107 protein-coding genes, 1 tRNA gene and 2 riboswitches (2 of these 110 cut by a window edge) are annotated in these 115343 nt (G+C 62.8%); of the genes, 47 read left to right on the top strand and 61 right to left on the bottom strand.

Translation table 11 applies throughout. The features are described from left to right. The 6 genes from A7A77_RS00830 to A7A77_RS00805 all read right to left on the bottom strand — a co-directional run. Positions 1–1151, bottom strand: partial view of a type I secretion system permease/ATPase gene (locus tag A7A77_RS00830; RefSeq protein WP_082835800.1) — the 5' portion only. Its footprint begins 1021 nt before the window's first position; the window shows 1151 of its 2172 coding nt (coding positions 1–1151); it begins with the start codon at positions 1149–1151; the stop codon falls past the left edge of the window. Between the two features lie 39 nt (positions 1152–1190). Next, positions 1191–2591, bottom strand: a complete 1401-nt coding sequence (locus tag A7A77_RS00825; protein WP_066552232.1) for a TolC family protein — start codon at positions 2589–2591, stop codon at positions 1191–1193. Positions 2592–2603: 12 nt separating this feature from the next. After that, positions 2604–3314 carry an OmpA family protein gene (locus A7A77_RS18525; protein WP_082835799.1) on the bottom strand — a complete coding sequence of 237 codons (711 nt, stop codon included), beginning with the start codon at positions 3312–3314 and terminating at the stop codon, positions 2604–2606. A 34-nt stretch (positions 3315–3348) separates the two neighbouring features. Beyond that, complete coding sequence (locus A7A77_RS00815) at positions 3349–8001, bottom strand: DUF5801 repeats-in-toxin domain-containing protein (protein ID WP_066552230.1); 4653 nt, start codon at positions 7999–8001, stop codon at positions 3349–3351. A 584-nt stretch (positions 8002–8585) separates the two neighbouring features. Next, the gene (locus A7A77_RS00810) at positions 8586–9146 is read right to left on the bottom strand and encodes a type 1 glutamine amidotransferase domain-containing protein (RefSeq protein WP_066552228.1); all 561 of its coding nucleotides are present in this window, start codon (positions 9144–9146) and stop codon (positions 8586–8588) included. Between the two features lie 98 nt (positions 9147–9244). Further along, complete coding sequence (locus tag A7A77_RS00805; RefSeq protein ID WP_066552226.1) at positions 9245–10141, bottom strand: DUF4349 domain-containing protein; 897 nt, start codon at positions 10139–10141, stop codon at positions 9245–9247. Between the two features lie 143 nt (positions 10142–10284). On the opposite strand from A7A77_RS00805, the gene parC reads away from it, so the two are divergent. Both parC and A7A77_RS00795 read left to right on the top strand, forming a co-directional pair. Further along, a complete protein-coding gene (gene parC / locus A7A77_RS00800; RefSeq protein WP_066552225.1) occupies positions 10285–12609 on the top strand; it encodes a DNA topoisomerase IV subunit A in 2325 nt (774 codons plus the stop codon). Further along, a complete protein-coding gene (locus tag A7A77_RS00795; RefSeq protein ID WP_066552224.1) occupies positions 12609–13190 on the top strand; it encodes a DUF924 family protein in 582 nt (193 codons plus the stop codon). Before parC ends, A7A77_RS00795 begins: the two co-directional genes overlap by 1 nt. A gap of 199 nt (positions 13191–13389) precedes the next feature. Here the strand turns inward: A7A77_RS00795 and A7A77_RS00790 are convergent, their stop codons facing one another. Continuing rightward, entirely contained in the window at positions 13390–13611 is a 222-nt protein-coding gene (locus A7A77_RS00790; RefSeq protein ID WP_066552223.1) for a hypothetical protein, read from the bottom strand. 219 nt (positions 13612–13830) lie between these two features. On the opposite strand from A7A77_RS00790, the gene A7A77_RS00785 reads away from it, so the two are divergent. Beyond that, a complete protein-coding gene (locus tag A7A77_RS00785) occupies positions 13831–15453 on the top strand; it encodes a long-chain-fatty-acid--CoA ligase (protein ID WP_066552222.1) in 1623 nt (540 codons plus the stop codon). A gap of 9 nt (positions 15454–15462) precedes the next feature. Here the strand turns inward: A7A77_RS00785 and A7A77_RS00780 are convergent, their stop codons facing one another. The 7 genes from A7A77_RS00780 to A7A77_RS00750 form a co-directional block, all read right to left on the bottom strand. Next, complete coding sequence (locus tag A7A77_RS00780) at positions 15463–16869, bottom strand: DEAD/DEAH box helicase (RefSeq protein ID WP_066552220.1); 1407 nt, start codon at positions 16867–16869, stop codon at positions 15463–15465. A 221-nt stretch (positions 16870–17090) separates the two neighbouring features. Beyond that, entirely contained in the window at positions 17091–17756 is a 666-nt protein-coding gene (locus A7A77_RS00775) for a retropepsin-like aspartic protease family protein (protein ID WP_066552218.1), read from the bottom strand. A gap of 54 nt (positions 17757–17810) precedes the next feature. Further along, positions 17811–18992, bottom strand: coding sequence for a CCA tRNA nucleotidyltransferase (locus A7A77_RS00770; RefSeq protein WP_066552216.1), 1182 nt, complete (start codon positions 18990–18992; stop codon positions 17811–17813). After that, positions 18989–19603, bottom strand: a complete 615-nt coding sequence (locus A7A77_RS00765; protein WP_066552214.1) for a CoA pyrophosphatase — start codon at positions 19601–19603, stop codon at positions 18989–18991. Before A7A77_RS00765 ends, A7A77_RS00770 begins: the two co-directional genes overlap by 4 nt. Beyond that, positions 19600–20166 carry a DUF1285 domain-containing protein gene (locus A7A77_RS00760; RefSeq protein ID WP_066552212.1) on the bottom strand — a complete coding sequence of 189 codons (567 nt, stop codon included), beginning with the start codon at positions 20164–20166 and terminating at the stop codon, positions 19600–19602. Before A7A77_RS00760 ends, A7A77_RS00765 begins: the two co-directional genes overlap by 4 nt. Before the next feature lie 28 nt (positions 20167–20194). After that, positions 20195–20707, bottom strand: a complete 513-nt coding sequence (locus A7A77_RS00755; protein WP_066552210.1) for a GNAT family N-acetyltransferase — start codon at positions 20705–20707, stop codon at positions 20195–20197. Between the two features lie 86 nt (positions 20708–20793). Then, positions 20794–21870, bottom strand: coding sequence for a PQQ-dependent sugar dehydrogenase (locus tag A7A77_RS00750; RefSeq protein WP_245638337.1), 1077 nt, complete (start codon positions 21868–21870; stop codon positions 20794–20796). 174 nt (positions 21871–22044) lie between these two features. Here A7A77_RS00750 and A7A77_RS00745 point away from each other — a divergent pair, with 174 nt between their 5' ends. From A7A77_RS00745 to A7A77_RS00725, 5 genes are all read left to right on the top strand, one after another. Beyond that, positions 22045–22641: a ribonuclease HII gene (locus A7A77_RS00745; protein WP_066552202.1), complete on the top strand. Its 597-nt coding sequence runs from the start codon at positions 22045–22047 to the stop codon at positions 22639–22641. Between the two features lie 21 nt (positions 22642–22662). Beyond that, positions 22663–23577 (top strand): oxidoreductase, encoded by a 915-nt coding sequence (locus A7A77_RS00740; RefSeq protein WP_066552199.1) that lies wholly within the window; start codon positions 22663–22665, stop codon positions 23575–23577. A gap of 211 nt (positions 23578–23788) precedes the next feature. After that, on the top strand, positions 23789–24922 hold the full coding sequence (locus tag A7A77_RS00735; RefSeq protein WP_066552194.1) for a site-specific DNA-methyltransferase: 1134 nt from the start codon (positions 23789–23791) through the stop codon (positions 24920–24922). A gap of 49 nt (positions 24923–24971) precedes the next feature. Next, positions 24972–26114: a dihydropteroate synthase gene (gene folP, locus A7A77_RS00730; protein WP_066552193.1), complete on the top strand. Its 1143-nt coding sequence runs from the start codon at positions 24972–24974 to the stop codon at positions 26112–26114. After that, entirely contained in the window at positions 26111–26659 is a 549-nt protein-coding gene (locus A7A77_RS00725; protein ID WP_082835798.1) for a DUF1643 domain-containing protein, read from the top strand. Before folP ends, A7A77_RS00725 begins: the two co-directional genes overlap by 4 nt. Here the strand turns inward: A7A77_RS00725 and A7A77_RS00720 are convergent. From A7A77_RS00720 to A7A77_RS00710, 3 genes are read right to left on the bottom strand one after another with little or no spacing between them, the layout of a single operon-like run. Further along, entirely contained in the window at positions 26647–27411 is a 765-nt protein-coding gene (locus tag A7A77_RS00720) for an SDR family NAD(P)-dependent oxidoreductase (protein WP_066552192.1), read from the bottom strand. The two genes, A7A77_RS00725 and A7A77_RS00720, sit on opposite strands and share 13 nt — an antisense overlap. A 42-nt stretch (positions 27412–27453) precedes the next feature. Further along, positions 27454–28149 carry a hypothetical protein gene (locus A7A77_RS00715; RefSeq protein ID WP_066552191.1) on the bottom strand — a complete coding sequence of 232 codons (696 nt, stop codon included), beginning with the start codon at positions 28147–28149 and terminating at the stop codon, positions 27454–27456. Positions 28150–28156: 7 nt separating this feature from the next. Beyond that, positions 28157–29575: a sigma-54-dependent transcriptional regulator gene (locus tag A7A77_RS00710; protein ID WP_066552189.1), complete on the bottom strand. Its 1419-nt coding sequence runs from the start codon at positions 29573–29575 to the stop codon at positions 28157–28159. A 338-nt stretch (positions 29576–29913) separates the two neighbouring features. On the opposite strand from A7A77_RS00710, the gene A7A77_RS00705 reads away from it, so the two are divergent. From A7A77_RS00705 to A7A77_RS00630, 16 genes are all read left to right on the top strand, one after another. Next, positions 29914–30036, top strand: a complete 123-nt coding sequence (locus A7A77_RS00705) for an aa3-type cytochrome c oxidase subunit IV (protein ID WP_066552188.1) — start codon at positions 29914–29916, stop codon at positions 30034–30036. 16 nt (positions 30037–30052) lie between these two features. Further along, positions 30053–31192 (top strand): NAD(P) transhydrogenase subunit alpha, encoded by a 1140-nt coding sequence (locus A7A77_RS00700; protein ID WP_245638336.1) that lies wholly within the window; start codon positions 30053–30055, stop codon positions 31190–31192. 12 nt (positions 31193–31204) lie between these two features. Continuing rightward, positions 31205–31510, top strand: a complete 306-nt coding sequence (locus tag A7A77_RS00695) for an NAD(P) transhydrogenase subunit alpha part 2 (RefSeq protein WP_066552187.1) — start codon at positions 31205–31207, stop codon at positions 31508–31510. Continuing rightward, on the top strand, positions 31510–32994 hold the full coding sequence (locus A7A77_RS00690; protein ID WP_066552185.1) for an NAD(P)(+) transhydrogenase (Re/Si-specific) subunit beta: 1485 nt from the start codon (positions 31510–31512) through the stop codon (positions 32992–32994). The genes A7A77_RS00695 and A7A77_RS00690 overlap by 1 nt, the downstream gene beginning before the upstream one ends. A gap of 149 nt (positions 32995–33143) precedes the next feature. Next, a complete protein-coding gene (locus A7A77_RS00685) occupies positions 33144–34307 on the top strand; it encodes a S8 family serine peptidase (protein ID WP_066552182.1) in 1164 nt (387 codons plus the stop codon). A 106-nt stretch (positions 34308–34413) separates the two neighbouring features. Next, positions 34414–35109, top strand: a complete 696-nt coding sequence (locus A7A77_RS00680) for an aspartate/glutamate racemase family protein (protein WP_066552524.1) — start codon at positions 34414–34416, stop codon at positions 35107–35109. Positions 35110–35178: 69 nt separating this feature from the next. Next, the gene (locus A7A77_RS00675) at positions 35179–36393 is read left to right on the top strand and encodes a deoxyguanosinetriphosphate triphosphohydrolase (protein WP_066552180.1); all 1215 of its coding nucleotides are present in this window, start codon (positions 35179–35181) and stop codon (positions 36391–36393) included. Continuing rightward, on the top strand, positions 36386–37114 hold the full coding sequence (locus tag A7A77_RS00670) for an NAD(P)H-binding protein (RefSeq protein WP_066552178.1): 729 nt from the start codon (positions 36386–36388) through the stop codon (positions 37112–37114). Before A7A77_RS00675 ends, A7A77_RS00670 begins: the two co-directional genes overlap by 8 nt. Positions 37115–37150: 36 nt before the next feature. Then, positions 37151–37256, top strand: a riboswitch (glycine riboswitch). After that, a riboswitch (glycine riboswitch) is annotated at positions 37257–37368 on the top strand. Positions 37369–37462: 94 nt separating this feature from the next. Beyond that, entirely contained in the window at positions 37463–38575 is a 1113-nt protein-coding gene (gcvT, locus tag A7A77_RS00665; RefSeq protein ID WP_066552522.1) for a glycine cleavage system aminomethyltransferase GcvT, read from the top strand. A gap of 6 nt (positions 38576–38581) precedes the next feature. After that, positions 38582–38953: a glycine cleavage system protein GcvH gene (gcvH, locus tag A7A77_RS00660; RefSeq protein ID WP_066552176.1), complete on the top strand. Its 372-nt coding sequence runs from the start codon at positions 38582–38584 to the stop codon at positions 38951–38953. After that, positions 38953–39699, top strand: coding sequence for a class I SAM-dependent methyltransferase (locus A7A77_RS00655; protein WP_066552174.1), 747 nt, complete (start codon positions 38953–38955; stop codon positions 39697–39699). The genes gcvH and A7A77_RS00655 overlap by 1 nt, the downstream gene beginning before the upstream one ends. Positions 39700–39709: 10 nt before the next feature. Beyond that, on the top strand, positions 39710–41068 hold the full coding sequence (gcvPA, locus tag A7A77_RS00650) for an aminomethyl-transferring glycine dehydrogenase subunit GcvPA (RefSeq protein ID WP_066552173.1): 1359 nt from the start codon (positions 39710–39712) through the stop codon (positions 41066–41068). Beyond that, a complete protein-coding gene (gcvPB, locus tag A7A77_RS00645) occupies positions 41065–42666 on the top strand; it encodes an aminomethyl-transferring glycine dehydrogenase subunit GcvPB (RefSeq protein WP_066552172.1) in 1602 nt (533 codons plus the stop codon). The genes gcvPA and gcvPB overlap by 4 nt, the downstream gene beginning before the upstream one ends. A gap of 56 nt (positions 42667–42722) precedes the next feature. Beyond that, positions 42723–43721 carry a bile acid:sodium symporter family protein gene (locus A7A77_RS00640; protein ID WP_082835797.1) on the top strand — a complete coding sequence of 333 codons (999 nt, stop codon included), beginning with the start codon at positions 42723–42725 and terminating at the stop codon, positions 43719–43721. Next, positions 43718–44197 carry a methyltransferase family protein gene (locus A7A77_RS00635; RefSeq protein WP_066552169.1) on the top strand — a complete coding sequence of 160 codons (480 nt, stop codon included), beginning with the start codon at positions 43718–43720 and terminating at the stop codon, positions 44195–44197. The genes A7A77_RS00640 and A7A77_RS00635 overlap by 4 nt, the downstream gene beginning before the upstream one ends. Further along, positions 44178–44822, top strand: coding sequence for a DUF938 domain-containing protein (locus tag A7A77_RS00630; RefSeq protein WP_066552166.1), 645 nt, complete (start codon positions 44178–44180; stop codon positions 44820–44822). The genes A7A77_RS00635 and A7A77_RS00630 overlap by 20 nt, the downstream gene beginning before the upstream one ends. 56 nt (positions 44823–44878) lie before the next feature. Here the strand turns inward: A7A77_RS00630 and A7A77_RS00625 are convergent, their stop codons facing one another. Both A7A77_RS00625 and A7A77_RS00620 read right to left on the bottom strand, forming a co-directional pair. Then, a complete protein-coding gene (locus A7A77_RS00625) occupies positions 44879–44995 on the bottom strand; it encodes an entericidin A/B family lipoprotein (RefSeq protein WP_425388532.1) in 117 nt (38 codons plus the stop codon). A gap of 78 nt (positions 44996–45073) precedes the next feature. Beyond that, a complete protein-coding gene (locus A7A77_RS00620; RefSeq protein ID WP_066552158.1) occupies positions 45074–45997 on the bottom strand; it encodes a DMT family transporter in 924 nt (307 codons plus the stop codon). 69 nt (positions 45998–46066) lie between these two features. Between A7A77_RS00620 and A7A77_RS00615 the strand changes: the two genes are divergently transcribed. Continuing rightward, positions 46067–46288, top strand: coding sequence for a hypothetical protein (locus tag A7A77_RS00615; protein WP_066552156.1), 222 nt, complete (start codon positions 46067–46069; stop codon positions 46286–46288). A 16-nt stretch (positions 46289–46304) separates the two neighbouring features. Here A7A77_RS00615 and A7A77_RS00610 read toward each other — a convergent pair whose 3' ends face one another. The 3 genes from A7A77_RS00610 to A7A77_RS00600 form a co-directional block, all read right to left on the bottom strand. Further along, positions 46305–47810, bottom strand: coding sequence for a TadA family conjugal transfer-associated ATPase (locus tag A7A77_RS00610; RefSeq protein ID WP_066552154.1), 1506 nt, complete (start codon positions 47808–47810; stop codon positions 46305–46307). Positions 47811–47936: 126 nt separating this feature from the next. Next, positions 47937–49061, bottom strand: a complete 1125-nt coding sequence (locus tag A7A77_RS00605; RefSeq protein ID WP_156500284.1) for a glycosyltransferase family 4 protein — start codon at positions 49059–49061, stop codon at positions 47937–47939. Positions 49062–49077: 16 nt separating this feature from the next. Beyond that, entirely contained in the window at positions 49078–50328 is a 1251-nt protein-coding gene (locus tag A7A77_RS00600) for an oligosaccharide flippase family protein (RefSeq protein WP_066552150.1), read from the bottom strand. Between the two features lie 567 nt (positions 50329–50895). On the opposite strand from A7A77_RS00600, the gene A7A77_RS00595 reads away from it, so the two are divergent. Then, on the top strand, positions 50896–51867 hold the full coding sequence (locus A7A77_RS00595) for a glycosyltransferase (protein ID WP_172799806.1): 972 nt from the start codon (positions 50896–50898) through the stop codon (positions 51865–51867). Beyond that, a complete protein-coding gene (locus tag A7A77_RS00590; protein ID WP_216635525.1) occupies positions 51810–52820 on the top strand; it encodes a glycosyltransferase family 2 protein in 1011 nt (336 codons plus the stop codon). The genes A7A77_RS00595 and A7A77_RS00590 overlap by 58 nt, the downstream gene beginning before the upstream one ends. A 7-nt stretch (positions 52821–52827) precedes the next feature. On the opposite strand, the gene A7A77_RS00585 is transcribed toward A7A77_RS00590, so the two are convergent. Further along, complete coding sequence (locus tag A7A77_RS00585) at positions 52828–54486, bottom strand: ArnT family glycosyltransferase (RefSeq protein WP_156500282.1); 1659 nt, start codon at positions 54484–54486, stop codon at positions 52828–52830. 324 nt (positions 54487–54810) lie between these two features. On the opposite strand from A7A77_RS00585, the gene rfbA reads away from it, so the two are divergent. From rfbA to rfbB, 4 genes are read left to right on the top strand one after another with little or no spacing between them, the layout of a single operon-like run. Then, the gene (gene rfbA, locus A7A77_RS00580) at positions 54811–55695 is read left to right on the top strand and encodes a glucose-1-phosphate thymidylyltransferase RfbA (RefSeq protein ID WP_066552144.1); all 885 of its coding nucleotides are present in this window, start codon (positions 54811–54813) and stop codon (positions 55693–55695) included. Beyond that, complete coding sequence (gene rfbC, locus A7A77_RS00575; protein WP_066552142.1) at positions 55692–56237, top strand: dTDP-4-dehydrorhamnose 3,5-epimerase; 546 nt, start codon at positions 55692–55694, stop codon at positions 56235–56237. Before rfbA ends, rfbC begins: the two co-directional genes overlap by 4 nt. Before the next feature lie 5 nt (positions 56238–56242). Beyond that, positions 56243–57103 carry a dTDP-4-dehydrorhamnose reductase gene (gene rfbD / locus A7A77_RS00570; RefSeq protein WP_342668606.1) on the top strand — a complete coding sequence of 287 codons (861 nt, stop codon included), beginning with the start codon at positions 56243–56245 and terminating at the stop codon, positions 57101–57103. Then, the gene (rfbB, locus tag A7A77_RS00565; RefSeq protein WP_066552137.1) at positions 57096–58190 is read left to right on the top strand and encodes a dTDP-glucose 4,6-dehydratase; all 1095 of its coding nucleotides are present in this window, start codon (positions 57096–57098) and stop codon (positions 58188–58190) included. The genes rfbD and rfbB overlap by 8 nt, the downstream gene beginning before the upstream one ends. 13 nt (positions 58191–58203) lie before the next feature. On the opposite strand, the gene A7A77_RS00560 is transcribed toward rfbB, so the two are convergent. Continuing rightward, the gene (locus A7A77_RS00560; protein WP_066552135.1) at positions 58204–59268 is read right to left on the bottom strand and encodes a glycosyltransferase family 2 protein; all 1065 of its coding nucleotides are present in this window, start codon (positions 59266–59268) and stop codon (positions 58204–58206) included. Positions 59269–59451: 183 nt separating this feature from the next. Here A7A77_RS00560 and A7A77_RS00555 point away from each other — a divergent pair, with 183 nt between their 5' ends. After that, positions 59452–60645 carry an acetyl-CoA C-acyltransferase gene (locus A7A77_RS00555; protein ID WP_066552133.1) on the top strand — a complete coding sequence of 398 codons (1194 nt, stop codon included), beginning with the start codon at positions 59452–59454 and terminating at the stop codon, positions 60643–60645. A gap of 24 nt (positions 60646–60669) precedes the next feature. On the opposite strand, the gene copD is transcribed toward A7A77_RS00555, so the two are convergent. Together copD and copC are read right to left on the bottom strand one after the other, a co-directional pair. Continuing rightward, on the bottom strand, positions 60670–61524 hold the full coding sequence (gene copD, locus A7A77_RS00550; RefSeq protein ID WP_066552130.1) for a copper homeostasis membrane protein CopD: 855 nt from the start codon (positions 61522–61524) through the stop codon (positions 60670–60672). 24 nt (positions 61525–61548) lie between these two features. Next, positions 61549–61923 carry a copper homeostasis periplasmic binding protein CopC gene (gene copC / locus A7A77_RS00545; RefSeq protein WP_066552127.1) on the bottom strand — a complete coding sequence of 125 codons (375 nt, stop codon included), beginning with the start codon at positions 61921–61923 and terminating at the stop codon, positions 61549–61551. A gap of 219 nt (positions 61924–62142) precedes the next feature. On the opposite strand from copC, the gene A7A77_RS00540 reads away from it, so the two are divergent. The 6 genes from A7A77_RS00540 to A7A77_RS00515 all read left to right on the top strand — a co-directional run bounded on the left by A7A77_RS00540 (position 62143) and on the right by A7A77_RS00515 (position 67099). Next, the gene (locus A7A77_RS00540) at positions 62143–62400 is read left to right on the top strand and encodes a hypothetical protein (protein WP_066552125.1); all 258 of its coding nucleotides are present in this window, start codon (positions 62143–62145) and stop codon (positions 62398–62400) included. Continuing rightward, entirely contained in the window at positions 62400–62843 is a 444-nt protein-coding gene (locus A7A77_RS00535) for a periplasmic heavy metal sensor (RefSeq protein WP_066552120.1), read from the top strand. Before A7A77_RS00540 ends, A7A77_RS00535 begins: the two co-directional genes overlap by 1 nt. Before the next feature lie 7 nt (positions 62844–62850). Continuing rightward, positions 62851–63426: an RNA polymerase sigma factor gene (locus A7A77_RS00530; protein WP_066552118.1), complete on the top strand. Its 576-nt coding sequence runs from the start codon at positions 62851–62853 to the stop codon at positions 63424–63426. 44 nt (positions 63427–63470) lie between these two features. Continuing rightward, positions 63471–65222: a copper resistance system multicopper oxidase gene (locus A7A77_RS00525; RefSeq protein WP_066552116.1), complete on the top strand. Its 1752-nt coding sequence runs from the start codon at positions 63471–63473 to the stop codon at positions 65220–65222. After that, positions 65222–66298, top strand: coding sequence for a copper resistance protein B (locus A7A77_RS00520; protein WP_245638335.1), 1077 nt, complete (start codon positions 65222–65224; stop codon positions 66296–66298). Before A7A77_RS00525 ends, A7A77_RS00520 begins: the two co-directional genes overlap by 1 nt. Positions 66299–66397: 99 nt before the next feature. Next, on the top strand, positions 66398–67099 hold the full coding sequence (locus A7A77_RS00515; protein WP_066552111.1) for a copper resistance protein B: 702 nt from the start codon (positions 66398–66400) through the stop codon (positions 67097–67099). Between the two features lie 20 nt (positions 67100–67119). Here the strand turns inward: A7A77_RS00515 and A7A77_RS00510 are convergent, their stop codons facing one another. The 6 genes from A7A77_RS00510 to A7A77_RS00485 form a co-directional block, all read right to left on the bottom strand. Continuing rightward, complete coding sequence (locus A7A77_RS00510) at positions 67120–68274, bottom strand: M20 aminoacylase family protein (protein ID WP_066552109.1); 1155 nt, start codon at positions 68272–68274, stop codon at positions 67120–67122. A 13-nt stretch (positions 68275–68287) separates the two neighbouring features. Next, positions 68288–68776 (bottom strand): Lrp/AsnC family transcriptional regulator, encoded by a 489-nt coding sequence (locus tag A7A77_RS00505; RefSeq protein ID WP_066552107.1) that lies wholly within the window; start codon positions 68774–68776, stop codon positions 68288–68290. A gap of 10 nt (positions 68777–68786) precedes the next feature. Beyond that, positions 68787–70196, bottom strand: a complete 1410-nt coding sequence (locus A7A77_RS00500; RefSeq protein ID WP_066552105.1) for an aspartate aminotransferase family protein — start codon at positions 70194–70196, stop codon at positions 68787–68789. Between the two features lie 118 nt (positions 70197–70314). After that, positions 70315–71388, bottom strand: coding sequence for a tartrate dehydrogenase (locus A7A77_RS00495; protein WP_066552103.1), 1074 nt, complete (start codon positions 71386–71388; stop codon positions 70315–70317). Positions 71389–71426: 38 nt separating this feature from the next. Next, a complete protein-coding gene (locus tag A7A77_RS00490; RefSeq protein WP_082835824.1) occupies positions 71427–72884 on the bottom strand; it encodes an NAD-dependent succinate-semialdehyde dehydrogenase in 1458 nt (485 codons plus the stop codon). A gap of 17 nt (positions 72885–72901) precedes the next feature. Continuing rightward, positions 72902–73747, bottom strand: a complete 846-nt coding sequence (locus A7A77_RS00485) for a GNAT family N-acetyltransferase (protein WP_245638354.1) — start codon at positions 73745–73747, stop codon at positions 72902–72904. Positions 73748–73960: 213 nt separating this feature from the next. On the opposite strand from A7A77_RS00485, the gene A7A77_RS00480 reads away from it, so the two are divergent. Beyond that, the gene (locus A7A77_RS00480) at positions 73961–75436 is read left to right on the top strand and encodes an aldehyde dehydrogenase family protein (protein ID WP_066552099.1); all 1476 of its coding nucleotides are present in this window, start codon (positions 73961–73963) and stop codon (positions 75434–75436) included. A 16-nt stretch (positions 75437–75452) separates the two neighbouring features. Here A7A77_RS00480 and A7A77_RS00475 read toward each other — a convergent pair whose 3' ends face one another. From A7A77_RS00475 to infA, 22 genes are all read right to left on the bottom strand, one after another. Next, positions 75453–76589 (bottom strand): NAD(P)/FAD-dependent oxidoreductase, encoded by a 1137-nt coding sequence (locus tag A7A77_RS00475; protein ID WP_066552096.1) that lies wholly within the window; start codon positions 76587–76589, stop codon positions 75453–75455. Further along, positions 76586–77962 (bottom strand): FAD/NAD(P)-dependent oxidoreductase, encoded by a 1377-nt coding sequence (locus tag A7A77_RS00470; RefSeq protein WP_066552095.1) that lies wholly within the window; start codon positions 77960–77962, stop codon positions 76586–76588. Before A7A77_RS00470 ends, A7A77_RS00475 begins: the two co-directional genes overlap by 4 nt. Next, the gene (locus A7A77_RS00465) at positions 77944–78252 is read right to left on the bottom strand and encodes a (2Fe-2S)-binding protein (protein WP_066552094.1); all 309 of its coding nucleotides are present in this window, start codon (positions 78250–78252) and stop codon (positions 77944–77946) included. The genes A7A77_RS00470 and A7A77_RS00465 overlap by 19 nt, the downstream gene beginning before the upstream one ends. After that, the gene (locus A7A77_RS00460; RefSeq protein WP_066552092.1) at positions 78249–80048 is read right to left on the bottom strand and encodes an ABC transporter ATP-binding protein; all 1800 of its coding nucleotides are present in this window, start codon (positions 80046–80048) and stop codon (positions 78249–78251) included. Before A7A77_RS00460 ends, A7A77_RS00465 begins: the two co-directional genes overlap by 4 nt. After that, positions 80045–80869 (bottom strand): ABC transporter permease, encoded by an 825-nt coding sequence (locus A7A77_RS00455; protein ID WP_066552091.1) that lies wholly within the window; start codon positions 80867–80869, stop codon positions 80045–80047. The genes A7A77_RS00460 and A7A77_RS00455 overlap by 4 nt, the downstream gene beginning before the upstream one ends. Next, complete coding sequence (locus A7A77_RS00450; RefSeq protein ID WP_066552088.1) at positions 80866–81840, bottom strand: ABC transporter permease; 975 nt, start codon at positions 81838–81840, stop codon at positions 80866–80868. The genes A7A77_RS00455 and A7A77_RS00450 overlap by 4 nt, the downstream gene beginning before the upstream one ends. Then, positions 81840–83393 carry an ABC transporter substrate-binding protein gene (locus tag A7A77_RS00445; protein WP_066552086.1) on the bottom strand — a complete coding sequence of 518 codons (1554 nt, stop codon included), beginning with the start codon at positions 83391–83393 and terminating at the stop codon, positions 81840–81842. The genes A7A77_RS00450 and A7A77_RS00445 overlap by 1 nt, the downstream gene beginning before the upstream one ends. Then, positions 83390–84691, bottom strand: coding sequence for an NAD(P)/FAD-dependent oxidoreductase (locus A7A77_RS00440; RefSeq protein WP_066552084.1), 1302 nt, complete (start codon positions 84689–84691; stop codon positions 83390–83392). The genes A7A77_RS00445 and A7A77_RS00440 overlap by 4 nt, the downstream gene beginning before the upstream one ends. 5 nt (positions 84692–84696) lie before the next feature. Continuing rightward, complete coding sequence (locus A7A77_RS00435) at positions 84697–85380, bottom strand: haloacid dehalogenase type II (RefSeq protein ID WP_066552083.1); 684 nt, start codon at positions 85378–85380, stop codon at positions 84697–84699. Positions 85381–85537: 157 nt separating this feature from the next. Continuing rightward, complete coding sequence (locus A7A77_RS00430; protein ID WP_066552082.1) at positions 85538–86467, bottom strand: 2-hydroxyacid dehydrogenase; 930 nt, start codon at positions 86465–86467, stop codon at positions 85538–85540. Continuing rightward, positions 86464–87492, bottom strand: a complete 1029-nt coding sequence (locus tag A7A77_RS00425; RefSeq protein ID WP_066552080.1) for a PepSY-associated TM helix domain-containing protein — start codon at positions 87490–87492, stop codon at positions 86464–86466. Before A7A77_RS00425 ends, A7A77_RS00430 begins: the two co-directional genes overlap by 4 nt. A gap of 78 nt (positions 87493–87570) precedes the next feature. Then, positions 87571–89763: a TonB-dependent siderophore receptor gene (locus A7A77_RS00420; RefSeq protein WP_066552075.1), complete on the bottom strand. Its 2193-nt coding sequence runs from the start codon at positions 89761–89763 to the stop codon at positions 87571–87573. 321 nt (positions 89764–90084) lie between these two features. Beyond that, a complete protein-coding gene (locus A7A77_RS00415; protein WP_066552073.1) occupies positions 90085–91299 on the bottom strand; it encodes an acetyltransferase domain-containing protein in 1215 nt (404 codons plus the stop codon). A 24-nt stretch (positions 91300–91323) separates the two neighbouring features. Next, positions 91324–91914 (bottom strand): hypothetical protein, encoded by a 591-nt coding sequence (locus A7A77_RS00410; protein WP_066552070.1) that lies wholly within the window; start codon positions 91912–91914, stop codon positions 91324–91326. Between the two features lies 1 nt (position 91915). Next, positions 91916–92608: a HupE/UreJ family protein gene (locus A7A77_RS00405; protein ID WP_066552067.1), complete on the bottom strand. Its 693-nt coding sequence runs from the start codon at positions 92606–92608 to the stop codon at positions 91916–91918. Positions 92609–92663: 55 nt separating this feature from the next. Continuing rightward, positions 92664–93050 (bottom strand): hypothetical protein, encoded by a 387-nt coding sequence (locus A7A77_RS00400; RefSeq protein ID WP_066552064.1) that lies wholly within the window; start codon positions 93048–93050, stop codon positions 92664–92666. 40 nt (positions 93051–93090) lie between these two features. Next, complete coding sequence (locus A7A77_RS00395; RefSeq protein WP_172799805.1) at positions 93091–93843, bottom strand: DUF4198 domain-containing protein; 753 nt, start codon at positions 93841–93843, stop codon at positions 93091–93093. A 273-nt stretch (positions 93844–94116) separates the two neighbouring features. Then, a tRNA-Phe gene (locus tag A7A77_RS00390) sits at positions 94117–94192 on the bottom strand. A 103-nt stretch (positions 94193–94295) separates the two neighbouring features. Next, the gene (gene yacG, locus A7A77_RS17370; protein ID WP_082835792.1) at positions 94296–94469 is read right to left on the bottom strand and encodes a DNA gyrase inhibitor YacG; all 174 of its coding nucleotides are present in this window, start codon (positions 94467–94469) and stop codon (positions 94296–94298) included. Continuing rightward, positions 94466–95440: an Rne/Rng family ribonuclease gene (locus tag A7A77_RS00385; protein ID WP_066552062.1), complete on the bottom strand. Its 975-nt coding sequence runs from the start codon at positions 95438–95440 to the stop codon at positions 94466–94468. The genes yacG and A7A77_RS00385 overlap by 4 nt, the downstream gene beginning before the upstream one ends. Continuing rightward, a complete protein-coding gene (locus A7A77_RS00380) occupies positions 95433–96008 on the bottom strand; it encodes a Maf family protein (RefSeq protein ID WP_066552514.1) in 576 nt (191 codons plus the stop codon). The genes A7A77_RS00385 and A7A77_RS00380 overlap by 8 nt, the downstream gene beginning before the upstream one ends. A gap of 9 nt (positions 96009–96017) precedes the next feature. Then, complete coding sequence (gene infA, locus A7A77_RS00375; protein ID WP_047819892.1) at positions 96018–96263, bottom strand: translation initiation factor IF-1; 246 nt, start codon at positions 96261–96263, stop codon at positions 96018–96020. A gap of 203 nt (positions 96264–96466) precedes the next feature. Here infA and A7A77_RS00370 point away from each other — a divergent pair, with 203 nt between their 5' ends. Beyond that, positions 96467–98896 (top strand): TonB-dependent receptor plug domain-containing protein, encoded by a 2430-nt coding sequence (locus tag A7A77_RS00370; RefSeq protein ID WP_066552060.1) that lies wholly within the window; start codon positions 96467–96469, stop codon positions 98894–98896. A gap of 8 nt (positions 98897–98904) precedes the next feature. Here A7A77_RS00370 and A7A77_RS00365 read toward each other — a convergent pair whose 3' ends face one another. After that, positions 98905–99627, bottom strand: a complete 723-nt coding sequence (locus A7A77_RS00365; protein WP_066552058.1) for a hypothetical protein — start codon at positions 99625–99627, stop codon at positions 98905–98907. Between the two features lie 126 nt (positions 99628–99753). On the opposite strand from A7A77_RS00365, the gene uvrC reads away from it, so the two are divergent. Then, positions 99754–101694, top strand: a complete 1941-nt coding sequence (gene uvrC / locus A7A77_RS00360; RefSeq protein ID WP_066552056.1) for an excinuclease ABC subunit UvrC — start codon at positions 99754–99756, stop codon at positions 101692–101694. 57 nt (positions 101695–101751) lie between these two features. Then, a complete protein-coding gene (folE, locus tag A7A77_RS00355; protein ID WP_066552054.1) occupies positions 101752–102360 on the top strand; it encodes a GTP cyclohydrolase I FolE in 609 nt (202 codons plus the stop codon). A 90-nt stretch (positions 102361–102450) separates the two neighbouring features. Here the strand turns inward: folE and A7A77_RS00350 are convergent, their stop codons facing one another. Further along, the gene (locus A7A77_RS00350) at positions 102451–103104 is read right to left on the bottom strand and encodes a TetR/AcrR family transcriptional regulator (RefSeq protein ID WP_066552053.1); all 654 of its coding nucleotides are present in this window, start codon (positions 103102–103104) and stop codon (positions 102451–102453) included. Between the two features lie 103 nt (positions 103105–103207). Here A7A77_RS00350 and A7A77_RS00345 point away from each other — a divergent pair, with 103 nt between their 5' ends. Beyond that, a complete protein-coding gene (locus A7A77_RS00345; protein WP_066552051.1) occupies positions 103208–105772 on the top strand; it encodes a DUF2339 domain-containing protein in 2565 nt (854 codons plus the stop codon). Here the strand turns inward: A7A77_RS00345 and A7A77_RS00340 are convergent. Both A7A77_RS00340 and A7A77_RS00335 read right to left on the bottom strand, forming a co-directional pair. Beyond that, positions 105754–107628, bottom strand: a complete 1875-nt coding sequence (locus A7A77_RS00340) for an AMP-binding protein (protein ID WP_066552050.1) — start codon at positions 107626–107628, stop codon at positions 105754–105756. The genes A7A77_RS00345 and A7A77_RS00340 overlap by 19 nt on opposite strands. Positions 107629–107751: 123 nt before the next feature. Continuing rightward, complete coding sequence (locus tag A7A77_RS00335) at positions 107752–109149, bottom strand: DcaP family trimeric outer membrane transporter (RefSeq protein WP_066552043.1); 1398 nt, start codon at positions 109147–109149, stop codon at positions 107752–107754. Between the two features lie 203 nt (positions 109150–109352). On the opposite strand from A7A77_RS00335, the gene acs reads away from it, so the two are divergent. Both acs and A7A77_RS00325 read left to right on the top strand, forming a co-directional pair. After that, positions 109353–111305, top strand: coding sequence for an acetate--CoA ligase (gene acs / locus A7A77_RS00330; protein WP_066552041.1), 1953 nt, complete (start codon positions 109353–109355; stop codon positions 111303–111305). Between the two features lie 10 nt (positions 111306–111315). Further along, entirely contained in the window at positions 111316–111951 is a 636-nt protein-coding gene (locus A7A77_RS00325) for a LuxR C-terminal-related transcriptional regulator (RefSeq protein WP_066552035.1), read from the top strand. 3 nt (positions 111952–111954) lie between these two features. Here the strand turns inward: A7A77_RS00325 and bfr are convergent, their stop codons facing one another. From bfr to A7A77_RS00310, 3 genes are all read right to left on the bottom strand, one after another. Further along, on the bottom strand, positions 111955–112437 hold the full coding sequence (gene bfr, locus A7A77_RS00320; protein WP_066552033.1) for a bacterioferritin: 483 nt from the start codon (positions 112435–112437) through the stop codon (positions 111955–111957). A 96-nt stretch (positions 112438–112533) separates the two neighbouring features. Next, on the bottom strand, positions 112534–112710 hold the full coding sequence (locus tag A7A77_RS00315) for a (2Fe-2S)-binding protein (protein WP_066552032.1): 177 nt from the start codon (positions 112708–112710) through the stop codon (positions 112534–112536). 83 nt (positions 112711–112793) lie between these two features. Further along, entirely contained in the window at positions 112794–114050 is a 1257-nt protein-coding gene (locus A7A77_RS00310) for a DUF418 domain-containing protein (protein ID WP_066552030.1), read from the bottom strand. Between the two features lie 110 nt (positions 114051–114160). Here A7A77_RS00310 and A7A77_RS00305 point away from each other — a divergent pair, with 110 nt between their 5' ends. Together A7A77_RS00305 and A7A77_RS18235 are read left to right on the top strand one after the other, a co-directional pair. Continuing rightward, positions 114161–114877, top strand: a complete 717-nt coding sequence (locus tag A7A77_RS00305; RefSeq protein WP_066552029.1) for a ParA family protein — start codon at positions 114161–114163, stop codon at positions 114875–114877. 15 nt (positions 114878–114892) lie between these two features. Then, a protein-coding gene (locus tag A7A77_RS18235) for a hypothetical protein (RefSeq protein WP_066552027.1) crosses the window boundary here: on the top strand, positions 114893–115343 show its 5' portion. Its footprint extends 293 nt past the window's final position; 451 of the gene's 744 nt are visible here — the first part of the coding sequence; its start codon is at positions 114893–114895; the stop codon falls past the right edge of the window.

Genomic DNA, 115343 nt, shown 5'->3' with positions numbered 1-115343 from the left:
CTGGCCATGTCGGAAATGCGGCGCCAGCGGCCAAGCATTTCGCCTTCGCCGGCGATGGACTTCAGCGTTTCCAGCCCGGCGATCGATTCCACCAGTTGCGTCTGCTGCAGGCCATAGTCTGCCTGTGCGTCGCGGGCGCTGTCGGTGATCTGGCGCTGCAGCCGGATGCCCAGCAGGATCATGCCGCTGATAATGACCAGCGGGATCAGGGCAAGCGGGCCTGCGATGATCGCAATGAAGCCGATGAAAATGAACAGGAAGAAGACGTCGACCATCAGCGTGATCGTCGTCGCGGCAAAGAAATCGCGGACGATCGCGTATTCGCTGACCCGCGCGACGAGGTTGCCGGTATGGCCGACTTTCGCCGCCAGCGGCGTCGACATGACGCGGGCGTAGATCTTTTGCGATAGGCTGATGTCCAGATCGCGGCTGATCTCGTCCAGTACGTTCGTTCGCGCCTTGCGCAGCGCGAATTCCAGCGTGAAGGCGATCAACACGCCCAGCGCCAGCACCCACAGGCTGGACGTCGCCCGGTTGGGGATCACGCGGTCGTAGACGTTCATCGTGAAGATCGGCAGCGACACTGCGAGGAAGTTGATTACCACCGAAGCGAGAATGACTGGCCAGAAATCGCGGCGGCGCTTGGCAATCTCGGACCAGAACCAGTGGCTGCGGGCGCGCTGGTGCCACGGTTGCCCTGCATCGCGTAGCGTGGAAGGATCGCCTTCCACCGAAAGCAGGGTCAGCGGCTGGATGCCGGCAAAGGCTGCTGCGGGCTGCCATGTTTCCTCGACATCACCGGGCTGCCAGGCGAGGACGTCGTCGCCCTCACGGTCCAGCAGCACCGCAAGCGAACCCTCACCGTCCCGCAGGATGAGCGGATAGTGGGACTTGGCTATCGGCAGGCGCTTTGCCGGCGCCTCGTCGTAGTTCAGGCCCAGCAGTTCAAGCGCCGGGCCGACCTGGTGCCAAGGCAGCGTGCCGTTGGCCGCAAAGGCCAGCGACGAGGCAAGCGTGGCCGTTGCAAACGGCGTGTCGAAATGGCGGGCAACGCGGGCCAGGCAGGCGATCAGGGGATCGACCTGCCTGGCTGGCGTGTCAGCCGACTGTTGCGGCGATTTTTCGAACTTTTCCGGCGCGGCCGAATTCATGACAAACCCTGTCCAAACAAGCTGCGCCGAGCAGCCCGCTTATTTCGGATAAACGCGACTCTCGCGCTCGGCCGGAATATGCGGTCCGTAATCGAAACGCTCGCGCTCATTTTCGCCTGCACCATAGTGGGGCGGCACCGTCAGCGCCTCGAGGAAGCGATTGGTGGCGGCCAGCGTCTGGTACTGGGCGAAGATTTCCGAGAAACGCGCCGTTTCTAGGCGGACCTGCACGTTGTAGCGCGTGTTCTGCGCATCGAGCACGTCGAGCAGTGAACGGCGACCGACGTTGAACTGGCCCTGATAGGATTCGAGCAAGCCGTCTGTGACGGTGCTCTGCGTCGCCAGTTCGCCGACGATGCGGCCCTGCGTTTCCAGCGCGTTCCATGCCATGCGCACGTCTTCCTCGGCTTCACGCTCACGCGTGTGCAGGCGGAAGCGAGCCTCGCTCGAACGGCGGACCATTTCCTGATACTTGGCGTGGTTGATGCCGCTGTCGAAGATCGTCCAGCGGACATAGGCGCGGGCCTGCACGTCGTTGGTCGTACCCTTGAAGCCGTCTATATCGTCGCCCGTCCGGGCATAGGCATCGACGCCGATAGTTGGGTAGAGATCGCCCTTGGCGCTCACGGCGAGGGCGCGAGCCGCATCCACGTCTGCCTTCGCTTCCAGCACCAGCGGGTTGCGGGTGCGCGCAAGCCCGATCGCGTCGGCTTCCGTGGCCGGCATGGCGGCGGAAAGGTCCGGCGGAGTCGTGACGTTGTCGATGGTAAGCCCGGTCAGCGACTGCAGACGGATCTTCGCGTTCTGCAACGTTTCGGCGGCTTCCGCCTCACGGATAAGGGCGGCCTGCAAGCGCTCTTCCGCTTGCTGACGGTCGGCGATGGAGATCGAACCCTGTTCGACACCCTTGCCAAGTGAAGTCACCAGTTCGCGGTGGAAGCCGGTATTATCCAGCGATGCGGCCATGATGCGCTGTTGAAGCATGACGTCCAGATACTGGCGCGCGATCTGCAAGGCGACGAATTCCGAGCGTTCCAGAACGCGCAGCGACGCACCGTCGACGCGCGATGCCTGACGCAGCAGTTCGCCGCGGCGGCGTCCGAAATCGATCACGGTCCAGTCGCCCGTAATCTTGCCTTCCAACGGATAGAGCCAGTCGTCATCGATACCGATCGAACGGCGCGTCGGGTTTTCCAGGTTACGGGCGCCGATGCTGCCTTCGATGTTGATGCGCGGGCCATAGAGCCCCTGCGCCTGCTTGCGCTCGAACTGGATGGCTTCCTTGTTCATCTGCGCCTGGCTGATTTCGGGATTCGAGTCGACGCCGACTGCGATCGCTTCCGTCATCGTGACAGGCGCGCTTTGCGCTAGGGCGGTGCCGGAAACCGAGGCGCTGAGCAGGCCCGCGGCGACGGCAGCGAACTTGAGATAGGTCTTCATGTCCGTCCCCCCTTACTGGACGTTGATTTCGACGCGGCGGTTCTGCAGCTCGCGCACGCCGTCCGCAGTCGGAACGCGCAGGTTGCTTTCGCCAAAGGCCGCACTGTCGATCGCGCCGTCGGTCACGCCGCGCGCGGTGAGATAAGACCGGACCGATGCGTTGCGACGCCCGGCAAGGCCCATGTTGTAGCTGTCCGAACCCGACGTGTCGGTATAGCCGCCAAGCTGGACCGAAACGGTTTCACAGTCGGCAAGGCCGGCGATCGCGCTGTCCAGCGTGGTTGCCGCTTCCGGCGTGATCTCGGCCGAATCCCAGTCGAAGAACACGATGAAGTTACCCGTATTGCAGATCGCCGGGGCAGGCGGGGGCGGGGGGGGCGGCGGCGGGGGGGGCGGTGCCATCCAGCGCAGGTATGCCGCATCGCACTTGCGGATCGAATCTTCGTCCCGCAGGTCGTTGCGCATGAACCCGATGGCGATCGCGCACTGCACTTTCGCTTCCGATGCCCACATGTAGCGGGTGTCGGTCGAGTTCACGACTGCCGGATCCAGCGTTGCCGCCAGCGAAGCGTCGTAACGCATCTCCAGCTCTGATTTCAGCGTATCGTCATCAAGCGACATCAGGTCCGAGCCAGCCTGGGCAAAGGCCGGGGTGGCAAGTGCCACCGCGACTGCCGAGGCACTTGCAAGGACACGCAAGCTGTTCGTTGGCCAGCTTTTCATTGGAAAGACCCCCTTACCTTACTTTCCGTTATAATCAGGCTGCGGCCGCGGCCAGATGAGCGGCATCGTCAGCCGCCGCATCGGGCATCATCGGCATATGCATGTGCTGCACTGCAACCCCACTGTTGAGCAGCGCATGCATCGCACCGGTATCTACGGGCGAGTGCTGAGCCGTTTCCGAAACGTTGTCAACAACATGGTTCACCAGTTCCGAGATGTCGTCCTGGCCGGTGACTTCCTGGATCGCGGTGCGAACCGCTTCCAATGCCCCGGTCCCCTTGGCATCGCCTTCCGGCTCTGCCGCAGGTGCGCCCAGGTCCAGCAGCGCCATCAGCACGTCGCCACCGACTTCGGGGCCAGACACCGGAGTCGCAGGTGGTGCAAAGTCCGCCGCCGCCTCGGATGACGTACCAAGATCCGCCCCGTCGTTTGCCGGGCCATGGCTGTCGAAGCCCAGCGACTGCGACTCTGCCGGGGCATGGTCTGACAAGTGCGAAGCCGAGGCCGGCGCCGGGAGGCCACTGCTGTCATGGGCAGGTTCCATGGGCGAGGCATGCGACAGATCGATGTCGACCGGTGTGATCGCGTTCACAGCCGTGGCGAAATCGATGTCCGTTGGCACGAAATTAACCATAGGGCCTTCAGCAAAATCAGGCGTATGATCGATTGCAGCTGACACCAGCATGCCGGGTACCATCGATGCGATGAGCGCCATCTCGGTCTGGCGGTTTTCGTTTGCGGCTGAAGCCGTCAGGAACGCGGTGTCCGTGACAAGTCCGTCGCCAGCAGTGCCGAACACGTAGACATCGTTGTCGGCGGTAAGGCCGCTTTCGCTGTCAGCGTCATATTCAAGCGCGATCTCGGTGATGCCGAACGTGCTGAGCGATTGAATTTCATCACCATCAATGACGGCGTTCCCGTCGTCGACCCATACTTCAAATCCGAGCAGTTCTGTGCCGCTCAGAAAGCCGTCATGATCGAGATCGAAGTCCGCAGCCAGAGCCTGCAAGTCGGTCATGCCATCATGTCCGAAGACGATCTGCGTGCCGTTGTAGATCAGGATCCCGTCGGTCCCGTCGCCGCTGATCCAGGCGGTGGCTACCGTGCCCTGGCCGTAGCCATAGTCGTACGTGATCCCCTCATCGAGACCGACGAATGAGACGCCGTTTCCGTCGAGATCGAGGATGATCGGCAAAGCTCCGGCCGAGATGGTCGTGTTAGCGCCAATCGTGTCGGTATATACCGCGACCTGAAGCGGATTGCCGGTGAGCGTCATGACGACTTGATAATCATCGGCTCCGCCATCGGCATCGACCAGAAGCGAACCGTCCAGCGTCAGGAAGACGTAACCACCTGTCACCAGATTGGTGCCGGGGGCAACGTTGAGCAGGTTGCTGAGATCAATCACGTCGCCACCAGCAAAGCTGTAATCGGTGATCGTGTCGATCTGACCATCGGTGAGTGCGGAACCATCGGCAACAAAGGTGTCTGCACCTGTACCGCCCGTCAGCTCGTCGACGCCGGTGCCGCCAGCAAGGACATCATCGCCGCTTCCACCGACAAGTAGGTCGTTGCCTGCATTGCCGTACAAGTAGTCGTTGCCGCCAGCGCCTTGCAGTGCATCGTTTCCGGCATTGCCAGCAAGGACGTTGACGTCATCATCGCCGATCAGGTTCACGTTGTTGCCCGCATCGCCGACCATATGAGTCCCGATGGTCGGGGTGATCGTCGCCTCGACCGAACCTTCAACTGCGTCACCATCGCCGTCATAGGCCGTGATGTCGTAGTTGACGTCGATCGGCTGGATCACCGCATCACCGTCGATGGAGAACAGCCCAAGGTCGAAGTCAGGAGCATTCGATGCGTCCGACTTGATGAAGATGGTGTCGAAGGCGCTATCGCTGCTTACCGAGAACAGGTCGCCCGCATGCAGGTTGTCGATCGTTACGCCGACACCGCCTCCGTAACTGAAACCGACAACGTACGGAGATGTAGCAATATTGCCGACGACCCCGTCGACCAAGTAGGTTCCATCTTCGTAGTATGCATAGACTTTACCGGTTGATCCCGATGTCACCGTGACGACGTTGATATTGGAATAACTTTCGTCTCCCTCAAGCGTAAAGCCGAGGATATTGTTGTCGTTTGAATTAGCGACGAGAACATTGACTTGAACGCCGCCGCTGGCCTGAGGGCCGGTAATTTGCGCGATATACTGCTCGTAATAGTACGTTTCGCGATGCTCTGCGTAGTCGAAATTGGTCGGTGCAGGTTCCGTCGTCAGATCGTTCACCAGATCGACGCGCAATTCCTGACCGGCGCGGATCGACTGCTGACCGGTGCCGATCGAAGTCGCACGCGTATTGACCGTGATAGGAGTTCCGGCACCGTTCTGCGCAGACAGGATAACGTCGAAAGGTACGTCGTCCGACGGAGGAGAGTCGGCACCGACAAGATAGATGGAAGTGTTGCCGGCCTTGGTGCTGGAAAGATCCTGAATTCCGGTTTTCGAACCGTTATTGATTTCTTCGTTGACGTCGAACGTCCAGGTGCCGTCGGAGTTGAGCGTAACGGTGTACGCCACCGTACCGCCGCCGTTCATCTCCGTCGATGCGACGAGCGTGCTAGTACCGTCTCCGTAAATATACAGCGGTTCTCCATCGACGGTCAGCTGCGTCCCGAAACTGTCGGTGGCGAACGAGTTGTCCACGATATTGAATACGGCATAACCGAAGGCATCGGCACCCATGTGCAGGTTCAGGTCGCCCGAAACCGGCGCCTGATCTCCGTTATAGGACGCAACGCTATCAGCGGTGAAGGCGCGCGGGCCGTCATCGTAGAACGTGACCGCGCCGCCGACCTGGACGCTACCGCTGTCGGTATCGCCGTCGTTGTCGGTGATCGTGACCGTGGCGTTGATCAGGCCGGCCAGGTCCAGCGTGTCGTTGTCGTCGGTCGGATCGGCATGTTCGAGCGCCGCGTACTGCGTGACGGTGAGCGTGCCGTCGGCGTTGATCTCGACCGTGAAGGCCGTGTCCGCGCCGCCGTTGTAGGTGCCGGTGATGACCGAGGCGCTGGTCTGTTCCAGCGTGATCGGCAGATCGCCGTCCGACGTCATCAGCGAGGTCGAGCCGTCGCCGACGATGGTGATGGTATAGACCGGATCGCCTGCCGCATCGTCCGCACCGAAGGCAAGCGTTGCCGAGATGATCGAGGTTGCGCTGGTCGCGCTGATCGGGCCGGAGACGAAGGCTTCGCCCGCATCGGTCTCGTCAACCGAGACCGAGCTGCCGAGAGCCACGTTCGTGACCGCCGGGCCGTCATCCTTGAATGTTACGCGCCCACCAAGATCCAGGCTAAGCGACACAGGGTCATTGTCGAAGTCGGTTGCGGTGACCGTGACGAACAACACGCCATCGGCAAGACTGGCAGGCTCGTCATTCGAGGTGGTGTCATCGTGGACGATGGCGCGCTGCTGGTCGAGCTTGACAACGCCGCTGTCGTCGATCGACACCGTGAAAGAAACGTCACCGTCAGACCCGCCGACGCGCCCTTCGATGACACCATCCTCGGTTTTGTAGAGCAGGATTGCCGACCCGGTCGCAGAATCCACCAAACCGCTGTCGGCTCCCGCAGCGGACAGCGTCAGCGCCCATTCGGTATTGCCGGGAAGGTCAGCACCGTAGCTGATTTCGAACGCGCCTGAGAAATCGACTGTATCGTCGGTATCGAGATCGGTTTCATCGACCAAAAGCGAGCCGTCGAAATCCGGTACGGGATCGACGACCGGCGTATCGTCGTCGAAATTGATAGTGAAGGTCGCAGTCGCGAAATCACCGTCCTCGTCGGTGACCGTGTAGCCGATGGTCACGTAGACGTTGTTTTCGTTGACGTCGGCAGGGTGAAAGACCACGCCAACCTGCTCGATCACGTACGACCCATCGGGCTGCAGCGTGATGATGACGACAGTGTTGCCGTTCTGCTGGACGAGCAGCTGGCCGCCTTCGTTTTCGACGATCTGCCAATCCTGACCGTCATCCGGGAACGTGTTGTTGCCGTTGAACGTGAACGTCAGTTCGCCGTCGCCGCCCGAACCGTCAAGCTGACCGGTCAGGTTCTGTGGGGCCGGATCATCGTCACCGATGCCGCCAGGGTTGCCCATGAACTCGTCATCGTCGACCAGCACTTCCGGGTTGTTGGCCGTGATCGCGGTCGGGATGCGGTTGAGATAGTAGTATACTTCCTCGTCCTGCTGTTCCGGGAATTGCAGTTCGGTGTAGGGGAGGAGGTCGCCAAGGCCGTAGGCAGGCTGGATCGGGTTCACCGGATCGGCGAAGTTGCCGCCGGAGCTGCCGTTCTGTCCGGCCGCCGGTTCGGGTTGGTCCGCGTTCAGCAGGGCCGCAAGGTTCATCGGCGGAACGGTTACGCCGTCGATCACGATCTCCGGCATGTATAGCGCGCCGTTGATCACGATCATCTGGGTGCCGTCGGGCAGGGTGATGATCAGGTTGTCGCCCTGAACGTCGATATCGTCCAGCGATACGCCGGCGGGAAGGACCAGAACATTCTCGCGCGTCGGGTCGGCGATGACCCGCTTCACGTTGCTTGTTCCGTTGAAGATCGGAGTCGCCTCGGCGAGGTTGGAAGTCTCGTTCTCGCCGTTCGAACCGTTCGACTGGAAGTCCATTTGCGCTGCCCCATAGTTTGGCCGCACGGTGAAGCGCGACCGGATCTTCGTTCCCGACCGCCCGGTGATCCCGGGCAACGACTGGCTGGAATGACGCGAAGAAGCGTGCGGGGTGTCCCTCAGGACGAACTGAACTTCCGGAGAACCTCTCTCGGTAGCTTCGCCCCCAGCTGTGCTACTTCGTTAAGTCTATAAACAAGCCCTAATCTGGTCAGTACCTTAAGACATTAAGATGCAATCGTTAAAGCGAATGATTCAAGTAGGCCTTCAAGGCTGACCCATAATGGGAAATCGGGTATGTCGAATGCTGTGATGTTCGTTACACTACACTGAATTAAAACGATAAAAATATGCCGCCAAACTTTTCGTTGTGGTGGCGGGAACCGAATCCATAAGTAACAAATATGGTTAACGATCGCGCCGATTACGAGAGAGCCGGGCGCGACTCGGATATCTCTGAAAAGCGTTGCGTCTCAGCAGCTAGGGGGCTTTACGGATGCCGCGTGGCCATCCCGCAAAAATGCTGGCGACCGGGCGCAGGTGCGCGCGATTGCTGCCCCTGCGCCCGCATACTCGAACCTTGTTCAGGCGTCGCTCTCAGCCAGTTCGCTGCTTGACTTTTTCACACCCAGCAGGTCGAGCAAGGCCTTGCTGAATGCCGGAATGTCATCGGGATTGCGGCTGGTCACAAGATTGCCGTCGATCGCGGCTTCCCGGTCCACGACATTGCCGCCAGCGTTCGTCAGGTCGGTGCGAATCGATGGCCATCCGGTTACCGTTCTGCCTTCGATCAATCCCGCTTCGGCCAGCAGCCACGGCGCGTGGCAGATTGCCGCGATCGGCTTGCCTGCCGCATCGAAATCCCGAACGATCTGGATAACTTTCCCGTTCATGCGCAAGATGTCCGGGTTCATCTGCCCGCCCGGCAGCAGCAGAGCGTCGTATTGCTCCACATCGACATCTTCGATCGACATGTCGACATCCACGCTCTCGCCCCAATCGGTGTGGTTCCATCCTTTGATCGAGCCGGTTTCGGGGCTAGCAAGCGTTGTTGATACGCCTGCGTTTTCGAGGTTCTCGCGCGGCTTCAGCAGTTCTGATTGCTCAAAGCCGTTGGTTGCGATGATGAGGACCTTGCTCGTCATGTCATTCTCCGGGTGTTCGTGTTGGTCTGTTAACCCTGAGAATGCGCGGAAATAGGCCATCGTTCCGCCATCTGCGACGATCCGTAGCAAGGGTCCGGTCAGCCGGTCTGCTGCCGCTCCGGGCCATCGGCGGGCGTGGCGGGCGCCAATGGACGCATCTTCCGGAACAGCTTCCAGCCGCCCCATCCCACGATGCCCAGCGGGATCAACACTGTCAGCAGGATGATCGCCGCGGCCAGCATGCTGCCGAGGATGCCCGACACACTGGACAGCGCCTGCCGTACCGGACTTGAGAAGCTGCCGGTTTCGGGCATGCCGGATTCATAGCTGACATTGAGGCGACTGAAATCCACCCGTCCGCGCATTTCGGCAAGCCAGCTTTGCGCCTGGTCGATCTCCTCGTTCACGCGCGCGACGGCGCGTTCGGCCTCGACCAGTTCGGCAACTGTGCCGCGACGTGTCTGGAGCACTTCGAGCAGTCGATCGCGCAGGATCGTGCGCGCCTTGATGCGGGCTTCGGTATCGACGATCTGCTTGGACAGGTCTTCGCCACTGATCGCGCTGGAGATCTGCGTGCCGCCTTCCTTGCCGGCGAGCTGGCTGAGCTTTGCCCCGAACGCGCGCGCCTGCGGGGCGGCGACCGCCAGGGTCAGCGATCCCGAAGAGTATTCGCCCTCCATCCCGGCCTGGCGCATGTCGAGAATGCGGCAGGTGCGCGGCCCCTGTGCATCGCACAAGTCTGCGTGGGCAAGCTGAAGAGGAGCGATCTTCGCGGCCGGAAGGCGGAAGCCGAAACTGTAGACATAAGCGATCCGGGGCAGGGCAACGGCAATCTCGCCACCGGTATCGGCGCTTTCCGGCGCTTCGGCGGCGGCTTCCTCGGCCACATCGAGTGTGGCGATGCTTTCGCTAGCCTCGTAATTGCCGGAGGGCGCACTGTCGCACGCAGCGAGCGCGAGAGCCAGAAGGGGGAGTGCAAAAACAGTTTGCCGCATTGAGGCCTCCTTTGTGCCATAATTTAGCCTTATTCTGGCCTTGATCCCGATCGGGCACAAGCGGCAAAGTGGTGGAGGAATGGTGGATCAATCCAAACCCGCCGTTCCCGCCGCCTTGCAGCGCTGCTAGACGGGCAGGTCTGATGGCTGACGATCTGACCGACATGACCGAACCCGATCCCTTCGACAGGCTGATTGACGCACCGTTCGATGCGGCATTGTCGGAGCGGTATCTCGTCTACGCTTTATCAACGATTACAGCACGTTCCCTGCCGGACCTCAGGGATGGACTGAAGCCGGTTCACCGGCGTTTGCTCTGGGCGATGCGGATGCTGAAGCTCGATCCGCAGTCAGGTTTCAAGAAATCGGCCCGCGTTGTCGGCGACGTAATCGGCAAGTACCATCCACACGGCGATGCCTCCGTCTACGACGCGATGGTCCGCCTCGCGCAGGATTTCGCGCTGCGTTATCCGCTCGTCGAAGGGCAAGGGAACTTCGGCAATATCGATGGCGATAACGCCGCGGCCTACCGCTATACGGAGGCGCGCCTGACCCGCACGGCGATCCAGCTGATGCAGGGGCTGGACGAGGGCACGGTCGATTTCGTCCCGACCTACAACGGTGAGGAGGAGGAGCCGGAAATCTTCCCCGGCCTGTTCCCGAACCTGCTGGCCAATGGTGCCAGCGGCATCGCGGTGGGCATGGCGACATCGATCCCCAGCCATAACGCGGCGGAAATCATCGACGCGACGCTCAAGCTGATCGACAATCCGAAGACCGAACATGCGGAGCTGATGGAGGTGTTCCACGGCCCCGATTTCGCGACCGGCGGCCTGGTCGTCGACAGCCCTGAAATCATCAGCCACGCCTATGCGACCGGTCGCGGCTCTTTCCGCATGCGCGGGCGTTTCTACGCCGCTGAAGCCGACAAGCAGGAGGATCGCGACGCCGGGATCGAGCGGCTTGGCGGCGGACAGTGGCAGCTCGTCATTTCCGAGATCCCTTATCAGGTTCAGAAGGGCAAGCTGATCGAGCAGATCGCCGCGCTGATCGGCGATCGCAAGCTGCCGATCCTCGAAGACGTGCGCGACGAAAGCGACGAGCAGATCCGCATCGTGCTCGTGCCCAAGAGCCGCAATGTCGATCCCGAGCTTCTGAAGGAAAGCCTCTACAAGCTGACCGATCTGGAAAGCCGTTTCTCGCTCAACATGAACGTCCTCGACGTACAGGCGGGCGGGGGGCGCACGCCGGTGGTCATGGGGCTGGGCGAAGTGCTGCGGCACTGGATCGTCGCGCAGATCGAGATTCTCGTTCGCCGTGCGCGCTTCCGGCTGGACCAGATCGCCAAGCGGCTCGAACTGGTCGAAGGTTACATCATCGCCTTCCTGAATCTCGACCGCGTGATCGAGATCATCCGCAACGAGGACGAGCCCAAGCCGATCATGATGGCAGAGTTCGACCTTACCGACCGGCAGGCCGAGGCGATCCTCAACATGCGGCTGCGTTCCTTGCGCAAGCTTGAGGAAATGGCGCTGACGAAGGAGCGGGACGAGCTTCTGGCGGAGCGGGACGAACTGGACAAACTGGTCGAAAGCCCGGCACGCCAGCGTACGCGATTGAAGCGTGATCTCAATGCCTTGCGCAAGGAATATGCGGAAGACACTGAACTCGGTCGCCGCCGGACGACGATTGCCGAGGCGGAGCCGACCGTCGAGTTTTCGATGGACGCCATGATCGAAAAGGAGCCGGTGACGGTGATCCTGTCGCAGCGTGGCTGGGTTCGCGGCATGAAGGGGCATGTCGATCTTGGCGCGGACGGCATCGGCGGTGAATTCAAGTTCAAGGAAGGCGACGGACCGGCGTTTGCCGTACATGCGCAGACGACGGACAAGCTGCTGCTCGCCAGTGCGGACGGGCGGTTCTATACGCTGGGGTGCGACAAGTTGCCCGGCGGGCGCGGCTTCGGCGAACCGGTGCGTACCACTCTGGATATCGACCCCAATGCGCAGATCGTGGCCATGCTGGTGGCAAAGCCCAAGGGCCAGGTGCTGCTGGCGGGAAGCAACGGACGCGGATTTGCGGCCGGAATGGACGAACTGCTGGCCGAAACCCGCAAGGGCAGGGCTGTCGTCAACCTCAAGCCGGGGGTCACGTTGAAGGTCGTGCGTGAAATTCCGGCCGATCACGATCACGTTGCTGTCGTCGGCGACAATCGCAAGCTGGTCATGTTCAGCCTTGAGGAACTGCCGGTGATGACGCGCGGACAGGGCGTGCAGCTGCAACGCTATCGCGACGGCGGGCTTTCCGACGCGACGACACTGAAGCTGGAGGAAGGCCTGTCGTGGAAGATGGGCGGCGACAGCGGCCGTACTAGGACCGAGAGTGACATGTGGCAGTGGCGCGTGGCGCGCGGCGCGGCAGGGCGCCTGCCGCCGCAGGGTTTTCCGCGCGACAACCGGTTCGGGTGATGGGCGACGAACGCGGCCCCTGGCTTCCCGTTCTGGACTACTGGTTTCGTGAGAAGACACCGGACCAGTGGTTCGAAGGCGGGGAAGCGGTGGACCGTGAAGTTCGCGTACGGTTCTCCGCCCAGGTTTCGAAGGCGCTTGCCGGAACGCTCGACGAATGGGCTGCGACACCTCGCGGTCGGCTCGCGCTGATCGTCCTGATCGACCAGTTCACCCGCAACATCTTTCGCGATGATCCGCGTGCCTACTCCGGCGACGCCAAGGCGCAGGCGATGGTTCTGGACGGGCTTGAAAAGGGCATGGACAAGGCGCTGACACTTTCGGAGCGGCAGTTCTTCTATCTGCCGCTGATGCATGCCGAAGATGCAGCCTTGCAGGACATCAGCGTCACCTGTTTCGAGAAGCTGGCCGCCGATGCCGATTACGTGCTGGATTTTGCGCGTGGCCATCGCAATGTCGTCGCCCGCTTCGGCCACTTTCCCATGCGAAACAAGGCGCTTGGTCGTGCAACGGGAGAGGCGGAACAAGCCTATCTCGACGCCGGCGGTGGCTATCCGGTCGATGGTGAACGGCTGGGCTGAGCGTAGATCCGGCGACGCGGTTGGCATCTAGCCGAATAACATCGCAGGCAGGCGATTGTGGCGATTTTCTGAGGTTTCCCGTTTATCGCGCCATGATCGCAAGGGGATCAGCGGCCTTCGGGTCGGGTAGCCCGGAAAAATCCAGCGGTCCGGGACTGTTCGTCACGGACCGCCAGACAGATAGCTTGGAAGCGTCCGATTACTCGGCAGCAGCTTCGGTAGCTTCAGCAGCCGGAGCTTCAGCAGCGTCGGTAGCTTCAGCAGCCGGAGCTTCGACAGCGTCGGTTGCTTCGACGACGGGCTCTTCAACGACGGGAGCTTCGACAGCTGCGGTTTCTTCAGCAGCCGGTTCAGCAGCTTCCTGCGAGCAAGCAGCGAGAGCGAGAGCCGAAAGAGCGACGGTGAAAGCGATCTTCTTCATAAAACGATTCCCTGGTGCCGCAGACTCACAATCGAGCCGGGCACCGGCTATTTAGCGATGCTGCATTGCGGTGTCCATATTCTCGCCACATTTTCGACAAACAATTTTTCCGATCAATCGCAATTGCGGCACATGCATTGCCCGCGCAAGTTGCCAAGTCCCTGATCTCGCTTCAGGATCGGGGAACCCGGTCACATAGAGCAGGGACGAGGATTGCCGATGTTGGGCCTGATGCAGGACTGGCCGTTGACGGTCGACAGGATAATCGAACGCGCCGCCCGCTTCGCAGAGGATAGCGAGGTTGTTTCGCGGCGGTGCGATGGAACACTTGCCCGTACGACATATGCCGCGCTGCATGACCGGGCGCGGCAGGTTTCGGCTGCATTGCGGGCGATGGGTATCGGCAATGGCGACCGGGTTGCCACCTTGTCGATGAATAGCGCGGAACATCTTGAGGCATGGTATGGCACGATGGGCATCGGGGCCGTACTCCATACGCTCAATCCGCGCCTCCATCCCGACCAGATCGCATGGATCGCAAACCATGCGTCGGATCGCGTCCTGATCCTCGACGCGCCGTTCGTACCGATAGTGCAGCAGGTTCACGATCGCATGCCGGTCGAGCACTATATCGTGATCAGCGACGACGGTATCGTGCCCGATAACAGTTTCGGCGCGATCGCATATGAAGACTGGATCGCTGGGCGGGGCACAGACGCGGCGTGGGGCGGGTTTGACGAGAATACGGCCTGCGGGCTGTGCTATACCTCCGGCACGACGGGTAATCCCAAGGGCGTGCTCTATTCCCACCGGTCCAACGTGCTCCATGCGATGATGGCGGTGACGAAGGATGCTCTGGGCGTCGGTTATCAGGACACGGTCATGCCGGTCGTGCCTATGTTCCACGCCAATGCCTGGGCACTGGCCTTTGCCGCGCCCATGATGGGCGCGCGGATGGTCTTGCCCGGCTTCGGGCTGGATGGCGCATCGCTCTATGCCTTGTTCGACGGCGAACGTGTGACGATCAGTGCGGCGGTCCCCACGCTCTGGCTCGGCCTCATGGATTACCTGAAGGCCGGAAACCTCAAGCTGCCACATTTGCAATTCGTCGCCATCGGCGGCGCGGCGCTGCCGGAACGTGTGCTGCGCGCGTTCGAGACGGAGTATGACGTCAGGATCGGCCATGCATGGGGCATGACGGAAATGTCGCCGATCGGCACGGTTTGCCGTGTGCCGCGCGAACTGGCCGATGGGCCGTTCGACGATCAATTGCCACACAAGCTTCGGCAGGGCGTTCCGCCGTTCAGTGTCGAGATCCGGACAGTGGACGACAAAGGCGACGAACAGGTATGGGGCGAGGGGAAATCAGGCCATCTGCAGGTTCGCGGTGTGGCCGTTTCGAAAGGCTATTTCGGCGGCGAGGGAGGCGACATCCTCGACAGTGAAGGCTGGTTCGATACCGGCGATCTTGCCGAGATAGACAAGCACGGATCGGTCAAGCTGACCGACCGGGCAAAGGACGTGATCAAGTCGGGCGGCGAATGGATCAGTTCCATCGACCTTGAAAATGCCCTGCTGTCGCATCCCGATGTCGCCAACGCCGCGGCGATCGCGATGCCGGACCCGAAATGGGGCGAGCGGCCGATGATGATCGTGCAGGCCGAACCGGGCGCTTCGCCCGATGCAGACGGATTGCGGGCGTTTCTGGATGGCCGGATCGCCAAGTGGTGGATGCCCGACGAATTCGTGTTCGTCGATGCGATACCGCTTGGCGCGACGGGTAAGGTCAACAAGCGGGCGCTGCGCGAACTTTACGTCACGCAGGCGCCCGCCAGCAACTGATCGCGCCGATCAGCGCGCGCGAACAGCGTTCTTGTGTGCGCCGACGCCGTTCGCACCCTTGGGGCGGAAACGGCGCTTGCGACCCATATCGTCGCGCGGTTCGCCATCGCCGCGGTTTTCGCGTTCCTTGCGCGCCTTGCGCTGGTCGAAGTTGCGGCTGTCGCCGCCAGACCTCTGGCCGCGCGGTTTGCGGGGCCCGCGTTCGCTGCGATCGCCATATTCGGCGCCGGCAGGCTTGCGGCTGGGCTTGGGCAGGTTTTCGGCACGCTTCTGGAAATTTTCCACCAGCGGCATTTGCGTGAGGCGAACGCCGGTCAGCTTCTCGATATCCTTGATATAGGGCTTTTCGTCCGGCGCGATGTAGCTGATTGCAACGCCGTCCGCGCCCGCGCGCGCCGTGCGGCCGATGCGGTGGACGTACTGTTCGGCAACGTTCGGGATTTCGAAATTGAAGACGTGGGACACGCCGGTCACGTCGATCCCGCGCGCCGCGATGTCCGTGGCTACAAGAACGGGGACGCTTCCTGCACGGAACCCGTCAAGCGCGCGGGTGCGCTGGGCCTGCGACTTGTCGCCGTGGATGGCGGCGGCGTTGATGCCGGCTGCGACAAGATGGCGCACGACGCGGTCCGCGCCATGCTTGGTGCGGGTGAAGACCAGCGTCTTCTCGATCTCTCCGCTGGCAAGGCCTGCCTGCAGCGAGAGGGTGAGAAGCGCCTGCTTTTCCGCCTGGTTCACGAACGTGCCATATTGTTCGACGCGTTCGGCCGTTGTCGACTGCGGCGCGACTTCGACCTTCACCGGATCGTTGATGAAGCGGCGCGACAGGTCTGCGATGTCCTTGGGCATCGTCGCGCTGAAGAACAGCGACTGGCGATCCTGCGGCAGCATGTTGGCGATACGGGTCAGCGGCTTGATGAAGCCCAGGTCCATCATCTGGTCCGCTTCGTCCAGCACGAAAATCTCGACATGGCGCAGGGTGAGCGCACGCTGGTCGATGAGGTCCAGCAGGCGGCCCGGCGTTGCCACAAGCACGTCGGTGCCGGGGACGAGGCGGCGGGCCTGCTTGCCGACGGGAACGCCGCCGAACACGCAATCGACATTGATCGGCAGATGCTTGGCATAGCGGCGCATGTTGTCCGCGATCTGCGCAGCCAGTTCGCGGGTCGGCGACAGCACCAGCATCCGGCACGAAGCGGGATTGGGCTTGTATCCGGCCTCTGCAAGGCGGTGCAGTGAGGGGAGGGAGAAGGCGGCGGTCTTGCCGGTGCCGGTCTGCGCGATGCCGAGCAGGTCGCGCCCGTCCATGAGGGACGGGATCGACTGGCGCTGGATCGGGGTGGGTTCGGCATAACCCTTCGCATTGAGTGCACGAAGGATGGGCTCGGCAAGGCCGAGGCTTTCGAAATAGGACATGGATATACTTTCAAAAACGCAATGCGGCGCATCGGACTACAAAGTCCGGGCGCGGGGTCGAACGGGCGACCCATGCGTGAAAAGGGAAGCTTGACTAGCTGGTGACCGTTGATCTGCCGCGGGCCTTCCCGTTTTTTCGGTACGGGCGCTCACGCTTGCGGCGGATGACCCATCGGGCCGTCACTGCCGCGCCATGTAGTTGCTGCGCCTGCGAAATGCAATCAACTAATTGCCCGTGGTACGCGCGGCTGGTGGGGAACGAGGATCAGGGTGCCGTCCTCCACGCTCCATTTCTCCAGCTTCGAGAGGAAATTCATCCCCAGTACGTTCATTCCGTTCATCGTCGGCGCGATGACTGCGCGCAAGTCGCGCGCCGCGATCGTGCCGGTTTCCAGCGTGTCGATGCTGGTCAGCTGCGCGGGCGCGGATCCGTTGGCGGTTTCGAGCCTGACCGTGCCCAGTACCTCGTTCGCCTCGATCCCGGCGGCCTGCGCGGTTTCCGGCGATATCGCGGTCAGGCTCGCGCCCGTATCGACGAGGAAGCGGGTGGGGTGGCCATTCACTTCGGCCTCGATCCAGTAATGCCCGTCGCGTGCCAGCGGGATGTGCGTTTCCTCCCCGTCCACGATCTGTTCGGGCACACCCAGTTGGGGCAGGGCGAGATCGGGATTGAGGCGGACAAGGTCTATCACCGTCAGCACCAGCACGGCGACAAGGCCGAAGCTGCCGAGGCCGCGTAACATGCCGCCGACTGCGGGCACGCTGTTGCGCATCGCTCCGCCCACCATGGCGAAGCACAGCGCGACCAGTGCGAGCAGCAACAGCGGATGCGCGGCAAAAACATCGCCGTAGGGCAGGGATTGCAGGACTTCGCCGAGGTCAGCCATGAAGCGGTTCTACCAGTCCGTCCCTTTCGGCAGGATGACCGGCGGCGAACCCGTTCATGCCAGCGCCGCGACTTCTTCGGCAAGAATGGCGCGGGTGCGGGCCTCTTCAGGAAAACCTTCCGCGATCCAGCGGTTCTCGATTACGCGCAGGACTTTCGCCACGTCCGGCCCTGCGCCAACGCCTGCCGCGACGATATCGCCGCCCTTCACCGGAAGGGCGGGCACTTCCCACCCCTTCAGCAGATCGACAGGCGATCCGCCGATCAGCAGCCTGTCGCGCGCTACCTCCATGCCAAGGCGATAGGCAAGCGCGCGCGGATCGGCGCCGTCGCCATCCTTGCGTTCGGCAATGCGCGCGATGCGTTTCTTCTGTGCGTTGGAAAGCCGCAGGCGGGCCGCAACCTGGTCCGTCACGGCAGGATCGGGCGGCAGCAGCGCGGCAAGGCGGCGCACGGCATCGGGTGCAACGCCCGCCTCGCGCTCCGCAGTGACGAGCAGGGCAAGCCGGTTCACCTGCACCCCGCCGGTTTCGGGCAGCACGACTGCCAGCACGCCAATATCCGCCATGCGGGCCACCGTGGGCGAGGGATCGGGCAGGGCCAGCAGGTTCTGCAGTTCCCAGCCGACACGTTCGCGCGACAGTCCCTTCAATGTCGCGGCCAGTTCGCGGCAGGCGGCCAATGCCTCTTCGTCGGCCGGTTCGGAACCGAAGCGGGCGTGAAACCGGAAGTAGCGCAGGATGCGCAAGTGATCCTCGCGGATGCGCTGGCGGGCATCGCCGATGAAGCGGACGCGGCGCTGCGCCAGATCGTCCAGCCCGCCGAAATAGTCGGAAATCTCGAACGTTTCGGGATGCGCGTAGAGCGCGTTGATCGTGAAATCGCGCCGCGCGGCATCCTCTTCCCATGCCGTGGCAAAGGCGACCGTCGCACGCCGCCCGTCGGTTTCCACGTCGTGCCGCAGGGTCGTGACTTCGACCGGTCCGCTGTCCAGCACGGCGGTTACCGTTCCATGCTCCAGCCCCGTCGGCACGGTGCGGATGCCGGCTTCTTTCAGCAACACGCAGACCCTGTCGGGGTGATGGCGCGTGGCAAGATCCACGTCGTTCGCCTCGTGCCCCATCAGCGCATCGCGGACGCAGCCGCCGACGTAACGGCACTCGTCCGCGCCCAGCGCCGCGATCAGCACCGGCAGATCGGGGCGGTGTGTCCATTTCGCATTGGATACCGGCTTCAAGAAACATGCTCCTGCCAGCGCAGCCGGCGTGAAAGGTTGGCAAGCATCCCGGCGGTTGCACCCCAGATGCGGTGTCCTTCCCAGTGAAATTCGATAAAACTGCGCATCCTGCCGCGCCAGAACAGTTCGCGCTGTTCATGGTTTGCCGGATCCAAAGCGTATCGCAGCGGCACTTCGAACCATTCGTCGACTTCCGCCGGATTGGCACGCAGCGGCAGGTCGGGCGGAACGGTGGCGAGGACTGGCGTGATGGCATAGCCGGTGCCGGTGCGATAACCGTCGGTCTCTCCGATCACGTGGACCTTGGACAGGGGTAGGGCGATCTCCTCGTGCGCTTCGCGCAGGGCTGCCTGAATGGGGGTTTCACCAGGATCGATCGCGCCGCCGGGAAAGGCGACCTGCCCGCCATGGGTACGCATCTTCGCGGGCCGTTCGATCAGCAGGACGCCGGGGCCGCCACGGTCGTCGTCGGCCCGCTCTGTCACCGCGATCAGCACGGCGGCGGGGCGCACCGCCTTGCCGGAAAGGTTCGGTTCGATGCGCAGATCGGTCAGCTTGCGATCGTGCCCTGCGCGGTGGAGTTCGGTAAGGTGATGCCGGATGCTGCTCACGCACCCTCCGTCACAAGCGGAAAGGTTTCGCCGCGGCTGAAAACGCACGGCGGATCGGTATCCGTCGCCAGCGCCACTTCGGCCAGTTGCAGCCATGTCGACCTGTCGAGCCGCGCTTCCAGCCCTTCGCGCACGGTGACATAGGCGGCGGGTTCGTCAGCAGATCCGCGCACGATCAGCGGATGGCCGGCATCGGCGGTGACGAATTCGTCGGTGTTGAGGCGAAAGCTGAGGACCTGTTCGCCATGTTCGCGGTCGGTTCGCAAATCGGTGGCGATGAAGGGCGCATCCTCCACCTCGATCGACAGTTTCTGATAGGGCACGACGAGCCAGAACCCGTCATCTTCGCGCCGCAGCAGGCCGGAAAAGGCGCGGATCATCGCGGGGCGGGTGATTTCGCTGCCTTCGTGGAACCAGCGCCCGTCGCGCGCGATGCGCATGTGGCTGTCGCCGGTTTCCTGCGGATCCCATTGCGCAACGGGCGGCAGCTTGCGCGCCTCTACCGCCTGCGCGATTTCGGCAAGGCTCATTCCGGCAAGATCGGGAGGAATATCGTATGGCATCGCTGGCATAACGCGATGCCAGAACCTTTTATCCCCGCCAAGGGCCAAGCATGCCGGACTGTGGAAGTACGGCCGGATTGGCACACCGAACCAGCAGGCGCGACGGGTCCCAAGGGCCGGGTACCTGCCAGCCGCCGGTTGCCTCTGCGGCAAAGCCGAAGAACCGGCCGTAGTAATCCGCATCGCCAATCAGCACTTGCGGCAAGGGATTCGCCGATGCGTCGATGGCGGAGAGCGAGGCGAGCGTCAGCGCCTTGCCATAACCTTCGTTCTGCAGTTCCGGCATGACCGCGACCGGGCCGACCATGATCATCGGGTGGGCGCGGCCTTCATCGTCCGTCAGCGCAACCGGCCAGCACTGGATCGTGCCGGCAAGATATTCGTCATCGTCCAGCGCGGCATAGGAAAGGCCGGACAGCCAGTCCGTCCCTTCGCGCACCTTGTATGCGGTGCGCTTGTGGCGCTCCGGCTCGAACGCGGTGTCCAGCAGGGCTTCGATCAATGCGGGATCGACCTGGTCGAGGGGAATGATAGTGGCCATGGGGAGTGCGCGGACGAGCGTCCTTCATCGGTACGAAACGGCGCGCCGATAGGGGGATGCGGACCCGCTGTCGAGCCATTTCGCCCCTAGCGGCGGGGCGAAAGCCGCCAAAGCGTCGCATCCGGCCCGTCTTCCGCGACCCAGAGGGAGCCGTCGGGCGCTTCGGCCATGGCACGCAAGCGGTTGTCGAAGCTGTAGCGGTCGACCTCGCGGCCCTTGCCCTGCGCATCGATTTCCACCGCGACCAGCGTCCGCGATGCCAGACCGGTCGCCAGCGCCTTGTCGGCCAGGTTCGAAAACAGGTCCGCTTTCAGGAAGAGCAGGTCGCCCGGCGCGATCACCGGATTCCAGCTGATTGCAGGAGGTGCGAATTCCGGACGAGTGGAATGGTTCGGAATGTCCGATCCGTTGTAGTTCACGCCGTTCGATACGACCGGCCAGCCATAATTGCTGCCCGCTACGATCCGGTTCAGCTCGTCCCCGCCACGCGGACCGTGTTCCAGCCCCCAGAGCTGGCCTTTCCGGTCGAAGTCGAGGCCGAGCACGTTGCGGTGCCCCATCGTCCACACTTCGGGCCGCGCCACATTTTCGTCCGCCAGCGGGTTGCCGGCGGCAGGTGTCCCGTCGAGGTTAAGGCGCACGATCTTGCCAAGATCGCTCTGCGGGTCTTGCGCCGGCGTGCCTTTCTGCCTGTCTCCGGAGGATACGAAGAGATATTGGCCGTCCGGTGAAATGGCCAGCCGGTGCGAATAGTGCCCGCGCCCCGAAACCTTCGGTTCCTGTCGCCAGATCACCGTAAGGCCACGGATGTCGCAGGTCGTATCCTTGCAAGCGAGCGTTCCACGCCCGACCACGGCACCGCGTGTATCGCCGCGACCTGCTTCGGCCCACGACAAATAGATGGTGCGCGTGGCAAGGTCTCCATCGGCTTCGGCCGGAAGGAAGGCGATATCGCCAAGCCCGCCCTGTCCGCCATAATCGACCTTTGGCGCACCACCGACCGAAATCGCCTTGCCGGTTGCGGTATCGAGGCCGCTGACCGCGCCGTTCTTGCGCGTGATCATCAGCACGTCCGTGCCGGGAACGAACGCCATGGCCCATGGTTCGTCGTACTTGCCCTTCGCCTCCATGACGAAAGCCGTTGCGGCATCGGTTTCGGTCATCGGGACCGCGTTTTCGACAGCCTGTCCACTCCCGCCGGCGGAAGAAGGGACGCCGCAGCTTGCCAAGATCAGGGTGGCAGGCAAAATGACCGGTGTAATGGAAAGTCCGAACCGCATGCATTCCTCCGACAGCGCGCACGGCCCAAACGGCTGCAACCTAACCGCGTTCCACGCATGAGCACGGCGTTGATCGCTGGCGTTGACGAAGCAGGGCGCGGGCCGCTTGCCGGGCCGGTCGTGGCCGCAGCGGTCGTGCTGTGCAAGCCGCGTCCCACCGGACTTGGCGATTCCAAGGTGATTGCCAAGGCAAAGCGTGCCGAACTGGAGGAAGTGATCCTGCGTCGCTGCCAATGGGGCATCGGGGTCGTCGATGTCGCCGATATCGACAGGCTCAACATATTCGGCGCGACGATGTTGGCCATGACGCTGGCGGTCGAGGCGCTTTGCGCGAAGCTGGCCTGCGATCCTGACGAGGTCTTGATCGACGGCAACCTGACGCCGCAAGGCAGGCGGGCGGAGTGGCGCTGGAACGCGCGGGCCATCGTGAAGGGGGACGCGAAAGAACCTTGCATCTCTGCCGCATCGATCCTTGCGAAAGAGCATCGGGACCGGCTGATGCGCGAAGCGGCGCGCGAACATCCGCACTATGGCTGGGAACGGAACGCGGGTTACGGCACTTCGGAACATATGGAGGCGCTGCGCACCCATGGCCGGACACCGCTGCACCGGCGCAGCTTCGCCCCTGTGGCGCAGCTTGAAATGCCGCTCTGACACCAGACCTGAGGAAACCCGATGCCCGGATTCACCGCTGCCGACGTTCCCGACCTTTCCGGCAAGACATTCGTCGTCACCGGCGCCAACACCGGCCTTGGCTTCGAAGCGAGCCGCGTTCTGGCGGCAAAGGGCGGCGAAGTCGTGTTCGCCTGCCGTAACGAAGACCGCGCCCGACAGGCCATGGCAAAGATCAGCGCCGAAACGCCGCACGCGAAGCTTGATTTCGTGGAGCTGGACCAGGCCGACCTCGAAAGCGTGAAGCGCGCCGCCGATGTCCTGTCGGGGCGAGAGCGGATCGACGTGCTGGTCAATAACGCGGGCGTGATGATGCCGCCGCTCACCCGCACGGCGCAGGGGTTCGAATTGCAGTTCGGGGTCAACCACCTCGGCACTTTCGCGCTGACTTCGCTGCTGTTGCCCAAGATCGCGGAAAACGGGGGCGGGCGGGTCGTCGTGACTGCCAGCCTTGCCCATCGCAGTGGAGAGGCGATGTGGTCCGATCCGAAGGCGGAGGAAGGCTACAGCCGGATCCAGCGCTATTACGACAGCAAGCTGGCCAATACCCTGTTCTTCGTGGAGCTTGACCGCCGCCTTCGCGCGCAAGGCTCGCCCGTTTCCGCCATCGGCTGTCACCCGGGCATCGCCTCCACCGAACTGGCGCGCAATTACGGGGTCGCCCGTGTCCTGATGCCGATCGTGGGCAAAGTGCTCAACACGGCGGAGCAGGGGGCCTGGCCGACGCTGCAGGCAGCCACCGATCCGGCGGCAACGGGGGGCGACTATTTCGGCCCGCGCGGCCTTCGCGAAATGAGCGGGACGTCGGGACCTGCCTTCCTCACGCGGCTGGCGCGCGATCCCGGCGCGGCACAATGGTTGTGGACGCGTTCCGTCGCGCTGACCGGCATTGATCCCGGATTGGCGCCGGTCGATTGACGGCGGCGCGGGCGAAATAAATCCCGATGCGAGTCTTCGGAGTCACACTCCCAACATCTTGAGTCCATAAAACCTGTTCAGACTCAACATGCTGTGCATGACTGTTGCCACTTGGACTCACGCCCACCCCGAACCGATTCGCCAAATCGCGATGCGGGCTTGACCGCGAGTCCGCGAAGACTCACCATGGGTTTTCCACAGGGGGTCCACAATGGCGACAGTACTTCTCAACAAGCCCGAAGCGGCAATCGCGCCCGCAGCAAAGGTGCGCGCGAAACTGCCGCTGGGGCAGATCCTCGATGGTGACTGCATCGCGGCCATGCGGACGATTCCGTCAAAATCGATCGACATGATCTTTGCCGATCCGCCCTATAACCTGCAACTGGGCGGCGACCTGTCGCGCCCCGATGGCAGCGCCGTGGATGCGGTGACGGACGATTGGGACAAGTTCGACAGCTTTGCCGCCTACGACGCTTTCACCAAGGGCTGGCTGGCAGAGGCGCGCCGCATCCTGAAGCCCAACGGATCGATCTGGGTGATCGGCAGCTATCACAACATCTTCCGCGTCGGCACGGCAATGCAGGACGCGGGGTTCTGGGTGCTGAACGATGTCATCTGGCGCAAGTTGAACCCGATGCCCAACTTCAAGGGCACCCGCTTTACCAACGCGCACGAAACATTGATCTGGGCGAGCATGGGGGAGAAGGCGAAATACACCTTCAACTACCGCGCGATGAAGACGCTGAACGATGAACTGCAGATGCGTTCGGACTGGGTTCTGCCGATCTGTTCGGGGCAGGAACGGTTGAAGAAGGGCGGGACGAAGGTTCACCCGACGCAGAAGCCGGAAAGCCTGCTTTACCGCGTGATGCTGGCGACGACGAACCCGGGCGATGTCGTGCTGGACCCGTTCTTCGGCACCGGCACTACCGGCGCTGTCGCCAAGCGGCTTGGCCGCGAATGGATCGGCTGCGAGCGTGAGGGCACTTATCGCGAAGCTGCGCTGGAACGGATCGAGATGGCCCTGCCGCTCGACGAATCCGCGCTGAAGACCATGCAGTCGAAGAAACAAGCCCCGCGCGTCGCCTTCGGCGCGCTGGTCGAGAACGGCTATGTGCCCGCCGGCACCATGCTTTTCGACAAGAAGCGGCGGTACTCTGCCGAAGTTCGGGCCGACGGTTCGCTCGTATCGGGCAAGGAGGCTGGTTCCATCCACGGTGTCGGGGCGGCTTTGCAAGGCGCGCCGTCGTGCAACGGGTGGACGTTCTGGCACATGGAAGCGGCAGGCGGGTTGCAGCCGATCGACGCGCAGCGCCAGCTCTACCTGCTCGCGACCGAGGATTAGGCGCCGCTTCTTCATTGGCCTGAAGGATTTGCGCCGTTAAGGCGGGCCCATGCCGAAGCTTTATATCCAGCCGCTGACATTCGCCCCCTCTCCGCAAGCCGTGGAAGGGGCCGATGAAATGCCCGGCGCGATCCGGCTGGCGGGCACCATGTGCTACGCCCGCGATTTCGCGCTGATCGTCCGTTCCAATGCCGGGCACCTGCAAAGCCGGCAGGTCGTTGCCGCGCCCGATGTGGCCGCGGCGCTGGCCGGCCTGCCCGATCCCCTGATTGAGGAGGGGGAGAGGCAGTGGTCGAACCTGCGTATGGCGCACCCGCCTCTAGACCTGCAATTCGGTGACGGTACGGGCCGCACGATCCGGTTGGATCAGCCGCAGGTCATGGGCATCCTGAACGTCACGCCGGACAGCTTCTCCGATGGCGGCAGCTTCGACGACGATGTGGACACGGCGGTTAGTCGCGGTGTCGACATGCTGGAGGCGGGTGCCGCGATCATCGACGTGGGCGGCGAATCGACGCGGCCCGGCGCATCGACGATCTGGGAAGGCGACGAGATTCGCCGCGTGATCCCGACTGTGGAGCGCCTGGCCAATGGCGGGGCGGCGGTGTCCATCGACACGCGCAAGGCGGCGGTGATGGAAGCGGCGCTGGAATCGGGTGCGCGGATCATCAACGACGTATCGGGCCTGCAATACGATCCGCGCAGCGCCGATGTGGCGGCGGATTCGGGTTGTCCGGTGATCATCATGCACACGCCCGGCAAGGGCGATGACCTGCACGCCGGGGCGAAGTACCAGAACGTCGTGTTGGACGTGTTCGACGTGCTGCGCGAACGCCGCGACTTCGCGTTGAAGGCTGGGGTGAAGCGCGACAACATAATCCTCGACCCCGGCATCGGTTTCGGCAAGTCGGTGACGGAGAATCTGGCGCTGATCAACGCGTTGCCGCTGTTCCATGCGCTGGGCCAGCCGCTGCTGCTGGGCGTCAGCCGCAAGCGTTTCATCGGCGCACTTTCGAACGAGGCGCCGGCGGAAAGGCGGCTGGGCGGTTCGCTGGCCGTTGCGACAATGGCGGCGGACATGGGCGTGCAGATCCTGCGCGTTCACGATGCGGCAGAAACGGTGCAGGCGATGCATGTCTGGCGCGGTCTGCGCGATGGCGCTCTGACGGATTTCTCCCAGCTCGCGCAATGACTTCGGCAGATGCCGTAACCACGATTGCTGCATGGGCGCAGGCACGCTCGCTCGATTTCCGGCATGACGCGGCAACCGGCCATGGCGCGGTGTTCAGCCGGTGCGGGCGCTATCGTTACCTGTTGTGGCGCGATGCCGGGGCAGGGCGGGAGATGATGGCGATCGCCATGCTGAACCCGTCGAAGGCGGACCACATGGCCAACGATCCCACCATCGCGCGATGCCATTCACGGGCGAGGGCGGCGGGTGCGTCGCTGCTGGTGTGGAACCTGTTCGCCCTTCGCGAAACGGATCCTGCGCGTTTGAAGCGGCGGCGCGGGCCGGTGGGGCGGCACAACGACGATGCCATCAGGCTTGCGCTGGAACTTGCCGAAACAACGATCCTCGCGTGGGGTGTACATGGTGCCCATCGCGCGCGAGACCGTGACGTTGCGGCGCTATGCGCAGGCCGGCAGATGCTTTGTTATGGAATGACAAAGGCAGGGCAGCCGCGCCATCCGCTTTATCTTCGGTCCGATATCGGGGCAGAGCCTTACAACGAATAACCGCCGTCGCTGCGCAATACGGCACCGGTCATGTTCGCCGACAGGTCGGACAGCAGGAAGCCGATCTGGCCCGCGATTTCGTCTGCCGTGGCATAACGGCCCAGCGGGGTCGCCATGCGGCCCAGTTCGGCAATCGCCGCTTCGCGCGATCCGGCCTTCGCGACCATGTCGGTGAAGAACGGCACATCGTCCCAGATCGGCGTATCGACGCCGCCGGGCGCGATGGCGTTTACGCGGATGCCATGTTCGGCCCCCTCGCGCGCGGCGACCTTGGCCAGTTGCACGACCGCGGCTTTCGACGCGGCATAAGCGGAAGTGCCCGGTTCCGCCTTGAACGCGGAGGCAGAGGCGGTCACGACCACGCTCCCGCCCCGACCTCGCATCGCGCGAAGGGAATGACGCAGGCCGAGAAACACCCCGTCGAGGTTGACCGCCATCAGCTTGCGCCAACGGGCAAGGTCGCCATCGACGATGGCAAAGCCGTCGCTGACGCCGGCATTGAGCAACGCGCAGTCGATGGAGCCGCTGTCGCGCAGCCCGATGGACCACAGCGCCGAATCCGCAACGTCGCCGCCCACGCGCAGCACATCGCAGCCAAGCGCAAGCGCATCGAGGCCGGGCCGGTCCATGTCGACGAGGATCAGCCTGCCGATACCGTGCGCATCCAGCCACTGTGCAGTCGCCGCGCCGATGCCGGATGCGGCACCGGTGATGAGGGCGGTCTTGCCGGTAAAGTCGAAGTCGGTTGTCATGCCCCGGCGGTAGCGAGACGGAAGACGGCGATCAATCCTCCATCAGGTGCCTCGAACCACCTCTGCGATGATCGGCTCGCTATCGAGCCAATCGTCGATCAGCTGCTTCTCCAGTTCTGCCATGTTTTCGCGCAGGAGGGTGATGCGCTTCAGCTTGTTCTGCGGATGGGCGAGCAGCCGCGCGGCCAGCTTGGCCGATTCGAGGTCGACGGCTGGAAGGGGCTTGTAGTTGCTAGTGTTAATCTGTTCGAACCCGAACTGCATGCGCTTCACTTCCAGTCGCCAGACAAGGAGATTGCCGCGATAGAGTGATAAGCAGCCAAACCCGTCTAGTTGGTCGCAACTGATATCAAGGTGAAGCGCAAATGCCTCACTAGAGATGCGGAAAGGAGCGCGCTCGATGGTCCCATCACGGAATGGTTCATTCGACGCTAACTCAATTTTGGTGACGGCTTCGCATTCGTCACGAAACGGGCCGTTGTGAAATAAGGCTTTAGCCGCGTTTCTTATTCTTATCTTATGCCGATTGAGCGCGAACATTTCGGATTTCAATTTTTGAGCAAGGCAGCGCGCACGTTGTCTCCTGTGTTGACGTGCCGGATCGGGCGTCTGTTTCGCATGATGGGCAAGCGCCATCAGCAGCAGCCCGCCAACCGCCGCAGCTTTCAGCGGTTCGCGCTCTATCGCGTTGGTCACGCGGTCGAGGAAATCCTCGAACGGGGGCGTTTCGTCGGCCAAGCCGCAATCAGGCCGCGTTATCGATGCCGAGGTCGCCGAGCTTGCGGTAAAGCGTGGAGCGCCCGATACCGAGCCTTCGCGCGACTTCGCTCATCCGTCCGCGATAGTGGCCGATGGCAAGGCGGATGACGTCGGCCTCTATCTCTTCCAGCGTGCGCAAGTGCCCGTCCGCGCCGAACAGCGTGATGCCGCCGCCGTGAACCGCCTGCGCGACGGAGGGGATCGAATCGCCGACAAGGTCGAACAACTGCGGGAAATCCTGCACCGTCAGCGCGTCGCGGTCGCAAAAGACCACGGCGCGGAACAGCACGGCCTGCAACTGGCGCAAGTTGCCCGGCCATTCGTAGCCTTCCAGCAAGGCGAGCGCATCGTCGGTCACGCCAAGCCGCCGTAAACCAGGTTGCTCGCCGATGAGAGCGAGGAAATGGCGCGCCAGCGGCGCGATGTCGCCGTGCCGGGCGCGAAGCGGCGGCAGGTGCAGGGTGCAGCCGGACATCGCCTGCGCAAGCGCGGGGTCCAGCACGCCATGCTCGACAAGCAATCCATGCTCCTCGCCCGCAGTCGCGATGATCCGCACGTCGAGCCGGAAGCTGTGCGTTGCGCCCATCGGGCGCGCCTCTCCGGTTTCGATGGTGCGGGCCAGCCGGTTCTGAAGCGCGGGAGGAAGCCGTTCGATATCGTCGATCAGCAAGGTTCCGCCATCGGCATCCTGCAGGCATCCGACGCGCCGGTCGAAGGCGCCGGGAAACGCGCCCTTCTCATGGCCGTAGATCGCCGATTCGAGGTTGCCCGCCGACATTCCCGCCGTGTGCAGCACCACGAACGGCGCTTTCGATCGCGGGCTGGCCGAACGCATCGCACGGGCCAGCAATTCCTTGCCCGTGCCCGGTTCGCCGGTGATCAGCACAGGGGCGTGGCCGCGCGCGCCCTTTGCGGCGCGGGCCATGGCGTCACGGAAATTGGGTGCCGATCCGATCATCATGTCGAAATCGAGCGGTGCCTCGATCTTCTCTGTCAGCGGGGCAAGCTCGTCATGATTGCCGTCGGCGCCTACCGAACTTTCCAGCGCATAGAGCATCCGCTCTGCCGCGATGGGTTTCATCAAGTAGTCGGTCGCGCCCGCGCGCATTGCTTCCACCGCCAGCAGCGGCGATGCCGAATGGGTCAGGAACAGGATCGGCAAGCCGGGTGCCTGCGCGCGAATGTCGCCGATCAGCTGGCAGCTGTCTTCACGTGCGACCAGGCTGTCGAGCAGCAGCGCCTGCGGCTTCTCGCTGTCGCGTGCATGCAGGTAGGCCAGCGCCGCGATTCCATCGGAAACGGTGTGCGTGCGCCATCCCGCGCGCGCCGCGATGGAGGCGGTTACGCGAATCTGGGCAGAGTCGCGATCAACCAGCAACAGCAGACGTGGATCGTCTTCGCCCATGAAGGCTCCCTCAAACCGCCGCGCCCGTCGCGGGCGGCACACTTGCAATTTCAATAAACGGCTATCGTAAATAATGCCTTTATATCGGCAACGTGAATGCCGGATGTGCGGGTAATCACAGCCGGTTGCGCCCTGCGGATCGGCCTTCTCGCGCCCGGATGACAAGATGCCGCGCAGGAATGCTCCTGAACTTAATGTCAGTCCGGCGGGGCTTGTGCCTTCAATCCGGCGGCTATACAGCCATGCGTCCGGCGGATCGCATCCGTCAGGAGGTTATTGTGCTGCCAGACCGGACGAACGGATGGCAGGTTACACGCTGAAGGGGAATTCGGACGACCATGGCTAAGATCGACAACATGAAGGCCGCCCGCGGAACTTATGAAGGTTTCATCCAGATGACGAAGTGGGGCACGATCGTTTGCGCGATCATCGCCGCCATCGTCGTCATGATAATCGCCTGATACGGCTTTCGAACCAGTGGAGGGGAACGAAGGACCGGTCATTGCGGTCATAGCCGAACGCGCCGAGGGTGAGACCCGCGTCGCAGCGATTCCGGAAACGGTAAAGAAGCTGACCAAGCTTGGCGCGCGCCTGCGCGTCGAGTCCGGGGCTGGGGTAAAGGCATCGGTGTCGGACGCCGAATATGCCGATGCCGGCGCCGAAGTCGGCGACCGCGCGGCAACGCTGAACGGCGCGGACTGGGTGCTGGCCGTGCAGGCGCCGGAGGTCTTGAACCTTGGCGGAGCGAAGGCCGGCGCGAAAGTCGCTGCCATATTCGACCCGTTCCGCGAAAAGGCGAAAGTCGAGGCCTATGCCGCCGCCGGGTTCGAGGCGATGGCGATGGAGTTCATGCCGCGCATCACGCGTGCGCAGTCGATGGACGTCCTGTCATCCCAGTCGAACCTTGCCGGATACAAGGCGGTTTTGGTTGCCGCGAACCTTTACGGCCGCGCCTTCCCGATGATGATGACCGCTGCGGGCACGATTACCGCGGCGAAGGCCTTCGTCATGGGTGTCGGCGTTGCGGGGCTTCAGGCTATCGCCACGGCTCGCCGTCTTGGCGCGCAGGTCTCTGCGACCGACGTGCGCTCGGCGACGAAGGAGCAGATCCAGTCGCTTGGCGCCAAGCCGATCTTCGTCGAGAGCGTCGCGGGGATCGAGGGTGAGGGCAGCGGCGGCTATGCCACCGAGATGAGCGAGGAATACCAGAAGGCGCAGGCCGAACTGGTGTCCAGCCACATCGCCAAGCAGGACATCGTCATCACCACCGCGCTGATTCCGGGCCGGCCCGCGCCGCGCCTGATATCGGACACGCAGATCGCCACGATGCGGGCAGGCTCGGTCATCTTCGACCTTGCCGTGGCGCAAGGCGGCAATGTCGAGGGTTCGGTGCCCGATCAGGTGGTTGAAAAGCACGGCGTGAAGATCGTCGGCTATTCCAATACCCCGGCGCACCTGCCGGCGGACGCTTCGGCGCTGCTGGCCCGCAACTTCTTCAACTTCCTTTCCGCCTTCTGGGACGGGGAGAAGAACGAGGTCGTCCTAGACGAGGAAATCGGCGACGCCATCCGCCTGACGCAAGGCGGCAAGGTCGTGAACGAACGGCTGCTGGGCTGAGGGGGCCGCACCATGGATTTCGTAGCAATTCTTTCCATCTTCGTGATGGCCTGTTTCGTCGGCTATTACGTCGTCTGGTCGGTCACGCCGGCGCTGCACACGCCGCTGATGGCGGTGACCAACGCGATTTCGTCGGTCATCATCGTCGGCGCGCTGATCGCGGCCGCCAACGCCGGAAGCCCTGCTGCCAAGTGGCTGGGCCTGATCGGCATCGTGCTGGCCAGCGTCAACATCTTCGGCGGCTTTGCCGTCACCGAACGCATGCTGGCAATGTACAAGAAGAAGGAGCGTCCTGCTCCCAAGGCGGAGGGTAAGTGATGCTCTCTTCCGTTCTCGCCGTCGCTGCCGACACTGCCCACGCGGTGAACCCTTGGGTGGCCTTTGCCTATCTTGTCGCGGGCGTGTGCTTCATCCTCGCGCTGCGCGGGCTGTCGCACCCCACCACTTCACGGCAGGGCAACCGTTACGGCATGGTCGGCATGCTGATCGCTGTCGTCACCACGCTGGTCACGCATGACATCGCCAGCCTGCCAGAAATCCTGATCGCGATCGCCATAGGCGGTGCCATCGGCTTTGTCACCGCGCGCAAGATCGCGATGACGGACATGCCGCAGCTTGTCGCCGCGTTCCACTCCCTTGTCGGCATGGCCGCGGTGCTGGTGGGCTGGGCAGCCTACCTCAATCCCGGTGCATTCGGCATTCTCGTACCCGGTACGCTCGACATGGGCGGCGGGCTTGGCGTGGGCGAACAGATGGTCATCTCTCCCGTCAGCCGGGTCGAGATGGGGCTGGGCATCGCCATCGGTGCGATCACGTTCTCCGGCTCGGTCATCGCGTTCCTGAAGCTTGCCGGCAAGATGAGCGGCGCGCCGATCATGCTGCCGGGGCGGCATGTGATCAACCTGGGGACATTGGCCGCGATCCTGCTGCTGACCGCGTATTTCACGCAGGACCAGTCGCTGTGGATCATCGCCGCGGTCACCGTACTCGCCTTCATCATCGGCTTCCTGCTGATCATCCCGATCGGCGGCGCGGACATGCCGGTCGTCGTCTCAATGCTCAACTCGTACTCGGGCTGGGCGGCAGCGGCGATGGGCTTTACCCTGCACAACACCGCGATGATCATCACCGGTGCGCTGGTCGGCGCATCGGGTGCGATCCTGTCGTACATCATGTGCAAGGCGATGAACCGCGGGTTCCTCTCGGTCATCGCAGGCGGCTTCGGCGGCGATTCGGGTGGCGGCGGCGCCGGTGCCGCCAAGACCGACCGTCCGTGGAAGCGCGGCAGCGCCGAAGACGCGGCGTTCATGATGAGCCAGGCCGAACAGGTCATCATCATCCCCGGCTATGGCATGGCCGTGGCGCAGGCACAGCACGTGCTTCGCGAGATGACCGACCTGCTGAAGGAAAAGGGCGTTACCGTGAAGTTCGCGATCCACCCGGTCGCGGGCCGCATGCCCGGCCACATGAACGTGCTGCTGGCCGAAGCGAGCGTCCCTTACGACGATGTCTTCGAGCTTGAGGACATCAACGGCGAGTTCGCGCAGACCGACGTGGCTTTCATCATCGGCGCGAACGACGTGGTGAACCCCGCGGCAAAGACCGACAAGTCCAGCCCGATTTACGGCATGCCCGTGTTCGACGTGGACAAGGCAAAGCAGGTCTTCTTCATCAAGCGTTCGATGGGCGGAGTGGGCTATGCCGGCGTCGACAACGACGTGTTCTACATGGACCAGACGATGATGCTGCTATCTGACGCCAAGAAGATGGTCGAGGAGATCAACAAGGCATTGGCCGACTGACGCATTCCATCGGCGAGCGGTGGCATCTCTGAGAGACGCCGCTCGTCGGATGGTTTCAGAAGATGCTAAATGGCATTGCGCCTCGTGCTGAGAGGCGTAGTCTTCCTGCCGTTCCCGCGGGACCGGGAACGCCAAGGGAGATTAGGGTCATGCAAAAAACGGGACTGATCGTCGCGGCGCTTGCGGGCGTCAGCGCATTCGCCATGCCGGCTGCCGCGCAAGGACAGCGCGGGGACGTCATCGCCAACCAGTACATCTGTTTCTTCCATCCGGAGGCCGTGCCAAGGGGCCTTGCACGCGTGGCGGCCGAAGGTGCAGCGCGCCCCAATGGCGGGCGGGTCATGCATGTCTACACGACGGCGGCTCGCGGCTTTTCGGTCTATGCGTCCGAACGCGGCGTCCAGCAGATGGTTGCGAAGAATCCCGGGATCGAACGCTGCAAGGCCGATCGCGTCGTGGATCTCGGCCCGTCGCCGACAAAAGGGCCGCCGTTTGGCGGAACGCCGACACCCACGCCCACTTCGGAAGTGCGCTGGGATATCACGCGTGTGAACGGGGGTGTCGACATGAGCACGAAGACCGCGTGGATCATCGACACCGGGGTCGATCTCGACCACCCGGATCTGGTCGTGGATACCGGACGCAGTGTCAACTTCGTGTCCAAGGGTAAGGACACCGGGCCGGATGACCTTAATGGCCACGGCACCCACGTCGCAGGGACGATCGCGGCCAAAAAGAACGGCAAGGGCATGGCTGGTGTTGCTCCCGGGTCCACGGTCGTCGCCGTCCGCGTGCTGGACCGCAATGGCAGCGGATCATGGTCCGACGTTCTGGCCGGCATCGATTATGTCGCGAAGAATGCCGCTGCAGGCGACGTTGCGAACATGAGCCTTGGCGGCGGTGCCGACAGTGATATCGACAACGCGGTCATCAATGCATCGAACGGTATCGACGCGAATGGCAACGATCTGAACAAGCATGTGTTCTTCACGCTTGCGGCCGGTAACGAAAGCGACGACGCGAACAATCATTCACCGGCACGCGCCAACGGGCCGTACATCTACACGATCAGCGCGATCGATGTGGACGACAAGTGGGCCTACTTCTCCAACTATGGCAATCCGCCGATCGATTTCGCGGAGCCGGGCTATTCGATCTACTCCACGTACAAGGATGGCGGCTATGCCACGCTGTCCGGCACGTCGATGGCTGCGCCGCACGCGGCGGGCATCCTGATGCTGGGGCCGATCAAGTCCGGCGGCACAGTTGCGGACGATCCCGATACCAACAAGGATATCATCGGCGTTCACTGACCGTTAGGCCCACTGGGGCGATGAAAGGAGCGGCGTGTCGCTGGACGCGCCGCCCTTTTTTTACCTAGAGTGTGCAACTGCGAACGACAGCAAGGGAATCGGACATTTGCGTAAACTGGGCCTGATCGGTGGAATGAGCTGGGTTTCCACCCGCGGCTATTACGAAGACATCAATCGTATCGTGCAAAAGGCAAAGGGGCCGCAGTCTTCGGCGCCGCTCCTGATAGAAAGTCTCGATTTCGCGCCGCTTTATCGCCTTTCCACTCGCGAGGACTGGGACAAGGCGGCCAAGGCGATCGGCGAATCGGCAAATAGGCTGGAAACGGCGGGTGCGGAAGCGATCGTGATCGCGGCCAATTCCATGCATTGCATTGTCGACCGCGTGGCCGAGGCGATCTCGATCCCGATCCTGCATATCGCCGATTGCGTGGCCGATGCGATGATCGACGCAGGCGCGAAGAAGGCCGCGATTCTTGGCACCCGCAATGTCATGCTGGAGGAATTCTATCGCCGCCGCCTGCTGGCGCGCGATATCGAACTGCTGCCGCCCCAGATGGACATCGTGGAGACGATAGACCGTATCGTTTACGAGGAGGTGATGCTGGGCAAGGTGCGCCGGCAGAGCGAGCGGGAACTGCGCACGATCATCACCAACCTTGAAAAGGACGGAGCGGAGGCGGTCGTGCTGGCCTGCACCGAACTGAACCTCATCGTCCACACCGATGCCAACGTGCTTCCCATTTTTGACGGGGCAGAGATACACGCCGTGGCCGCCGCCCGCTGGATATTGGGCGAAGGATAGGCGTCCGGCGGCTTTTTTCGGGCCTATCCCCTCTTCAAACCGCGCTTCGTTTCTGGCAGGGCCACGGCCATGGAAACGCTGGATACGGCTGTGCGCAGAGATGAGGGGACCGGCCGGGCAGGTTATGCCTGCGATCCGTCGCTAAGCCGCGGACGCGAATTCGGCGAACCGGGTGGCGGTGTACGCGGCCCGCGCAGCGCTTTCCAGCGGGACCGGGACCGCGTGATCCATTCGATTGCGTTCCGCCGTATGAAGCACAAGGCGCAGGTCTTTGTCGCGCCCTATGGCGACCATTACCGCACCCGCCTGACGCACAGCCTGGAAGTCGCGCAAGTCGGCCGCGTCATCGCCCGATCGCTTGGATTGGACGAGGATCTGACCGAGGCGCTGTGCCTGGCCCACGACATCGGCCACGCCCCCTTCGGCCATGCCGGAGAGGACGCGCTGGACGCTGCGCTGACGGGGCAGGGCGGGTTCGACCACAATGCCCATACCCTGCGCGTGCTGATGCGGCTGGAAAGCCCCTATTGCACGCATGACGGGCTGAACCTGTCATGGGAAATGTTGGAGGGGCTGGCCAAGCACAACGGGCCTGTTGCCGCAGACGAACTTTTGCCCTGGGCGCTGGAGGAACTGGACCGCGCGTTCCCCTTCGATCTCGGCCGCTGGCCAAGCATAGAGGCGCAAGTTGCCGCGGTTGCCGACGACATCGCCTACGACAATCACGATATCGAGGATGGCCTGCGCGCTGGCTTCATCGAGTTGGACCAGCTCCTCGCCATGGACTTCATCGCCGACCAGTGGCGCGCCATCGAACGCCGCTTTCCCGGCACGCCGCGAGACAGGCTGCAGCGCGAACTGGTGCGCAGCCAGATCGGCTGGATGGTGAACGACGTGATTGCCGAAACGAAGGGCCGCATCGCAAGCGAGGGCGTGGAAACGGCGCAGGACGTACGCCGCGCGGACATGGCGCTGTCCGGCTTTTCGCGCGGGGTGCAGCAGGCCGAGCGCGTGCTGAAGCGCTTCATGTACGACAATGTCTATTACCATCCGGCGCAGAAGCGGACGGCCCAGCTGGCGGTCGAACTGCTGCAGAAACTGCACGGAGCCTATGCTGCCGATCCCGCCCTGCTTCCCGATGACTGGCAGTCGGCCCTGCCGCAGGGGGAGCCGGAGCGTGCGCGGCATATCGCCGATTTCATCGCCGGCATGACAGACCGTTATGCCATCCGCCAGTACACGCAGATCTTCGGCCCGCCGCCAGAGGAACTCAGCAATGTCTGATGCACGGTCGACGCGCATGGTGCTGATCGGCGCGACCGGCCTTGTCGGCATGAGTCTGATCGGCGAAGCCCGCGACTTTCCCCACATTCGCCTGAGCGCGCTGTCCCGGCGCGAGGCTCCTCTGCCCGATGGCGCGCGTATGGAAATGATCATTGCCGAACCGTCCAACTGGCCCGGCGCAATCGCGGACATGAAGCCCGACGTGCTGGCCTGTGCGCTGGGCACGACATGGAAGCAGGCGGGCAAGGACGAACAGGCGTTCCGCGCGGTGGATTACGGCCTTGTCCTGCAATGCGCGAAGGCGGCAGCCCATGCGGGCACGCGCCAGATGGTCACGGTAAGCTCCGTCGGTGCCGATCCCCATGCCAAGGCGTTCTACCTGCGTGTAAAGGGCGAGGTGGAGGAGGCTTTGAAGAAGCTCGACTTCGAACGCGTCGATATCCTTCGGCCCGGCCTGCTGCGCGGTCACCGCGATGGCGAGCGGCGCAGTGGCGAGCGGTTCGCGATTTTGGCATCGCCGGTAACGGACTTGCTGCTGCACGGCCAGTACCGCCGTTTCCGGTCGGTGAAGGCGACGGACGTGGCGCGCGCCATGCTCGCGCTTTCGGGGCAGAAGGCGGAAGGTCGCTTCGTGCATGACAACGACGCGATCTGGCGCGCGCCGGTGATGGCCCGCGCCAAACGCGGGATTGTCCCCGCCGCAGCCAGCTTCGCCGATTGACTTCGCAGGCGCACACAGACACAGGTTTCGCACGTCGCTGACCGCGCGGGAGAGAGCAGGTGATTCGCCACGGGCGTATCGCAGGCCGCCGAAGGAGCAACCGCCCCGGAAACTCTCAGGCACAAAGGACCGTGCCGGTCGATAGCGACACTCTGGAAAGAGCCTCCCTCATGTGGTGGCCGCCGAAGGGGTAACCTCGCGCCTTTTTTGGGAACGGGGGAAAGCTCTCAGGTTTCCGTGACAGAGGGGGCCGCAAGGGTTGCGCGTCTGCAGCCCCTGAGGCCGACTTTTGCGTACGGAGTGCCGAACTTGAGCGATACCGAATCCGAAATTCCCGAAGTGTCGGACATGCTGCCGCTCGATGCGTGGCACCGGACACACGGTGCGCGCATGGTGCCGTTTGCGGGCTATGCGATGCCGATCCAGTATGAGGGCATCATTGCCGAACATACCTGGACACGCGAAAACGCAGGGCTTTTCGATGTTTCCCACATGGGGCAGCTGGAAGTAAGCGGCGAGGGCGCGGCCGAGGCGCTGGAGGCCCTGATGCCGGGGGATTTCTCGGCGCTGAAGTCGGGCCGCATCCGTTATACCCTGCTTCTCGACGAACATGGCGGCATCCTCGACGACTTGATGGTCACCAATCGTGGCGACGCGTACTACCTCGTCGTCAATGGCGCGACGAAGTGGGACGATATCGGGCATTTGCGCGAATTCCTGCCGGATGAAATCACGCTGACCCACCTTGATGAGTATGCGCTGCTCGCGCTGCAGGGACCGAAGGCGGCAGATGCGCTGGCAAAGCTGGGCCTGACGCCGGCGTTTCCCGATATGACCGAACTGACCGATCTTGGCTTCATGCAGGCGGGGCCGTTCATGTGGGGGGAAGTGCCCTTGGGCGTCAGCCGTTCCGGCTACACCGGCGAGGATGGTTTCGAGATATCGGTTCGCGCCGAAGATGTCGTCGCGCTGGCCGACGCGCTTTGCGCGCTGGACGAGGTGAAGCCCATCGGGCTTGGCGCGCGCGATTCGCTGCGGCTTGAGGCGGGTCTGCCGCTTTATGGCCACGACATCACGGAAGACACAGATCCGGTCAGCGCCGATCTCGGCTTTGCGATCAGCAAGCGCCGGCGCGAGGAGGGCGGTTTTCCCGCCGCCGAACGTATCCTTGGCCTGCTGGCAAACGGCGCGGACACGAAGCGTGTCGGCATGACGATCGAGGGCCGCATGGCCGCGCGCGAAGGTGCCGCGATCTTTGCAGGCAACGAACAGGTAGGGCAGGTCACCAGCGGCGGCTTCGCGCCAAGCGTGGGCGGCCCCATCGCTATGGGCTACGTCGAAGTGGAATATACCGCGCCCGGCACGAAGCTGCAGATCGAGGTCCGCAGCAAGATGCTGGACGCGACCGTGACCGACATGCCCTTTGTTCCCCATCGTTACTTTCGCAAGAAAAAGGCCTGATCCGACATGACGACCTATTTCACCAAGGACCACGAATGGATTTCGGTCGACGGCCCGATGGGCACCGTCGGCATCACCGATTACGCGCAGGAACAGCTTGGCGACATCACGTTCGTCGAGCTTCCGGGCGAAGGCGACAGCGTTTCGAAGGGCGATTCCGTGTCGGTCGTCGATTCGGTAAAGGCTGCTTCGGACGTCTACACCCCGGTTTCGGGCGAAGTGCGCGAAGCCAATGGCGCGTTGGCCGATGAACCGGAACTGGTGAACACCAAGCCTGAAAGCGACGGCTGGCTGTTCAAGGTACTGCTGTCGGACGCTTCCGAACTGGAAGGCCTGATGGACGAGGCCGCCTACAAGGCATACGTCGACAGCCTCTGATGGCCGTGACCGGCACCCCGCAGGCATGGGATGCCAAAGCGTACGGGACGACGGGTTCGTTCGTTCCGGCGCTAGGGCAGGCCGTGCTCGACCTGTTGGGGCCGAGGGAAGGGGAACGTATCCTCGACCTCGGCTGCGGCGACGGGGTGCTGACCGCGCGGATTGCGCAAAGCGGAGCCGAAGTGCTCGGCTATGACGCCGATGCGGGCTTGCTGGATGGCGCGCGCGCGCGCGGGCTGACCGTGCGGCAGGGCGACGGACAGGCGCTCGATTACGATGGCGAATTCGATGCCGTCTTCTCGAACGCGGCGCTGCACTGGATGCCCGATCATCCGGCGGTCTATGCGGGTGTCTATCGCGCGCTGAAGCCCGGTGGGCGCTTTGCCTGCGAATGCGGCGGCTTCGGCAATATCGCCGCCATCCGCACCGCGATCCGCGCTGTGGCCGAAAGGCACGGTCAGGACCCGGTCGACCGCCAGAACTATCCCAGCGTGGTCCGCGCCAGTCGCGAACTCGAAGCGGCCGGTTTCCGCGTCGATGCCATCGCCCTTGTGCCGCGCCCAACGCCTCTGGCCGATGGCATGGCCGCGTGGCTCAATACTTTCCGCCACGGTTTCTTCGATCAGCAGGACGGCGAGGCGATGATCGCCGAGACCGTCCGCCTGCTCGCCCCGCAATTGCAGGACCCGGACGGCAACTGGACTGCCTATTACGTTCGCCTGCGTTTCCTCGCCTTCAAGGACTGAGCCAGCGAAAATGCGATATCTCCCTCTCACTCCCACCGACCGCAGCGAGATGCTGGCCACGATCGGCGCCGACACGGTCGATGACCTGTTCCGCGATGTGCCCGAAGGCGTCCTCAACGCCGAGATCGCAGGGCTGCCCGCCCACGCCAGCGAAATGGCGGTGGAGCGGCACATGAAGAAGCTGGCGGCCAAAAACCTGTCGGCGGCTGACGCTCCCTTCTTTCTGGGCGCGGGTGCCTATCGCCACCATGTCCCTGCCAGCGTCGATCACCTGATCCAGCGGGGCGAGTTCCTGACCGCCTACACGCCCTATCAGCCCGAAATTGCGCAAGGCACGCTGCAGGTCCTGTTCGAGTTCCAGACGCAGGTCGCGCGCCTGTTCGGCACCGATATCGCCAATGCCTCGATGTACGATGGGTCGACCGCGTGCTGGGAAGCGATCGCGATGGCCGCGCGCATCACGCGCCGCGACGGCGTGGTGATCGGCCCGATCCACCCGCACTACCTGTCGACCGCGAAGACGATGGCGAAGTTCACCAAGGACGAGATCCGCGAGCTTTCGCCCGCGCTGATCGCCGATGCCGGTGACGACGCGATGATCGACATGATCGATGACAAGACCTCGTGCGTCGTCGTCCAGTATCCCGATATCCTTGGCCGTATCCCCGATCTGGCGAAAATTGCCGACGCCGCGCACGGCAAGGGCGCGCTGCTGGTCGCCGTCGTGACCGAGCCGGTCGCGCTGGGCCTGCTCGAAAGCCCCGGTTCGCTCGGCGCGGACATCGTCGTGGGCGAGGGGCAGTCGCTGGGCGTCGGGCTCAACTTCGGCGGGCCGTACCTCGGCTTGTTCGGTGCTCGTGAAAAGTACACGCGCCAGATGCCGGGCCGCCTGTGCGGTGAGACCGTGGACGCCGACGGCAAGCGCGGTTTCGTGCTGACGCTCTCTACCCGCGAGCAGCATATCCGCCGCGAAAAGGCGACAAGCAACATCTGCACGAACTCCGGCCTCTGCGCGTTGGCGTTCTCGATCCACATGACGCTGCTGGGCGGTGAAGGGCTCGACAAGCTGTCGCGCATCAACCACGCCCGCGCAGTCAAGGCAGCAGGCAAGCTGGCCGCGATCGACGGGGTCGAACTGGTCAACGAGGGCGGGTTCTTTAACGAGTTCACACTGCGCCTTGTCGGCCATGACGCACGCGAAGTTGCGCTGCGCATGGCGAAGCGCGGCATCCTGTCGGGCGTGGCCTTGAGCCGCCTCTATCCCGACTCGCTCGACTTGTCCGAAGGGCTGGTCGTCTGCGTCACTGAAACCTGTAGCGACGAGGATGTCGACGCCCTCGTTGCCGCTCTTGCGGAGGAACTCGCATGAACGCCCCGAACAAGAGTGGATGGAAGCCCGAGATGGGCGAAGCTGGCGCCGGCCCCGTAGCCAGGACCGCAAGCGGCGATGCAGGCCTTGCGCTGGAAGAGGCGTTGATCTTCGAACTGGGCGGTACCGGAAAGTGTGGCGTCGATTTCGACGAGGAGCCGGGCGATGTAAGCCCCGCGCTGGCAAAGTTCGCGCGCAAGGCACCGGTCGATCTTCCCGCGCTGACCGAACCGGAAGCGGTGCGCCATTACACGCGCCTGTCGCGTCAGAACTATGCGATTGACCTCGGCCCGTTCCCGCTGGGTTCGTGCACGATGAAGCACAACCCGCGTCTGAACGAGGCGATGGCCCGTCTGCCCGGTTTTGCCGATATCCACCCGCTCCAGCCGATGGACACGGTGCAGGGCGCCTACGAAGTGATCGAGCAGCTGGCCGACTGGCTTTGCAAGCTGACCGGTATGGAAGCTGTCGCGATGAGCCCGAAGGCGGGCGCGCATGGCGAGCTTTGCGGCATCCTTGCGATCCGCGCCGCGCTGGAAGCACGGGGCGATGCTCGCGAGGTGATCCTCGTCCCCGAATCCGCGCATGGCACCAATCCGGCAACGGCGGCATTCGCTGGCTACAGGGTCGAGAACATTCCGGCGACGAAGGACGGTCGTGTCGATCTTCAGGCGCTGAAGGACCGGCTTGGTCCCGACGTTGCGGGCGTGATGATCACGAACCCCAACACCTGCGGCCTGTTCGAACGCGACATGAAAGCCATTTCCGACGCGGTCCATGCCGTGGGCGGGCTGGTGTATTGCGACGGTGCGAACTTCAACGCCATCGTCGGCAAAGTGCGCCCCGGCGACCTTGGCGTCGATGCGATGCATATCAACCTGCACAAGACGTTCTCCACCCCGCACGGCGGCGGCGGTCCGGGTTCGGGACCGGTCGTCCTGTCCGAACTGCTCGCGCCATTCGCGCCGATCCCCTTCGTCCGCCGCGATGAAAAGGGCCGTTTGCGCATGGTGGAAGAGCGCGGTGCGAAGGATCACCTGCCGCAGACCTTTGGCCGCATGACCGCGTTCCACGGTCAGATGGGCATGTTTACCCGCGCGCTGACCTACATGCTCAGCCACGGCGTCGACGGCCTTCGCCAGGTGGCGGAAGACGCGGTGCTGAACGCGAACTATGTCCTGCGCAGCCTTGAAGGCGATCTCGACGCGCCGTTCGGCGAAGCCGGTCCGTGCATGCACGAGGCTTTGTTCAGCGACGAGAACCTGCCCGAGGGCTTCTCCACGCTCGACATCGCGAAGGGCCTGATCGACGAGGGTTTCCACCCGATGACGGTCTATTTCCCGCTCGTCGTTCACGGCGCGATGCTGGTCGAACCGACCGAGACCGAGAGCAAGGCCGGGCTCGACCGATTCATCGCTTCGATGAAGAGCCTGACGGCCCGCGCCAAGGCCGAGGACGAAAGCCTGAAGAGCGCGCCGCACTACGCGCCGCGCCGCCGGCTCGACGAAACGCGCGCTGCGCGCAAGCCGGTACTGACTTACAAGGGTGAAGGCGTGCCGCCCGGCACACCTTCGCTTTCGGAGATCGGTGGTAGCTGACAGCATTTGCCGCGATCTGCGAGGCTTGGCATAAGCCGCGCGAAGAGGAGCGGAACTTGATTCAGCGGATTACGAACCTGTTTGCGGTGTGGACCGTGCTGGGCGTTGCCTGGGCATGGTTCTCTCCGGCCGATTTCGCGTGGGTAATCAATGGCACGATCCGTCCGCTCGGTCAGCCGCTGATCCCGGTCATGCTTGGCGTGATCATGCTGGGCATGGGACTGACGTTGACGGTGGACGATTTTCGCCGCGTGGCGAAAATGCCGCGTGCGGTGATCGCGGGCGTGGTGCTGCAGTTTACCGTCATGCCGCTGTCCGGCGCGGTGCTGGCGGGGCTGTTCGGGCTGGCCAACGGCCTTGCGGTCGGCATCATTCTCGTCGCTTGTTGCCCCGGCGGTACGGCGAGCAATGTCATCGCCTATATGGCGCGGGCCAATGTCGCGCTTTCGGTTTCCATGACGATGGCTTCCACGCTTGCCGCGATCGTCCTGACGCCGCTTCTCACCGGTTGGCTGGCGGGCGTCTATATCGAAATCGATCGCTGGAACCTGTTCGTCGACATGGTTTTGGTGGTGATGGTGCCCGTGGTTCTGGGCGTTGCCATGGCACGTTATCTGCCGCGCCTGACGCGCACGATCGTGCCGGTCGCGCCGATCGTCTCCATCGTATTCGTCGTGCTGATCGTGGCGGCCATCGTCGCCAGTTCGAAACCGCTGATCGAGGCAAACGCGGGCGTGCTTCTCGTCGCCCTGTTCGCATTGCATGCCCTGGGTTTCGCGCTGGGCTGGCTGATCGCCCGTATCCTCGGCTTTGCGCGCGATGACGTGCGCACGATCTCGATCGAGGTTGGGATGCAGAATTCCGGCCTTGGCGCCAGCCTTGCCTCTACTCCCGCTTTCGCGCGGCAGTTCGTCGATCCGATGCAGGCGGCTCTTGCGCCAGTGCCTGCCGCGATTTCGGCGGTCTATCACGTCGTTATCGGCAGCCTGCTGGCCGCGTTCTGGCGACGGGAGGCCACACCGCGATTTTTCGACAAGGTAGTACCCGCATCATGAGCCTGTTCAGCATCGACGAGGATAGTGCCAAGGTGCGCTTTCCGCCCCCGCTGGTTTTCATCGGCTTCCTGCTGATCGGGTGGCTTGTCGACGATCTGTTCGGCCTGAACCCCGCGATACCGGCCATGCTTCGCTGGTTGCTCGGCGCTGTCGCCATCGTTTCGGGCCTCGCGGTGATCGCGATGGCGCTGCTGCGGTTCCGGCAGTCGGGCAATCCGCCGGAGCCGTGGAAGCGCGACACCGCTTTCGTGGCAGAGGGTATCTATCGCCTGTCGCGAAATCCGATGTATCTGGGCATGGCGCTGCTGGCCTTCGGCATCGCGGTTGCCACGAACAGTTTGGGTAGTCTGTTGACCTTGCCGCTGTCGATCATTGCCATCCAGACGCAGGTCATCCGCCGGGAAGAAGCCTATCTGTCGCGCACATTCGGGCAGGCATACGAGGATTATTGCAACAGTGTCCGACGCTGGATCTGATCCCCAACCTTTCGAACTCGCCGCTTCGGCGGAGAGGCAGCATGCTCCCGCAACCTTGCGCAATCGGGAGCCGATTGCCGAACAGCTGCGCACGATCCTGCCCGACCGTGGCCTGATCCTCGAAATCGCGAGTGGGAGCGGGGAGCACGCCGTCTATCTTGCGGGTCAGTTTCCGACGCTGGACTGGCGGCCGACCGACATGTCCGATGCAGCGCTTGCATCCATCGCTGCATGGCGTGCTGAAAATGGCCGATCCAACGTGTTGCCGCCCCTGCGGTTGGATCTGACCGACACCGATTGGCCTGTCGGCCAAGCCGACGCGATCTTCTGTGCGAACATGACGCACATAGCGCCCTGGGAGGCGACAGAGGGTTTGTTCGGAGGGGCGGGGCGTGTGCTTGCGCGGGGCTGTCCGATGGTCATCTATGGTCCGTTTATTGAGGCCGATGTCCCGACCTCACCGTCGAACCTTGCTTTCGATGAGAACCTGAAAGCGCGAAACCGGCTGTGGGGTCTGCGCGATGTTGCCGCTCTCGACGATCTTGCTCTGGCCAACGGGCTGTCCCGGCAAGCGCGGGTCGCCATGCCCGCGAATAACCTGCTGCTGGTCTATCGCCGGAAATAGAAAAGGGCCTGCCGAAACGCTCCGGCAGGCCCCTTTTTAACTTGGTGGATCAGCGATCAGCCGTTGATCGCTTCGTCACCGGCTTCACCGACCGATTCCACGTCCTGGCCAAGGCCCTTGACGGTGTTGCAAGCAGCGGCGGAAAGAGCGAGGCTGCCGAGCGCGGCGGCCATGACAATGCGACGGATCATGGGCACTTCCTTTCGATAACAATTTGCCCACAAGAACGCCCGTCACCGGAACCGGTTCCGTCACACCATCGCTCGCGATGCGTTTTCCTTGGCCAGAACCCGCTCGCGCCACACGATAATCGCCCCGGCCGCAATGATTAGCGGTGCCCCCAACCAGAGTGTGAACGGCGGGAACGCGCCGAACACGAACCAGCCGTAAAACGTTGCCCATAGCAGCATGGAATAATCCATGACGATGACGCTGGACACGCTGCCCAGGCGGAGCGAAACGGTGATCATGATCTGGCTGACCGTACCCGTCAGCCCGATGCTCAGCAGGATCAGCCAATCGACCGCACCGAGATCCCACGAAGTGAAGAAACTGGCCATGAGCAGTACCGGGCTGGAAAATATCGCGAACCAGGTGACAATGGCGATCGGATCCTCGGTCTGGGACAGGTCGCGAATCTGGATCGAGATCAGCGCCACCATGAACGCAGCGCAGATGCCCACCGCTGTGCCCAACGGCGATATGGCGAACTCGAACGGGTTCATCACAACCAGAATTCCCAGAAAGCCGATGAAAGTGGCCGTCCAGCGCCATAGGCCGACGTGCTCTCGCAAAACCGCGAAGGCCAGTACGACCGCGAACAGCGGCGTCGTGAAGCCGAACGTGGCCGCAACTGCGAGCGGCAGGAGCATGGGAGAGGCGAAGTTGAACACCATCCCGATCGTGCCGGCAAGTGCGCGGCTTGCATGGCTTTTGAGGCGTTTGGTTCGCATGGCCCCAAGATTGCCGCGCATCGCCATCCAGCCGAGCAGGATCGGTATCGTCACCGCCTGCCTGACGAAAAGCATCTGTGGCAGGTCGACGTTTCGTTCGCTCGCCAACTTGATCAGCATGACCATGGTGGCCCACCCCAGAACGGCAAACAGCCGCACGATCAGGGCCAGGCCGGGCCGCTGTCGCGGCTTGTCGGTATGGGGAATTGTGCTTTGCGGCATAGGCGGCCTATGGGCCTTACCGTCACCCCGCATCAAGCGTTAAGACATGGTGAGGCGATTCTACCGGACATGATGGAACTGTTCGACAGCAATGCCGCGTTCTGGGCGGCTCTGGCCGGCACGGCCCTTGCCATTGCCGCCATCGCCCTGCTCGGCGACTTTCGCCGTGCACGCCGGGCGCAGGCCGATGCTGTCGGTTGCATGCCGTGGACGCCGATCTTCCTTACCGCATTGTTCGCGGCGGGAATTGCCGGATTCTTTGCGCTGATGGCGTGGCTCTCCCCCGTTTGAGCGGGGGAGAGATACTTTAGAGGCAAGCCTGCAGGTAAGCCTTGTCGAAACCGAACTGGCGCGCCTTTTCGAGGGTGTAGGGGCGCAGGCCCGACGGACGGTGTTCGCCGATTATCATGCCATCGTCACCTTCGGACAAGTATTCGTAGCTGAACAGTTCCTGCGTGATAATGACGTCGCCTTCCATGCCGATCACTTCGGTGATGTTGGTGGTGCGGCGCGAACCGTCGCGAAGGCGCTTCACCTGAACGATCAGGTCTACCGAGTCGGCGATCTGCTTCGAAATCGCTTCCTTCGGGATCTTGATGTCGCCCATCAGGATCATGTTTTCCATACGGCCCAGGCATTCGCGCGGGCTGTTGGCGTGAAGCGTACACATCGAACCGTCGTGGCCGGTGTTCATGGCGGCAAGAAGGTCGAAACATTCCGCGCCGCGAATTTCGCCCAGGATGATGCGGTCAGGGCGCATACGCAGGGCGTTCTTCACAAGATCGCCGATGGTGATCGCGCCCTGGCCTTCAAGGTTCGGGGGGCGGGTTTCCAGCGGCAGCCAGTGCGGCTGTTGCAGGCGAAGTTCGGCCGCATCTTCGATCGTCAGCACGCGCTCACCCGGATCGATCATTTTCGACAGGGCGTTGAGCATCGTCGTCTTACCCGAACCGGTACCGCCCGATATGACGATGTTCATCCGGCTTGCGCCCGCGATCTTCAGGCAGGTCGCCATCTTGTCGCTCATCGACCCGAAGTCGCGAAGCATGTCGATGGTGATCGGCTTTTCGGAGAACTTACGAATCGAGATCGCCGTGCCCTTGAGGCTGAGCGGCGGGACGATCACGTTCACACGCGAACCGTCTTTCAAACGGGCGTCGGCCAGCGGCGTGGTCTGGTCGACGCGGCGGCCGACCTGGTTCACGATGCGCTGCGCGATCTGGAAGAGGTGGCTTTCGTCGCGGAACTTGATCTTGGCAAGTTCCAGCTTGCCCTTGCGTTCGATGTAGGTCTGGTTCGGACCGTTGACCATGATGTCGGTCACGTCGGCATCGCCAAGCAGCTCTTCCAGCGGGCCGAAGCCCAGCAGTTCGTCGACCAGCACCTTTTCCAGCGCGAACTGTTCACGCCGGTTCAGCGTGATCTTCAGTTCTGCCAGAACCTCCAGGATGATCGGGCGAAATTCCTCGGACAGTTCGTCCTTGGTCAGCGTTGCCGCGGCCTCGGGATCGACCCGTTCGAGCAGCCGCGGCAGCACCTGTTCCTTGATGCGATGGACGCTGGCCTCGAACCCTTCGACCACAGCTTCGCCAGAATGGTGGGCCGTGGCGCGTTCCGCCAGCTTGGCGAGCGCCTCGTCCTCGGGGCTACTGACGTTGATCGGCGGCGCCGGAAAGTGATCGTCGTCCATCGGCGGCGGCATAGGCGGCTGCGTACGCAGCGGTTCCGCCCCCTTCATGGGCCGGGCGACGCCGAAAGCAGGGCGCGATTGCCCCGATCCACTCATACCATTGCGACGGCCGAATGCGTTCATCAGAAACTCCGCTTTGTCTCGACGCCCGACAGGCATCTTGAGGCAATCGGCATCTTTGTGGCGGAATTTGGTGAATAAGTCGTAAAAGGCTGATTGGTCAGCATACCATGTTCAGATTGCAGTTCTTCAATTTCGGGGTTTTTTCAGTCGAGCGATGGTGTCAGCTGAAAGTCGATCGCTGGCTTGGGTCAACTGCCTCACCAGTCTTGGCGCGATTGCGCGGACCAATACCTTTGGCCTGAGGATCGTGTATTTGAACAAGGTGCTGATTTGTTCGGTTACTGTCAGGGTGGGCAATCGAGATTGCCCAAAGGTTCCGATCACATCGTCGACGCAGCGATCTATGGCGAACCTTCCAGCATTCTTTTGTCGCAGGATAATTGCTTGCTCTGCGGCGTTGGCGTAGCCGTCGACAATCTCTTTCGCCAAATCTTGCGCATTGCGCCGCCGGGGATCTGATCTGCCCGAAAAGTTACTATCTTCGTGCTTTCGAAACCCTTCGACATCAATGAAGCCCGGACCACCGAACCGGTCGTAAATGAAAACCGGTATTGATTGGGCTAGACAATACTGGACGGTTTTGCCGATAGTGACGACAGTGTCGAAGGAAATCAGCGTTTCGTGGTCGATTGGAATATATCGATATCCGTGACCAAAGATCGTCACTTTAACACCCATTTCTTCCATTATGGGTACAAGGTTTAACAACTCAGCTGGGGGATGATTCGATACAATGGCCAGATTTTCGAGTTTTTCAGGCAAGTCCAACCGGACTTTTTCTAAAAATGCTGTGGGAATGAAGTTCGGCATGATGTCTATGTCATCACGGTGACTGCGCCGTGCAGCAATATCCCGCGTTTCCAGAGAGTTGGCCACCAGTCGAAGTGTATCTTGCGTGAGAGGATATGGAATAGGCGGAACCCGCTCAATCTTTTGTTGCATGGAAAGCAGGCCGTGAATGTGTCGCTTAGCTCGAGTTCGCAATATCGCGTGGACCCAGGCGAAGATCGTATCGTGATGGGTCCAAACTAGATCGTAATTTTCTTTGCCGACTTCACTGGGACCAATGACTCTCGAGCCCAATTTTTCGATTTCGCTTGTCATTGGGTTGCCTTGCTCAAGCGCGAGGAAAGTCACGTTTGCACCTTGAGATGCAAAATAGGACCCGAGCTGGAGGCAGTGTATCTCACTGCCAGTCAACTCCTTCATGGAGTGTGCCGCCAGCAGGACGCGCAGACCTGGGAACTTCATCAGGTGACGGCCCTCTTCAAACAGCACTGCGCGATTTTTGACTAATGCCGAAAATCGTCGGATCGACCTGCAACTTCGCTGACACAGCCGCCAGCATAGCAAGATTCCAAACGATGATCCCTCCAGCCATCGATAGGCACGCCCCGATTGCCCCATGCGTGGGAACCAGAAAATAGGCAAGCCCAGCATTAGTGATCAATCCGGCACATTGACCGGCAAGTGCAAGCTTTGAATGCCCGGTCATTGTGAGGAGAGCGCCTACCGGGCCGCAGCATGCATTCAAAACTTGGGCCGCTACGACAACCCAGATTATGCCGCTTACTGTTACGAATTCGCGGCCGAAAACCGCCATCAATTGTTTACTCATGACAAGGACGGCCAGCCCGAAAAGAATTGTTAACCCGGCAGTCGTTCGTGAGAATTTCGTTGTAAGATTCTGGATTCTGTCTCGGTCACCGCCCCTCCACAATTCCGCAACTCGAGGAGCGTAGGCCATACTGGTGGCTTCTACAGCCAAAAGCATGAGAGGGGCGATGCGGGCCACAGGCTGGAAAAGACCCGTCTCTTCTGATCCTGCAAGCCATCCCAGCATTAGAGTGTTGATTTCACCTTGTAGAACTGCAGCAAAAGCTAGTCCGAGCAAGGGGAGAGACTGATGGAAGTCTGGCTTGAATTTGGGTTCTGACTTCGGAAGCGGATCGATAACCTTGAATTTTATGGTTGCAAACGCGATTAAAGCTGCAAGACTATAAGAAAAAAGCGACGCTGTAAGGAAAGAATGCTCACTTACGGATACGCCAGTGAAGTACAAAAGGGCTATGGAAGTGATGACCAAAAGTGGCCTGCATATCTCCCCAGGTATCTGGGCCAAGGGTACACTTTTGAATCCTTGAGCCCAGCCCCGAAACAGGTACAGAAAGGCAAGCGGTATTGTGAGTAGGGCGCCTACGGTCAAATTCGTGTTGTTGCGTTGCGACAGTATTAGAAAAAATCCGATCGCGCCCGTAATTGATAGCCACAACGTAATTCTGAACCCAGTCGTTAGGTGGGAACTAAGTTCCGAATAGTCGCTTTTCAACAGTCGACTGGGAATCTCTTTGACGGCAAGGGCCGCAAATCCGAACGTGGAAAGAACGGCCATGAGCTGCGCAACGGAAATCACCCAAGCGACCGCGCCGTATCCCCTCGGACCTAGCAGTCGCGCAGTGGCCACGGAGAGTGCAAACACTATTGCAATGCTGAAAAGCCTTAGCAGTAAACTCAACATGCTAAGCTGGGCAATTGGACCGGACTGCAGTTGCCGGGCTGCTCTCACCAATCGCATCACTGGCGAGGTTCCGATCTTCGCGTCTTTGAGATCACTGCAGGCTTCCTCAGTTGCTGAAGACTTGATTGAAGTTCGTTATCGGCTTTGTCGAGGCGTTCGGGATTGCGTGGTGATGGTTGTGAAGGTCTGATGTCAGTGTCTGTATACCGTTATCGGCAGGTTCGGTTAATAAATCCAGAAGGGAGCCTTTCCCGACCTTGGTTATAGCAGGGGTTCATCTTGAGTATGGTGGGGCGAACGACTTGTCGCCGGTAACGGAAGCGGGCAATAGATCGCGCGATGCGAAAAACATGCCCCGACATTTCGTCGACCGATAATTCGTGCAAAGTGCGGAGCGACCGTCGTCGCATTGTCCTGTGGGGGACATTCGACCTTGGCAAGCCGCGTGTCAGGATCATGCGAGACGCGCTTTTCCGACGTTTCGAGGTTACAGAGATCGGTTGCGACATCTGGGGTACAACGCGGGACAAGAGCCAGGTCTCTCGTTTGCGCATGGCAGCCAGGACTTTGCAGACGTTTCTGGCATGGCCTGGCTTGGTCATTCGCTATTTAAGGGTTCCGACGCACGATGCGGTCGTAGTAGGTTACTTCGGGCTCTTCGATGTCCTCGCCATAGCAATACCGGCAAGGCTGCGCGGTGTTCCGGTGATCTGGGACGCGTTCCTGTCCGTTTACGACACGGTTGTCGAGGATCGCGCCATGGTTGCTAGAGGGAAAACTGTAGCAAGGATGCTCCACGCGCTTGAAAAGCTGGCCTGCCGTGCAGCGAACATCGTTGTCCTCGATACCCGCGCCCATGCTCATTATTTCGAAGCCGAATACCGTCTGCCTCGCGGAAAAACGGCCAGTGTCATGGTCGGTTGCGAGGGTGTTTTCGCGGCTAGTTCGTCCGACTGTGACGGGGTGAGCAACCGGCCCGTCGTCTTGTTCTACGGACAGTTCATTCCTCTGCATGGGATCGGCACCATTGTCGAGGCCGCTTGTCTTCGAGGGGCGGAAAGGTTCGATTGGCGGATAATCGGCACCGGGCAGGAGGCCGCGTTCATCGCCGCGCTCATCGCCGCGGCAAGACCCGAAAACCTGCAATGGACCGAATGGGTCGAATACGAACAACTTGCGAAGGAGATCGCCCGAGCGGATGTTTGTCTTGGCGTTTTCGGAACCTCAGCAAAGGCGGGGCGTGTCATTCCCAACAAGGTCTTCCAGATTCTAGCCAGCGGCAAGCCCCTCGTTACCCGCGATGGGCCGGGAATGCGTGAATTAATGCCTGAAGACCACCCGTCTGTGAAGCTTGTTCCGGCCGGCAATCCGGAAGCGCTGCTCAATGCGGTTGAGGAGATGTTGCAGTCTATCGGTGCGCACGAAGTTCTGCCCGATGATCGGATCGGTGACAGGTTCGCCAGGGATGTCATCGAACAAGGTTGGGCCGATGTTATCGAGCAGGCAATTCGCACCCACTCTGCAGGAGTGTTGCTATGATCACCCCCGAAATCGACATTCTTTTGGCGACATACAATGGCGCGACATTCCTTGATGAGCAGCTGCAATCTCTCGCTGCGCAGGATTTTGCGAACTGGCGGCTGATCGTGCGCGATGACGGATCGAGTGACACGACGCTGGCTATGGTTGAGAACTTCGCCTCGCACGTCAGCCAACCGGTCGAAATTGTGCGTGACAGCGAAACCGGGCTAGGCGCATCGCGCAATTTCGGGCGAATCCTCCAGCGCAGTACCGCGCCCTATTTCGCCTTCTGCGACCAGGACGATGTCTGGTTGCCGCACAAGCTGTCCACTATGCGTTCCGCAATCCGGAGCGCGGAGGAGAGAGCCGGCGGGCAAGTTCCGGTTCTTTCGCACTGCGACCTTGAGGTCGTCGACGAAAAACTGCGCCTGATCGCTCCGTCGTTCCGTCGTTTCTCGAAACTCAGGACGCCGCATCCCGGAGAGGAAGGGCGTTATTTGATGATGCAGAACTATGTCACCGGGTGCGCCATGATGGGCAATGCGGTCTTGCGTGAGAAATCGCTGCCCATCCCAGACGTGGCGATGATGCACGACTGGTGGCTTGCTCTCGTGGCCGCAGGTACGGGCGAATTGGTTGAGGTCGGCGAACCGCTGATCCGTTATCGCCAGCATGGGCGCAACACGCTGGGGGCGAAGAGCGCGGGCTTGCGCACCTACGTCACACGTTTTGCGACACGCCCCGCCAAGGAGCTGACGCGCGGCCGTGCTATTGTAGCGCGCACTCGCGCGCAGGCTGTGATTTTTGCGGATCGTTTTGACGATCAGGCGGATCCGGAACTGGTCTCGCTGCTTCGCGCCTATGGCAGGACCAGCGGCCAGTCTTTTTTCAAACGGAAAGGCTTTGTGCTCCGGAATCGGCTTTTCGCGCAGGATATCATTCGCATTGCGGCCATGGCGCTCGTCATCTAAGGCTCGGTCAGAAACCGACGTATAGTGGACCTTCGTCCCAGGGTTTCACAGGGTCCTTGCGATCAGCGCCCCAGACTACGCGGCTGTCCGTTTCCGGCGCAGACCATTCGTGCATACCTCGCTTGAGCGTTACCACGGAGCCCGTGTCATGCCGTTCGCCGTCGATCACTGCTGGGGCGTCCAACACGGTGTATTCGCCGGGGACGAGCAATTCGTCTGAATATGTCGACTTTGCCTCTATATTACGACCCGCTAGCCAGAAGGGGCCATAAAACTGGATGTAATTTTCACGTATGGCCTTGAGGTCGGCGGGCAGCAGCAGGCTGTCATCATCGGAAAGAAGTGTCATCCGCAGGCTGAACCAGTTAGACAGTAGAAGCGGGATCACATCTTCTTTCATCGCATTCCGGTAGGTGGGAACGCCGGCCTCTCGATAAGTCGCCATGCCCGAAGGGGTCATCAGGTAGTTCTTTTTGTCGAAGTCGGGCAGCATCCCGTTGTGATCGAAATAAGCGACCGGCTGGTCGAACAGAGCGCTCGCAGTCCTCTGGATTTCGCGCTGATTGCCGATCACATCGCGCCGTTCCATCGCGAAGACCCCCACTGAGATGCCCAAGAGCAAAAAGGGGAGGAGGTATGCCCCATATCGGCGCTGTATGAGGCATATAGCGTCGACACAGCCCACGGCAAGCGGGGCAAACATGAAAACGTAGAAGTAGCCGGCGGTATTTTTGTAGAATAGCGGCACCAAGATTATTGCCCAGAAGCCCAGCAGCGCGAACTTTTCTGCTGAGGACCGCTTGCCTAACATGATGGTGAAGGGGGCGGTCCACGACAGCAGCGTGAGCAGCGGAGCGGTCAGCATAGCCTTGTAGATCATGTTGAGATAGGGCGGCACGCCGATGAAGAACATCCACTTGGCTGCGCCAGCCAGCATTTGGATGCCACCGCTGTTTGTTTCTCCGGCACTTTCGCCCGTCTCAGCGATGGCCTTCGATGCGGGCTGGAGGCCGCCGACGTGCCATTTATAGAGCAGGGCGAACAGCAGTGCCGTCACCGCGAAAAGAATTACGCAGCGAAGAATGTACGATGTCTTGTTGCTGGAGCGGTGGAGGTTAAGCCAGGCCAGTCCGGCGAAAGCAGGCATGTAGAGGATGATTTTCGTCGTTACGAGGCCTGCAACGGCTATCAGGATAGCCACTACGGCGATTGTAATCGAGTCGAGCGGCCTGCGGGCGATGAGGGCGAGCGAGACCATCAGCGCTGCCGTCGCCATCGGGTCGGTGCGGAAGGAGAAACCGTGCTGGAACACGAATCCGGCCGAAATATAGAGCAGCCCGGCCGTGATCGCGGCGGGCATTGTGACGAAGCGACGGGCGATGACGATGATCGCGCCGATCGTGACGAGCTCGCACGCGAACATGAAGATCCGAGCGATGACGATGTGATCGATACCGTTTCCTGCAAGCGCAGGCAGCCATGCGAAAAGGCGCACATGTAGCGTTTGAAGCGGCATCGTCAGCTCGCCCGCGGTGAACTGCAGGATGAGGTGGTAGAACCAGAATTCGTCCCAGTTCACGGACCGAGTGAAGATCAGAGAAAACTGCAGCGCGACTACTGCCGCCAACGCGATAGCCCCCACTCGGGCTTCCGACAGTCCAGCCATGAACTTCCCGGACGATCCTTTGCCTGCTGGTGTCACCAAAGTATCTGTAGTCATCCCCGAAATACTTTCCCCTTGGCCAGGCACCCCTGCGGTGCCGATCGCCGGCCGCCGTCAGGCCATTTGTCCAGTGACATAGCAGCGAACCCCTTTAAGATTTCGCTAATTATGTTTGAATAAGGGTTCCGGGGAAATAGCAGGGGGGTCTTCTTGCCAACCGTTTTCGGTCGGGTGAGAGAACAGGGCCAGTCCGGCGAAGGGGCGCAGCATGGTTCGGCCCCACATGGCAATAGGGCCGGCCGGCCCGGCGCGGGAGTAATATTGAGCATGAGGGCGCGTAAAGGCATCATTCTGGCTGGCGGCACGGGTACCAGGCTGCATCCACTGACTTTGCCGACGAGCAAGCAGCTGATGCCGGTCTACGACAAGCCGATGATTTATTATCCGCTGACCGTCCTCATGCTGGCGAGCATTCGCGAGATTCTCATCATCACGACGCCGCAGGACAGTGAAGCCTTCCGTGCGTTGCTGGGAGACGGGCGCAAGTGGGGGCTTGAAATCAGCTACATGGTGCAGCCCAGCCCCGACGGTCTTGCGCAAGCGTTTCACATCGGTGCGGATTTTCTCGACGGTGCGCCCTGCGCGCTGATTCTTGGCGACAACATCTTTTATGGCCACGGCCTTCCAGAATTGCTGACAAGGGCGAACCAGCGGAGCGATGGAGCGACCGTGTTCGGCTACTACGTTCGCGATCCCTCGGCTTATGGCGTCGTCTCCTTCGATAGCGACGGGCGGGCGGAGACGATCGAGGAGAAGCCTGCCAAGCCCAAATCGAACTACGCAGTGACTGGACTCTACTTCTACGACGGCGACGTGGTCCCACTCTCGCGCGAGATCAAGCCGTCAACGCGTGGTGAACTGGAAATCACCGACCTCAACCGCCTCTACCTTGAAGCGGGCAAGCTAAATGTCGAGATCATGGGTCGCGGCTATGCCTGGCTCGACACGGGCACACATTCTTCGCTGCTCGATGCTGGCCTTTACGTCCGTATCGTCGAGGAGCGGCAAGGGCTCAAGATCTGTTGTCCAGAGGAAATCGCTTGGCGCAAGGGCTTCATCGATGATGCCGCGCTCGAATGCCTGGCCGATCCGCTGCGCAAGAGCGGGTACGGTGAATACCTGCTCGACCAGCTGCGACAGGCCGCGCGATGAAGGCGATGTCGACGCGGCTTCCCGAAGTCGTCATCTTCGATCCGAACGTCTTCGGCGACGAGCGCGGTTTTTTCCAAGAGACGTGGAATCGCCGGACGTTCGCGGATCTCGGGTATGATCTCGATTTTGTGCAGGACAATCACAGCCGTTCGTCGCGCGGGGTATTGCGCGGACTGCACTACCAGCGGACACGGCCACAGGGAAAACTTGTCCGCGTCGTCCGTGGCAGTGCCTTTGATGTGGCTGTGGACTTGCGGCGCGGATCACCGCATTTCGGTCAGTGGATGGGCGTTGTGTTGAGCGGGGAAAATCATCGCATGCTTTGGGTCCCGCCTGGCTTTGGTCACGGCTTTCTTAGCCTCGAAGACGGGACCGACCTCCTTTACAAGTGTACCGATTTCTATGTGCCGGAGGACGAGGCCGCCATCCGATGGGATGATCAGGATATCGGGATCGAATGGCCGCTGGATGATATCGAACCGACTGTCTCGCCTAAGGACCGCGATGCAGTGCGCTTCCGTGATGCGCAGACCTACCCGTGAGGGTCATGGTAACCGGCGCGGGGGGGCAGCTAGCCAAGGCACTTGCCCAAACGGCGGATAAGGGCGTCGAGTGCCTGATGTTTGGGCGCGACGAGTGCGACATGGCCGATGACGCATCGATCGTGCAGGCAGTTCGTTCGGCCGCGCCTGCAGTGATCGTGAATTGCGCCGCCTATACCGCGGTCGACCGGGCCGAGGGCGACATCGCCCTTGCAGCCCGGATTAACGGCGAATCCGTCACCACGCTTACCCGTGCCGCGGTCGATTGCGGGGCGAGGCTCGTCCAGGTCTCCACCGATTTTGTTTTCGATGGAGCGTCCGCAAATCTCTATCGGCCGGATAGTGCGACTAATCCGATAAATGTTTATGGTGCGAGCAAGCTTGTCGGCGAGCGCGCGGCACTCGCATATGCCGATGCGCTCGTGCTTCGCACGGCGTGGGTCCATGGCGCGGGCGGCAGGAACTTCGTTGAGACGATGCTGCGCCTCATGGCAGAGCGCGAAGCGCTCGACGTAGTCAGCGATCAGGTGGGTACCCCTACGCACACGCTCAGCCTGGCGCGCGCAATCTGGGGCTTACTCGAAATCGGAGCCAGTGGCGTGTGGCATTTCACCGATGCCGGTGTCTGTTCGTGGTATGATTTCGCGGTCGCTATCCATGAAGAGGCGCTCGCACTCAATATCCTGACCCGGGATGTCGCGATACGCCCCATCCGCAGTGAAGATTACCCTCAGGCCGCCCGTCGTCCCGCTTTCAGCGTCCTCGATAAGGCAGACACGTGGCGGGAACTGGGCTGGATTTCGAATCATTGGCGCAGCGAACTGCGCCTCATGTTGAAATGCAGGAAAGAGCAGGAAATTGGCTAGACTTCTGGTTACCGGTGGCGCGGGTTTCATCGGTTCAAACTTCGTGCGCTTCTGGCGCGAGCGGCATCGGGCCGACGAACTCCTCGTGCTCGACGCGATGACCTATGCGGGCAATGCCGCGAGCCTTGATGGCGTTGAAGGTATTAACCTTGTCGAGGGGGACATCCGCGACGGCAATCTCGTGGGGTCGCTGCTGCGTGAACGGAACATCGACACGATCGTCCATTTCGCGGCCGAATCACACGTGGACCGGTCGATCCTCGGCCCCGATGCCTTCATTGATACCAATATCGTGGGCACGCACGAACTGCTCAAGCAAGCCAAGGCGTTCTGGTTGGATCAAGGCTCGGGCAGGGATCATCGCTTCCATCATGTCTCTACCGACGAGGTATACGGTACGCTGGGTGGCGAAGATCCGGCCTTTAGTGAGACGACAGCCTATGCGCCCAATTCGCCCTATGCGGCCTCGAAAGCCGCCTCGGACCATCTCGTCCGTGCCTATCACCACACCTACGGTCTCGCGGTTACTACTTCGAACTGCTCGAACAACTACGGTCCGTACCAATTCCCTGAAAAGCTGATTCCACTGTTTATCATCAATGCCCTGCATGGCCGGTCGTTGCCGATCTATGGCGACGGGATGCAGATCCGCGACTGGCTGTATGTCGAGGACCACTGCCGTGGCATTGAGCTGGTTCTGGAAAGGGGGAAGATCGGCGAGTGCTACAATATCGGCGGCGGCGCGGAACTGGCCAATGTCGAGGTGATCGACACTCTATGTCGTTCCATTGACGCGCTCTTCGCCGATGTCCCAGCTCTTGCCGAGAGGTTTCCCGATGCGCCAGCGGCGAGAGGGCAGGACACTTCGCAGCTTAAAACTTACGTGACGGACAGGCCCGGACACGACCGGCGATACGCTATCGACGAGAGGAAAATCCGCAGTGAACTGGGGTACGTGCCATCACGAGAATTCGAGAGCTGGTTCGACCACACTATGCGTTGGTATGTCGAAAACGAGACGTGGTGGAGCGCGGTTCTTGACGGATCCTATCGCAATTGGGTTGCAGCCAACTACGCATCACGCTGATCGAGGCGGCCGTTCATTCGCCGATAGCCCGTTTCTGATAGTCGTGCAGTTCTTTCTGCGGTGCGCAGCTATCTTCGTCGTCTACACGAACTTCATCCTCGAGCCGCTCCTCCAGCTTCCTCAGCTTGTAGAGCGTCGCCTCCATCAATTTCCGGTTCGTGGCGATCAAGTCTGCCAGCACGCCCATCACCGCGACAAGCGTGCCCATCATCAGCAAGGCGCCGCCTAGGATCAACGACTGGATGTGGCCATCGCCGTCGCCTGACAGGTAGAACCAGACGAACCGCGCCACCGGCAGCATCCCCATCGCGAAGATCAGTATGCCAAGGCCGACAAAGACCCGCAGGGCGTTGTTGGTGGTATAGGCGCGGGTGATCGTCACCCCTGTCTGGACCATGAAGCGCGGGATCGATTTGAACAGGCGCGAAGGGCGATCCGTGCGGTGGGTGCGGATCGGCACGCTGGTCACGCAGAGCCTTTTGCGCCCGGCCTGTATCAGCATGTCCGTGGTATAGCTGAATTCGGTTGTGATAGTGATGCGCTGCGCTGCTTCGCGGCTGATGGCGCGAAAGCCGCTGACCGCGTCGGTGATGGTCGTGCCCGATGCGCGGCGCACGACTGCGCTGCCAAGGCGTTGCAACCTGCGCTTGAACGGACCGAAATGCGCGTTTTCGGCAACGCCGCGATCGCCGATCACGATGTCCGCTTCCCCGCGTACGACCGGCCCCACCAGCTTGGCGATGTCCGCACCTTCGTATTGCCCGTCCGCATCGGTGTTGACGATTATGTCGGCACCGGCGGCAAGGGCAGCATCGATCCCGCTTTGAAAGGCGGCGGCAAGACCCCGGTTGCGGCGGTGGCGCACGACATGTTGTACGCCCCACTGGCGCGCGGTTTCGGCGGTGTTGTCGTTGCTGCCATCGTCGATGACCAGCACTTCGATGCTGTCGATTCCGGCAATCTGGCGCGGCAATGCCGCCAGCGTGGCAGGCAAGTGGTCTGCCTCGTTCAGGCACGGTATCTGTATGATCAGCCGCACGTTTCGCCGCCCCCCGATGGTCGTGAAGTCATAACCCATCAGTGGGTCATCGTCCAATTGCCTTAAGAAATGGCTAACCACGATTGTAATCAGTCGCATCGGTGCGGCTGCAGAGGATTGACAGGAAACCCGTGGGGCAGTCATATACTCATGAGTATATATAGTTCGAGTGCATGCAACGTAGCGCATGCGCTATTCTGATTGCCTCAAGGAGCTGGCAGCATGAGTGGGACAGTTACCGATCCGGTTGTCATCGCCGGTTATGCCCGTACCCCAATGGGCGGGTTTCAGGGTGCATTCGCTGGCACGAAGGCGACCGACCTTGGTGCCGTGGCGGTGAAAGCTGCCGTTTCGCGCGCCCGGGTCGATGGCGATGCCGTGGAACGGATCTACATGGGCTGCGTGCTTCCTGCCGGATTGGGGCAGGCGCCTGCGCGCCAGTCGGCGCTGGCTGCGGGGTTGCCGCTTTCTGTCGAGGCGACGACCGTCAACAAGATGTGCGGTTCGGGCATGCAGGCCGCGATCATGGCGCATGACGCGCTGGCCGCAGGTTCGATCGACGTTGCCATCGCGGGAGGGATGGAGAGCATGACCAATGCGCCCTATGCCTTGCCCAAACATCGTTCCGGCGCACGCATCGGGCATGACCGGATCATCGACACGATGATGATGGACGGGTTGGAAGACGCCTATGAACCCGGCAAGGCGATGGGCGTTTTCGCAGAGGACGCGGTGCGCGATTACCAGTTCACGCGCGAGGAGCAGGACGAATATGCCCTGCGCTCGCTTGCGCGCGCGAACGAGGCGATCGCCAGCGGCGCTTTCGTGCGGGAGATCGAGCCGGTGACGGTAAAGGGCCGCGGCGGCGAAACCGTGGTCGATACCGACGAACAGCCGGGCAAGGCACGGCCCGACAAGATCCCGTCGCTCAAGCCCGCATTCGTGAAGGACGGCACCGTCACGGCGGCCAATGCCTCCTCGATTTCCGACGGTGCGGCTGCTCTTGTGATGACCCGCGCCAGCGTGGCAGAAAAGCTCGGCCTGCCGGTCGTCGCCCGTGTAGTGGCCACCGCCGCCCATGCGCAGGAACCGTCGAAGTTCACCAGCGCACCCGTTCCCGCGATGCGCAAGGCGCTGGAAAAGGCGGGCTGGAGCGTTGAGGACGTGGATCTGTTCGAAGTGAACGAGGCTTTCGCCGTTGTCGCCATGATCGCAGCGCGCGATCTGGACATTCCGGCCGACAAGCTGAACGTGAACGGCGGCGCGACCGCGCTGGGCCATCCCATCGGTGCATCCGGCGCGCGGATCATGGTCACTTTGCTCAATGCGCTGGAAACGCGCGGTTTGAAGCGCGGTGTTGCCAGCCTGTGCATCGGTGGCGGTGAGGCCACTGCCGTGGCTCTGGAACTCGTCTGACCTGTCTCGACCGTCGCGTGGCGACTAGCCTGCGGGATTGCCGAGGCCGAGGATCGCGACAAGTGCCACGATGGCGATTGCGCAACCCGCTTCGAGCGAGAGCGACAGGCGCAGGTTGCGTTCCGCTGTCGGGCGGCCGGATTTCAGCGCGGGGGTGAGCTTCCACCGGTTGAGACCGGCGAGAGCGAGCATCGCGAAAAACAGGCCGACCTTGGCGGCGAGCAGCAGCGACCATGTGCTGCTCGCGCTCCAGCCGGGTGCCGCGATGATCCATGCGTTCGCAGCGCCGGTTAGTGCCAGCACCGTGACGACGATGGTGCCCGTTCGCGCAAACCGTTCGAGCCGGTGGGACAGATCGCGCCTGTCGCTACTGCCGGATATCGATGCGATAAATATCGCCAACGCCCCGAACCACACGGCCGCGCCGATCAGGTGGAGCATGTCGGACACGCGGTGCACCGTGCCGGTCACGCCTTCGGTGGCACCGGCATGTCCGGTCCACGCGCCAGCGGCCAGCACGATGGTGCCCAGCAGGGCGAGGAGGATGTTGCGGGGAAAAAGGGCCAGTGCCAGCACCATGGCCAGCGCGGCGGCGAGCCTGACCTTGAGTACGGGGCCGAGCGGCGTCGCATCCAGCACCGCGCGGAACGTGGCTGTATCCAGATCGCCAAGCGACATCGCCGCCATCGCGGCGATAGCGGCGGCCGCCCACCAAATTGCGGCACAGAACACCAGCACCGCGCACACGCCCAGCGCAAGCCGCTGTACGCCGGTGGCGCGCGTCACACCATTGATGCGCAGGTAAAGGGGAACCCCGGCCAGACCGAGCGTCAGCGCGAACAGCGCGAAACGCGCGAAAACCACCGTTGCGTCGATCATCGCGGAAGGCTCCCCTGCCGTTCGTCAGTTTACCTTGAAGTTGTAGCCGCCTTCGATGCGGTGTTGGTCGGCGGCGACAACGTGCCACTTTACGGCATAAGTGCCGGCGGGCAGCGCGCGGGGCAGCACGATCGTCATCGTCTTGCCGGTGATCTTCGTCTGGAAGCCCTTCACCGCCATCGGCTTGTGGTTGGCCATGCCGGGCATGCCGGTCATCGTCAGCTCGACACCGGAAAGCGGCGCGACGAGTTCTTCGGAGAAAGTCAGCGTCAGCTTCGTCGGCTTTGCGACGGCAGCTTCCGCGGCCGGACTTGCCGACACCAGCTTCGGGTGGGCAATCGCGGTGCCGGGAAGAGCCAGAGCGGCAATCAGGGCGAGGGGGGCGAGAAGGGCTTTCATCGTAATTCCTTTGCGAGGGGGCAGGCAATCGCCAGCGTCGCGAACGGCGCATGGCAACCGGCACTGCAAGGGGATACGCGGCTGATCGCCCGATCCCTCGAACCCGACGCAGATTTGTAGTGGATCGCACGAAATGAGGGAAATGCCGCCAATCCGCGTATAAGGGTGTTGCCGCCGGTGATTTCAAAGCCGGGGGCATTGTTGAAAGGACCCCTCTCCATGCATGACCTCGATGCCATGCTCGTTTCCCTGCACGAAGAGCAGGTGCCGGCCCGGCTTGCCGGCATAGACAGCGCCGTGATGGACGGACTTGCCGCCCGTCGCGAACGCGATCTTTCTCGGCGCGGGCTGGTGCTGGCCGTATGCCTTGCCGGTTCGGTCGGCCTTGCGCTGGGCATCGGCGGCGGATCGCCGGCACAGGCGGAACCGCTGCTGGCAATGCCCGCTTCGGCCCCCTCTCACCTGCTGAACGATTGATGCGCAATTTTACCCGCTACCTGCTGGTCGCAGTCGTCGCCGTGCTGGCCGCCTTTGCCGCATTGTGGATCGGGCGCATCCTGCCGGTCGGCCATGCCGACAGCGGCGGCAGGCTTCACGCCATCATGCACGAACAGCTTGATCTGGATGCAGGGCAGGAGGCGAAGATCCACGCCCTCGAAACCGGATTTGCCCAGAAGCGAGAGGCGCTGGAGGCGGAGCTGGAAGGCGCGAACCGCGATCTTGCCGAGGCCGTGGCGAACGAGCACGAATATGGCCCCGCGGTCGAACGCGCGGTCGACCGGTCGCACATGGCAATGGGGCAGCTTCAGAAAGCGACGCTGAGCCACGTTTTCGCGATGCGTGCCGTGCTTCGCCCCGATCAGGCTGCAGTCTTCGACAAGGCCGTTGCCGAGGCACTTACCCAGACGCCGCAAGACTAGTTTCGCCGTGGCGGGGGCAACCGACTTCGTCGATGACAGCCAGGCCGTTGCCGCTGCCCTGAACGGGCGGCAGGCAGGGTTTACATGGCTGATGGACCGACACCGCGCATCGGTGTTCCGCTATGCCCGCGGGCAGGTCCGCGACGATGACGAGGCACTGGACATAACGCAGGAATGCTTCGTTTCCGCCTTTGCGGCATTGCGCCGGTATGATCCGGCACGGCCTTTTCGCACATGGTTGCTGGCGATCGCGGTGAACAAGTGCCGCGATTGGGCGCGCAGGCGTGCCGTGCGCCGCTTCTTCACGTTTGCCATGCCGCTGGACGATGCCCTGTCGGTATCCGACGATGCACCGGACCCGGAAAGCGCGCTGGGTTCCGCGCAGCATGTCGATCGCATCCGCAGTGCGCTTGCCGCCTTGCCGGCAAACCTGCGCGAACCGTTGGTGCTCTGCACGCTGGAAGGGATGGACCAGATCGAGGCGGGCGCGGTGCTGGGCATCAGTCGCAAGGCGGTGGAGACACGGATTTATCGGGCGCGCCAGAAGCTTACGGAAATTCTCGCAGAAAATTCGTCTGATTGATCATTGGGGCGAGGGATAGTGTCACCGCCGCCGTATAGGGTGGCATGACAAGCCCAGTTTCGCTCGACCGCCGCCGTTTCATCGCAAGTTCCGGTGCATTGGCCGCCGCATTTGGCAGCAGCGCTTTCTTCCCCGCATGGGCCCGCAGCGGCACGCAGGGCATGACGCCTGCGGGCAATCCCGTTCCCGGCGTGCTTTCCGGCAACGACATCGCCCTTACCATCGGGGACAGCCATTTTTCCGTCGATGGTCGATCTGGCCATGCCGTTACGGTCAACGGCACGCTTCCCGCACCATTGATCCGCATGCGGGAGGGCGAGAAGGTCCGGCTGTCGGTCACCAACAATTTGCGCGAACAGTCCTCTATCCACTGGCACGGGCTTCTTGTGCCGTTCGATATGGACGGGGTGCCGGGGGTCAGTTTCCCCGGCATCGATGCGGGCACGACATTCGTCTACGAATTTCCGCTGATCCAGGCGGGCACATACTGGTACCACAGCCATTCCGGCATGCAGGAGGCGATGGGCCTGTATGGCCCCATCGTCATCGATCCGGCGGGCGGGGATGACAGTTACGATCGGGAACACGTGCTCGTCCTGTCGGACTTCAGCACGATGCATCCGCACGAACAGCTTCGGCGGCTGAAGATCATGGGCGGCTATTTTAACCAGCAGCGGCAGACAATCGCCGAATTGCTGGCAGGCGGTGGGCAGAACCTGTCGGAACGGCTGGAATGGGCGAAGATGCGCATGGACCCGACCGACATCTCGGACGTGACCGGCGATACTTACTCCTTCATGATCAACGGGCATTCCAGTGCGGAAAACTGGACCGGCTTGTTCAAGGCGGGCGAGCGGGTGAAACTGCGCGTCATCAATGCGTCGTCGATGACGAACTTCAATTTCCGCATTCCCGGACTTCCCCTGACGGTCGTTGCGGCGGACGGGCTGGCGGTGCAACCGGTGGAGACCGACGAGGTCCAGATTGCGATTGCCGAAACCTACGACTTCATCGTGACGCCCGGCGAGCAGCAGGCCTATGGCGTGATTGCAGAGGCGATCGACCGCAGCGGGCAGGCCCGCGCGACGCTGGCCACGCAGATGGGCATGATCGCGCCGATCCCCGCGATCCGCGAACGCCCGCTGCTGACGATGCGCGACATGGGCATGGACATGTCTTCGATGGACATGGGCGACACGCTCGATCTCAGTGCGCCGGACTCCGGTTCGATGGACCATTCCGACATGTCGATGCGCGACCCTTCCGTGGCGCCGGGCGTGAAGATGGGGCCGGGCGTCGCCTCGCTGTCGCCGATGCCGGTCGACCGGCTGGCCGACAAGCCGACCGGGCTGGAAAATGTCGATCACCGCGTGCTGACTTATGCCGATCTGCGTTCTGCCGAGCCGAACCCGGACACCCGCGTGCCCAGCCGGCAGGTCGACATACACCTTACCGCGAACATGGAACGCTACATGTGGTCGCTGGACGGTGTTGATTTCAGCGAGGGGCCGGAGCCGATTCCGTTCCGCCTTGACGAGCGTGTACGCGTGAACCTGATCAACGATACGATGATGCCGCATCCCATCCACCTGCACGGCCATTTCTTCGAACTGGTTTCCGGCGATCCGGGCGATCGGGTGCGCAAGCATACGGTGAACGTCCTGCCGGGCGGCAAGGCTTCGTTCGACCTGACGGCGGACGCGGTGGGCGACTGGGCGTTTCACTGCCACATGCTGCTGCACATGCATTCGGGGATGATGCGCGTCGTCACTGTCCGCGAAGAGGGAGAAGCCTGATGCGCCGCCTTTTCCTGACTGCCGTCGCGGCAACCGCCTTTTCCGTTCCCGCCATCGCGCATGATCATGACGGGATGGACCATTCTCAGATGGGCCATCACGAGGGCGATACGGCGGATGAGACCGTACCCGTGGCCGGGGACGATATGGATCATGGCCAGATGGATCACGGTGCAATGGACCATGGCCAGATGGATCACTCCATGATGGATCATTCCATGATGGATATGCAGCCTGATGCGGGCGGCATGGAAGAAATGGACCATTCAACAATGGACCATGGTCAGATGGACCATTCGATGCACCACGGCGCGCAGGCGCCGCAGGTGTCCGACCAGCCGGGCGATGCTCCGCCGCCGCCCGTACCCACAGACCATGCCGCCGATGCGGTTTTCGGCCCCGACGTCATGGCGCAATCCCGCGTCGATCTGCTCAAGGGCATGGCTTTTACCGGTTTCTTTGCCGGTCTCGACACGCTGGAATATCGCGCGGGCGAGGGTGCCGACGGCTACGTTTTCGACGGGGAAGCGTGGTACGGTGGCGATATCGACAGGGCTGTTCTCGCCTTTTCCGGCGAAGGCGCGTTTGGCGAAAAGCCAGAGGATATCGAGATCGACGCCTATTGGCGCCATGCGATCAACCCTTGGTTCAACCTGCAACTGGGTGCGCGGCACGATTTCCGGCCCGACCCCGAACGTACTTATGCCCTGGTCGGCGTTCAGGGACTGGCCCCCTATTGGATCGAGGTGGAGGCGCAGGCCTTCGTATCGGAAAAGGGCGACGTTCACTTTCGCGGAACGGCCATGCACGACATGCGCTTAACGCAGCGACTGGTCTTCGAACCGGAAGCCGAAGTCGATTTCGCGCTTCAGGACGTGCCGGAATTGGGCATCGGCGGCGGGCTCGATTCGTTCGAGCTTTCCGGACGCCTTCGTTACGAGATCCAGCGTAATTTCGCGCCCTATGTCGGGTTTTCGTGGGAACGCAAGGTTGGGGGCAGTGCCGACTATGCCCGCGACGAAGGTGAAGATCCCTCCCGTTTCACATGGCTGGCGGGGCTGCGCTTCTGGTTCTGAACGAACCTGCCGCAGACATGATCGCAGGCGGCATGAATTGCCTGTGCCCCCTGCTGTAAAAAGCACCATCTCTCAGGATGGTAGGGGCATCTTGCGATCATGAGGAAGATCATGATCGCCGCAGGCGCTGTCGCCATATTGTCCTTCACCTCCGTTGCGGCTCACGCTCAGGCCGTATCGGTCGAAGTCGACCTGTTCGAACTGCAGGAAGGCAAGGGCGACGATCCGTTCGTCTTCGATACCACCGTCACGGCGGGCGGGGACCGTCACGCGCTGGTGCTGAAAGCGGAGGGCGGCAACGAAACGGCGCATCTCAGTGTCGAGGAAGTCACGAGCATGGCGCTCGCCGCCTTCATGCCCAACGACAGCACCAGTTTCATGGCCGGTGTGCGCCACGATTTCCGCCCCGGCGGCGACCTTACTTATGCCGCCCTTGCCGTCGAACAGAGCTTCGGCTCGATCCTGGAGGGCGAGCACTTCTTCTTCCTGTCCGAAAATGGCGACCTGACCGGCGAAGGGCAGATCGTGGCGGGTATTCCCCTCACGCCAGGTGGGCTCACGGTGGAACCGCGCCTTGCCTTCGGCTGGGCGGCACAGGCAATTCCGGAAGAAGAAGTCGGCAGCGGTCTTACCGATACCGAACTGTCATTGCGCCTGCGTCAGGCCATCGGGCCGGTCTTCAACGTCTATGTCGGCGTGGTGCACGAACGCCTGATCGGCAATACGCGCGACATCGCACGCGCCAACGAAGAAAGCGGGCAAGCCACACGCGCCATTCTGGGCGCCGGTCTGTTCTTCTGAAAAGGTATGGCGCGCGACGCTCAGGCGTCGTCGCGCAGCCAGTGGCGGGCAAGGGCGACGTGCAGCCGGATGCCGGTTTCCATCACGTCGTCGTTGAAATCGTAATGCGGGTTGTGCAGCGGCGGTGAAGCCTCGCCACGACCTTGCCCCAGCCAGATGTAGGCGCCGGGCCGCGCCTGCAGCATGTACGAGAAATCTTCCGAAGTGGGCGCAGGTTCGGGCGCGAGTTCGGCGTTGCCGACTTCCGCCGCCACGGCCAGCGCGTCGCGCGCGACATCCGCATCGTTGATCGTGGCCGGATAATAGCGGTCGTAGTCGAGCGAACATTCCACTTCGAACGATGCGGAAATGCCCGACAGGATCTGCTCCATGCGCTGTTCGATCCTGTCCTGCACGGCCGGATCGAAACTGCGCACCGTGCCGCCCACGGTAACTTCGGCGGGGATCACGTTGTGCGCGTGTCCGCCATGGATTTCCGTCACCGAAAGCACGGCAGACGCGCTGGCCGGCACGTTGCGGGCGATGATGGTGTTGAGCTGCTGCACCAGCGATGCGGCGGCGAGCACGGCATCCGGCGTATCCTGCGGGATCGCGGCATGGCCTCCCTTGCCGGTGATGCGGATCGCGAACTTGTCCGCCGCGCCCATGATCGCGCCGGGGCGGGTGGCGATCGTACCGGCCGGCAGGCCCGGCCAGTTGTGCAAGGCATAGACCCTGTCGCAGGGGAAGCGATCGAACAGACCGTCCTCGATCATGTGGCGCGCGCCGCCAAGGCCTTCTTCGGCAGGCTGGAAGATGAAGTTCAGCGTGCCGGAAAAGCCGCCGTTCCTGGCAAGGTACTGGGCCGCACCCAGCAGCATGGCGACATGCCCGTCATGGCCGCAGCCGTGGAAACATCCGGGATGCGTGCTGGTCCACGGGGCATTGGTCCGCTCCTCGATCGGCAGTGCGTCCATGTCCGCGCGCAGGCCGAGTGTGCGCGTGCCGTCACCGCAACGCAGAACGCCGACAAGGCCGGTGCCGCCGATGCCTTCGGTAACTTCCAGACCCGCCGCGCGCAGCGCTTCGGCGATGCGGCCTGCCGTCCGGTGCTCTGCGAAACCCAGTTCGGGATGCGCGTGGATGTCGCGGCGGAACGCGATTAGCGGGGCGATCAGGTCTTGGATATCGGCCATTGGCTCTTTCGGGTTACTCGCCGAACAGGTTCTGGATCGGGAAGTGGTACTTGATGAAGGGGCTCTTGATCACGACGTAGCTGAAATACTTCTCGATGCCGTAGTCGCTTTCCAGCATATCCTCGATGATGGACTGGTAATGCGCAACGCCGCGGGCGACGAATTTCAGCAAGTAGTCGTAGCCGCCGGAAACGAGGTGGCACTCCACGATCTCGTCCACTTTCACGATCCGGCTTTCGAAGCGGCTGAAATCGCCGCGCCGGTGTTCGCTCAGCGTGACTTCGGTGAAGACGGTCAGGAACTCGCCCAGCTTGTTAAGGTCGACCTGCGCACCGTAACCGGTGATGTAGCCGGCCTTTTCAAGCCGTTTCACACGCGTAAGGCAGGGGCTGGGCGACAGGCCGACCGCGTCGGACAGTTCGACATTTGTGATCCGGCCCGATTCCTGCAGCTTTGCCAGGATCTTCAGGTCGATCCGGTCGAGTTTGGGGCCGAATGTCATGTCCGTCTCCTCAGCCCAGAGCCCGACGGATGTCCGCTTCGTCGAGCAATTGGTCCAGCGACTTTTCTATCCGCTCGAAGATAGTATCCATTTCACCGGTTGAACAGCACAGAGCAGGGGCGAAACCGATAACGCCCTGTGGGAAACAGCGCACGACGACGCCATTGTCCCAGGTGACCTGCGACAGGCGTGCGCCGATATCGAGAGAGGGGTCGAACAGGGTCTTGGTTTCCTTGTTCGAAACCAGTTCGATCGCGCCCAGCATGCCGCGTCCGCGCGTGTCGCCAACCAGCGGATGATCGGCGATCCGCGCCAGATGCTGCGCAAAAACCTCTCCGGTCTTCACGCCGTTTGCCAGCAACCCGTCTTCGTAAAGGCGGATGACTTCCAGCGCGACCGCCGCGCTAACGGGGTGGCCCGAATATGTGAAGCCGTGGCCCACCGGCACGTTTGGCGCCGTGCTGTCGGCGATGGCCTGATAGACGTGATCGGCCATCAGCATCGCGCCCATCGGCACGTAGCCGGAGGTCAGCCCCTTGGCGAGGGTCATGAAATCGGGCGACACCCCTTCGGCATCGCAGGCGAACATCGGGCCGGTGCGACCGAAGCCGGTGATGACTTCATCGACCAGCATCAGGATGCCAAGGCGCGTGCAGGTCTCTCGAATGGCTTTCAGCCAGCCTACCGGGGGCACGATCACGCCGCCCGATCCCTGGATCGGTTCGCAGAAGAACGCGGCGACATTGTCCGCGCCCAGTTCCGCCACCTTGTCTTCCAGCGCCTTGACCGTGCTGGCAATGACGGCGGCATCGTCGTGCGCTTCGGGATGGCGATAGGGGTAGGGCGATGCGATGTGGTGCTGCCACGGGCGGGGCAGGTCGAACCCGCGATGGAATGCGGGGAGCGCGGTCATGCCAGCGCCGGTCGAGCTGGAGCCGTGATAGCCCCATTCCAGCGCGATGAACTGCTTCTTCTCAGGCTTGCCGATCGCGTTGTGATAATGGGTGATGTAGCGGATCGCGCTGTCCACCGCATCCGAACCGCCCAGCGTGAAATAGACGTGATCCAGCCCCTTGGGCGCAAGTTCGGTCAGCTTTCCGGCCAGCCGGATCGGTGCCTCTGCCCCGAAGGAGAAATAGCCAGTGGCATAGGGCAGTTCGCGCATCTGCTTCGCCGCAGCTTCCACGATGCTGTCATGCCCGTAACCGGCGTTGACACACCACAGCCCCGCGAAAGCATCCAGCACTTCACGTCCGTTCACATCGGTCAGCCACATGCCCTTGCCGCCGGTCAGCACCCGAACGCCAAGCTGTTCGTGGCCCCGGAACGGCGTGACCGGATGGATCAGGTGATCGCGGTCGATGTCGACAAGCGAGCGGTTGGCGAGCGGGGCGGATGCGGTTTGAGGGGCTTTTTCCATGGTGCGACCTTAACCAGCAGGTCGCGGACACATGCACCGAAGTTTGCCCCCTGCACGCCAAGCGTGCGGCGAGCGGGATGCGGGCGGCGGCATTTTATGCCGCCCGCATCGAGGATGCTCAGATGCCGGCGGCGACGGCCTTGCCGCAGGTGATCGTGTCGGCCTTACCCTTCAGGTCGCCGGTGCGGCCGCTCTCCGTTGCCAGAACGTCCTCGATCGACTTCATGATCGCGGCGGCGGCGGCATCTTCGCCAAGGTGCTCCAGCATCATCACGCCAGACCAGATCTGGCCGACGGGATTGGCAATGCCCTTGCCCGCGATGTCGGGTGCAGAGCCGTGAACCGGCTCGAACAGCGAAGGCGCGGTGCCATCGGGGTTGATGTTCGCCGACGGTGCGACGCCGATCGTGCCGGTGCAGGCCGGGCCAAGGTCCGACAGGATGTCGCCGAACAGGTTGGATGCGACCACGACGTCGAAACGGTCTGGGTTCATCACGAACTGCGCGGTCAGGATGTCGATGTGGTACTTGTCGTACGTGACATCGGGGTAAAGCGCGGCCATCGCCTCGACCCGCTCGTCCCAGAACGGCATGGTGATGGCGATACCGTTCGATTTTGTCGCGCTGGTGACATGGCGGCGATCCCGCTTTTGCGCCAGGTCGAAGGCGAAGCGCAGCACGCGGTCCACGCCGTGGCGGGTCATCACCGTTTCCTGGATGACCACTTCGCGATCGGTGCCGGGGAACATGCGCCCGCCGACAGAGCTGTATTCACCCTCTGTATTTTCGCGCACGACCCAGAAGTCGATGTCGCCGGGCTTGCGACCCGCAAGCGGGCAGGGCACGCCCGGCATCAGGCGAACGGGGCGCAAGTTTACGTACTGGTCGTATTCGCGGCGGAACTGCAGGATCGACTGCCACAGCGAGATGTGGTCGGGCACCGTATCGGGCCAGCCGACCGCGCCGTAGAAGATCGCGTCTACGTCGCCAATCTGCTCCTTCCAGTCATCGGGCATCATCTGGCCATGTTTGACGTAGTAGTCGCAGCTGGAAAAATCATGCCACTGCATGTCGAGTTCAAAGCCGAAGCGGCTCGACGCCGCCTCAAGCGCGCGAACACCCTCCGGCATGACTTCCTTGCCGATGCCGTCACCGGGGATGACGGCAATCTTGTACTTGCGGTCCTTGGTCATGGTCGCTTCCGATTTTTGTCAGGGTTTGGGGCGGGCCCTCAGATGCCGAGGCCGCCGATGTGGAACGCCTTGGTTTCGAGATATTCCTCGATCCCGTAAGTGCCGCCTTCGCGGCCGAGGCCCGATTGCTTGATGCCGCCGAACGGGGCCATTTCCATCGCGATCGAACCGGTGTTGAGCGCAACCATGCCCGCTTCCAGCCGCTCCGCCACGCGGAAGGCGCGGGCGATGTCGCGGGTATAGAAATAGCTGGCAAGACCGAACGGCGTGTCGTTCGCCATGGCAACGCCTTCGTCCTCGTTGCCGAAGCGGAAGACGGGGGCGAGGGGGCCGAACGTCTCTTCGCTGGCAAGGCGCATGTCGGGGGTTGCGCCGGTCAGCAGGACGGGGCGGACGAAGCGGCCATCCTCCCGCCCGCCGCCGCGCGCGACGATCTGGCCGCCGTTGTCCAGCGCGTCGGCAATGTGGGCGGCGACCTTCTCTACGGCGCTTTCGTTGATCAGCGGCCCGACGGTCGAACCAGCCTCCATGCCGGGTGCGGCGTGCAGTTTGCGCACTTCGGCCCCCAGCCGTTCGACGAAAGCGTCATGAATGCCGGACTGGACGAGGATGCGGTTGGCGCACACGCAGGTCTGCCCCGCGTTGCGGAACTTGCTGGCCATGGCCGCGGCAACCGCGATTTCCAGATCGGCATCGTCGAACACGACCAGCGGCGCGTTGCCACCTAGTTCGAGGCTGAGGCGCTTGATAGTGTCCGCGCTCTGCTTCATCAGCAGCGCGCCGACGCGGGTGGATCCGGTGAAGGACAGCTTGCGCACGTCAGGGCTGGAAGTGATGGCAGCGCCGATGTCCTGCGGCATGCCGGTAAGGACGTGGAAGACGCCGGCCGGAATGCCCGCACGCAGGGCCAGTTCGCCCAGCGCGAGCGCAGTGAACGGCGTCAGTTCCGAAGGTTTCACGATAACCGGACAACCGGCGGCAAGGGCTGGGGCGCACTTGCGCGTGATCATCGCGGCGGGGAAGTTCCATGGCGTGATCGCGGCGGAAATGCCGACCGGTTCCACCATCACCACGATGCGGCGGTCGCGTTCGGGCGAGGTTATGTTCTTTGCGCCGACGCGGCGGCCTTCTTCGGCGAACCACTTGATGAAGCTGGCGGCGTACTTGATCTCGCCCGCAGCCTCGGCCAGCGGCTTGCCCTGCTCGGTCGTCATGATACGGGCAAGGTCGTCGATATTAGCCATGACGAGCGCATGCCACTTTTCAATCAGTTGGCAGCGTTCGCCAGCCGTCATCGCGCGCCATGCCGGCCATGCGGCCTTCGCAGCGGCGATCGCACGCTCGGTCTCGGCGGTGCCGCAGGCAGGGACGCGGCCTATCGTCTCTCCACTGGCGGGATCGGTTACGACGATCGCATCGCTGCCCGGCGCAAGCCATTCGCCGTCGACCAGTGCGGCTTCGCGAAGGAGGGTGCGGTCGGCAATGGTGGTATTCATCGTCAAGGTATCCTGGGTCAGCCGAGAGCCTGTGCGGCAAGTCCGAACACGCGCGGCCCTTCGGCAACAGCGGGAGCGGTTCCGCGCACCATCGTCGTGACTGTTCCGACTTTGGGCAGGCCCATTTCGTCCAGCCAGCGCGACATGCCAAGCCCTTCTACGACATCTATCCGGCAAAACCGGCCGGCCCGTGCGCCCAGCCAATGCGTGGTGAGCACTTTCGCGCCTTCGAGGTCCGGTGCCACGATCGGCGCGATCGCCCGCCCGCGGCCGAAGCGGCGCAGCAAGGCAAAGCCGGTCGGTTCGTGGTTTCGCGACAAGACGACACCGCTGCTGTCGCTGGCCAGTGCCTCGAACAGGACGGAACGGTCCATGCCGCTGGCCTTGCTGTAGAGGGCGTGAAGTTCGAAATCGGCATTGCCCATGGGGCGTACACGCTCACCATCGCGCAATTCGACCAAGGGCATGGTGGGCGCCGGGCCCTGATGCTGGTGGACGATGCCGCATGGCACAAAACCCAGCGAGGAATAGAGCGGCATGCCTTCCTGCGTAGCGTTCAGCAGGATGTTGCGACCGTCGAGGCGTTCGACCATCGCTTCCATCAGCTTGCGACCGATACCGCGCTTCTGGATCTCGCTGGTGACGATGACCATGCCGATCGTCGCGTAGTTGCTGCCGAAGTGCCATGACATGATCGTGCCGACCACGCGGTCGTCGATCGTGGCGACAATGCCCTGACCCAGTTCGAAGAAGAATTGCCAGTCTTCGGCGCGATGGGGCCACGACTGTTCCTGCGACAGCTCGATCGCTGCCTCCAGATCTTCGGGTTTCATGTCCCGCAGCACAATCGGTCTTTCAACCACGATCGCCAAGACGGCAACTCCTTGCTGGTCGACACGCACGACAAGCGCGTGCCGGTTCAATTTCGGTATTGCGGTTCTAAACGGCGGACTTTGGCATGAGTTGCCGGTTTCGCCTGTCATTCGAAAGAATATCGCGTGCTGCGGTGTAAATGAGAGATTCCGGGTAAGGGTGGCATGCCAGTTTCCCGTCGAACACCGAATGGAAAGACAGACATGACCGATTTCACTCCCGATCGCATCCGTCCTGCCGCCGAAGCAAACGTCATCGGCGGCGTAGCCGTGCGCGGTGAGGGCCGTGTCTTCGAAGTGTTGCGCCCGTCCGACGGCGGCTTGCTGGCCCCGCTTTACTCTGCAAGCGAGGCCCAGCTGGCCGAGGCAGTCGAAAATGCCGCGATCGCGCAAAAGCGGAGCGGGTGGGGCGTGATGGAGCCGCGTGCGCGCATGCGCCTGCTGCGCCGTTGGGCAGACCTGATCGAGCAGGATATCGATACGCTCGCCCCGCTGGAAGCGGTCGGCTCCACCCGGACACTGAAGGAAATCCGGGCATGGGACGTGCCCTATACCGCCGAATGCATCCGCTTCTTCGCTGAATTTGCCGACAAGCACGGCGGCGAGGTTGCCGCAACAACACAGGACAAGTTCGGCTTCACCATCAACGAACCCTATGGCGTCGTCGGCGCGATCGCGCCGTGGAACCTGCCGCTCGTGATGTCGGCGTGGAAGCTGGGGCCGGCGATGGCGGCAGGTAATGCCGTTGTCCTGAAACCTTCCGAAATGACGCCGTTCAGTGTCGTGCGCCTCGCCCTGCTGGCGGTGGAGGCCGGTATTCCGGCCGGCATCTTCAACGTGGTGCAGGGCGGCGGTATCGATATCGGCGACGCGCTGGTGCGCGCGCCGCAGGTCGGCAAGGTCAGCTTCACCGGATCGACCCGTACCGGTCAGGCGATCATGGCCGCCTGTGCGCAGACGGGGCCGAAGCCGGTTACGCTGGAACTGGGCGGAAAAAGCCCGCAGATCGTGTTTGGTGATGCCGAACTGGACAAGGCCAGTGCCATCGTGGCCAAGGCGATCACGCTGAATGCGGGACAGGTCTGCGTATCGGGTTCACGCCTGCTGGTGCATGAAAGCTTGAAGGATCCGGTGGTCGACGCCATCCGCAAGGCATTCGAGGCGCACCGCATCGGCACCACCTGGGACGATGCGACGACGATGGGGCCGATCATCTCCGAAGGCCAGTTGTCGATGATCGACGGCATCGTCGCGCGCGCCATTGCCGACGACGGGGCCGAGGCGATCACCGGCGGCGGGCGTGCAACATCGCCGCAGCAGGGCAGCTACTTCCAGCCGACCCTGCTGGACGGGCTGTCGCCGGATGCCGAGGCCGTTCAGGGCGAAATTTTCGGCCCTGTCCTCACGGTCCAGACTTTCGCGGATGAAGACGAGGCATGGGCGCTTGCCAACGGCACACGCTATGGCCTTGCCGCGGGTGTCCACACCACGGACCTGTCCCGCGCGATGCGGGCGACGCGCGCGCTGGAAGCGGGCACCGTCTGGGTCAACCGTTATGGCCGCAGCGACGATTTCATCCTGCCGACCGGCGGCTACAAGCAGTCCGGCATCGGCAAGGATCTTGGTCGCGAAGCCTATATGGCGAACTGCAAGAGCAAGACCGCGCTGATCGGGCTTTAACCCGCCCGATCAGGGGTTACTTCCCGAAGCGGTCGGGCGAGTAGGGGGCAAGCGGAATGTCGGTCGCGCCCGTCGCGATCAGCTCGGCCATCGTTTCGCCGACGCCGGGGCCCAGCTGGAACCCGGCGCCTGAAAATCCGAAGGCATGGTAAAGGCCGGGCACATTGCTGCTCGGCCCCATGACCGGCAGGCTGTCGTCCATGTATCCCTCGATCCCCGTCCACACGCGGATGATCGACAGGTTGGCGAGTACGGGGGCAAGCCGCCGGATATGCTCGAACTGCGTCATCGTGCTTTCGGGCAGGACGTAGCTGCGGTATTCGTCGGGGTAGGAAGGCGCGCGGGTGCTGCCGCCGATCACGATATTGCCGCGCTCGACCTGCCGGAAATAGACGGTTTCGACTTCGAGAGCGGTCATCACACCCAGCGACGGCTCGATCGCATAGGGGACCGGTTCGGTAACCGACATGGTGGGCGCGCGCGGGGTGATCGCGAAATCCTCGCCGAACTGGGTGGCGATCTTTCCGGCCCACGCACCGGCGGTTACCAGCAGGACGGGCGCGCGGAACAGGCGGCCGTCGTCGGCCTCCAGTTCGAAATCGTCACCGATCTTGGCGGCGCCGGTAATGCGCGTATCCTCGAAAACCTGTGCCCCAGCCGCAATTGCGGCGCGGGCGAAGGCAGGGGCGGCAAGGCGCGGATTGGCGTGGCCGTCCATCGCCGAATGCGATCCCGCCAGCACTTCGGGGCCAAGCCACGGAAAGCGGGCGCGCAGCGTGTTGCCGGTCAGGATTTCGAGGTCGAGACCTTCCTCGCGCGCCTTGGTCGCGTAATCCTCCATCGCGCCTACGTTTTCGGGGCGATCGGAAAAGCACACCCGCATGTGGCCCGATTGCAGGTATTCGACATCCGAGCCCAGCAATTCGCGCGCGGTGCGCCAGATGCGAGAGGCGCGGTTGGCCAGCGGCAACTGGAAGATCGGGCGGCCTTGCCTGCGAACATTGCCGAAATTGGTGCCGCTGGCCTGACGGCCCACCTTGTCGGTTTCCAGCAGCGTGACGGACAGGCCGTGTCGGCGCAGGAAGAACGCGGCAGACGCGCCCATGATGCCGCCGCCGATGATCGCGACATCGCTCTGTACGGGCGCGCTCATGCCTCGTTCCTCACTGTGGCGATGGACAGGGGCTTTACCGGCGCCTGGGTACGCAAACGTCCTGCAGCCTCCACCGGTTCGCGGCGCATCGCGGCAACGATCTCTGCAGAGGCATTGCCGCAATAGCGACCCTGACAGCGGCCCATTCCGACGCGGCTGAACGACTTGGCGCGGTTGGTTTCCGTCGCTCCGCCGATATCGACGGTTTCGCGCAAGGTTCCGGCGGTCACGGCCTCGCACCGGCAGACGACGGTGTCGTCGGGGACGTTCGCGGCCAGTTCGTGTGGCCAGGGGAAGGCAATAGCCAGCCCCTGCGCAAAACGGCGGTAGCGCGCCTTTTCCGCAAGCAGCGACTGGCGCGCGGCAGGATCGCCGGCAATCCCCATGTCCGATAACGCGGCCATCGCGGCAAGGCGTCCGGTCACTTCGGCGCAGCGGGCACCCAGTACGCGCGCACCGTCTCCGGCAAGGTAGATACCGTCGCTGGTCGCGCGGCCGTCATCGTCGGTCACGGGCAGCCACTGGCGGGTCGGCGCGTCGAAAGCGAAATCGCAGCGGGCGATGTCGGCCAGCTGCGTTTCGGGCCGCAGATGCCAGCCCATCGCCACGGCATCGCAGTCCATATGCTGTTCACGGCCCGATCCGTCGGTATAGCGGATGCCGGAGACGCCCGTATCGTCGCTACCCTCGATGCTGACCGGCGTAATGCCGGTTGCGATCCGGACACCGGCGGTTTTCAGCGTGCGCATCAGGCCCACACCGGCGAACAGCAGGTCGGGCAAGACGGCCATGAACGGTGCTGCGCGCACGCGCTTCATGAAGGGCGAGGTGTCCAGCACGGCCGCCACGTTGGCCCCTGCCTTCACATATTGCGCGGCGACGAGATAGAGCAGCGGGCCCGAACCCATGAAGACGACCTTGCTGCCGATGCTGCAGGCCTGCGCCTTCAACGCGATCTGGCTGCCGCCAAGGCTGAAGACACCGGCGCGGTTCCAGCCCGGTACGGGAAGCAGCCGGTCCGTCGCGCCGCTGCAGACGATCAATGCTGAATAGGGGATCGCTTCCGCTTCGCCATCGCGCGCGGTCCACAACCGCCCGTCCGACACGTTCCATGCCAGCGTTTCGGCGCGATAGTCGATCCGGTCGCGGATGGCTTCGAACGTATCGTGGACAGCGCGCGCGCGCGCGGCTTCTGTGCCGTACAGCGTTTCGTAGCTGCGGGTGAAACCGTCGGGCTGGCGGCGGTAGATCTGCCCGCCGTCGCGGCGGCCTTCATCGATGAGGACAGGGCGGATGCCCGCCGCGACCAGCGTTTCGGCGGCGCGAATGCCCGCCGGACCGGCGCCGACGACGATTACGCGTTTTTCAACCATGCGGCCCCCGGCTGCTGGGTGGATATGGCAAGGCCGTCCTCTGCAAGGGTGGAGCAGGCGCGAAGGCGCGTGCCCGCCTCTGTCCACACCCAGCAGTCCTGACACGCGGCCATCAGGCAGAAACCGGCGCGGTTGCCGTCTCCGAACTCGCTTGCGCGGACCGACAGGCCGTTGGTCAGCATCGCGGTCAGCAGGCTGTCTCCGGCAAGGGCGGATAAGGGCGTGCCGTCCACGGTGAAGCGCACTTCGGCGCGATCCGTTTCGGCAAGCCGCTGGAAACGTGCGGTCATGCGATCACGTCCTCTTTCGTCAGAGCATCGATCGGGTGATGACATAGCACGGTCAGCGTTCCTTCGGTGCGATAGGGCGGCGGCAGCACATCGCACGTTCCCGCGATGGCGACAGGGCAGCGCGGCGCGAAACGGCACAGGCCCGGTATCAGGCGCAGGTCGGCAAGCGAAGTGGCCTGTTCCGAAACCTGCCGGTCCAGCCAGCCGCGATCCATCTGCGGCACGGAATCGACCAGCAGGCGCGTGTAGGGATGATGGGCCGCCCCGGTGAAATCGGCCCTTGCGGCCAGTTCGACCGCCGTACCGGAATAGAGCACGAGCAGCTTGTCGCAGAAGGCATGGACGGTAGAAATGTCGTGGCTGATGAAAACGGTCGCGATGCCCAGATTGCGGCGCAGATCGTCGATCAGTTGCAGGATCGCTTCCCCGACCACGGTGTCGAGCGCGGACGTCACTTCGTCGCAGATCAGCACTTCGGGATCGGCGGCAAGCGCGCGGGCAAGATTGACGCGCTGCTTCTGTCCCCCCGACAGTTCGGCACTGCGCCGCGAGGCCATTTCCCGCGGCAAGTGGATGAGGTCGAGCAGTTCATCGACCCGAGCCTCGGCATCCGCCCCTTTCAGGCCGTGATAGAAGGCGAGCGGGCGGGCGAGCGTTTCGCCCACGGTATGCGCCGGGTTCAGAGCCGTATCGGCATTCTGGAATACGAACTGGATGCGGCGCAGGTCTTCGCGGCTGCGATTGTCCATCGCGGGGGCAAGTTCCTGCCCGTCCAGCACGATCGAGCCAGAGGCAGCAGGCAGGATACCGGCGATGACGCGGGCAAGGGTGGATTTGCCCGAACCGGACTCTCCGATCACGCCGATCGCTGCGCCGCGTTCCAGCGTGAAACCGACATCGCTCAGCACTGGAATGGCGGGCCTGCCGTCGCGGATGCGGCCATATCCGGCAAGGATGTCGCGCACTTCCAGCTTTACCGCACCCGCCACGGCTTCGGGCATGTCGTGGGTGCGATTGCCAGCCGCAAGCAGGCTGCGGGTATAGTCATCGGCTGGTGCTTCAAGAACGGTGGCGGCGGGGCCGCTTTCGCACATGCGCCCGTCTTTCAGCACGACGATCCGGTCCGCGACTTGCGCAACGACGGCAAGATCATGACTGACATAGACTGCCGTCGCACCGACTTCGGCAATGGCGCGCTTGAACGTCTTGAGCACTTCGACCTGCGTTGTCACGTCCAGCGCTGTTGTCGGTTCGTCGAGGATGACCAGTTCCGGCTTCGTGATCAGCGCCATCGCGGCCATCAGGCGCTGGAGCTGTCCGCCCGAAACCTGGTGCGGATAACGCGCACCGATGGTGTCGGGCGATGGCAGGGCAAGCGAGCGGAACAGTTCGATGGCGCGGGTTTCGGCTTCCTTGCGGGTGGCCAGTTTGTGCACCAGCAGCGGTTCGATCACTTGCGCCATGATCGTGCGCGATGGATTGAAAGCGGCGGCAGCGCTTTGCGCGATATAGCTGATCCGCCGACCGCGCAGGGATGCAAGGCCGCGGTCGTCCAGCGTATCTATCCGGTGTTCGCCGACACGGATGACATCCGCCGCGATGTGCGCGCCGAAACGGCTGTGGCCCATCAGCGAAAGGGCAATGGTCGTCTTGCCCGAACCGGATTCTCCGATCAGGGCGAGCACTTCGCCCTTTGGAATCTCGAACGAGATGTCGGATACGATCGCCTTGCGCCCGCCGCCGGGCGTTGCAACGTCGATCTGCAGGTTCCGAACTTCGACTTGTGCATCGCTCATGACCGGCCTCCCTTCTGCAGGGCATCGATCAACAGGTTCGCGCCTACGGTCAGGGTGGCAATTGCAATGGCCGGAACGATGATCGCAAGCGCCCCTTCGGTAAGGCCGGTCAGGTTTTCGCGCACCAGAGAGCCAAGGTCCGCATGCGGCGGCTGGACGCCAAGGCCGAGGAAGCTGAGGCCCGACAGCAGCAGGACGATGAACACGAAGCGCAGGCCCATGTCGGCCAGCAGCGGGTGGATCATGTTGGGAAGAATTTCCCGCGTGGCGAGGTGTACCGGCCCTTCGCCGCGCGCCCGCGCGACCTGCACGAAATCGAGCGCGACGAGGTTCATCGCCAAAGCGCGGGCGATGCGGAAGTTGCCGGGCACGTAAGTGATCGCGGTGATGACGAGCAACAGGCCGAGCGATGAGCCGAAGGCGGCAACCAGCACGAGTGCGAATATCTTCGACGGGATCGAGATCAGCGTATCCATCGCGCGGCTGATCAGTTCGTCCGTCCAGCCCCCGCGTAGTGAGGCGAGGAGTGCAAAGGATGTGCCGATGAACACGGCCAGCATTGCGGCGGCCAGCGCGATGAAGACGGTGTAGCGCGCGCCCCACAGGACACGGCTCAGCACGTCCCGCCCCAGATAGTCGGTGCCGAGCGGGAACGATGCGGAAAGCCCTGCGAAAACCTCGTCGTCCACGAATGCGCCCACCGAATAGGGCGCGACCACGGGCCCGAACACCGCGGCCAGCAGCCAGAAGACGACGAGGCCGAAGCCGATCTGGCCGGAAAGCGGCATGGTGCGGACGCCGGATGCGATGCGGGAAATCATGCGCGAAGCCTCGGGTTGGCGAGAATGGCGACAATGTCGGCGACGAGCATCATGGCGAGATAGGCCGCACAAAAGATCATCGCGCACGATTGCAGCAGCGCCATGTCGCGGCTGGTCACGGCATTGACCATCAGGCTGGCAAGCCCCGGATAGTTGAAGATCGTTTCCACGATGATCGCGCCGCCCATCAGGTAGGACAGCGACAGCGCCATCGCATTGATTACCGGCCCCACGGCATTGGGCATCACATGCTGCAGAACGATGCGCGGGAATGGCACGCCCTTCAGCCGCGCCATTTCGACATATGGCCGGTCCAGCTGGTCGGCAACGGCGGCGCGGGTCATGCGTGCCATCTGCGCGACGACGACGACCGCAAGGCTGAGAACCGGCAGGGCGATGGAGCGCATCGTCTCGCTCCAAGTCGCCTCTGGCGAAACCAGCGCGATCGACGGAAGCCAGAGCAGCTTTACCGAGAATGCCAGCACGAACAGGGTCGCGATCAGGAATTCCGGCATGGCGACCAGCGACAGCGTCAGGATATTGAGCGAACGGTCCACCGTTGTGCCGCGCCGGATTGCAGCGGTAATCCCGATCAGCAGCGCAAGCGGGACCGAGACGAGCGTCGCCAGGGCTGCCAGCAGCAAGGTGTTGGGCAGCCGGGTGGATATGATTTGGCTGACCGGCATATTGGCGACATAGGAATAGCCGGGATCGCCCTTCACGATGGCCGTCAGCCAGTCGCCATAGCGGACGAGGGCAGGGCGGTTGAGGCCCATTTCCTCGCGCAGCGCTTCCACCTGTTCCTGCGTCGCGCTCTGGCCCAGCAGTTCCTGTGCCGCGTCGCCGGGCAGCAGCCCGCTGATCGTGAAGATGACGGCGGAGACGAGGAACAGCGTGATGAAAGCGGAAACAACGCGCTTCGCCACGATCTTCGCGATGTTCTTCACGCCGGAGGAGCCTTGCGCAGCCATCAGTCCTCCCACCGGACATATTCGGAGAAACGATAGCCCATGAAGCCGCCCAGCGGGACGGGGCGCATGCCCTTCAGCCGCTTGTCGAAAGCGTCGATCAGGCTGATGAAGACCGGGATCATCACGCCGCACTTGTCATGCACGATGCGCTGCATTTCGCCATAGAGGTCCTTGCGGCGCAGGTCGTCAGGCTCGCCGCGGGCTTCCACCAGAAGGCGATCGAAGCGCTCGTCCTTCCACCCGCTTTCGTTCCAGTCGGCGCTGGACTGGTAGAACAGGCTGAAGACCAGATCGGCGGTGGGGCGCGGGTTGGTGTTCCCGAAGCTGAGCGGATGGCGCATCCAGTGCGTGGACCAGTAACCGTCCGCAGGGACGCGGTTCACCGCGAGATTCAGCCCGACACGCGATCCGAATTCCTGCATGATCGACGCCATGTCGACCGACCCTTCGGCAGCCTGCGAGGCATAGACCGGAAGGCGAACGCCCGACAGGCCGGATTGCTGCAGATGCCAGCGCGCCTTGTCCAGATCGAGCGTGTTCTGCGGGATCTCCGCATTGTAGAACGGGTGGAACGGCGGGATCGGATGATCGTTCGCAATCGTCGCGGTATTGCGGAACAGCGACCGGTTGACGAGCGGGCGATCGACGAGGTGCTTGATCGCCTGCACGAAATGCGGATTGCCCGTCGGCATCGTGTCCTGCCGCATGATGAGATCGGTGTAGAGCGAGGACGGGGTGATCATCAGGTCGTGCCCCGGCGCATTCTCGATACGGCGGGTGGAACGCGGATTGAGCGCCATGACCAGCTGCACATCGCCCGAAAGGAGCGCGTTAACGCGGCTGACTTCGTCGGGGATGGAGATCAGTTCAATCGAATTGAGCGCCGGACGGCCCGGATACCAGTATTCGCCGTTCTTCACGACGAGCGTGCGCACACCGGGCGAAAATTGCTGCAGTCGGAACGGGCCGGTGCCGTTGCCGTCCGGCTTGTCCGCACCGTCCTTCACGATCAGGAAATGCGATTGCGCAAGGATCGTGGGGAGGTCGGCGTTTGCGCCGGTCAGTTCGATGGTGACGCCGTGGCGGCCATCGGCGCGGACGCTTGCGAACTGTTCGGCGATCGTCGCCATCTTCGATCCCAGCGCGGGCACGGCATGGCGACGCAGGGAGAAGACGACGTCCGCCGAAGTAAGCTCCGAACCGTCATGAAAACGCACGCCCTTGCGAAGGCGGAAGTGCCACGTCACGCGGTCCGTGCTTTCCCAGGATTCGGCAAGCGAGGGGTGCGGGGCAAGGCTGCCATCGTCGATCGTGGTCAGCCCGTTGTAGAGCATGAAATGACGCACGTAGTCGGTCGATAATCCGCCCTTGGCCGGATCTAGCGTATCGGCGGTAGAGGCGGAGGGGGCGGCAACGCGAATATTGCCGCCGCTGCCATTGCGGGATGACGACGGCGCGCCGCCATCGCGGGTCAGCGACCATGCGGCAAGGCCGGCACCGCCCGCGATGCCTGCGCCGATCAGGGCGCGACGGGTGATGATGGAGCCGGTCAATGCAGCATGTCCTGTACGCGGTACCACGCGCCGACCATCGGCAGGAACCACGGTTTGCCAAGGTGGCCCGGAATGGCGGGCCACGACAGGCTGGCAAAGGGATTGGCCGATGCATCGCCGCCCATCACGCGGGCCATCGCCTCGCCCATGTGGGTCGCCATCTGCACGCCGTGGCCGCTGTAGCCCATGGCGTAGAACATGCCGTCATGTTCGCCGGCGCGGGGCAGGCGGTCTGCGGTAAGGTCGATCGTGCCGCCCCAGCAATGTTCGATGCGGGTATCGGCAAGGGCGGGGAACATCGTGCGCATCGTCTTTTCAAGGATGCGGCCGCTCTTGATGTCGGACGCCGGATCGGACAGCGTGAAACGGGCGCGGCCGCCGAAGATCAGCCGGTTGCCCTCTGCAAGGCGGAAGTAGTTCCCGATGATCCTGCTGGTGACGTAGTTGCGCCCCGTGGGGAACATGCGGTCCGTCAGTTCGGTCGGCAACGGTTCGGTGGCGATGGCAAAGCTGCCAACCGAAACGATGCGCCGGCGGAACCAGCCGAAGGGGGACTGCGGACTGGCTCCGCCGGTCGCGACAAGGACCTGCCGCGCGGAAAGAGTGCCGCGCGGGGTCGTGAGGGACCAGCCTGATGCGTTGCGCGCCATGCCTTCGACAGGCGCGTGCTCGTAGATCACGGCACCTTTCGCCGCAGCGGCGCCGGCAAGGCCGCGTCCGAAACGGGCCGGATGCAGCTGTGCGCTCGTTTCCTGGACCAGCGCGCCGTAGAAACCGTCGGCATCAATCTCGTCACTGATCCGTTCGGGCGTGACGAGGCTGACATCGGCATCGACATGTTCGCGCAGCAGATCGTAGGCCGCTTCCAGCTTGGCGAAATGTTGCGGCTTTGCTGCAAGTTTTGCGCGCCCGCAACGGCGGAAGCCGCATTCGATCCCCTCATTACGGGCGATCCGTTCGACAGTGTCCACCGCGCTGCGATGGGCGTTGTAGAAGGTGCGCGCATCGTCGATGCCATAGGCCGAAACGAGCGCGCCGAAATCGTGCGCCGTGCCCGAATTGCATTGGCCGCCATTTCGGCCCGATGCTTCACCGACGACTTCGCCAGCTTCCAGCACCGCGACGCTCGCCCCTGCCTTGGCAAAGGCGAGGGCGGCGGACAGGCCGGTGAAGCCTGCCCCGATGATCGCGACGTCCCACTCGCCTTCGACCCGCCCATCGCGTCCATCGCGAAAGGGCGGGGCGCTGGCCTGCCAGAATGACGGTGGCAGATCGGAAGGCGGTGGGACGTTGCCCATCGTGATCAGAGACCGACGACGGCGGGGAGGCAACCGATGTGCGGAATCTCGACATCGCGATAGTTCGCGTTCGACGGTTCGTGCCCGCGCCCGACGAAAACGCGGCAACCGAAGCCGAGATCGGTGGCGGTGTTCTGGTCATAACGGAAGCTGGAAGAGACGTGCATGCCTTCTTCCGGACCCCAGCCGATCTGGTCGAACATGTATTCGAACGCCTGCATGCGCGGCTTGTAGGCCTGTGCGCTTTCGGCGGTGCAGACCTTGTGGAATGTCGCGCCCAGCTTCTCGACGTTCGACATGATCTGTTCGTTCATGGCGTTGGACAGGATCACCAGCGGGATCTTGTCGCAGATCTTCGAAAGGCCGCCCGGCACGTCGGCGTGCGGACCCCAGGTGGGGACGGCTTCATAGACCGCGTCCGCATCCTCGACGCGGAATTCCACGCCCCACTTCTTCGAAGCACGCTCCAGCGATTTGCGGATAAGCTCGCGATAGGGCTGCCACGGGCCGAGCACTTCGTCGAGGCGATAGGCGCTCCAGTCCTTGCAGAACTTGGGCAGCGCTTCGGCCGGAAGACGGTCGGCGTAGAAGTTCGTGGCCATCTCGGTCATCCGGAAACGGGTGAGAGTGCCATAGCAGTCGAAGCTGATGAACTTCGGGATGAAAACGGCGGTATTGGGGCTGGTCATGGTCCCGTCACTTTTCCCTGTTGCGCACGGCTTGATCCGTGGGCTTCGTCAATTGCGATATGGCCATGTCCGGCGCGCAACATGTTCCCGATTGCTGCGCCAAGGCGTGACCTTGTGCTGCGATTCCCGCTGCGAAACGGCATAGCATGCCGCGGCCCTAGTATCCCCTGCCGCGATCGATTTCGCCGGCAAGCGGCTCGCCCGCCAGTTCGCGGCGCAGATTGGCGATCAGCGAGTGGACCGCGGTCTCCTTACGGGTCACGCCGGCAATATGGGGCGTAAGGAAAATCGCCGGATGTCCGTAGAATGGATGCGCGTCGGGAAGCGGTTCCGGATCGGTTACGTCGACGAAGGCATAGAGCAGTTGCCCGCTGTCCAGCGCGGTGAGGAGATCGTCCTGTACCAGATGCCCGCCGCGCGCCACGTTGATCAGCGAGGCGCCGCGCGGCATTTTTGCGAAAAGGTCGCGGCACAGAATGCCGCGCGTGTCGTCGGTAAGCGGCAGCAGGCAGACAAGGATATCGACCTGGCCGAGAAAAGCATCGAACTCGTCCTGCCCCGCAAAGCATGTCGCGCCGGGCACTTCGACGCGGCTGCGGCTCCACCCCAGCACGCGAAAGCCCAGCGGGGAAAGACGCGCGATGGAGGCGCGGCCCAGTTCGCCAAGCCCCATGACTCCGACCGTGCGTTCGCTGCAGAGCAGGACATCCTGCGGATCCCATCGGCCCGCGCGCTGGCTTGCGATATAGAACGGCAGGTCGCGGTGCAGCGAAAGCGCGGCCATGGCCACGAATTCGGCCATGGTGTTGGTAATGCCGCTTTCGATCATGCGCACCACCCGCACATGCGGCGGCAGCAGCGACAGATCGAGTTGATCCACACCCGCGCCGATGCTGAACAGGATTTCGAGGTTGGGCAGGCTGGCGACGAGTTCGGGCGTCAGCGTCCATGCGATGAGATAGCGGATATCCGCAGGATCGCCGACATCGGGCCAGCAGCGGAAGTCGGTGCCGGGCATCTCGCGCGCCACGATTTCCTGCCACAGGGCGCCGCGCTCCGCATCGCCGGTATGGAGTATGGCCGTCATCTTGCAGGTTTTCCTTTCTTGCGCGAACGCCACCACGCCAGCGGGCCGCTGATGGCAAGGAACAGGAGCCCCGCTGCCACCGCGAGCATCAGCCAGCGACCGCCCGATCCGGCAATCGTGCCGGTGTGGACGGGCAGGGTGTAAGTCCAGAGTGCGTCGTTCGCTTCGTATGGCGTTGCCGAAACCACGCTGCCATCGGCGGTGCTTGCGACAACGGTATCGACTGCCCATTCGCCGCCGCGCGGGGCGAAGAAGTTGACGGCCAGCGAACCGTCGGGCCGGAAACGCACATCGCGCGGGCGCGCATCGGGAAACCGGCCCTGCGCCGCTGCAAATGCGCGATCGATGTGTGCAGGGACGAATGCGGGCTGCGGGGCGGAGTGCGTGCTGCCGAAATCGAGACTGGGAACGCCGGTCAGCACGCCGGTCAGGCTGGTGACGAACAGGGCAAGGGCAAGCAGCGCGCCGCTACTGCGATGCCATGCGCGCAGTTTCAGGCGCTTTGGCGTGCGTGCCGGGATGCGCAGGGCCTGCATCACCCGATGGTGACCCGGCCACCAGTGCCACAGTCCGGTGAGGGCAATCACCACCAGTGCGAGACCGTAGAGGCACACGACGGCAAGGCCCCAATTGCCGTTGTTCAGCCGGAAATGGAGCTGGAGCGCGGCTTCGAGCGGGAAATGCCAGAGCGTTCCTTGCTCAAGCACTTCGCCGTTACCGGGATCGAGCAAGGCATGGCCGAGGGAGCCGCTGGTGCCTTCCAGTTGCGCGAAGGCAGTGCCGTTCGGCGTGACGGGAAGGAAGATACGTGTCAGGCGCTTGTCCGGTTGCGCGCTTTCGGCGCTGGCTATCATCTGCGATAGCGGAGCCATCTCTCCTGCCGCCGAGGTGCGGGACGGTTCGATCAGCGCGGACAGGTTATTGCGGTAGAGCAGGGCAGCACCCGTCACCGCCTGCAAAATCAGGAACGGCGCGAAAGCCAGTGCGATCCAGCGGTGAATTGCAAGTAGGGTGCGCGGTTTCATGAGGGCGCGACCATATCGGGAAAAGGCGAAGCCGCCGATCCGATTTGGAACCGGACCGGCGGCTTGCTTGGGGATGGATCAGAAGAAGAAATCGATCCGACCGGTAACTGCGCGCGGTGCGCCGGGCATCACCCACCAGCGGTGGTAGGATGCCGGGTAGTATGTTTCATCCAGCAAATTGGTGACGTTGACACTCAGGCGAACGCTTTCCGACGGCTCGTAGGAGGCCATTGCACGAACCAGAGTGTAGCCGGGCAGATAGAAATCGACGCCCGTTTCGCCCAGACGCTTGCTGACATAGTTCACGCCGCCGCCGATCGATGCCTTGCCGGCCGTGCCAAGGTCGAAGGCTTTGGTGATCAGCAGGTTTGCCATGTGTTTGGGGATGTTGATCAGCGGATCGCCGGGATTGATCGCGAGCTCGAAGTCCTTGTCCTTGCTGGCTGAATCCCATTCGGCATCGGTGTAGGCGTAGTTCGCAGTGATCGAGAAGTCGCCCGGCAGCCGTGCAGTGATGTCCGCCTCAAGCCCCTTGCTCTTGGCCGAACCGGCAGCGATCGACTGGCCGGAACCACCGGGGTCCGCAGTCAGGATGTTCGACTTCTTCATCGAATAGACGGCGAGGGTGGCGTTGATAGCCTCGTCGCTGGATGCGAAGCGAAGACCTGCCTCATAGGACGTGCTGGTTTCGGGCGTGAACGTGTCGCCGTCGGGGTCGACGCCGCTGTTCGGGCGGAAGCCTTCGCCATAGGCGGCATAGAAGCTGAGCGTGTCGGTCAGCTCGTAGAGCCCGCCGACCGTCGGGCTGAAGCGTTCCCTGATATTGCGAGTGACGACAGCCGGCCCCGGCTCTGTAGCCAATTCGGGGCGGTGATCGATGAACAGCTGGTTGAAATGATCGAAGCGGCCGCCGAGGCGCAGCTTGAGCCGTTCGGTGATGTCGATCTGGTCCTGGAAGTAGATGCCCCAGGACTTCTGCTTCTCGTCGGAAACCTGAACGTATTGGGTGCCCGGTGCCGGCGGGATCGGATTGGGAAGCTGGCCGTACACCGGATCGAAAATGTTGATCGCATTGTTCGCGGATGTGATCGGCGATCCGGCGACATAAATGGCAGGGCGGATGCGCGTCTGGAACAGGTCCAGCTTGAACTCGTCGTAGTCCGCGCCGACAAGTACGTGGTGGGTCAGCGGGCCGGTATAGAGCTTGCCCGAGATTTCGCCGCGGATCGTCTTGTTGGTTGTGTCGTAATCGCGATAACGACGCTGGCGGGCGAGATTCTCGCCGTCGTTGTCGATGATCTGGCGGTTTCCGGCCAGTTCCGCGTCGGAGGAATAACCTTCGAAGCTGGTGTCGCGATAACCCGCGCCGATCAGGAAGAACCAGTCACGCGACAGCTGCTGCTGGAACTGGAGCTGGTGGCCAAGCACGTCGACTTCGGTTGGGCCGTCGCCCGGTTCACCAAGGAAGCGCGAGTTGGGGATAACGCCCAGTACGCCGTCGACCGAAACTACACCGCGTTCGAACGGCACGTTGTTGTCGACATACTCCATCTCGTAACTGATTTTCGTCGAACTGGTCGGCGCCCACAGGATCGACGGCGAAGCGACCTTCTTGTCCGAATTCACAGTGTCGCGGAACGAACCGGCATCCTGTGCCGCACCGTTGACGCGAATGGCCAGAGTGTCGCTCAGCACGAGGTTGTAGTCGCCTTCGACGCGGTAGGTGTTGAAGCTGCCCGCCGAAATCGCGAAGCTGCCGAAGGTGTCGCTAAGATCGGCCTTCTTGGTGATGATGTTCACCGTACCGCCCGGTTCACCGCGGCCGAAGACCGCGCCGTTCGGGCCTTTCAGGATCTCGATGCTCTCGATGTTCGATGCATCGCGCGGGCCGCCGTAGCCGCGACCGCCGTTGAACCCGTTGACAAGGAAGCCCGACGGGAAGTTCTCGTCACCCGCGAAACCGCGAATGGCGAACGAATCCCACAGGCCGCCGAAGCTGTTCTGGCGTGAAATGCCGCTGGCAAGGTCGAGACCTTCGGCAAGACCGGTGATGTTGAGTTCCTTCAGGACCTCGCCATCCAGCGTCTGAACCGTCTGCGGCAGTTCGGCGAGCGGTACGTCGCCGCGATATTGCTGACGCAGTCCCGTGACGACGATTGCGCCGTCGTCTGCGGTCATTTCGGCATCCTGTGCCGAAGCGGTGGCTGGGAATGCGATCGTCGCCGTGCCGGTGACGAATGCGGTGATAAGTGCGGACTTCCAAGTCGTCATTGTCTGACCCCTCAAATGGAAAATGAAACCAGGTCCTGCGATCTTTTACGGGTTACTTGGCCGGACTTTCGGGGATCCCTCGTTTCCCGTCCCTTTGGTCCAGCTATCCCTCTCTTTCTATGCTGCAGACTATGGATACCTCTTACGAATGATCGATTGAAACAGGGGGTGCGGACAGCCGAAAATGACGAATTGGAGACATTCCCCGCGCAAAATGCTGCGGACCGAAACATTCCCCCGCGCAACAAAACGGCCGGATCCTGGGGATCCGGCCGTAGATTGTTTCGGCTGTGGCCCGATGGGCCTTATGGTCGGCAGTACTCAGAGATACTTGAGCCACCAGATATCCTTGCGCCGCTGCTTCAACCCTGCGAACCAGCGGGTCGGGAAATAGAGCACCGGGATCAGGATTAGCACCCAGAGCCAGACGGTCGACAGGTTGTCGACGCCGAACACGGTGCCCTTGGTCGGGCCGTACATCGCCAGCGCGACATTGTAGATCACCTTCAGCGCGTAGAGATGGACGACGTAGAAGAACATCGGCGCGCCGCCGAAATAGGCGAGGTGCGGTAGGATCGCGTTGTCCTGATACTTCTCGAACAGGGCAAGCAGCAGGCAGCCGACGCCGACGGTGGGCATCAGGAACAGCAGCGAGGGCGGATACTTGGTGAGCGCAAGAAAGCTCATCGTCGTGCGCAGGCTGTCTTCGCCCACGAACCATGGCTTGTCGCCGTAGAAATTGAGGAAGCGGATCACGACGAAGCCGATCACCAGCGCAAGACCAAGGCGGACAAGACGGCGAATACGGTCGACCGGAGCTGCATCGCGGCCGAACCACGGGCCAGAGGCATAGCCGAGCAGGATCACACCGATCCACGGCAGGACCGGATAAGTCGTCTTCGCCATCAGGCCGCCACCGATCTCGAACATCTCGCGCTGGTGCAGCATGGCCCAGGGGATGAAGAACGGGGAATCGGGCGAGAAGCTGATCGGATCGAGCAGGTTGTGCAGGCACACGATGGCAAGGCCGACCACGATCTGCGCCATGCGGGGCAGGTGGATCAGCGCGGACAGCGCGATCATGCTGACGCCGATGGCCCAGATGACCTGAAGCCAGAAGTTCGGCGGCGGGAAGCCGAGCGGCTGTGTCGGCCAGGCATAGCCGACCACCGTGACTTCAAGGAACAGCAGGAACAGGCCGCGCGTGAACAGGAATTTCGTGACTTCCTGCTTCGTATGCGACTGTCCGTAAAGGTAGGCGGACAAGCCCGTCAGAGCAACGAAAGTCGGTGCGCAGAACGTGGAGAGGAGCCGGGTGAAGAACAGGCCCGGATCGGTTGTGGCAGCGTCCACCGGGTCGGTAACCTGCAGGTGCAGGAACCACGTTTCGCGAACGTGGTCGACCAGCATGAACAGCATGACCAGCCCGCGCAGGGCGTCGATCGCGATAAGGCGCGTGCGCGCTTTTGCCGCGGGAAGCGTTGATGGCGGCGGCGGTAGCGTTTCCGCGCCCATGGGGTGCGTGATGGTGGTCATGTCTGCTCTCCTCCCTCTCCGCCGTTACGGGCGGTAGAGATCCTTGTAGAAGCCCGACACCTTCAGCGTGATCGTCACCGGGGTGTCGCCCTTGTTGCGCCAGTACCAGCCGTGGCTGCCCTCTATCGGGGCGACGAAGGTGCCGGTCTGCGACGTGGCTTCCTTCTCGATCCAGTAGCTGGTGAATTCGTCTTCCGCCGCGTTTGGCGGTTCGCCGTGCATGTCCACCTTCACCGGGCCGGTCGATTGCCAGTCGAAGGTGTAGCCGTCGCCCTTCATCATGTGGGCCTTGACCTCGATCCCGCTGTGCGGGGCGAGTTCGATGACCTGCTCGTCCTGACGGAAGGGCGTGGTGTTTTCCATCGTGGCGCGGGTGGGTGCCGCGATGCCGGGGGCGGCGGGGGCGGCGGCAGGCGTCTCCATTTCGGCCGCTTCGGCCGTGCCCATGCCGGCAATGCCGATGGCACTGCCGACGCCGGTCGGGTCGATGCCGGCCTCGGCGGGAAGGACGAAGAGCACCACCACGGCACTCGCCACGGCCAGTGCGCCGAGCGAGGCCTTGGCAAGGGCAGCAGGAGATGCGTGCGCGGTTGGCGGAACGGTGGATGCATTCATGTCAGGCCCCTTGGGTGAAATAGCCTGTCAGCTGGTAGCCGACCAGGATGAAACCGGCGCACATCAACGCTGCGTTGGCGGCGATGGCACTGCGCTGGAACGAAGGCGAAAAGCGCCACAGGTTCATGGCGATGAGGATGATGCCGAGGGCCATGAACTGGCCCATCTCCACCCCGATGTTGAAGGCGAGGAGGTTGGGGATCAGTCCGTCCTGAGACAAGGTCAGGTCCTGCAGCTTGGTGGCAAGGCCGAAACCGTGGAACAGGCCAAAGACCAGCACCGCCGCCTTGGGGTTCGGACGCCAGCCGAACACGGTGGTAAACCCGTCCAGGTTGTCGAACGCCTTGTAGGCCACCGAAAGCCCGATGATCGCATCGACGATGTACGGGTTGGCGCGGATATCGAAGATCGTGCCGACCAGCAATGTCGTGCTGTGCCCGATGGCGAACAGCGTGACGTAGATGCCGACGTCCTTCATCCGGTAGAGGAAGAAGACGACACCGGCGAGGAACAGCAGGTGATCGTATCCGGTCACCATGTGTTTGGCGCCCAGGTACATGTAGGGGAATATGTTGATCCCCTTGGCGCCTTCGATGAAGGCCTGGTCGCTTTCCGCCACGCCATGCGCGCGGGCGATCCCGGCGATGGCGAAGCAGGCAAGCGTTGCTGCGGCGGTGGCAAGGCTGCGAGCCATGCCGCCGCCGCAGCGCGCGAGGAGGGTGGGTGGAGAGAAATTCACCCTGCGGTCCTCACTTGACCTGGAAGGTGGCGAAAGTCTTCGCCGCCTGTCCCTTTGCGACAAGCGATACGACAACCTTCGAACCCGAAGCAGGCTTAAGACCGGCTGCGGTGAAGCGGTTGCCGGCGGCTGCCTTCATCACGGTCGTCGTCTTCTGGCCCGCAGGCGTAGTCACGATCAGCTTGGCATCGTACTTGCTGGCGGCCAGAGGTTCGTCTTCCTCGGTGATGTAGACGTCGACGCCCTTCGCGCCCTTCACCAGTTCGAACAGCACTTCGCCCGATTCCTGCACGACGCCGCCGTGCGAGGGTTTCATGCTGCCGTGGGCGAACGCGGGGGCTGTCAGCCCTGCGACGAGCGAGGCGGCGATTGCGATTGTGAAGATGGCTTTTTTCATTGGTTTATCTCCTGAAATGTCTGCGATCATTCAGTCTTTATCACTCGGGAAGATGCGGCAGCGTGAACGAAAGCGTCGCGCGCTCTTCCATCCTGTCGTACTTTTTCGGATTGTCGCTGCCGGTGATCAGGATGCCGACCACGACGTTGAGACCCTGGTTGCGCAGGCGGATCGTGGTCGTGCCGTCGGCGCCGGTCACGGCGGGCACTTGGTCGGGATCGGTCACGTATTCGCTTACGATCTGGACGCCTTCGACCGGTTTGCCTTTGTAAAGGGCCTTCACCATCAGCGGCGCGCCCATGGCTTCGGGGACCGGACCCACCGGCATGATCTGTAGTGTCTGGCTGGGGATCACCGGCACTTTCGCGTCGAGTTGATAGAGGTGCACGGCATACTTGAAGTTGTGCTCGGAAACTTCGATCTCGCCCGACACTTCATCCTTGCCAGTATTGTGCCACTTGCCGGTCGCGTCCTTGGTCCACATGCCGTAATCCATTGCGGCGGCGATGACGGAAACTGGCTCATCACTGTCGACCACCGGAATGGCGCCCGCAACGCGCAGGCTGGTTTCGACCGGGTTCCCTTCGGAATCAAAGCCTTCGACCGACGTGATCTTGTCGAGGCGGCCCACCGCATCGAGATCGTCCGCACCCACACCGTAAATCAGCGCCATCTGCTTGGCCCGCTGGGCAAACCAGATGCTGTGTGCCTGGGCAGGGACGGTGCCTGCCAATGCGGCAAGGGCAGCGATGCTGCACAGGGCGGTGGAAAGGCGCTTCGACTTCAGGTGCATGGACTCGCTCCGTTACGAATGTTTCGCTGTTACGGACTGTGCGCCATCGTTCCGGCCATTGTTGCCGATTCTACGTGGCCAAATGCGGTTTTCATGCTGGCAGTGTCTTCAATCCGACATATTCGCCCATGTGCGGGGGATCGCCCCGATGCCCGCCATGCAGACGAAATCGCGGCATTTGGGTCGGATAGGCGCGTGCGTCACGGCGCGAGTCGGGTGGCGTACCCGCTACGCTATCCGATGCCGTGTTTATTTTCGGGGATGGGCCAATAATGGTGCCCGGGGGCGGATTCGAACCACCGACACTGCGATTTTCAGTCGCATGCTCTACCAACTGAGCTACCCGGGCATCGCCTTGCGGCAAGCCGCGTCGCGGAAGGGGCGGTGAAGCGCCCGGCGACGGGAGCGCCGCCTATGGCCAAAGCTTTGCCGCCTGACAAGACCCTATTTATCTAAAGTTCGTCCTCTTCCTTTGGCGAAGGCAAATTCGCCCGCTCGCCCGGAATGGCATAGCCGTCGTCCAGCCATTTCACGAGATCGCGGTCGCGGCAGCGCGACGAACAGAACGGGGAGTGTTCGGCCGCTCTTGGTTTGCGGCAGATGGGACATTTCCGGTTTGCGCTCATGACAAAGCCGCCTGCGCGAAACCGGCTTCGGGCGCAAGGGTCGGGTCGGTCACGATGCGCAACTGACGCCCGGTGCGGCGCGAAAGGTCTTCCAGCCATTGCGGACGAAGCGCCTTTTCCACCGAAGGATGGCACGTGAGCAGCAGCACGCCGGGATCGGTTATCGATTCCGCCCTGCGGAGCAGCAGGCGAGCCGCGGCACCGGACCGGTCGGCACCGATGCGTTGCAATAATGACGGTCCGCTCAGGCGCGAGACGACCTGCACGAATCCGAATCCGTTCATCGCCGTCCGTTCATGTGACAGGAACGAGAGCGCCTGTTCCAGTGCCTCGTCCACCGCGCGGCGATCCGCCTTTTCCGACAAGGTGGGAAAATCAATGCCGACCGATCCGCCGATATCGAACCGCGCGATCGCATCGGCGATCACCGGCACGGCCGCCAACGCAAGCGCGCGGGGCGGCAGGGTGCCGTCGATGTCGATCAGTGTCATCGCAGGCGTGGGGGACAGGACGATTGCGCCGCCGGCAAAAGCGATGCGGCCGTCGGCAGCCTCTGCCCAAAGCTCTTCCCAGTCGGTGCCCGGAAAGCGGCGCACCGTCCTTGCGGTTTCGCCAGCATCACGCAGCCTCTCGGCCAGCGTTGGCGCGGGGCAGGGCGTTTTGGTGCTGGGGCGGGCCTGCGCAAGTTTGCGGCGTCCTGCCTCACCGATGGCCGCGCGCACCACTTCAAGTGTAATCGGCCCGCCTTCGGCAGCGTCGCGGGGCAGCTTGTCGACCAGCACGTCCGTGCCGTCATCCAGCCTTGCGGTGCCGCGTCTGGCCCCTGTGGTGCGCGACACGAGCTTTGCCGTCACCACAGCCCCTGCGGCCAGTTCGCCCGGCCATGTCACCTTTGCCGCGACGATGCGGTCGCCCTCGATCCGGATCGCGCGCTCCTCGCCGATCCCGTCCTCGACAAGCCAGTCAGCCAATCGGAAATCCCGCAGCGCGTAGCAGGGCGCGCGTCTCGAACAGGGGGAGGCCGACGACGCCGGAATGGCTGCCCTCAATCCATGCGATCAGCCCCTCGGCCGAACCCTGAATGGCATAGCCGCCCGCCTTGCCGTGCCATTCGCCGCCGGCGACATAGGCATTGATCTCGTCCGGATGCAGGTTCTTGAAGCGCACCGACGTTTCGGACAGCCGCTCACGCACCGTGCCGTCCGGTGCGCGCAAGGCGATGGCAGACAGTACGCGGTGCCGACGCCCGCTCATCAATTGCAGGCACTGGCGGGCCGTAGGCTCGTCCTCCGCCTTGGGCAGGATGCGGCGCCCCACGGCGACGACCGTGTCGCCCGCCAGCACGTGCGCGTCCGGTCTGGCGGCGGCACACGCTTTCTCTCGCGCCATGCGGATGGCATAGGCGCGGGGCAATTCGCCCTTCAGCGGGGTTTCGTCGATATCGGCAGGTTCGATGCCGTCCGGTTCCAGACCCAGCCGCGCGATCAGTTCGCGGCGGCGCGGGCTGGCGGACGCCAGGATCAGGCGCAAGGACGCCACCGGCAACCCTTACTGGGGGCCGGGGCCGCCCCGTCCGGGCATGAAGCGGTAGGTGATGCGACCCTTGGTCAGGTCATACGGGGTAAGCTCGACAAGAACCTCGTCACCGACCAGCACGCGGATGCGGTTCTTGCGCATCTTGCCGGCGGTGTGACCCAGGATCTCGTGATCGTTTTCAAGCCGCACCCGGAACATCGCATTGGGCAGCAGTTCGACCACGTGACCGCGCATTTCGAGAAGTTCTTCTTTCGCCATAGTCGGGCTTTGCGCGCCCTTCCTTTCCGTATGTCGTCGCTGTTCAGGAATAAAATCGTGCGCGGGCCTTTAGCCGTACGGGCGGGAAATGGAAAGCCCAACCGCAATATTCGCTCTTCGCGCGCCACGCGATTCGTGAACTGCGACAATCTGATACGCGAGGCGACTTGTTTGGAGAGTGGCAAATCTCCAGCTATTTGCCAATGAAAACAGCATCCTTCCTACTGTCCGGGGTCGCCACCGCCCTCGCCATTGCCGTGGCTGCACCCGCCATCGCGCAGGACGAACTGGTCGTCGAGCCGGAAGACAATGAAATCGTCGTCTCCGCTTCCCGTATCCGCGGGTCGGTCGATGTGCCGCAGGCGCCGGTCGCGGTGCTGGATGAAGAGGAAATTGCGTCTTACGGCGCAAGTTCGCTGTCCGATCTGATCGAACAGATCGCACCCCAGACCGGATCGGCGCGGGGCAGGGGCGGCGGCAGCCCCGCGTTCCTTGTTAACGGCCGGCGCATCAACGGGTTTCGCGAAATGCGCAACTATCCCCCCGAAGCCATCCGCCAGATCGAGGTCCTGCCCGAGGAAGTTGCCCTGCGCTTCGGTTTCCAGCCAGACCAGCGCGTCGTGAACTTCATCCTGCAGGACAACTTCTCGTCCATCACCGGCGACATCGAATATGGCCTGCCGTCCGGCGGCGGATACGCGACGAACGAGATCGAAGGCTCGGTACTGCGCATCAATGGTGCGAACCGGCTGAACCTCGCGTTCGAGGCCGAAGACAGCTCGATGCTGACAGAGGCGGAGCGCGGGGTGTCCTCGATCGAATCGTCACAGCTTGTTGGTGATGCCGATCCGTCGGCCTATCGTTCGCTGGTCGCCGATACGCGCGATCTCCAGCTTAATGCCAACTGGTCGCGCGCGCTGGGTGAAGAGGGCCTTGGTGGAGATCTGAGCCTGAGTGCCACGGCCACGCGTTCGGACAGTCTTTCATGGCGCGGCCTGGACGCCGTGACGCTGACCGATGGCGAAGGCAACAGTGCCTATCGCACGCTCTACGATCCGCAATCGGGGTTCGGCCCGCGTATCCGCGAAAGCAAGAGCGAAGGGTTCGAACTGGGTGCGGGCTACAGCCGCCAGGTCGGCGACTGGCAATTGAACGCGACCGCCAATTGGGCGCATGACGAAACCCGCACGCTGACGGACGCGAGCGCGGATACGTCGGCGCTTCGCGAAGCGGTGCAGAACGGAACCATCGCATACGATGCCGACACGCAAACCCTCCTCGGCAGCGGCCTTGTCGGATCGCGCGACACCTATCGGGCGACTTCGAACACGGAAACGGCGACTTCGCTGGTGACCATGACTGGCCGCCCGGCGCAATTGCCAGCGGGCGAACTCGCGCTGGTGCTCAAGACCGGATACAACTGGAACAATATTCAGAGTGCCGATACCCGCAATTCCGACATCACGACGGACCTGACGCGCGGCGACCTCAATGGCGGATTCTCACTTGGCGTGCCGATCGCCAGCCGCCGGACCGGCGCATGGGATGCGATCGGGGACCTTTCGCTCGACCTTTCGGGCGGGGTGAACCATCTTTCCGACTTCGGAACCCTGTTCGATGGCAGCGCGGGACTGACATGGGGTGTGACGCGCAACCTCGACCTCAGCGCAAGCTACCTATACCGCGAAGCGGCGCCAACGCTGTCGCAGCTTGGCGCGCCGCAGATCGTGACGACGGGCGCGACCGTGTACGACTTCACGACCGGCCAGACCGTTATTGTCGACCTGCTTTCGGGCGGCAACCCGAACCTTGTCGCCGAAACGCAGAAGGACTGGAAATTCTCACTCAACTGGGACTTGCCGGTCTTGGACCGTTCGCGGTTCATCGCCGAATACTATGACGAGAATTCGAGCAACGTATCGTCTTCGTTCCCGGTCCTGACGCAGGCGATCGAGGCGGTATTTCCCGATCGCGTCGTCCGCGATGGCGAAGGCAACCTCGTGTCGATCGACCAGACGCCGGTGACTTTCGCAAGCGAACAGAGCCGCCGCATCCGTTATGGCATCGATGTTTCGGACAGGATCGCGGGCAAGGAGGATGAAGCGGGCGGTCGCGGAGAGCGTCGCGGGCCCGGCTTCGGACCGCCGGGCGATCGCAGCGGCGGGCGCTGGAATTTCGCGCTATACCATACCATCCGGCTGCAGGACGAAGTGCTCATCGGTGAGGACGGACCGCTGCTCGACCTGTTGGACGGCGATGCGCTGACCAGCAGTGCCAAGCCGCGCCACGAACTGGAGATGCAGGGCGGGCTGTTCTATAACGGCGTCGGCCTGCGGCTTTCCGGCAATTACTATGGTGCCAGCGAAATCAAGGGCAGTGGCACCAGCGGATCGACCAGCCTCGATTACCATCCGTACGCCACGTTCGATGCGCGCATCTTCGTCGATCTTGAACGGCAGTTCCAGGATGTCGCCTTCCTGAAGGGCAGCCGCGTTTCGCTCAGGGTCGACAACATTTTCAATGCCCAGCAACGGGTGACTGACGAATTCGGCGTCGTGCCGATCAGCTATCAGCCTGATTTCGTCGATCCCAAGGGCCGGTTTTTCGAGATCGATTTCCGCAAGCGGTTCTGAGTGGCGGCTCAGAACTCCATGTCGAGACCGATGCGCAGCATGCCATCGGTCTCGTCTTTCGCCTCGCCCAGCGCGAAGAGATAGCCGACGCCGACTTCCAGTTCGGGGCCGAGACCTTCGATCCCGAACTTCGCGGCGGGGCCGGCGAAATGTTCGGCGCGGGGGAGGAAATCCTTCGTGGTTCCCAGTTCGCCGAAGGCTTCGGCACCGACGCGGACTTCGCCGAATGCGGCAATGTCGGCAGATACCCCATATTCGAACTCGACCGGTTCGCCGCCTGCCAGTTCCTTTTCCGCGATGACGTTGAACCGGATATCAAGCGGGCCGCTGTCGCGCTGCATGATCAGCATGGCTTCCATCTGGTCCGTGCCGTCAAACACCACTTCGTATTCGCCCAGCACTGCGAACGCGAAACCGCCAGCCTCGCTAATGGCATACAGTGCTTCAAAACCAACAGCTTCGGCGTCGCGGGTCTGCCCCGGTTCCTTTTCCCATTCGCCGCTGATCGAAAACCGCAAGCTTTGCGAGACTCCATAGGCAATTTCGAGAAACAGCGCTTCCTTCCCGCCATCCTCTCCGCCGGCAAGCCGCCCCCAGCGCGCTTCCCCCTCCAGCTCACCCTGTTCGACATCCGCGCTGTAGATTTCCTGTCCAAGACCGGGCGCGGCCTGTGCGGGCAGGGCAAACGCGCATAGGGTGCCGGCCAGCATGCCGGCTGCGTATTTCTTCACGTATCTTCCCCCGTCCGTCTTTTCCTCGAAGTTCGGGGATAAATGGCAGCACGTCCGGCTGGAATTGGCCCTTGGTAGGAACGAGGCTGTTTCCTTTCCCGGCGCGGATTCCTATCTGGAACAACCATGTCGCGCACGGATGCCGGAACCCCGCCCACACCAACGGGCAGCGAACGCTTTCTCGAGGAGAAGGCGACGCACACCGTGCGCGGGTCGCAGCCGGATATAGAGGCAGGCGTCAACGCGATCCGCGAGGTGCTGCGCACGCTGAAGCCGAAACCCGGCGTCTACCGGATGCAGGATGCGCGCGGTGACGTGCTCTATGTCGGCAAGGCGCGCGCGCTGAAGAACCGGGTGGCGAACTACACGCAGGTCGAACGCCTGCCGCTGCGCCTGAAACGCATGGTCGCGCAGACGCGGTCGATGACGATCGTGACGACGAACAGCGAGGCGGAAGCGCTGCTGCTGGAGGCGCAGCTGATCAAGCGGTACCGCCCGCCGTACAACGTGCTTTTGCGCGACGATAAAAGCTTCCCTTTCATCCTGCTGCGTTCGGACCATTCCTACCCGCGCATCATGAAGCATCGCGGGGCGCGGCGGGCCAAGGGCAATTACTACGGCCCGTTTGCCAGCGCCGGTTCGGTCAACACCACGATCAATGCGCTGCAGAAACTGTTCCTGCTGCGGTCCTGTACCGACAGCTTCTTCTCGCGCCGCGACAGGCCCTGCCTGCTCTACCAGATCAAGCGCTGCTCGGCCCCCTGCGTGGGCCGTATCGACGAGGCGGGCTATGCCGAACTGGTGGGCGAGGCGAAGGATTTCCTCGCCGGCAAGTCCAGTGCGGTTCAGGCCAAGATCGAAAAGCAGATGGCAGCGGCTGCCGAAGCGCTGGATTTCGAAACCGCGGCCATGCTGCGCGACCGTTTACGGGCGGCGACTTTCATTCAGGGCAGTCAGGCCATCAACGCGGCAGGCGTGGGTGATGCCGATGTCTTCGCCATGGCCACCAAGGGCGGGCAGGTCGGCATACAGGCGTTCTTCATTCGCGGTGGCCAGAACTGGGGCCACCGCGCCTTCTTCCCCCGTCATACAGAGGGGCTGGAGGAAGAGACCGTGTTCTCCGCCTTCCTCGCCCAGTTCTACGAGGAAGTGCCGCCTGCCAAGACCATCCTCGTCGACCGAGAATTGCCCGACCGCGAATTGCTGGAAGAAGCCTTTTGCGAAAGCGCAGGCCGCGCCGTCGCGATCAGCGTCCCCCAGCGCGGCGACCGTCGCCGCTTGCTCGAACAGGCCAGCCGCAATGCGGTAGAAGCGCTGGACCGCAGGCTGGCCGAAACCAGCACACAGGCCGCGACCATGCGCGAGACTGCCGAATTCCTCGATCTGGCCGACATTCCGCAGCGGATCGAAGTATACGACAACTCGCACATACAGGGCACCAATTCGGTCGGCGCGATGATCGTGGCCGGGCCGGAGGGGTATCTGAAGAACCAGTACCGCAAGTTCAACATCCGCAAGGCGCAGACCAACGACGATTTCGGCATGATGCGCGAAGTGATGGAGCGTCGCTTCTCCCGCGCGATGAAGGAAGACCCGGACCGGGAGAGCGGCATGTGGCCCGATCTCGTTCTGGTCGACGGGGGCAAGGGGCAGGTGTCGGCGGTGATGGACACGCTGGAGGAACTCGGGATCGAGGACGTGAATGTCGTGGGCGTCGCCAAGGGGCCGCACCATGGCCGCGAAGGGCGCGAGGTGTTCCACTTTCCCGACGGGCGCGAAAAGACGCTGCCCACCAATTCGCCGGTGCTGTTCTATCTCCAACGGCTTCGCGACGAAGTGCACCGCTTCGCCATCGGCGCCCATCGCGCCAAGCGCAGCCGCGCCATACAGGCCAGCCCGCTGGACGAGATTCCCGGCATCGGTCCTGCGCGCAAGCGGGCTTTGCTGCTGCATTTCGGCACCGCAGGAAAAGTACGCGCGGCGGGGCTGGAAGACTTGCGCCGCGTGCCCGGCGTGTCGGCCGCCGTGGCGCGGCAGATCTACGATTTCTATCATCCCAATGGCTGAATGACTGGAACGGTAGGGAAATCGTTCCTACCTGACGGGCCTGAAGGGAGAATTTGAATGAGCAGCCTCGTAGGCCCCGACGAAGACGATCCTCACCGCAAGCCGCCGGTGCCAGACGAAGTACAGGACGCGATCCGCACGCTGATCCGCTGGACAGGCGATGATCCGGAACGGGAAGGTCTGCTGGACACGCCCAAGCGCGTTGCACGTGCGTGGAAGGAATATTGCCTCGGCTACAATGAAGATCCGGCCATTCACCTCAGCCGCATTTTCGAGGAAGTGGGTGGCTATGACGAGGTTGTTCTGCTGAAGGACATTCCGTTCCAGTCCCACTGCGAACACCACATGGCCCCGATCATCGGCAAGGCGGCAATCGCCTATCTGCCCAAGGATCACGTGGTCGGCATCTCGAAGCTGGCCCGCGTGCTTCACGGCTATGCCCGCCGGTTGCAGATCCAGGAACGCCTGACCGCCGAAGTCGCGCAGTGCATCTGGGACCACCTGCAGCCCCACGGCGTCGCCGTCGTGATCGAGGCAAGCCACGCCTGCATGACCGCGCGCGGCGTGCGGACCCCCGGCGTTGCCATGACGACAAGCCGGATGATGGGCACGTTCCTTGAGGATCAGCGCAGCCGGAAAGAAGTGCTGTCCCTGATGGGATACTGATTTCAGATCGCCTTCGGGCCTGTGCTCGGCTGCAAATCGCGGATCGATGCGCTTCCGGTGCTCACGTACTGAAGTACGCTGCGCTCCGGGTCACAGCGATCCACGATTTTCGCTGTCGCCCAGACCCAATTCCGACCTGAAATCTTCAGCGCGATACCCGTGCGCCGCCAGACTCTCCCGCACGCGGGCGAGGGCGGCAGCGTGGGGTTCGGGTTCTTCCAGCAGCGCGAAGCTGCCGGACACCACGAAACTGCAATGGCCGTGCACCACTGCGACGAGCGAGCGGGCAAGGCGCACCAGATCGGCATCGGTGCCCGCCGGGAGGACGGTGCGGATCTCGTCCTCGACGATCTGGGTCAGGCCGGCGCGGCGGTCCTTGTCCTCTTCGGGCAGGTCCAGCCCCTCTGGTAAACGGTGCGCGTAGATCGCCGACCATAATTCGGGCGACTCTTTGGCAAAGGCGAAATAGCCGTCGACCAAAGCGGCAATCCGGTCTTCGCCAGCGCTTTCCAGCCGATCGCGCAGAACCTGCGCCCAGACTTCGAAACTACGCGAATTGATCGCGACGATCAGGCCATCGACTGAACCGAAGAGGTTGGAGATGGTGCCGACCGAATATCCGACGCGCTTGGCGACTTCGCGACCAGAGAACTTCGCAAGCCCCGCCTGCGCCAGATGGGCGTGCCCCTCGCTAATGAAGAGCGCGCGCAGTTCCTCTCGCGTATGATCAGATCGGCGTCCCATGAGGAGCGCTCTAAACCAACAAATGAACACTGTCCAATAAATATATTGAACAGCGTTCATTAATCGGTTATCTCCGCCGCGACGAAGGGGAAGGACATTCGCGATGGAATGGATTGTCATCATTGGCCTGGCCGTGGCGCTGTACCAGTTGTGGCGCAGGGTCGAGCGGCTGGAGGAACGGCTCTCGATGCAGGAAATGCTGGGTCGCCGCCCTGTCGTTCCGGTCGAACAAGCGCCGACGACCGTGGCCGAACCGGTCGCGGCAGTCCCCGAACATCGCGAACCGGCGGTGGCGACTACGGTGCCGCGGGTAAAGCGCGCAGTCGCCCGCGTGACGGGGGTAGCGTCTGCCTTCACTACACCTTCCTACCAAGATGAAACGCCGCGCGAAAAGCCGGGCATTGCCTTCAATTTCGAAGACTTGTTCGGTCGCCAGCTGCCGATCTGGGCAGGCGGCATTACGCTCGCCATCGCGGGCTTTTTCCTTGTCATGTACGCAATCGAGCTGGGCCTGCTGTCGCCCGCCGTGCGCGTTCTGCTGGGCTTCGTTTTCGGCGGCGCGCTGATCGGCGGGGCTTTCGTGGCGGAGAAGATGGCAGATCGCATCGCCGACATCCGCGTTCCGCAGGCGCTGGCGGGTGCGGGGATAGCGACGCTCTATGCATGCTTCTACCTCGCGGGCACCGGCTATGGCCTGATCGGTGCGGGGTTTGCGTTCGCTGGTCTTGCTGCCGTGACGGCAGGCGCGATCTACCTGTCGTTCCGGTTCGGATTACCCTGCGCGGTGCTGGGCCTCTTGGGCGGGTTCGCCGCGCCGATGATGGTGTCGGCAGAAGAATCCAACCTGCCGATCCTGTCGATCTATCTCGCGCTCGTATCGGCTGGGCTGGTCCTGACCGGAAATCGTCAGCAGCGCCCCTGGCTGGGTGCGGCGGCGATGGGTGGCGGCTTGCTTTGGGGCCTGCTCCTGCTGTTCTCGCAGGACCTGACCTTTGCCGACCAGCTTTTCGTCGGTTTCTACCTGATCGGTGTCGGCGCCGTGCTACCGACGGCGTTGGGCGAAGTGCCGTTCCGCCACTGGCTGCGCGCTGGGGCAGGGGCCTTTGCTGCACTGCAGATGGCGATCCTGATCGATCAGGGCGGCTATTCGCTGCTGGCATGGGGGCTCTACATCCTGCTTGGCGGCGCGCTGGCCTTCCTTGCCTGGAAAAGGCATGAACTGCGCGATCCGCAGGCGTTGGCCGCCGCGATCGCGGTGTTCATGCTCGCGTTCTGGCCCAACCCGGAAGAGGCCGAGTTCGCCCTGATCGGCGCGGCCATGGCAGCGGTCTTTGCCGTGGTCCCGCTGTTCCACATCTGGCGGGGAGAGCGTTTGCGCGCGGATATCGTGCAGGTCGCCGGTTTCGCACCGGGCCTCGCGCTCGCCGCGACATGGCATTACGGTGATGTCTTTCACGATTTCCTGCCGGTACTGGGCGCGGTTTCGCTGGCACTGGCCGCGCTGCCCGCACTCGCTGCCTCGCGCCTTTCGCCCGATGGCGGCTGGAAAGTCCGGCTGCCGGAAACTTCGGCCGCGCTGACGGTCGTGATCGCGTTCTCGCAGGTTCTGCACGACAACTGGGGTGCGATCGCTTGCGCATCAGCGACCATCGGCCTCGCATTCGGCTTGCCGCGCCGCGTGTCGGCGGCGCGGACGTTCGCAGTCGTTGCCGCCGCATTTGCGGTCTATCCGCTGATCGCGTGGATAGGCAGCGGCCTCGACGCGATTGCCGGAGAGCCGTTCTACCTTTCCGATCTGGAAAAGTGGGGCGACACGCTACGCTACCTCGTGCCCGGAACGCTGGCATTCCTCGTCCTCGCGTGGCGACAGTCGGGCTTCGGTTCGCGCCATTTCACTCACGCCATGGCCGCGCTTGGCGGGGTAGGGGCGGTGATCGCACTGCACAGCTTCTACAAGCTGGTTTTCGCAATTCAGGGACCGGCAGGCTTCAAGCTCTACGGTCTTGCCGAGCGGACTGTCTGGGAAGCCGTGCTGGTCGCTGGTGCCTTTGCGCTGGTGCAGGCTAAGGACCGGTTCGCTTGGGCGCGCATCGCGGCGATTGCCTTGCTGGGCGCGGCGCTGGCGCATTTCGGGTGGTTCACGTTGCTGTGGCACAACCCGTTGTGGAACGCGCAGGCCGTGGGGCCGGTGCCTATCGCGAACCTCGCATTGGCGGCCTATGCCGTGGCGGTCGCGGCTCTGGCCGTGCTGAAACCGCTCGGCAATGCGGCTTGGCGGCGCGGGGCGGATATCGCGATCATGGCGCTGCTGCCGGTGCTGGCGATAACGTTGCTGCGACAGGCGTTCAGCGGATCAATCCTGACCGCCGTGCCGATGGGGCAGGGCGAGGACCTGCTCCGCTCGCTTGCCGGGATCGTGCTGGCCATCGGCTACCTGCTGTGGGGCGCGCGGGCAGAGGACCGGACGTGGCGCATCGGTTCGCTCGTCCTGATGATCCTCGCGGTGGGCAAGGTGTTCATCGTCGATGCCGCCGTGCTGGACGGGCTGGCCCGTATCGGCAGCTTCCTTGCCCTCGGCTTCAGCCTGATCGGGATCGGCTGGTTCTACTCGCGGATCCTGTCGCGGCCCAAGCCCGAGGACGCCACGCTTCAGCCCTCTGCGGGCTGAGGCGCGGCCAGTTCGATCAGACCGTCGATGACCGAGGGGTCCTCGATGGTCTGCGGCACGACGATCTCGTCGCCGTTCAGGATCGCGCGAAGCAGGTTGCGCAGGACCTTGCCCGAACGCGTCTTGGGCAGGGCATCGGCGAAGAACACGTCGCGCGGGGATGCGATCGGTCCGATATCCTCGCGGATGGTGCGCACGATGTCCTTTTTAACCGCGGGCAGGTCTTCGGTGCCGGGGCGGGTGATGACGAAAGCGACGGCCATTTCACCCTTCAATTCATCAGACGCGCCGACGACGGCACATTCGACGACTGCCGGGTGATTGGCGACGACTTCCTCCATCTGGCCGGTCGAGAGACGGTGTCCGGCGACGTTGATGATGTCGTCGGTGCGACCCATGATGTGGATGAAGCCATCCTCGTCGATCATGCCCGCGTCGCCCGTGGTGTAGTGGCCGGGGAAGTCGACGAAGCCCGATGCGAACTTTTCGGGGTTGTTCCACAGGGCGCGGAAATTGCCCGGCGGCAGCGGCTGTTCGATCAGCAGCGTGCCGACCTTGCCGGCGGCGGCATCCTCGCCCGCCTCGTCCTTCACCTTGAAGCGATAGCCCGGAACCGCGCGCCCTGCGCTGCCCGGCTTGATTTGCGTTTCGCCAAGCCCGAAGCAGGTGGCGATGGCGGGCCAGCCCAGTTCGGTCTGCCACCAGTGGTCGATGACGGGCTTGCCCAGCTGCTCTGCGATCCACAGGAGCGTGTCGGGATCGGCACGCTCGCCTGCAAGGAACAGCGCGGTCAGGCTGGCGAGGTTGGCCTTGGCAATGAATTCGCCGTCGGGATCGGCGCGGCGGATGGCGCGGATCGCGGTGGGCGCGGTGAACAGGACTTTCACCTGGTGCTTGTCGATCAGGTTCCAGAAGATGCCCGCATCGGGCGTGCCGATGGGCTTGCCTTCGAACAGGATCGTCGTCGCGCCAGCCAGCAGCGGGCCATAGACGATGTAGCTGTGCCCGACGACCCAACCGATGTCCGACGCGGCCCAGAAGACGTCGCCCGCCTCGATGCCGTAGATGTTCTTCATCGACCACGACAGCGCCGCGGCATGGCCGCCGTTGTCGCGAACGACGCCCTTGGGCGTGCCGGTCGTGCCCGAGGTATAGAGGATATAGAGCGGATCGGTGCTGGATACCGGCACCGGATCGACGGGGCTGGCCGCGTCGTAGGCCGCCTGCCAGTCGATGTCGCGATTGGCGACGAGATCGGCGTGAAGCTCCTCACGCTGGAGGATGATGGCGACGTCGGGCTTGTGCGAGGACAGCTCGATCGCCTTGTCGAGCAGGGGCTTGTAGGCAATCGTGCGCCCCGGCTCCAGTCCGCAGGACGCCGACAGCACAGCAGCAGGTTTGCAATCGTCGATGCGCTTGGCGAGTTCCGGCGCGGCGAACCCGCCGAACACCACCGAATGGATCGCGCCGATGCGTGCGCAGGCAAGCATGCCGAAAACCGCTTCGGGCACCATCGGCATGTAGATGACGACACGGTCGCCGGTCTTCACGCCCGCTTCGGTCAGCATCCCTGCCGTGCGCGACACCCGCTCCAGCAGGTCGATGTAGGTGTAGGTGGCAGAGCGGCCCGTGATCGGACTTTCGTAGATAACAGCGGCTTGCGATCCGCGCCCCGCCGCGACGTGGCGGTCGACCGCATTGGCGCAAGTGTTGAGCTTGCCATCGGGAAACCATGCGTCGGTGGTCGCGTCATGGGCGATGGTCGGCGCTTCGTTCCATTCCAGCGTATTCGCGACGTCCAGCCAGAAGCCCTGCGGGTCGCGGTCTGAGGTTTCGAAAGCCTTGGCGTATCCCAATTGGTCTCTCCATCAACGCGTCAACAAACATCGTTCGAACGGTAGTGGGGGCGTCCGGCAATCGAACGCCCCCGGGGTGTAGCATGGCACAGGCAGCAGTCCCTCCGCCCGGTTCATGACACCCTAGAAGCTGTACTTCGCCGACACCTGCACCTTTTGCATGTTGCCGTCTGCGCCGGCCTCGTTCTCCCGTTCGGCATACATGTATTCCACACCGACATCGAGCTTGGGAACGGGCGAGTAGATGATGTTCGCAAAGGCGTTCCAGACGGTATCTGTCGGCGATGTACCGGTCAGGTCCGTGGGGTTGTCCGCCTTGAAATAACTGCCGGCGATGGTCGATCGCGTCTTCTCGTTCCACACGTGGCGGAAAGCACCGAAGCCTGAATAGCTGGCAATCGCGTCCAGCTTGCCGGTCGACATGTCGATGGCCGCACCGTTCACGATGTTGAGCCCGACATAGCGGCCAAGCCCTTCGCCGGCGTTGACCATGAAGCGGAAGTCGTCGCTTTCGCCAATGCCGATCTTGCCCGATGCCGATACGCCGTAACCGATGACGCTGTCCGATCCGAGGGCGAAGTCGTCGTCCGTCACTTTTAGCTGGCGACCGATCGCGGCGATGGAAAAGGCGCTTTTCCCGACCTTCTTGTCATAGCGCAGCACGACATCGGGCAGGGCATCGTCGCCCGGCGTCACGCGGCCGCCAGATGCGGTGGTGATCGTCGCTTCCGGGTTCTCCACCGCGATGGAGAAACCGCTCTTCGTAGTATAGCGGACCAGCGGCTGGCGGATGAAGATCGTCCCCGGCGTGGTGCCGATGAAATCGACCGAATCGGGCAGGGCGCCCACGTTGAAGAAAGTCGACCAGGTCTGGCCCACGGTCCAGCCGTCATACGTAAGGAAGGCATGGCGGATGCGCGGTGTATAGGAATTGGTCGTCCGTTCGCCATCGCCGGGCGTGACCATGAAATCCATCTCGATCATCGAATTGAGCGGTTTGCCCATCACCGGGGTTGATGTGGAGATGTTGAAACGCGTCTGGCGTGCGCTCAGCTCCGTATCCCAGCCGGAAGAATCGCCGGTGCCGACCGGGATCGTGCTCGGGATCAGGAAGTCGCGCACGATATTGTCGTTCGCGAACTGGCCGGCGCTGGTGCGCTGGGAAATGGCATCGAGCTTGACGTAACCGCCGATCTTGAATGTGGTGTCGCCGATACGGAAGCCGGACTTGTCGGATGCCTCTACTGCGGCGACACGCGTTTCCAGTTCCGTCTGCTTCGTGGCGACGGCGCGGGTTTCGGCCACTGCGGCGCGCATTTCGGTGACTGCCGCGGCGTCGTCGGCGGTGGGAGCCTGCGCATCCATGCGGGCTTCCAGCGCCTTGATCATCGCCTCCAGCCGGTCGAGCCTGTCTTCAACCGAAGCCTGCGCATGGGCACTTGCCGGCACCAGCGCGGTGGCGGCAAGCAGGCTTGCGGCAATGGCCTTGTGGGCACCAAATTTGCGGAAACAGCCTTTCATTTCATCCCCTCCCCATCTGTCGTGGTTGCAGGGAGAAAAATCGCAGTTTCGGCGAGATCGCTCTATCGGCAATACGTCTATAAGACTAAGGTCATAAGACTAATGTCGAGAAGCGCGGACGACCGCCAGGCGTTACGTAAACCAGACATATTTCGCGCTTGCAGCAAAATGCAGGCCACGCACCGAACCATCGGGGGAGTCATATGCAGGAAACCATCGAACGCCAGTCCGAGATCGTGCCCGTTCCGGCCAGTGCCAAGGTTGGCACGGCTTGCACGCTGGAACAGTATAACGAACTGTATGCGCGTTCCGTCGACGATCCCGACGGTTTCTGGATGGAACAAGCCGAACGCCTCGACTGGATCGAGAAGCCGACCAAGGTTGCCGACTGGTCGTTCGACCCGGTGGACATCAAGTGGTTCACCGACGGTACGATGAACATCTGTGTCAACGCGCTGGATCGCCATGTCGCGGCAGGCAAGGGCGATACCGTCGCCCTGATCTTCGAGCCCGACAGTCCCGACACGCCCGATCGCAAGATCACTTATGCCACTCTGCTGGCCGATGTGATCCGGATGGCCAACACGCTCAAGAAGATGGGCGTGAAGAAGGGCGACCGCGTCACGATCTACATGCCGATGATCCCCGAAGGGGCGGTGGCGATGCTGGCCTGCGCGCGTATCGGTGCGATCCACTCGGTCGTCTTCGGCGGCTTTTCGCCCGATGCGATCGCGGGTCGTATCGAGGATTGCAAGTCCGATTACGTGATCTGCGCCGACGAAGGCCTCCGCGGTTCCAAGCGCGTACCGTTGAAGGGCAACGTGGACGAGGCGCTGAAGAAAGTCTCGGTCAAGTCGGTTCTGGTCGTCCGCCACACCGGCGGCGATATCAACATGACCGAGGGCCGCGACCACTGGTATCACGAGTATTGCGAAGGCGTTGCCGCTGAATGTGAGCCGGAGCCGATGAACGCGGAAGACCCGCTGTTCATCCTCTACACCTCGGGTTCGACCGGCAGCCCGAAAGGTGTTGTCCACACCATCGGCGGCTATGCCGTGTGGACCGAGACGACCTTCCGCTACACCTTCGATTATCGCCCCGGCGAAATCTACTGGTGCACCGCCGACATCGGCTGGGTTACGGGCCACAGCTACATCGTCTATGGCCCGCTTCAGGCCGGCGCCACCGCGCTGATGTTCGAAGGCGTGCCCAACTATCCCGACCATGACCGGTTCTGGGCGGTGTGCGACAAGCACAAGGTCAACATCTTCTACACCGCGCCCACCGCCATCCGCGCCCTGATGCGCGAAGGTGACGAGCATGTGAAGAAGCACGACCTGTCCTCGCTGCGTCTGTTGGGCAGCGTGGGCGAACCGATCAATCCGGAAGCATGGCGCTGGTATCACGAGCAGGTGGGCCACGATAATTGCCCCATCGTCGATACCTGGTGGCAGACCGAGACCGGTGGCCACATGATCACCACGCTTCCGGGCGCGCACGACATGAAGCCGGGCAGCGCGGGCAAGCCGTTCTTCGGCGTGTGCCCGGAACTGGTCGACAACGACGGCAATGTTCTGGAAGGCGCAACCGAGGGCAACCTGTGCATCACGCGCAGCTGGCCGGGGCAGGCGCGCACCGTTTATGGCGACCACGATCGCTTCATCCAGACCTACTTCGCCACTTACAAGGGCAAGTATTTTACCGGCGACGGCTGCCGCCGTGACGAGGACGGGTATTACTGGATCACCGGCCGCGTCGATGACGTCATCAACGTGTCGGGCCACCGTATGGGCACGGCGGAGGTGGAATCCGCGCTCGTCCTGCACGAACTGGTCGCCGAATCGGCGGTCGTCGGCTTCCCGCACGACATCAAGGGGCAGGGCATCTACTGCTACGTCACGTTGAACGCGGGCGTCGAACCGAGCGATGATCTGGCCAAGGTGTTGCGCAACTGGGTTCGTGCCGAGATCGGCCCGATCGCATCGCCCGACCATATCCACTTCACGCCGGGTCTGCCGAAAACCCGTTCGGGCAAGATCATGCGCCGCATCCTGCGCAAGATCGCCGAGAACGATTTCGGTTCGCTGGGCGACACTTCGACGCTTGCCGACCCCTCATTGGTTGACGGGCTTATCGAAGGGCGATTGAACCGCTAGAGTGCGGTCCATGGCTGGCCGTGTTGTCATCGCCGACGATCATCCGCTGCTTCGCGCGGCGGTGCGCGGATGTGTCGAACAATCGTGGCCGGGGCGCGAGATTGTGGAGGTGGCCGATGCCGCCTCCGCCCGCGCCGAAGCCGTGAAAGGCGGCGTCGATCTCCTGACGCTGGATCTGCACATGGCCGATTCGGCGGGGCTGCAAACGCTGATGGCGTTCCGTCAGGACTTTCCCGCGATCCCCGTCGTCATCGTGTCGGCGAGCGAGGAGGCGCGCATCCTGCGCGGCGCGCAGGAACTAGGTGCAGCGGCTTTCATCCCGAAAAGCACGCCGCTGCCGCAAATGCGTGAGGCGCTTGGCGCCGTTGCGGAGGGCGATGTCTGGTTTCCCGATGCCGGCGAAGCCGATGAAGAGGCGGCCAGCTCGATCGAGAAGATGGCCCGCCTTACACCCGCGCAGCGCCGAATCCTGACGCTGGTTTCCGAAGGGAAACTGAACAAGCAGATCGCCCACGAAATGGATATTTCCGAAGCGACGGTGAAGGCGCACATGACTGCCATCTTCCGCCGCCTTGGCGTGGTGAACCGGACCCAGGCCGTGCTGATCGCGAAGGAACTGGACGCGGCCAGCCCGTCCGCCGTCTAACCTTTATTCGTCGCCGACCGACTTCGAATTGAGCTGGATGTAGTTTTCCAGCCCCATGCGCTCGATCAGGTCGAACTGCTTTTCCAGATGGTCGACGTGCTCTTCCTCGTTGTCGAGGATTTCGGTGAACAGGTCGCGGCTGACATAGTCGCGCACCGTTTCGCAGTGGGCGATCGCATCGCGCAGCAGGGGGATCGCCTCTTCCTCCAGCGCGAGATCGGATTTCAGGATTTCCTCGACATTCTCGCCGATCTTCAGCTTCCCGATCTGCTGGAAATTGGGCAGCCCGTCGAGGAACAGGATGCGGTCGGCCAGCTTGTCGGCGTGCTTCATCTCGTCGATGGATTCGTGCCGTTCGAAATCGGCGAGCTTTGCCACGCCCCAGTTGTCGAGCATGCGGTAATGCAGCCAGTACTGGTTTACCGCCGTCAATTCGTTGGTGAGTGCCTTGTTGAGGAACTCGATGACCTTGGCGTCACCCTTCATTGCCTGTCTCCGCTTGCTGACCCGTTGACGATGCGACCGTGATGGAACGGGTGCAAGGAAAAAGGCCTGTTGCGAATGTGTCGTAAGCGCAGAATGTTACGCTGCTGCGGCGCATCCCAGTTCGGCAAGGATGTCTTCCGCTTCGTCTAGACACTGGCGGCACTGGGGCTGGTGGCCAAGCTCGCGATAGATCGCCTCCGCATCGCCGCCGCAGACAGGGGCCAGGGCGCGGAAGTCCTTTTCCCGGATGGCATTGCAGATGCAAAGATACATTGGCGAATCGACCCTCTTGCTGGCTCGCCATAATTGTTAATGCGAATTGCTTGCAAAAGCAAATGGTGCGTTGACTGGGGTGTTCAGCGTGCAGGATGCGCCCTGCGGATGCCCATTCCGGAAAGCGTTCGCCACGCGAGTTCCAATGGTCCGATACCGAATCGGCGAAGCCACGGTGCAGACCAGCCAAGCATCACGATCCAACCGAGAACGACGAAAAGCATGAGTGTGGCATGCCCGTACTCCCGCCCGCCAAGGCCGAGGCCCCAGCCGTGGAACAGGAAAGTCATCAGAACCGTCATCCCGATGTAGTTGCTGAACGCCATTCGCCCGGCAGAGGCGATCCTGCGCCCCATGTCCGTGTGCAGGATCGCAGTGCCGAACAGGACGATCAGCGCGAGATAGCTGCCCGCCATCGCCAACCGCCCGATCATGCCGAAGCGATAGGCCATCCATGCCACGGGTGTCAGCGCGAAGCCCTGCGACGCTTCGTAAGCGAACATCGCGCCATACCACACCAGCCCGACCGCAGCGCCCGACAGCGCGATTGTCCACATTGCCCGTCGCGACCATTCTCCGGCGAAAAAGCCCGACCGCGCCAGCCCCATGCCGCACAGCATCAGCGGCAGTGCTTCCAGCACCGCCATACTTGCCAATGCGAACGGATAGGCCGGATCTTCGGTGATGCGATAGGTGATGGCTTGCCCGAAACCCATCGCATATTCGGCCATCTTGGCATCGGCCTTGACCATCAGTCCCTGCTCGAAAGCCTGAATCGTCGCGACACCTTCCGGAGACGCGGTGCCGGCGATGACGTCGCGAGAAAGGCTGAGCATCCACCAAACTTCCGCCGCGGCGCCGATTGCCACGAACACAAACATCGCAATGCCGAGCCCGATCAGGCGAAACGGCGCCATGTCCTTGAACAGAAGCGCTATCATGCCTGCGATGGCATAAGTGAACAGGATATCGCCCCACCAGAACAGCAGGAAGTGCAGGTACCCAAATACGGCCAGCCAGAGCAGGCGTCGCACTTGTTCCAGTGTCCGGCGATGTTCGTCACCGCGATCGAGGAACAAGGCGAGGCTCGCCCCGAACAGCGTGGCGAAGATCGCACGCATCTTTCCTTCGAAAAACAGCCACGCGAACAGGAACGCCGCCCAGTCGCGCGGCGCGGCGTGGCCGTGCCAGTCGGGCGTCATCGATGCGAGGCCGGGGCCTGACATCGTGGTGACGTTGATGACAAGTATGCCGAGCACGGCAAATCCGCGCGCAAGGTCCAATAAGGCAATTCTGCCATGGCTTGCAGTGACTTGCGGTTCCCGCAGTTGTTCCGTCATTGCGGGTTTTCGCCTTTTTCTCACGCTTTCGGATCTGCCTTAACGCAAAATTAGGGTTACGCCGCAAGAGTGGCACCCAGCAAATCAGTGTTCACTGAAGGGGATCATCGGTGCGCGTACTCGCATTGGCATCACAGAAGGGCGGATCGGGCAAGACCACTCTTTCCGGCCACCTTGCCGTCCAGGCCCAGCGCGCAGGCGCCGGTCCCGTCGTACTTATCGATATCGACCCTCAGGGTTCGCTCGCCGATTGGTGGAACGAGCGTGAGGATGAATTCCCCGCATTCGCGCAAACCGCCGTCGCCCGTCTGGCGCAGGATCTGGTAACGCTTCGCGAACAGGGCTTCAAACTGGCGGTCATCGACACGCCGCCCGCAATCACCATGGCGATCCAGTCGGTGATCAGCGTCGCCGATCTCGTCGTCGTGCCGACCAGGCCTTCGCCGCACGATCTTCGCGCGGTCGGCGCCACGGTCGACATCTGCGCCCGGGCCAACAAGCCGCTGGTTTTTGTGGTGAACTCGGCGCTTTCCAAGGCGCGCATCACGTCCGAAGCGGCCGCTGCTCTGGCCCAGTACGGCAATGTCGCGCCGGTTGTCCTGCACCATCGCACCGATTTCGCGGCGTCGATGATCGATGGCCGCACGGTCATGGAAATCGATCCCTACGGCCGCTCGGCGCAGGAAATGGAACAGCTCTGGGCCTATCTGAACGAACGGCTGGAAAAGCAATTCCGCCGCAACGTCTTTGCAGGTTCCAAGCAGGCCGGTCCGGCAGGTTCCAACCGCACGGCGGGTGGCTTCGGCCGCCGCGTCGCCGGCCAGTAAGGAGGCCCGGACGTGATGGCGAGCGGAACTCTCGGACCTTCGGCAGGCGGACTGCTTGCCAAGAAGGGCACGGCGCGCCCGGCGATGCGTCGTCAGTCGCAGATCCAGCAGGCCGGTTTCGGCAATGCGGGCATGGGCGGTGCCGGTATGGGCAGCCTTTCGGGCTGGCTTACGGGCGCCGAGGACGATTGCGGCTGGAACGACATGGGCGAGGGCGCAAAGCCCAACTATGGCGCGCGCAGTGCCATCGGCCTGACGGCGATGACCAATTCGCCCGAATCGCTCTACGTCAATGCCAACCCCGACGATCCGGATTGGGACGAGGCGGACAGCTACGACGACGACAGCGCGGACTGGAATGCTTCGGCACCGGCATGGGAACCGACTCCTCCGGCAAATCCCGTCGGCGCGATGCAGGAACGCTTGCAGGCTGCGGCGATGCCGGCACCGGCTGCTCCTTCGTTCA

Source organism: Croceicoccus bisphenolivorans (genome assembly GCF_001634625.1).
Lineage (GTDB): Bacteria > Pseudomonadota > Alphaproteobacteria > Sphingomonadales > Sphingomonadaceae > Croceicoccus > Croceicoccus bisphenolivorans.
This window is presented reverse-complemented; position numbering and strand designations above follow the sequence as displayed.

Bases quoted from the DNA above. Each gene is read 5' to 3' on its own strand.
- A7A77_RS00805 (WP_066552226.1), bottom strand. From the start codon at position 10,141: ATGCGGCAAACTGTTTTTGCACTCCCCCTTCTGGCTCTCGCGCTCGCT.
- A7A77_RS00720 (WP_066552192.1), bottom strand. From the start codon at position 27,411: ATGACAACCGACTTCGACTTTACCGGCAAGACCGCCCTCATCACCGGT.
- rfbC (WP_066552142.1), top strand. From the start codon at position 55,692: ATGAAGGCGATGTCGACGCGGCTTCCCGAAGTCGTCATCTTCGATCCG.
- A7A77_RS00785 (WP_066552222.1), top strand. From the start codon at position 13,831: ATGTTGGGCCTGATGCAGGACTGGCCGTTGACGGTCGACAGGATAATC.
- bfr (WP_066552033.1), bottom strand. From the start codon at position 112,437: ATGAAGGGTGACGCCAAGGTCATCGAGTTCCTCAACAAGGCACTCACC.
- A7A77_RS00490 (WP_082835824.1), bottom strand. From the start codon at position 72,884: ATGAATACCACCATTGCCGACCGCACCCTCCTTCGCGAAGCCGCACTG.
- A7A77_RS00685 (WP_066552182.1), top strand. From the start codon at position 33,144: ATGCAAAAAACGGGACTGATCGTCGCGGCGCTTGCGGGCGTCAGCGCA.
- A7A77_RS00760 (WP_066552212.1), bottom strand. From the start codon at position 20,166: ATGCCATACGATATTCCTCCCGATCTTGCCGGAATGAGCCTTGCCGAA.
- uvrC (WP_066552056.1), top strand. From the start codon at position 99,754: ATGTCGCGCACGGATGCCGGAACCCCGCCCACACCAACGGGCAGCGAA.
- A7A77_RS00725 (WP_082835798.1), top strand. From the start codon at position 26,111: ATGACTTCGGCAGATGCCGTAACCACGATTGCTGCATGGGCGCAGGCA.
- rfbA (WP_066552144.1), top strand. From the start codon at position 54,811: ATGAGGGCGCGTAAAGGCATCATTCTGGCTGGCGGCACGGGTACCAGG.
- copC (WP_066552127.1), bottom strand. From the start codon at position 61,923: ATGAAAGCCCTTCTCGCCCCCCTCGCCCTGATTGCCGCTCTGGCTCTT.
- A7A77_RS00470 (WP_066552095.1), bottom strand. From the start codon at position 77,962: ATGGTTGAAAAACGCGTAATCGTCGTCGGCGCCGGTCCGGCGGGCATT.
- A7A77_RS00540 (WP_066552125.1), top strand. From the start codon at position 62,143: ATGCATGACCTCGATGCCATGCTCGTTTCCCTGCACGAAGAGCAGGTG.
- A7A77_RS00325 (WP_066552035.1), top strand. From the start codon at position 111,316: ATGGCTGGCCGTGTTGTCATCGCCGACGATCATCCGCTGCTTCGCGCG.
- A7A77_RS00450 (WP_066552088.1), bottom strand. From the start codon at position 81,840: ATGGCTGCGCAAGGCTCCTCCGGCGTGAAGAACATCGCGAAGATCGTG.
- A7A77_RS00370 (WP_066552060.1), top strand. From the start codon at position 96,467: ATGAAAACAGCATCCTTCCTACTGTCCGGGGTCGCCACCGCCCTCGCC.
- A7A77_RS00465 (WP_066552094.1), bottom strand. From the start codon at position 78,252: ATGACCGCACGTTTCCAGCGGCTTGCCGAAACGGATCGCGCCGAAGTG.
- gcvPB (WP_066552172.1), top strand. From the start codon at position 41,065: ATGAACGCCCCGAACAAGAGTGGATGGAAGCCCGAGATGGGCGAAGCT.
- parC (WP_066552225.1), top strand. From the start codon at position 10,285: ATGGCTGACGATCTGACCGACATGACCGAACCCGATCCCTTCGACAGG.
- A7A77_RS00430 (WP_066552082.1), bottom strand. From the start codon at position 86,467: ATGACGGCCATACTCCATACCGGCGATGCGGAGCGCGGCGCCCTGTGG.
- A7A77_RS00670 (WP_066552178.1), top strand. From the start codon at position 36,386: ATGTCTGATGCACGGTCGACGCGCATGGTGCTGATCGGCGCGACCGGC.
- A7A77_RS00400 (WP_066552064.1), bottom strand. From the start codon at position 93,050: ATGAAAAAAGCCATCTTCACAATCGCAATCGCCGCCTCGCTCGTCGCA.
- A7A77_RS00810 (WP_066552228.1), bottom strand. From the start codon at position 9,146: ATGACGAGCAAGGTCCTCATCATCGCAACCAACGGCTTTGAGCAATCA.
- A7A77_RS00635 (WP_066552169.1), top strand. From the start codon at position 43,718: ATGAGCCTGTTCAGCATCGACGAGGATAGTGCCAAGGTGCGCTTTCCG.
- A7A77_RS00435 (WP_066552083.1), bottom strand. From the start codon at position 85,380: ATGACCAGCCCCAATACCGCCGTTTTCATCCCGAAGTTCATCAGCTTC.
- infA (WP_047819892.1), bottom strand. From the start codon at position 96,263: ATGGCGAAAGAAGAACTTCTCGAAATGCGCGGTCACGTGGTCGAACTG.
- A7A77_RS00335 (WP_066552043.1), bottom strand. From the start codon at position 109,149: ATGAAAGGCTGTTTCCGCAAATTTGGTGCCCACAAGGCCATTGCCGCA.
- A7A77_RS00690 (WP_066552185.1), top strand. From the start codon at position 31,510: ATGCTCTCTTCCGTTCTCGCCGTCGCTGCCGACACTGCCCACGCGGTG.
- gcvT (WP_066552522.1), top strand. From the start codon at position 37,463: ATGCTGCCGCTCGATGCGTGGCACCGGACACACGGTGCGCGCATGGTG.
- folE (WP_066552054.1), top strand. From the start codon at position 101,752: ATGAGCAGCCTCGTAGGCCCCGACGAAGACGATCCTCACCGCAAGCCG.
- A7A77_RS00750 (WP_245638337.1), bottom strand. From the start codon at position 21,870: ATGACCGAAACCGATGCCGCAACGGCTTTCGTCATGGAGGCGAAGGGC.
- A7A77_RS00395 (WP_172799805.1), bottom strand. From the start codon at position 93,843: ATGCACCTGAAGTCGAAGCGCCTTTCCACCGCCCTGTGCAGCATCGCT.
- A7A77_RS00520 (WP_245638335.1), top strand. From the start codon at position 65,222: ATGCGCCGCCTTTTCCTGACTGCCGTCGCGGCAACCGCCTTTTCCGTT.
- yacG (WP_082835792.1), bottom strand. From the start codon at position 94,469: ATGAGCGCAAACCGGAAATGTCCCATCTGCCGCAAACCAAGAGCGGCC.
- folP (WP_066552193.1), top strand. From the start codon at position 24,972: ATGCCGAAGCTTTATATCCAGCCGCTGACATTCGCCCCCTCTCCGCAA.
- gcvH (WP_066552176.1), top strand. From the start codon at position 38,582: ATGACGACCTATTTCACCAAGGACCACGAATGGATTTCGGTCGACGGC.
- A7A77_RS00705 (WP_066552188.1), top strand. From the start codon at position 29,914: ATGGCTAAGATCGACAACATGAAGGCCGCCCGCGGAACTTATGAAGGT.
- A7A77_RS00560 (WP_066552135.1), bottom strand. From the start codon at position 59,268: ATGGGTTATGACTTCACGACCATCGGGGGGCGGCGAAACGTGCGGCTG.
- A7A77_RS00790 (WP_066552223.1), bottom strand. From the start codon at position 13,611: ATGAAGAAGATCGCTTTCACCGTCGCTCTTTCGGCTCTCGCTCTCGCT.
- A7A77_RS00415 (WP_066552073.1), bottom strand. From the start codon at position 91,299: ATGACCACCATCACGCACCCCATGGGCGCGGAAACGCTACCGCCGCCG.
- A7A77_RS00455 (WP_066552091.1), bottom strand. From the start codon at position 80,869: ATGATTTCCCGCATCGCATCCGGCGTCCGCACCATGCCGCTTTCCGGC.
- A7A77_RS00420 (WP_066552075.1), bottom strand. From the start codon at position 89,763: ATGACGACTTGGAAGTCCGCACTTATCACCGCATTCGTCACCGGCACG.
- A7A77_RS00505 (WP_066552107.1), bottom strand. From the start codon at position 68,776: ATGACATTCGGCCCCAAACTCGACCGGATCGACCTGAAGATCCTGGCA.
- A7A77_RS00615 (WP_066552156.1), top strand. From the start codon at position 46,067: ATGATGGAACTGTTCGACAGCAATGCCGCGTTCTGGGCGGCTCTGGCC.
- A7A77_RS00735 (WP_066552194.1), top strand. From the start codon at position 23,789: ATGGCGACAGTACTTCTCAACAAGCCCGAAGCGGCAATCGCGCCCGCA.
- A7A77_RS00315 (WP_066552032.1), bottom strand. From the start codon at position 112,710: ATGTATCTTTGCATCTGCAATGCCATCCGGGAAAAGGACTTCCGCGCC.
- copD (WP_066552130.1), bottom strand. From the start codon at position 61,524: ATGATCGACGCAACGGTGGTTTTCGCGCGTTTCGCGCTGTTCGCGCTG.
- A7A77_RS00310 (WP_066552030.1), bottom strand. From the start codon at position 114,050: ATGACGGAACAACTGCGGGAACCGCAAGTCACTGCAAGCCATGGCAGA.
- A7A77_RS00555 (WP_066552133.1), top strand. From the start codon at position 59,452: ATGAGTGGGACAGTTACCGATCCGGTTGTCATCGCCGGTTATGCCCGT.
- acs (WP_066552041.1), top strand. From the start codon at position 109,353: ATGCAGGAAACCATCGAACGCCAGTCCGAGATCGTGCCCGTTCCGGCC.
- A7A77_RS00600 (WP_066552150.1), bottom strand. From the start codon at position 50,328: ATGTTGAGTTTACTGCTAAGGCTTTTCAGCATTGCAATAGTGTTTGCA.
- A7A77_RS00695 (WP_066552187.1), top strand. From the start codon at position 31,205: ATGGATTTCGTAGCAATTCTTTCCATCTTCGTGATGGCCTGTTTCGTC.
- A7A77_RS00535 (WP_066552120.1), top strand. From the start codon at position 62,400: ATGCGCAATTTTACCCGCTACCTGCTGGTCGCAGTCGTCGCCGTGCTG.
- A7A77_RS00610 (WP_066552154.1), bottom strand. From the start codon at position 47,810: ATGAACGCATTCGGCCGTCGCAATGGTATGAGTGGATCGGGGCAATCG.
- rfbD (WP_342668606.1), top strand. From the start codon at position 56,243: ATGGTAACCGGCGCGGGGGGGCAGCTAGCCAAGGCACTTGCCCAAACG.
- A7A77_RS00425 (WP_066552080.1), bottom strand. From the start codon at position 87,492: ATGAAACCGCGCACCCTACTTGCAATTCACCGCTGGATCGCACTGGCT.
- A7A77_RS00495 (WP_066552103.1), bottom strand. From the start codon at position 71,388: ATGACCAAGGACCGCAAGTACAAGATTGCCGTCATCCCCGGTGACGGC.
- A7A77_RS00655 (WP_066552174.1), top strand. From the start codon at position 38,953: ATGGCCGTGACCGGCACCCCGCAGGCATGGGATGCCAAAGCGTACGGG.
- A7A77_RS00410 (WP_066552070.1), bottom strand. From the start codon at position 91,914: ATGAATGCATCCACCGTTCCGCCAACCGCGCACGCATCTCCTGCTGCC.
- A7A77_RS00510 (WP_066552109.1), bottom strand. From the start codon at position 68,274: ATGGCCGATATCCAAGACCTGATCGCCCCGCTAATCGCGTTCCGCCGC.
- A7A77_RS00475 (WP_066552096.1), bottom strand. From the start codon at position 76,589: ATGAGCGCGCCCGTACAGAGCGATGTCGCGATCATCGGCGGCGGCATC.
- A7A77_RS00780 (WP_066552220.1), bottom strand. From the start codon at position 16,869: ATGTCCTATTTCGAAAGCCTCGGCCTTGCCGAGCCCATCCTTCGTGCA.
- A7A77_RS18525 (WP_082835799.1), bottom strand. From the start codon at position 3,314: ATGAAAAGCTGGCCAACGAACAGCTTGCGTGTCCTTGCAAGTGCCTCG.
- A7A77_RS00825 (WP_066552232.1), bottom strand. From the start codon at position 2,591: ATGAAGACCTATCTCAAGTTCGCTGCCGTCGCCGCGGGCCTGCTCAGC.
- A7A77_RS00345 (WP_066552051.1), top strand. From the start codon at position 103,208: ATGGAATGGATTGTCATCATTGGCCTGGCCGTGGCGCTGTACCAGTTG.
- A7A77_RS00480 (WP_066552099.1), top strand. From the start codon at position 73,961: ATGACCGATTTCACTCCCGATCGCATCCGTCCTGCCGCCGAAGCAAAC.
- A7A77_RS00585 (WP_156500282.1), bottom strand. From the start codon at position 54,486: ATGGCTGGACTGTCGGAAGCCCGAGTGGGGGCTATCGCGTTGGCGGCA.
- A7A77_RS00740 (WP_066552199.1), top strand. From the start codon at position 22,663: ATGCCCGGATTCACCGCTGCCGACGTTCCCGACCTTTCCGGCAAGACA.
- gcvPA (WP_066552173.1), top strand. From the start codon at position 39,710: ATGCGATATCTCCCTCTCACTCCCACCGACCGCAGCGAGATGCTGGCC.
- A7A77_RS00675 (WP_066552180.1), top strand. From the start codon at position 35,179: ATGGAAACGCTGGATACGGCTGTGCGCAGAGATGAGGGGACCGGCCGG.
- A7A77_RS00775 (WP_066552218.1), bottom strand. From the start codon at position 17,756: ATGGCTGACCTCGGCGAAGTCCTGCAATCCCTGCCCTACGGCGATGTT.
- A7A77_RS00710 (WP_066552189.1), bottom strand. From the start codon at position 29,575: ATGGGCGAAGACGATCCACGTCTGCTGTTGCTGGTTGATCGCGACTCT.
- A7A77_RS00500 (WP_066552105.1), bottom strand. From the start codon at position 70,196: ATGGAAAAAGCCCCTCAAACCGCATCCGCCCCGCTCGCCAACCGCTCG.
- A7A77_RS00795 (WP_066552224.1), top strand. From the start codon at position 12,609: ATGGGCGACGAACGCGGCCCCTGGCTTCCCGTTCTGGACTACTGGTTT.
- A7A77_RS00605 (WP_156500284.1), bottom strand. From the start codon at position 49,061: ATGAAGTTCCCAGGTCTGCGCGTCCTGCTGGCGGCACACTCCATGAAG.
- A7A77_RS00625 (WP_425388532.1), bottom strand. From the start codon at position 44,995: ATGGCCGCCGCGCTCGGCAGCCTCGCTCTTTCCGCCGCTGCTTGCAAC.
- A7A77_RS00460 (WP_066552092.1), bottom strand. From the start codon at position 80,048: ATGAGCGATGCACAAGTCGAAGTTCGGAACCTGCAGATCGACGTTGCA.
- A7A77_RS00515 (WP_066552111.1), top strand. From the start codon at position 66,398: ATGAGGAAGATCATGATCGCCGCAGGCGCTGTCGCCATATTGTCCTTC.
- A7A77_RS00440 (WP_066552084.1), bottom strand. From the start codon at position 84,691: ATGGGCAACGTCCCACCGCCTTCCGATCTGCCACCGTCATTCTGGCAG.
- A7A77_RS00525 (WP_066552116.1), top strand. From the start codon at position 63,471: ATGACAAGCCCAGTTTCGCTCGACCGCCGCCGTTTCATCGCAAGTTCC.
- A7A77_RS00620 (WP_066552158.1), bottom strand. From the start codon at position 45,997: ATGCCGCAAAGCACAATTCCCCATACCGACAAGCCGCGACAGCGGCCC.
- A7A77_RS00815 (WP_066552230.1), bottom strand. From the start codon at position 8,001: ATGGACTTCCAGTCGAACGGTTCGAACGGCGAGAACGAGACTTCCAAC.
- A7A77_RS00405 (WP_066552067.1), bottom strand. From the start codon at position 92,608: ATGGCTCGCAGCCTTGCCACCGCCGCAGCAACGCTTGCCTGCTTCGCC.
- A7A77_RS00350 (WP_066552053.1), bottom strand. From the start codon at position 103,104: ATGGGACGCCGATCTGATCATACGCGAGAGGAACTGCGCGCGCTCTTC.
- A7A77_RS00745 (WP_066552202.1), top strand. From the start codon at position 22,045: ATGAGCACGGCGTTGATCGCTGGCGTTGACGAAGCAGGGCGCGGGCCG.
- A7A77_RS00755 (WP_066552210.1), bottom strand. From the start codon at position 20,707: ATGGCCACTATCATTCCCCTCGACCAGGTCGATCCCGCATTGATCGAA.